This window comes from Providencia sp. TYF-12 (genome assembly GCF_041344805.1).
Taxonomy (GTDB): domain Bacteria; phylum Pseudomonadota; class Gammaproteobacteria; order Enterobacterales; family Enterobacteriaceae; genus Providencia; species Providencia huashanensis.
The window spans coordinates 115,343-230,685 of record NZ_CP166833.1 but is presented as its reverse complement, the minus strand read 5'-3'; the positions used below and the strand labels follow the sequence as shown (position 1 = coordinate 230,685).

119 protein-coding genes, 1 tRNA gene and 4 pseudogenes (2 of these 124 running past the window's edge) are annotated in these 115,343 nt (G+C 36.4%); 48 read left to right on the top strand and 76 right to left on the bottom strand.

The genetic code is table 11. The features are described 5' to 3' along the window. The 13 genes in view from ABE954_RS01100 to ABE954_RS01040 are tightly spaced (at most 55 nt apart) and all read right to left on the bottom strand, a layout consistent with a single transcriptional unit that may run on beyond the window. Nucleotides 1-505 carry the beginning of an EscU/YscU/HrcU family type III secretion system export apparatus switch protein gene (locus ABE954_RS01100; RefSeq protein WP_131680907.1) on the bottom strand. Its footprint begins 578 nt before the window's first position, so only the first 505 of its 1,083 coding nucleotides appear in the window; it begins with the start codon at nucleotides 503-505; the stop codon falls past the left edge of the window. A gap of 33 nt (nucleotides 506-538) precedes the next feature. Next, complete coding sequence (gene sctT / locus ABE954_RS01095; RefSeq protein WP_071547587.1) at nucleotides 539-1,333, bottom strand: type III secretion system export apparatus subunit SctT; 795 nt, start codon at nucleotides 1,331-1,333, stop codon at nucleotides 539-541. After that, nucleotides 1,333-1,602, bottom strand: coding sequence for a type III secretion system export apparatus subunit SctS (gene sctS, locus ABE954_RS01090; RefSeq protein WP_042843351.1), 270 nt, complete (start codon nucleotides 1,600-1,602; stop codon nucleotides 1,333-1,335). Before sctS (ABE954_RS01090) ends, sctT (ABE954_RS01095) begins: the two co-directional genes overlap by 1 nt. 14 nt (nucleotides 1,603-1,616) lie before the next feature. Next, complete coding sequence (locus tag ABE954_RS01085; protein WP_042843350.1) at nucleotides 1,617-2,282, bottom strand: EscR/YscR/HrcR family type III secretion system export apparatus protein; 666 nt, start codon at nucleotides 2,280-2,282, stop codon at nucleotides 1,617-1,619. 1 nt (nucleotide 2,283) lies between these two features. Next, on the bottom strand, nucleotides 2,284-3,210 hold the full coding sequence (locus ABE954_RS01080) for a FliM/FliN family flagellar motor switch protein (RefSeq protein ID WP_042843349.1): 927 nt from the start codon (nucleotides 3,208-3,210) through the stop codon (nucleotides 2,284-2,286). 2 nt (nucleotides 3,211-3,212) lie between these two features. Then, nucleotides 3,213-4,601 (bottom strand): hypothetical protein, encoded by a 1,389-nt coding sequence (locus ABE954_RS01075; RefSeq protein WP_210814112.1) that lies wholly within the window; start codon nucleotides 4,599-4,601, stop codon nucleotides 3,213-3,215. Continuing rightward, nucleotides 4,588-5,031, bottom strand: a complete 444-nt coding sequence (locus ABE954_RS01070) for a hypothetical protein (RefSeq protein WP_042843347.1) — start codon at nucleotides 5,029-5,031, stop codon at nucleotides 4,588-4,590. Before ABE954_RS01070 ends, ABE954_RS01075 begins: the two co-directional genes overlap by 14 nt. Next, complete coding sequence (gene sctN, locus ABE954_RS01065; RefSeq protein ID WP_210831751.1) at nucleotides 5,028-6,320, bottom strand: type III secretion system ATPase SctN; 1,293 nt, start codon at nucleotides 6,318-6,320, stop codon at nucleotides 5,028-5,030. The genes ABE954_RS01070 and sctN (ABE954_RS01065) overlap by 4 nt, the downstream gene beginning before the upstream one ends. A gap of 16 nt (nucleotides 6,321-6,336) precedes the next feature. Next, nucleotides 6,337-6,744 (bottom strand): type III secretion system protein, encoded by a 408-nt coding sequence (locus ABE954_RS01060; protein WP_048605518.1) that lies wholly within the window; start codon nucleotides 6,742-6,744, stop codon nucleotides 6,337-6,339. Nucleotides 6,745-6,799: 55 nt separating this feature from the next. Continuing rightward, nucleotides 6,800-8,866: an EscV/YscV/HrcV family type III secretion system export apparatus protein gene (locus ABE954_RS01055; RefSeq protein WP_042843342.1), complete on the bottom strand. Its 2,067-nt coding sequence runs from the start codon at nucleotides 8,864-8,866 to the stop codon at nucleotides 6,800-6,802. Between the two features lie 21 nt (nucleotides 8,867-8,887). Then, nucleotides 8,888-9,979 (bottom strand): type III secretion system gatekeeper subunit SctW, encoded by a 1,092-nt coding sequence (sctW, locus tag ABE954_RS01050; protein WP_048605520.1) that lies wholly within the window; start codon nucleotides 9,977-9,979, stop codon nucleotides 8,888-8,890. Further along, entirely contained in the window at nucleotides 9,970-11,667 is a 1,698-nt protein-coding gene (sctC, locus tag ABE954_RS01045) for a type III secretion system outer membrane ring subunit SctC (protein ID WP_166687011.1), read from the bottom strand. Before sctC ends, sctW begins: the two co-directional genes overlap by 10 nt. Then, entirely contained in the window at nucleotides 11,657-12,436 is a 780-nt protein-coding gene (locus ABE954_RS01040; protein WP_042843339.1) for an AraC family transcriptional regulator, read from the bottom strand. Before ABE954_RS01040 ends, sctC begins: the two co-directional genes overlap by 11 nt. A gap of 194 nt (nucleotides 12,437-12,630) precedes the next feature. Between ABE954_RS01040 and ABE954_RS01035 the strand changes: the two are divergent. The 11 genes and pseudogenes from ABE954_RS01035 (at nucleotide 12,631) to ABE954_RS00985 (ending at nucleotide 19,646) form a co-directional block, all read left to right on the top strand. Then, nucleotides 12,631-13,809: pseudogene (locus tag ABE954_RS01035) on the top strand (PrgH/EprH family type III secretion apparatus protein). Between the two features lie 25 nt (nucleotides 13,810-13,834). Continuing rightward, nucleotides 13,835-14,170 carry an EscF/YscF/HrpA family type III secretion system needle major subunit gene (locus ABE954_RS01030; RefSeq protein WP_187550807.1) on the top strand — a complete coding sequence of 112 codons (336 nt, stop codon included), beginning with the start codon at nucleotides 13,835-13,837 and terminating at the stop codon, nucleotides 14,168-14,170. 56 nt (nucleotides 14,171-14,226) lie between these two features. Continuing rightward, complete coding sequence (gene sctI, locus ABE954_RS01025; protein ID WP_164975530.1) at nucleotides 14,227-14,523, top strand: type III secretion system inner rod subunit SctI; 297 nt, start codon at nucleotides 14,227-14,229, stop codon at nucleotides 14,521-14,523. Nucleotides 14,524-14,526: 3 nt separating this feature from the next. Next, complete coding sequence (sctJ, locus tag ABE954_RS01020; protein WP_129466904.1) at nucleotides 14,527-15,276, top strand: type III secretion system inner membrane ring lipoprotein SctJ; 750 nt, start codon at nucleotides 14,527-14,529, stop codon at nucleotides 15,274-15,276. Further along, nucleotides 15,260-15,832 carry a hypothetical protein gene (locus tag ABE954_RS01015; protein WP_071548810.1) on the top strand — a complete coding sequence of 191 codons (573 nt, stop codon included), beginning with the start codon at nucleotides 15,260-15,262 and terminating at the stop codon, nucleotides 15,830-15,832. The genes sctJ (ABE954_RS01020) and ABE954_RS01015 overlap by 17 nt, the downstream gene beginning before the upstream one ends. Next, a complete protein-coding gene (locus ABE954_RS01010; RefSeq protein ID WP_129466903.1) occupies nucleotides 15,810-16,460 on the top strand; it encodes a hypothetical protein in 651 nt (216 codons plus the stop codon). The genes ABE954_RS01015 and ABE954_RS01010 overlap by 23 nt, the downstream gene beginning before the upstream one ends. Beyond that, nucleotides 16,441-16,926, top strand: a complete 486-nt coding sequence (locus ABE954_RS01005) for a hypothetical protein (protein WP_129466902.1) — start codon at nucleotides 16,441-16,443, stop codon at nucleotides 16,924-16,926. The genes ABE954_RS01010 and ABE954_RS01005 overlap by 20 nt, the downstream gene beginning before the upstream one ends. A 303-nt stretch (nucleotides 16,927-17,229) precedes the next feature. Next, on the top strand, nucleotides 17,230-17,658 hold the full coding sequence (locus tag ABE954_RS01000; RefSeq protein WP_210855426.1) for a hypothetical protein: 429 nt from the start codon (nucleotides 17,230-17,232) through the stop codon (nucleotides 17,656-17,658). 14 nt (nucleotides 17,659-17,672) lie between these two features. Next, entirely contained in the window at nucleotides 17,673-18,104 is a 432-nt protein-coding gene (locus tag ABE954_RS00995; RefSeq protein WP_131680911.1) for a hypothetical protein, read from the top strand. Nucleotides 18,105-18,309: 205 nt separating this feature from the next. After that, nucleotides 18,310-18,939 (top strand): LysM peptidoglycan-binding domain-containing protein, encoded by a 630-nt coding sequence (locus ABE954_RS00990; RefSeq protein WP_210787176.1) that lies wholly within the window; start codon nucleotides 18,310-18,312, stop codon nucleotides 18,937-18,939. A 122-nt stretch (nucleotides 18,940-19,061) separates the two neighbouring features. Continuing rightward, complete coding sequence (locus ABE954_RS00985) at nucleotides 19,062-19,646, top strand: hypothetical protein (RefSeq protein WP_371025701.1); 585 nt, start codon at nucleotides 19,062-19,064, stop codon at nucleotides 19,644-19,646. Nucleotides 19,647-19,706: 60 nt separating this feature from the next. On the opposite strand, the gene ABE954_RS00980 is transcribed toward ABE954_RS00985, so the two are convergent. Then, nucleotides 19,707-20,168: a MarR family winged helix-turn-helix transcriptional regulator gene (locus tag ABE954_RS00980; RefSeq protein WP_042843327.1), complete on the bottom strand. Its 462-nt coding sequence runs from the start codon at nucleotides 20,166-20,168 to the stop codon at nucleotides 19,707-19,709. A gap of 109 nt (nucleotides 20,169-20,277) precedes the next feature. Between ABE954_RS00980 and ABE954_RS00975 the strand changes: the two genes are divergently transcribed. Further along, nucleotides 20,278-22,119, top strand: a complete 1,842-nt coding sequence (locus ABE954_RS00975) for an FUSC family protein (RefSeq protein ID WP_210814575.1) — start codon at nucleotides 20,278-20,280, stop codon at nucleotides 22,117-22,119. A gap of 3 nt (nucleotides 22,120-22,122) precedes the next feature. Here ABE954_RS00975 and ABE954_RS00970 read toward each other — a convergent pair whose 3' ends face one another. Continuing rightward, nucleotides 22,123-23,637 carry an MFS transporter gene (locus ABE954_RS00970; RefSeq protein WP_042843325.1) on the bottom strand — a complete coding sequence of 505 codons (1,515 nt, stop codon included), beginning with the start codon at nucleotides 23,635-23,637 and terminating at the stop codon, nucleotides 22,123-22,125. 1 nt (nucleotide 23,638) lies between these two features. After that, nucleotides 23,639-24,721, bottom strand: coding sequence for an HlyD family secretion protein (locus tag ABE954_RS00965; protein ID WP_042843324.1), 1,083 nt, complete (start codon nucleotides 24,719-24,721; stop codon nucleotides 23,639-23,641). A gap of 140 nt (nucleotides 24,722-24,861) precedes the next feature. Between ABE954_RS00965 and ABE954_RS00960 the strand changes: the two genes are divergently transcribed. Then, nucleotides 24,862-25,500 (top strand): TetR/AcrR family transcriptional regulator C-terminal domain-containing protein, encoded by a 639-nt coding sequence (locus ABE954_RS00960; RefSeq protein WP_071547578.1) that lies wholly within the window; start codon nucleotides 24,862-24,864, stop codon nucleotides 25,498-25,500. Nucleotides 25,501-25,522: 22 nt separating this feature from the next. Here the strand turns inward: ABE954_RS00960 and norR are convergent, their stop codons facing one another. After that, nucleotides 25,523-27,037, bottom strand: coding sequence for a nitric oxide reductase transcriptional regulator NorR (gene norR, locus ABE954_RS00955; RefSeq protein ID WP_129466894.1), 1,515 nt, complete (start codon nucleotides 27,035-27,037; stop codon nucleotides 25,523-25,525). A 179-nt stretch (nucleotides 27,038-27,216) separates the two neighbouring features. On the opposite strand from norR, the pseudogene norV reads away from it, so the two are divergent. Together norV and ytfE are read left to right on the top strand one after the other, a co-directional pair. Further along, nucleotides 27,217-28,410: pseudogene (gene norV / locus ABE954_RS00950) on the top strand (anaerobic nitric oxide reductase flavorubredoxin); the annotation flags it as partial. 62 nt (nucleotides 28,411-28,472) lie between these two features. Further along, entirely contained in the window at nucleotides 28,473-29,135 is a 663-nt protein-coding gene (ytfE, locus tag ABE954_RS00945) for an iron-sulfur cluster repair protein YtfE (RefSeq protein ID WP_042843317.1), read from the top strand. A 47-nt stretch (nucleotides 29,136-29,182) separates the two neighbouring features. Here ytfE and ABE954_RS00940 read toward each other — a convergent pair whose 3' ends face one another. The 14 genes from ABE954_RS00940 to ABE954_RS00875 form a co-directional block, all read right to left on the bottom strand. Further along, nucleotides 29,183-29,527: a hypothetical protein gene (locus tag ABE954_RS00940; protein WP_042843316.1), complete on the bottom strand. Its 345-nt coding sequence runs from the start codon at nucleotides 29,525-29,527 to the stop codon at nucleotides 29,183-29,185. Nucleotides 29,528-29,720: 193 nt separating this feature from the next. Next, on the bottom strand, nucleotides 29,721-31,091 hold the full coding sequence (locus tag ABE954_RS00935) for an adenylosuccinate lyase family protein (protein WP_042843315.1): 1,371 nt from the start codon (nucleotides 31,089-31,091) through the stop codon (nucleotides 29,721-29,723). Nucleotides 31,092-31,105: 14 nt separating this feature from the next. Next, complete coding sequence (locus ABE954_RS00930) at nucleotides 31,106-32,662, bottom strand: PTS transporter subunit EIIC (RefSeq protein ID WP_042843314.1); 1,557 nt, start codon at nucleotides 32,660-32,662, stop codon at nucleotides 31,106-31,108. Between the two features lie 180 nt (nucleotides 32,663-32,842). Next, on the bottom strand, nucleotides 32,843-33,583 hold the full coding sequence (locus tag ABE954_RS00925; RefSeq protein WP_042843313.1) for a MurR/RpiR family transcriptional regulator: 741 nt from the start codon (nucleotides 33,581-33,583) through the stop codon (nucleotides 32,843-32,845). Between the two features lie 271 nt (nucleotides 33,584-33,854). Then, nucleotides 33,855-34,757 (bottom strand): fimbria/pilus outer membrane usher protein, encoded by a 903-nt coding sequence (locus ABE954_RS00920; protein ID WP_371025890.1) that lies wholly within the window; start codon nucleotides 34,755-34,757, stop codon nucleotides 33,855-33,857. Beyond that, entirely contained in the window at nucleotides 34,742-36,412 is a 1,671-nt protein-coding gene (locus ABE954_RS00915) for a fimbria/pilus outer membrane usher protein (RefSeq protein ID WP_371025700.1), read from the bottom strand. The genes ABE954_RS00920 and ABE954_RS00915 overlap by 16 nt, the downstream gene beginning before the upstream one ends. Nucleotides 36,413-36,470: 58 nt before the next feature. After that, a complete protein-coding gene (locus ABE954_RS00910; protein WP_166687530.1) occupies nucleotides 36,471-37,220 on the bottom strand; it encodes a molecular chaperone in 750 nt (249 codons plus the stop codon). Next, nucleotides 37,213-37,932, bottom strand: a complete 720-nt coding sequence (locus tag ABE954_RS00905; RefSeq protein ID WP_042848886.1) for a molecular chaperone — start codon at nucleotides 37,930-37,932, stop codon at nucleotides 37,213-37,215. Before ABE954_RS00905 ends, ABE954_RS00910 begins: the two co-directional genes overlap by 8 nt. A gap of 19 nt (nucleotides 37,933-37,951) precedes the next feature. Then, nucleotides 37,952-38,497: a fimbrial protein gene (locus ABE954_RS00900; RefSeq protein ID WP_042848885.1), complete on the bottom strand. Its 546-nt coding sequence runs from the start codon at nucleotides 38,495-38,497 to the stop codon at nucleotides 37,952-37,954. 5 nt (nucleotides 38,498-38,502) lie between these two features. Next, nucleotides 38,503-39,066, bottom strand: coding sequence for a hypothetical protein (locus ABE954_RS00895; protein WP_042848884.1), 564 nt, complete (start codon nucleotides 39,064-39,066; stop codon nucleotides 38,503-38,505). Then, nucleotides 39,041-39,409: a molecular chaperone gene (locus tag ABE954_RS00890; protein WP_369099170.1), complete on the bottom strand. Its 369-nt coding sequence runs from the start codon at nucleotides 39,407-39,409 to the stop codon at nucleotides 39,041-39,043. Before ABE954_RS00890 ends, ABE954_RS00895 begins: the two co-directional genes overlap by 26 nt. A gap of 4 nt (nucleotides 39,410-39,413) precedes the next feature. Next, a complete protein-coding gene (locus tag ABE954_RS00885; protein ID WP_371025699.1) occupies nucleotides 39,414-39,719 on the bottom strand; it encodes a molecular chaperone in 306 nt (101 codons plus the stop codon). Nucleotides 39,720-39,796: 77 nt separating this feature from the next. Further along, nucleotides 39,797-40,342 (bottom strand): fimbrial protein, encoded by a 546-nt coding sequence (locus ABE954_RS00880; RefSeq protein ID WP_166696568.1) that lies wholly within the window; start codon nucleotides 40,340-40,342, stop codon nucleotides 39,797-39,799. Between the two features lie 1,036 nt (nucleotides 40,343-41,378). Then, nucleotides 41,379-41,861, bottom strand: coding sequence for a cold-shock protein (locus ABE954_RS00875; RefSeq protein ID WP_042848554.1), 483 nt, complete (start codon nucleotides 41,859-41,861; stop codon nucleotides 41,379-41,381). Between the two features lie 183 nt (nucleotides 41,862-42,044). Between ABE954_RS00875 and ABE954_RS00870 the strand changes: the two genes are divergently transcribed. Continuing rightward, nucleotides 42,045-42,743 (top strand): RluA family pseudouridine synthase, encoded by a 699-nt coding sequence (locus ABE954_RS00870; RefSeq protein WP_042848555.1) that lies wholly within the window; start codon nucleotides 42,045-42,047, stop codon nucleotides 42,741-42,743. Nucleotides 42,744-42,791: 48 nt separating this feature from the next. Here ABE954_RS00870 and ABE954_RS00865 read toward each other — a convergent pair whose 3' ends face one another. The 10 genes from ABE954_RS00865 to ABE954_RS00820 form a co-directional block, all read right to left on the bottom strand. Then, nucleotides 42,792-43,331: a DUF2058 domain-containing protein gene (locus tag ABE954_RS00865; protein ID WP_042848556.1), complete on the bottom strand. Its 540-nt coding sequence runs from the start codon at nucleotides 43,329-43,331 to the stop codon at nucleotides 42,792-42,794. A gap of 281 nt (nucleotides 43,332-43,612) precedes the next feature. Next, nucleotides 43,613-44,614: a fimbrial protein gene (locus ABE954_RS00860; protein WP_225833140.1), complete on the bottom strand. Its 1,002-nt coding sequence runs from the start codon at nucleotides 44,612-44,614 to the stop codon at nucleotides 43,613-43,615. A gap of 13 nt (nucleotides 44,615-44,627) precedes the next feature. Further along, nucleotides 44,628-45,194: a fimbrial protein gene (locus ABE954_RS00855; protein ID WP_129467243.1), complete on the bottom strand. Its 567-nt coding sequence runs from the start codon at nucleotides 45,192-45,194 to the stop codon at nucleotides 44,628-44,630. Nucleotides 45,195-45,233: 39 nt separating this feature from the next. After that, nucleotides 45,234-45,851: a fimbrial protein gene (locus ABE954_RS00850; protein ID WP_048605542.1), complete on the bottom strand. Its 618-nt coding sequence runs from the start codon at nucleotides 45,849-45,851 to the stop codon at nucleotides 45,234-45,236. 8 nt (nucleotides 45,852-45,859) lie between these two features. Then, nucleotides 45,860-46,609 carry a fimbria/pilus periplasmic chaperone gene (locus ABE954_RS00845; protein ID WP_048605543.1) on the bottom strand — a complete coding sequence of 250 codons (750 nt, stop codon included), beginning with the start codon at nucleotides 46,607-46,609 and terminating at the stop codon, nucleotides 45,860-45,862. 13 nt (nucleotides 46,610-46,622) lie between these two features. Further along, complete coding sequence (locus ABE954_RS00840) at nucleotides 46,623-49,154, bottom strand: outer membrane usher protein (RefSeq protein WP_042848560.1); 2,532 nt, start codon at nucleotides 49,152-49,154, stop codon at nucleotides 46,623-46,625. A 29-nt stretch (nucleotides 49,155-49,183) separates the two neighbouring features. Next, nucleotides 49,184-49,729 carry a fimbrial protein gene (locus tag ABE954_RS00835; protein WP_225833133.1) on the bottom strand — a complete coding sequence of 182 codons (546 nt, stop codon included), beginning with the start codon at nucleotides 49,727-49,729 and terminating at the stop codon, nucleotides 49,184-49,186. Nucleotides 49,730-49,795: 66 nt separating this feature from the next. Beyond that, a complete protein-coding gene (locus ABE954_RS00830; RefSeq protein WP_042848561.1) occupies nucleotides 49,796-50,359 on the bottom strand; it encodes a fimbrial protein in 564 nt (187 codons plus the stop codon). Nucleotides 50,360-50,441: 82 nt separating this feature from the next. Then, a complete protein-coding gene (locus ABE954_RS00825; protein ID WP_042848562.1) occupies nucleotides 50,442-50,831 on the bottom strand; it encodes a helix-turn-helix domain-containing protein in 390 nt (129 codons plus the stop codon). Nucleotides 50,832-51,770: 939 nt separating this feature from the next. Next, on the bottom strand, nucleotides 51,771-52,328 hold the full coding sequence (locus ABE954_RS00820) for a tyrosine-type DNA invertase (RefSeq protein WP_042848563.1): 558 nt from the start codon (nucleotides 52,326-52,328) through the stop codon (nucleotides 51,771-51,773). A 340-nt stretch (nucleotides 52,329-52,668) separates the two neighbouring features. On the opposite strand from ABE954_RS00820, the gene ABE954_RS00815 reads away from it, so the two are divergent. The 10 genes from ABE954_RS00815 to ABE954_RS00770 all read left to right on the top strand — a co-directional run bounded on the left by ABE954_RS00815 (nucleotide 52,669) and on the right by ABE954_RS00770 (nucleotide 61,283). Continuing rightward, nucleotides 52,669-53,031, top strand: a complete 363-nt coding sequence (locus ABE954_RS00815; RefSeq protein WP_042848564.1) for a YibL family ribosome-associated protein — start codon at nucleotides 52,669-52,671, stop codon at nucleotides 53,029-53,031. 929 nt (nucleotides 53,032-53,960) lie between these two features. Beyond that, nucleotides 53,961-54,212, top strand: coding sequence for a helix-turn-helix transcriptional regulator (locus tag ABE954_RS00810; protein WP_042848568.1), 252 nt, complete (start codon nucleotides 53,961-53,963; stop codon nucleotides 54,210-54,212). A gap of 203 nt (nucleotides 54,213-54,415) precedes the next feature. Beyond that, nucleotides 54,416-54,958 (top strand): fimbrial protein, encoded by a 543-nt coding sequence (locus ABE954_RS00805; protein WP_042848569.1) that lies wholly within the window; start codon nucleotides 54,416-54,418, stop codon nucleotides 54,956-54,958. 60 nt (nucleotides 54,959-55,018) lie between these two features. Further along, complete coding sequence (locus tag ABE954_RS00800; RefSeq protein WP_371025698.1) at nucleotides 55,019-55,561, top strand: fimbrial protein; 543 nt, start codon at nucleotides 55,019-55,021, stop codon at nucleotides 55,559-55,561. Nucleotides 55,562-55,578: 17 nt separating this feature from the next. After that, a complete protein-coding gene (locus ABE954_RS00795; protein WP_247603824.1) occupies nucleotides 55,579-58,050 on the top strand; it encodes a fimbria/pilus outer membrane usher protein in 2,472 nt (823 codons plus the stop codon). 8 nt (nucleotides 58,051-58,058) lie between these two features. Beyond that, the gene (locus ABE954_RS00790) at nucleotides 58,059-58,769 is read left to right on the top strand and encodes a molecular chaperone (protein WP_042848572.1); all 711 of its coding nucleotides are present in this window, start codon (nucleotides 58,059-58,061) and stop codon (nucleotides 58,767-58,769) included. Nucleotides 58,770-58,791: 22 nt separating this feature from the next. Beyond that, entirely contained in the window at nucleotides 58,792-59,202 is a 411-nt protein-coding gene (locus ABE954_RS00785; RefSeq protein ID WP_166687000.1) for a hypothetical protein, read from the top strand. A gap of 219 nt (nucleotides 59,203-59,421) precedes the next feature. Then, nucleotides 59,422-59,694, top strand: a complete 273-nt coding sequence (locus tag ABE954_RS00780) for a hypothetical protein (RefSeq protein ID WP_371025697.1) — start codon at nucleotides 59,422-59,424, stop codon at nucleotides 59,692-59,694. 17 nt (nucleotides 59,695-59,711) lie between these two features. Next, a complete protein-coding gene (locus ABE954_RS00775) occupies nucleotides 59,712-60,242 on the top strand; it encodes a fimbrial protein (RefSeq protein ID WP_208292499.1) in 531 nt (176 codons plus the stop codon). 15 nt (nucleotides 60,243-60,257) lie between these two features. Beyond that, entirely contained in the window at nucleotides 60,258-61,283 is a 1,026-nt protein-coding gene (locus tag ABE954_RS00770; protein WP_048605551.1) for a hypothetical protein, read from the top strand. Nucleotides 61,284-62,246: 963 nt separating this feature from the next. Here the strand turns inward: ABE954_RS00770 and ABE954_RS00765 are convergent. The 12 genes and pseudogenes from ABE954_RS00765 to ABE954_RS00710 form a co-directional block, all read right to left on the bottom strand. Beyond that, entirely contained in the window at nucleotides 62,247-63,260 is a 1,014-nt protein-coding gene (locus ABE954_RS00765) for a hypothetical protein (RefSeq protein ID WP_166686999.1), read from the bottom strand. 18 nt (nucleotides 63,261-63,278) lie between these two features. After that, nucleotides 63,279-63,821 (bottom strand): fimbrial protein, encoded by a 543-nt coding sequence (locus ABE954_RS00760; RefSeq protein ID WP_042848581.1) that lies wholly within the window; start codon nucleotides 63,819-63,821, stop codon nucleotides 63,279-63,281. Further along, on the bottom strand, nucleotides 63,821-64,354 hold the full coding sequence (locus ABE954_RS00755) for a fimbrial protein (protein WP_042848582.1): 534 nt from the start codon (nucleotides 64,352-64,354) through the stop codon (nucleotides 63,821-63,823). The genes ABE954_RS00760 and ABE954_RS00755 overlap by 1 nt, the downstream gene beginning before the upstream one ends. After that, nucleotides 64,347-64,748, bottom strand: a complete 402-nt coding sequence (locus ABE954_RS00750; RefSeq protein WP_048605554.1) for a hypothetical protein — start codon at nucleotides 64,746-64,748, stop codon at nucleotides 64,347-64,349. Before ABE954_RS00750 ends, ABE954_RS00755 begins: the two co-directional genes overlap by 8 nt. A 39-nt stretch (nucleotides 64,749-64,787) precedes the next feature. Further along, a complete protein-coding gene (locus ABE954_RS00745; protein ID WP_166686998.1) occupies nucleotides 64,788-65,525 on the bottom strand; it encodes a molecular chaperone in 738 nt (245 codons plus the stop codon). Between the two features lie 66 nt (nucleotides 65,526-65,591). Continuing rightward, entirely contained in the window at nucleotides 65,592-68,099 is a 2,508-nt protein-coding gene (locus tag ABE954_RS00740; protein WP_048605557.1) for a fimbria/pilus outer membrane usher protein, read from the bottom strand. A gap of 70 nt (nucleotides 68,100-68,169) precedes the next feature. Then, a complete protein-coding gene (locus ABE954_RS00735; RefSeq protein ID WP_220129034.1) occupies nucleotides 68,170-68,748 on the bottom strand; it encodes a fimbrial protein in 579 nt (192 codons plus the stop codon). Nucleotides 68,749-68,806: 58 nt separating this feature from the next. Then, nucleotides 68,807-69,358 (bottom strand): fimbrial protein, encoded by a 552-nt coding sequence (locus tag ABE954_RS00730; protein ID WP_042848585.1) that lies wholly within the window; start codon nucleotides 69,356-69,358, stop codon nucleotides 68,807-68,809. Between the two features lie 485 nt (nucleotides 69,359-69,843). Further along, nucleotides 69,844-70,107 (bottom strand): helix-turn-helix domain-containing protein, encoded by a 264-nt coding sequence (locus ABE954_RS00725; RefSeq protein ID WP_042848586.1) that lies wholly within the window; start codon nucleotides 70,105-70,107, stop codon nucleotides 69,844-69,846. A 459-nt stretch (nucleotides 70,108-70,566) separates the two neighbouring features. Then, nucleotides 70,567-70,785, bottom strand: a complete 219-nt coding sequence (locus tag ABE954_RS00720) for an IS1 family transposase (RefSeq protein ID WP_371025696.1) — start codon at nucleotides 70,783-70,785, stop codon at nucleotides 70,567-70,569. A 966-nt stretch (nucleotides 70,786-71,751) separates the two neighbouring features. After that, a pseudogene (locus ABE954_RS00715) lies at nucleotides 71,752-72,415 on the bottom strand (tyrosine-type recombinase/integrase); the annotation flags it as partial. Between the two features lie 229 nt (nucleotides 72,416-72,644). After that, a tRNA-Sec gene (locus ABE954_RS00710) sits at nucleotides 72,645-72,739 on the bottom strand. Nucleotides 72,740-73,054: 315 nt separating this feature from the next. On the opposite strand from ABE954_RS00710, the gene prlC reads away from it, so the two are divergent. Next, nucleotides 73,055-75,097, top strand: a complete 2,043-nt coding sequence (gene prlC / locus ABE954_RS00705; protein WP_131680868.1) for an oligopeptidase A — start codon at nucleotides 73,055-73,057, stop codon at nucleotides 75,095-75,097. Next, nucleotides 75,090-75,860, top strand: coding sequence for a 16S rRNA (guanine(1516)-N(2))-methyltransferase RsmJ (gene rsmJ / locus ABE954_RS00700; protein WP_042848588.1), 771 nt, complete (start codon nucleotides 75,090-75,092; stop codon nucleotides 75,858-75,860). The genes prlC and rsmJ overlap by 8 nt, the downstream gene beginning before the upstream one ends. 84 nt (nucleotides 75,861-75,944) lie before the next feature. On the opposite strand, the gene gdhA is transcribed toward rsmJ, so the two are convergent. Both gdhA and uspA read right to left on the bottom strand, forming a co-directional pair. Continuing rightward, complete coding sequence (gene gdhA, locus ABE954_RS00695; protein WP_371025695.1) at nucleotides 75,945-77,279, bottom strand: NADP-specific glutamate dehydrogenase; 1,335 nt, start codon at nucleotides 77,277-77,279, stop codon at nucleotides 75,945-75,947. Between the two features lie 266 nt (nucleotides 77,280-77,545). Then, nucleotides 77,546-77,980: a universal stress protein UspA gene (uspA, locus tag ABE954_RS00690; RefSeq protein WP_042848590.1), complete on the bottom strand. Its 435-nt coding sequence runs from the start codon at nucleotides 77,978-77,980 to the stop codon at nucleotides 77,546-77,548. A gap of 563 nt (nucleotides 77,981-78,543) precedes the next feature. Here uspA and uspB point away from each other — a divergent pair. Next, complete coding sequence (uspB, locus tag ABE954_RS00685) at nucleotides 78,544-78,879, top strand: universal stress protein UspB (protein ID WP_042848591.1); 336 nt, start codon at nucleotides 78,544-78,546, stop codon at nucleotides 78,877-78,879. 133 nt (nucleotides 78,880-79,012) lie between these two features. On the opposite strand, the gene pitA is transcribed toward uspB, so the two are convergent. Continuing rightward, on the bottom strand, nucleotides 79,013-80,503 hold the full coding sequence (pitA, locus tag ABE954_RS00680; protein WP_042848657.1) for an inorganic phosphate transporter PitA: 1,491 nt from the start codon (nucleotides 80,501-80,503) through the stop codon (nucleotides 79,013-79,015). Nucleotides 80,504-80,876: 373 nt separating this feature from the next. Here pitA and ABE954_RS00675 point away from each other — a divergent pair, with 373 nt between their 5' ends. After that, nucleotides 80,877-82,064, top strand: coding sequence for an NAD(P)/FAD-dependent oxidoreductase (locus ABE954_RS00675; protein WP_042848658.1), 1,188 nt, complete (start codon nucleotides 80,877-80,879; stop codon nucleotides 82,062-82,064). Between the two features lie 759 nt (nucleotides 82,065-82,823). On the opposite strand, the gene ABE954_RS00670 is transcribed toward ABE954_RS00675, so the two are convergent. The 3 genes from ABE954_RS00670 to ABE954_RS00660 all read right to left on the bottom strand — a co-directional run bounded on the left by ABE954_RS00670 (nucleotide 82,824) and on the right by ABE954_RS00660 (nucleotide 86,036). After that, a complete protein-coding gene (locus tag ABE954_RS00670) occupies nucleotides 82,824-83,021 on the bottom strand; it encodes a hypothetical protein (RefSeq protein WP_042848593.1) in 198 nt (65 codons plus the stop codon). 462 nt (nucleotides 83,022-83,483) lie between these two features. Further along, nucleotides 83,484-85,871 carry a hypothetical protein gene (locus ABE954_RS00665; protein ID WP_166686997.1) on the bottom strand — a complete coding sequence of 796 codons (2,388 nt, stop codon included), beginning with the start codon at nucleotides 85,869-85,871 and terminating at the stop codon, nucleotides 83,484-83,486. 75 nt (nucleotides 85,872-85,946) lie between these two features. Beyond that, nucleotides 85,947-86,036, bottom strand: a complete 90-nt coding sequence (locus tag ABE954_RS00660) for a hypothetical protein (RefSeq protein WP_220129033.1) — start codon at nucleotides 86,034-86,036, stop codon at nucleotides 85,947-85,949. Between the two features lie 351 nt (nucleotides 86,037-86,387). Between ABE954_RS00660 and ABE954_RS00655 the strand changes: the two genes are divergently transcribed. The 4 genes from ABE954_RS00655 (at nucleotide 86,388) to ABE954_RS00640 (ending at nucleotide 90,124) form a co-directional block, all read left to right on the top strand. Further along, a complete protein-coding gene (locus ABE954_RS00655; protein ID WP_042848594.1) occupies nucleotides 86,388-86,759 on the top strand; it encodes a hypothetical protein in 372 nt (123 codons plus the stop codon). A 10-nt stretch (nucleotides 86,760-86,769) separates the two neighbouring features. Next, nucleotides 86,770-88,263, top strand: a complete 1,494-nt coding sequence (locus tag ABE954_RS00650) for an EscC/YscC/HrcC family type III secretion system outer membrane ring protein (protein WP_129467240.1) — start codon at nucleotides 86,770-86,772, stop codon at nucleotides 88,261-88,263. Next, on the top strand, nucleotides 88,260-89,474 hold the full coding sequence (gene sctD, locus ABE954_RS00645; protein ID WP_371025694.1) for a type III secretion system inner membrane ring subunit SctD: 1,215 nt from the start codon (nucleotides 88,260-88,262) through the stop codon (nucleotides 89,472-89,474). Before ABE954_RS00650 ends, sctD begins: the two co-directional genes overlap by 4 nt. Nucleotides 89,475-89,713: 239 nt before the next feature. Beyond that, entirely contained in the window at nucleotides 89,714-90,124 is a 411-nt protein-coding gene (locus ABE954_RS00640; protein ID WP_048605565.1) for a hypothetical protein, read from the top strand. Between the two features lie 150 nt (nucleotides 90,125-90,274). Here the strand turns inward: ABE954_RS00640 and ABE954_RS00635 are convergent, their stop codons facing one another. Continuing rightward, nucleotides 90,275-91,846: an ATP-binding protein gene (locus ABE954_RS00635; protein WP_371025693.1), complete on the bottom strand. Its 1,572-nt coding sequence runs from the start codon at nucleotides 91,844-91,846 to the stop codon at nucleotides 90,275-90,277. A gap of 680 nt (nucleotides 91,847-92,526) precedes the next feature. Between ABE954_RS00635 and sctR the strand changes: the two genes are divergently transcribed. From sctR to ABE954_RS00610, 5 genes are read left to right on the top strand one after another with little or no spacing between them, the layout of a single operon-like run. Next, nucleotides 92,527-93,177, top strand: a complete 651-nt coding sequence (gene sctR, locus ABE954_RS00630) for a type III secretion system export apparatus subunit SctR (RefSeq protein WP_042848599.1) — start codon at nucleotides 92,527-92,529, stop codon at nucleotides 93,175-93,177. 17 nt (nucleotides 93,178-93,194) lie between these two features. After that, nucleotides 93,195-93,464 (top strand): type III secretion system export apparatus subunit SctS, encoded by a 270-nt coding sequence (gene sctS, locus ABE954_RS00625; protein WP_042848600.1) that lies wholly within the window; start codon nucleotides 93,195-93,197, stop codon nucleotides 93,462-93,464. Between the two features lie 4 nt (nucleotides 93,465-93,468). Further along, the gene (sctT, locus tag ABE954_RS00620; RefSeq protein WP_042848601.1) at nucleotides 93,469-94,245 is read left to right on the top strand and encodes a type III secretion system export apparatus subunit SctT; all 777 of its coding nucleotides are present in this window, start codon (nucleotides 93,469-93,471) and stop codon (nucleotides 94,243-94,245) included. Further along, nucleotides 94,238-95,302, top strand: a complete 1,065-nt coding sequence (locus ABE954_RS00615; protein ID WP_272692820.1) for an EscU/YscU/HrcU family type III secretion system export apparatus switch protein — start codon at nucleotides 94,238-94,240, stop codon at nucleotides 95,300-95,302. Before sctT (ABE954_RS00620) ends, ABE954_RS00615 begins: the two co-directional genes overlap by 8 nt. Next, nucleotides 95,271-95,603, top strand: a complete 333-nt coding sequence (locus ABE954_RS00610; protein ID WP_371025692.1) for a hypothetical protein — start codon at nucleotides 95,271-95,273, stop codon at nucleotides 95,601-95,603. The genes ABE954_RS00615 and ABE954_RS00610 overlap by 32 nt, the downstream gene beginning before the upstream one ends. Nucleotides 95,604-95,833: 230 nt before the next feature. Here the strand turns inward: ABE954_RS00610 and ABE954_RS00605 are convergent, their stop codons facing one another. The 14 genes from ABE954_RS00605 to ABE954_RS00540 form a co-directional block, all read right to left on the bottom strand. After that, entirely contained in the window at nucleotides 95,834-96,799 is a 966-nt protein-coding gene (locus ABE954_RS00605; protein WP_131680860.1) for a FliM/FliN family flagellar motor switch protein, read from the bottom strand. Beyond that, nucleotides 96,786-97,247, bottom strand: coding sequence for a hypothetical protein (locus ABE954_RS00600; RefSeq protein ID WP_048605574.1), 462 nt, complete (start codon nucleotides 97,245-97,247; stop codon nucleotides 96,786-96,788). The genes ABE954_RS00605 and ABE954_RS00600 overlap by 14 nt, the downstream gene beginning before the upstream one ends. A 3-nt stretch (nucleotides 97,248-97,250) precedes the next feature. Continuing rightward, nucleotides 97,251-97,631 (bottom strand): hypothetical protein, encoded by a 381-nt coding sequence (locus ABE954_RS00595; RefSeq protein WP_048605576.1) that lies wholly within the window; start codon nucleotides 97,629-97,631, stop codon nucleotides 97,251-97,253. Then, complete coding sequence (gene sctN, locus ABE954_RS00590) at nucleotides 97,607-98,941, bottom strand: type III secretion system ATPase SctN (protein WP_166686990.1); 1,335 nt, start codon at nucleotides 98,939-98,941, stop codon at nucleotides 97,607-97,609. Before sctN (ABE954_RS00590) ends, ABE954_RS00595 begins: the two co-directional genes overlap by 25 nt. Further along, nucleotides 98,941-100,983, bottom strand: a complete 2,043-nt coding sequence (locus ABE954_RS00585; RefSeq protein ID WP_166686989.1) for an EscV/YscV/HrcV family type III secretion system export apparatus protein — start codon at nucleotides 100,981-100,983, stop codon at nucleotides 98,941-98,943. Before ABE954_RS00585 ends, sctN (ABE954_RS00590) begins: the two co-directional genes overlap by 1 nt. Beyond that, entirely contained in the window at nucleotides 100,983-101,348 is a 366-nt protein-coding gene (locus ABE954_RS00580; RefSeq protein ID WP_042848609.1) for a hypothetical protein, read from the bottom strand. Before ABE954_RS00580 ends, ABE954_RS00585 begins: the two co-directional genes overlap by 1 nt. Before the next feature lie 115 nt (nucleotides 101,349-101,463). Beyond that, complete coding sequence (locus ABE954_RS00575; RefSeq protein WP_071547571.1) at nucleotides 101,464-102,582, bottom strand: TyeA family type III secretion system gatekeeper subunit; 1,119 nt, start codon at nucleotides 102,580-102,582, stop codon at nucleotides 101,464-101,466. Beyond that, nucleotides 102,572-103,237 carry an HrpE/YscL family type III secretion apparatus protein gene (locus tag ABE954_RS00570; protein ID WP_042848610.1) on the bottom strand — a complete coding sequence of 222 codons (666 nt, stop codon included), beginning with the start codon at nucleotides 103,235-103,237 and terminating at the stop codon, nucleotides 102,572-102,574. Before ABE954_RS00570 ends, ABE954_RS00575 begins: the two co-directional genes overlap by 11 nt. Next, a complete protein-coding gene (locus ABE954_RS00565; protein WP_048605583.1) occupies nucleotides 103,234-103,824 on the bottom strand; it encodes a type III secretion system domain-containing protein in 591 nt (196 codons plus the stop codon). Before ABE954_RS00565 ends, ABE954_RS00570 begins: the two co-directional genes overlap by 4 nt. Continuing rightward, nucleotides 103,821-104,534: a type III secretion system inner membrane ring lipoprotein SctJ gene (gene sctJ, locus ABE954_RS00560; protein WP_042848612.1), complete on the bottom strand. Its 714-nt coding sequence runs from the start codon at nucleotides 104,532-104,534 to the stop codon at nucleotides 103,821-103,823. The genes ABE954_RS00565 and sctJ (ABE954_RS00560) overlap by 4 nt, the downstream gene beginning before the upstream one ends. Further along, complete coding sequence (gene sctI, locus ABE954_RS00555; protein WP_129467233.1) at nucleotides 104,534-104,872, bottom strand: type III secretion system inner rod subunit SctI; 339 nt, start codon at nucleotides 104,870-104,872, stop codon at nucleotides 104,534-104,536. The genes sctJ (ABE954_RS00560) and sctI (ABE954_RS00555) overlap by 1 nt, the downstream gene beginning before the upstream one ends. A 41-nt stretch (nucleotides 104,873-104,913) precedes the next feature. Further along, nucleotides 104,914-105,183, bottom strand: a complete 270-nt coding sequence (locus ABE954_RS00550; RefSeq protein ID WP_042848613.1) for an EscG/YscG/SsaH family type III secretion system needle protein co-chaperone — start codon at nucleotides 105,181-105,183, stop codon at nucleotides 104,914-104,916. Continuing rightward, a complete protein-coding gene (gene sctF, locus ABE954_RS00545) occupies nucleotides 105,180-105,395 on the bottom strand; it encodes a type III secretion system needle filament subunit SctF (RefSeq protein ID WP_042848614.1) in 216 nt (71 codons plus the stop codon). Before sctF ends, ABE954_RS00550 begins: the two co-directional genes overlap by 4 nt. Before the next feature lie 2 nt (nucleotides 105,396-105,397). Beyond that, entirely contained in the window at nucleotides 105,398-106,126 is a 729-nt protein-coding gene (locus tag ABE954_RS00540) for a helix-turn-helix transcriptional regulator (protein WP_371025691.1), read from the bottom strand. Between the two features lie 258 nt (nucleotides 106,127-106,384). Between ABE954_RS00540 and ABE954_RS00535 the strand changes: the two genes are divergently transcribed. The 8 genes from ABE954_RS00535 to ABE954_RS00500 all read left to right on the top strand — a co-directional run bounded on the left by ABE954_RS00535 (nucleotide 106,385) and on the right by ABE954_RS00500 (nucleotide 112,196). Further along, nucleotides 106,385-107,029, top strand: coding sequence for a secretion protein EspA (locus tag ABE954_RS00535; RefSeq protein ID WP_129467231.1), 645 nt, complete (start codon nucleotides 106,385-106,387; stop codon nucleotides 107,027-107,029). A gap of 55 nt (nucleotides 107,030-107,084) precedes the next feature. Next, nucleotides 107,085-107,441: a hypothetical protein gene (locus tag ABE954_RS00530; protein WP_048605587.1), complete on the top strand. Its 357-nt coding sequence runs from the start codon at nucleotides 107,085-107,087 to the stop codon at nucleotides 107,439-107,441. A gap of 36 nt (nucleotides 107,442-107,477) precedes the next feature. Next, nucleotides 107,478-107,963, top strand: a complete 486-nt coding sequence (locus ABE954_RS00525; protein ID WP_042848616.1) for a SycD/LcrH family type III secretion system chaperone — start codon at nucleotides 107,478-107,480, stop codon at nucleotides 107,961-107,963. Further along, on the top strand, nucleotides 107,960-109,465 hold the full coding sequence (gene sctE, locus ABE954_RS00520; RefSeq protein ID WP_129467230.1) for a type III secretion system translocon subunit SctE: 1,506 nt from the start codon (nucleotides 107,960-107,962) through the stop codon (nucleotides 109,463-109,465). The genes ABE954_RS00525 and sctE overlap by 4 nt, the downstream gene beginning before the upstream one ends. Before the next feature lie 4 nt (nucleotides 109,466-109,469). Next, complete coding sequence (locus ABE954_RS00515) at nucleotides 109,470-110,366, top strand: hypothetical protein (protein WP_371025690.1); 897 nt, start codon at nucleotides 109,470-109,472, stop codon at nucleotides 110,364-110,366. A gap of 26 nt (nucleotides 110,367-110,392) precedes the next feature. Then, nucleotides 110,393-110,998 (top strand): hypothetical protein, encoded by a 606-nt coding sequence (locus ABE954_RS00510; RefSeq protein WP_042848618.1) that lies wholly within the window; start codon nucleotides 110,393-110,395, stop codon nucleotides 110,996-110,998. A gap of 50 nt (nucleotides 110,999-111,048) precedes the next feature. Further along, on the top strand, nucleotides 111,049-111,459 hold the full coding sequence (locus tag ABE954_RS00505; protein ID WP_071547567.1) for a hypothetical protein: 411 nt from the start codon (nucleotides 111,049-111,051) through the stop codon (nucleotides 111,457-111,459). A 110-nt stretch (nucleotides 111,460-111,569) separates the two neighbouring features. Continuing rightward, nucleotides 111,570-112,196 (top strand): two component system response regulator, encoded by a 627-nt coding sequence (locus ABE954_RS00500; protein ID WP_042848619.1) that lies wholly within the window; start codon nucleotides 111,570-111,572, stop codon nucleotides 112,194-112,196. A 283-nt stretch (nucleotides 112,197-112,479) separates the two neighbouring features. Here ABE954_RS00500 and ABE954_RS00495 read toward each other — a convergent pair. Then, nucleotides 112,480-113,563, bottom strand: a pseudogene (locus tag ABE954_RS00495) (IS3 family transposase). 340 nt (nucleotides 113,564-113,903) lie between these two features. Between ABE954_RS00495 and ABE954_RS00490 the strand changes: the two are divergent. Further along, complete coding sequence (locus ABE954_RS00490) at nucleotides 113,904-114,602, top strand: pirin family protein (RefSeq protein WP_048605591.1); 699 nt, start codon at nucleotides 113,904-113,906, stop codon at nucleotides 114,600-114,602. A 66-nt stretch (nucleotides 114,603-114,668) separates the two neighbouring features. On the opposite strand, the gene pckA is transcribed toward ABE954_RS00490, so the two are convergent. After that, nucleotides 114,669-115,343 carry the final stretch of a phosphoenolpyruvate carboxykinase (ATP) gene (gene pckA / locus ABE954_RS00485; protein WP_129467229.1) on the bottom strand. The gene runs 945 nt beyond the window's last position, so the window shows 675 of its 1,620 coding nt (coding positions 946-1,620); its start codon lies off the right edge, out of view; its stop codon occupies nucleotides 114,669-114,671.

The window sequence follows — 115,343 nt, the reverse complement described above, 5'->3', positions numbered from 1 at the left end:
CATCGATGACAGTACGATAAAGCATAAAAATATCGTGCCGCCAAAGATAAAAAAAGACCACTGCAGATACAATAAATACAATTAAATATAAAAATGCTTTGATCAGTTCTTTTAGTGAGTTCAAAGAAAATATTTTTTTTAAGCCCGCGATAGGATTTAATTTAGTAAAATCAAGCTTTATTGCTTCTGTTGCGAGCCTAAAACGGCTTTGTAATAATGAAATTATTGTTCCCGCTAAAAAACATGCTAGTAAAATAGGTAATAAAACACCAATAAAAATAACAAAAAACTCCCAGAGTAAAGTATCGATATTAATATTCGACGGTGATTGTAGTATTTTCCTCATTAAAAATGCCAAGTCTTCTAAACTTGTCATTCCATCGAATACAAAAGCACTTACGACTAATACAATTGCTGCTACTGAATCTTTACTTTTATAACTTTGCCCTTTTTTAGCGGAGTCTTTAATTTTTTTGTCAGTAGGCTTCTCTGTTTTCTCTGCCATAATTTTTCACCATAGTTCTTAGCCTAATTAAAATTAATCAGCAAGAAAAACACTTTGTAATGGTGACAATGAAATCATATTTACTAATATATCTGGCACTTCATTTTGAAAATAAAGTAAGAATACAATAAATGCAATTATTGATTTTATTGCCAATGATAATGAAAACGCATTTAATTGAGGACAAAAGCGGGAGTATAAACCTAGTGCAACCTCTGTAATAAATAAAGTTACAATAATCGGCGCAGCTAAAATAACACCTTTTAATACCATGTTATTCAACCATTCCCCCAGAGGCAGACTATTAAAAGAGGAAAACCCTTGCCCCAATGGCAGCAAATGATAACTTTGTGCAAAAATTACAGAAAGTTGATACATCCCTCCTTGCGCTAAAAATACCATACAAACAATGTAACTCAAGAAAACAGCAAGTTCAGACGCTTCCGTCCCACTTGCAGGGTCAACAATACTGCTAATGGTTTCACCACGCTGAGTGTCAATTAGCTCACCAATCACACTTGCGATCATAAAAGGTAAACCTAAGATGAAAGCCAATATTAAACCGACTACGATTTCATATAAAAAAATTTCAGCTAAATTTGTTTGATCCCATTGAATATTTGCCCCTGCAAAAAATGGCCATAACCCCAATGCAATATACATAACTACACAGTTTTTGATGACCCCTCCATTTAATAGCTTATTGCTAAAAAAAGGCAAAAAGAACATCACGGGCGCTATTCGTAACCATGCTAATGCTAGTTTTATGAGTTCTTGCTGAAACAAAAAAAACAAATATGATGCCAGCGAAACTAACTCTTGGCTCATTAGAGTAACCCTACCGCAGGAATCGCAATGGTAATTGCCTCTATTGTATAATTTATCACCTTATCGGCTAACCACCCGGAGATCATAAATAACGAACCAAATACAGCTAATAGCTTAACGCCAAAAGGTAGCGTTTGTTCTTGCAGTTGGGTCACGGTTTGTATTAACCCTACTAATAACCCGACAACCGTCGCAACAATGACAGGGATTGCTGATAAAACAACAATTAATAACATTGCTTTATTGCTGATATATACAATTTCATCCATATCAATATCCCACGTCAATGCTGTGCAAGTTCAAAATATTGCATTACCAACCCTTTGGAAATTAACGTCCATCCGTCAATAGCAACAAACAAAATTAATTTCACAGGAACTGAAATAGTTACAGGGCTCATCATCATCATTCCCAATGCTAATAGAATGCTGGAAATAACTAAGTCGATAACAACAAATGGTAAGTACACATAGAAGCCAATTTCAAATGCAGATTTAATTTCACTTAACGCATAAGCAGGTAATAATGAAAATAATGTTGGTTCGGCTTCTTCTTTACTAATTTCGTCTTCAGTACGCCCCTGTTGAAGGGATTCGAAAAAAGTCACTAATTGTGGGTCAGAATACTTTTGCAAATACGTTTTATAGCGTCCTAGCCCGTCATCAACAAAGTTATCAATCGATTCAACATTACTAAAATCGACGCTTTCTTGGCGCATATAGTTATTCACGTCCTGCAATACTGGCATCATCACAAATAGAGATAATAATAGAGCAATTGCATTCAATACCATGGTCGAAGGAACTTGCTGTACACCCATTGCATTACGAACCATAATTAATACAATCGATATTTTTAAATAGCACGTTCCTGCGGCAATAATAAAGGGTAATAATGTTGAAAATGCAACTAATGCTAATAAAGGGATTTCTTGTGGTACCGTTGGCATATTAAACCCTTGAGTCACCTAGGCTAATTATGCGAGTGATTTCCAAACCTAATTCACTATCATCACCTAAGTAAATAAGCTCACCTTCAGCAACGAGTTGCTTATTTGCATAGACTTTAACTTCGCGTTCTTTATTTTCCCCAATAGAAAAAATAGAACCTGGTTGGATATTATTAAGCTCAGTAACCGCAATATCACTATGACCTAATACAAATGTAAGTTTGACATTCATATCCGCTAAATTAAATGGGCGTTCAATTTCATCTTGATATTCTTCTGTCGGTTGAGTATCTGTACCGTCTTCTTGTAATAATATTTCTTCAATCATAAATAAGCCTTCTTCTTGTTTTTGGAACCGAGCAAATACACGCCCAGCGACCAACATGTGCAACTGTAGTTGCTGAATATAAAGTGCGTCTCCCAGTGCTAATGAACGCAGTAATGAGAGGCTAATATAACTGCCCCCTAACACCCAATCAGCGAGGAGTGAGAGGTTTTCCAAACCACCATTTGCTTGCTCACGTACTGCCAAACCGTCAATTGGAGCACAAAGAAAAGCCTTTCCAAGATGCTTTTCTTTCACAGACAAACTAAACTGGTTAATCGCGTTACCATCAATAACTTCAACCGATTGGTAATTAAACTGGCTATCAAAAAAGCATTTGTCCTTATTTTCGAAAGCAAAAATGTCACAGAGCATTTGGCTACTTAATGAACTCCATGCATAATGCGCCAAGTCAGGCCAGCGATACCGGCACCAATCCTCAACATGCGTCAACACATTCACCTGTTGCATTTCCTTCTGTAAGCACACATTGAAATAACGCTGCTGTGAATGTGTACCGTGGGTAACCACCTCGACTTGGTATTGTTGCTGCCAAGTTTTTAACTGCCTTTCTCGCTGACTGACTCGCCGAATTTTCAACATATTTAATCTTCTTCTTGCTGATGCTGTTCCTGCTGACGCTGTTTTTGCTGTTGGTCATGCTGACCGCGTTCTTGTTCTTGGCGGAAATAAATATTTTTTTCACTACTTAATAAATGTTTATTGTCCTGCAACACATGCTGTACCTCGCGGCTATAGGTAGAGGCAATAACATCTGTTTTTGTCGCTAATTCAAACGTTACCGACGGTGCATTCTTCCATTGCTGAAAGGTATAAGTTAAGGTTCGCGGTGAACTCTCATTCACTTGAGCATTCTTAATTGCATTACTATGCTCAATCCATTGTTCCACCTTTTGCGCGGTCGAGGACAGCTCGCTAGCTGGGGTCCCCACGGCAACCTGAGCCTGTGGCACCATCGCAACTTCAACAGGCATCGGGCTATTTCGAGCTATATTAGCGCCATCATTATTTGTGTTCTCTTGCAAAACGGACTGGTTTTTCTCACTTTTCGTCAGAATTTGCATAAAACGCTCTGTGGATATTCCTGCATGCTCATCAACACTCGGTTGGTGACCTTCTAGCATTGTTTCTAAGGCCGCTACCCCATGCTCATTACTGCTTTGCCCCTCACTACTTGTCTGTATTGACTCTGGTGACCCCATCATTTTTTCAGCGGTAATCACCTCTGAGATAAATGGCTTTTCGGGGGACAACAGGGTAGAAAAAACATGCTGTTGACCTTTATTCGCAACTGAAGCTTTCACATCATTTTCATTGTTGAATAAATTTAACACCGGTTGTTCAGTAGCCTCACCTTCCATTGCGCCGGATGAATGCAATAAGCTATTCGGCTTTAACACTGCATCAGAATTGTGTGTATGAAGAATTGGCATACCACTCATATTGATTAACGGAATATCATCATCTGACAGCGTATAATCTTCTAAATCGTCTTGAACATCGCCTAGAATCAATGTACTATCTTCCTCATTCCCCTCTAATAACAACGGGTTAGACTCACCGTTAAGTAACCATGTGCCATCTATCTCTAATTGGGGAGTAAAATGTTCTACAATCAGCGCTTCCACTTGTAATACATTCTGCGGTTCAGTTTCCAACATCATGTGGTCTGTATTTTGGGGTAAATAGCGTAAAGGCATAGAAACGACCGGCTCCGCAATCCCCATAGAAGCAGTATATTGCCCCCCTAAACATAGGGTATTACTCGCAAAATCGGATTGTGTTTTTGGTTTAAGTAATGTCTTTTGTGCAAAAACATTTGCGACTTTCTTAGCGAGTCGCTGAAAAGAAAGAGCATTTGCGTTTTCTTTACCTTGTTGGTTATAGCCATGTGTTGGTTTTACGATTGCTCCAACTAGCTCAGTGGTATTATTGATTACTTTTTCACTCGAAAGTGATTTAATTGCTGACATGAACAAATAGCTCCTCTATTTCATGTTGCTGCTGACGCTCTGATTTTAAACATTGTTTAGTACGTTGCTGTTTGAGATATTTTTGGAATTTTTCACACTTGTTGTGTAACAAAAGTGCCTGTGCTTTTATTTGTTCTGCTAATTGTTGGTATTTTTCTATTTGTACCGACATGCTGTCGATTTGATATTCAAATTGCGCAATATTTGCCAAAACCGCAGCTTTGAGGCGTTGGCGTTCCCAAAATGCAATCGGTTTTAGTTCTTGAGACTTTTCATATAAAATAACTTGTGCCGCTAAAATTCTGACCCGCTCCTGAACTTCGGAAATATTTTGCTGTAATTCATAGATAGCTAAGTTTATTTTTCCTTGTTCTTGCCGTGTTTTATCTAAGCGGCGCTCAGTGAGAAGTAATAAGTTTTTAACACTCATGACACTAATCGATTGAGTTGCGTCAATATATCTTCAGAACTTTCAGGCTGTTCCATCCCTTGTTTTAAAAACATTTCAATATCCGTTTGCTTTGCTAGTGCCCTATCGTTATCCACATTTTCCCCTTCACGGTATTCACCTAAATCTAAATACAACTGAAGTTGCTCAAGTTTCCCAAGCATTTCACGTACTTCGCCCGCGGCTTTTCTATGCTCTAGTGAAGTGACTTTGGGGAAAACACGGCTGATACTTTGCAAAATATCAATGGCGGGATAATGACCCCGGCCAGCAAGTTTATGACTAAGATAAATATGTCCATCGAGGATTGAGCGAATTTCGTCACCAATAGGATCAGCCTCATCTTCACTCTCAAGCAAAACCGTATAAAAAGCCGTGATGGCACCTTGTTTCAAACGCCCGGGACGTTCGAGTAACATGGGTAATTGCTCAAATACAGAGGCAGGGTATCCACGCCTTGCCGGTAATTCCCCCGTTGCCAATGCAACATCTCGTAACGCCCTTGCGTAGCGCGTCATGGAATCAACATATAGCAACACGTTACGCCCTAAATCACGGTAATACTCCGCAATAGTCGTCGCTAATAATGCGGCATTGCAACGCTCTATTGGCGGGCTATCCGATGTGGCATACACTAAAATAGTTTGTGCAGCATGAGGGGAATGCTTCAATTCCTCTATAAACTCAATAACTTCTCGACCTCGTTCCCCAATTAAAGCCACCACATGAATATCCGCACTAGCATGGTTAATGATCATATTCATCAATGACGTTTTTCCACTTCCCGCCGCAGCGAAAATACCAATTCTCTGCCCTAAACCACAGGTCAATAGCCCATCTATTGCACGGACACCTGTCATTAAAGGCTCATCAATTGGACGCCGTTGTGTAACGTTAGCCGGTGGACTATCAATTCGTTGCAAACGGTTATCAAGATAAGAAACTTCATCAGCATTCTCAGTTAATTGTCCAACTTGCTCACCCGCCGCATTAAAAATTTTCCCTGCCAACGATTCATTCACAGAAAAAACAAATGGGTAGCCACTTGGGCGAATAACCACCTCACGCGTTAAACCTTGAATACGCCCAATTAAACTTAATACCGTTAAACCTTCTTTAAAGCCCACAACTTGGGCTTTCGCAATAATCTCTGGATACGAAATAGACCGTTCGATAAAACAAATTTCACCAATAAACACCCCTTGTAGGGGTGCTTCAATTAGGCATCCATGAATGCGCGCAGGATGCGCGCAGATATCAAAGAGTTTCATTTTTTATCTTGATAATTTAGGCTGAAAGTTGATCACGCAATACATTTGCGCGCTCAAAAAACTCTTCAAAACTATTTGAAAATAATGACATTTCATTCAAAGCTGAATTTTTTAAAACTGCAGATAAAATAAGCGTGTCATCAACCAAATTTAAAGCAGGCTGACCAACTTGGAAATTATTAGGCGGATACTCCATCATAGATTTCAATAATAAACCGCTCACCGAATCTAAACGGCTATAATTACACTCTGATAAAGCACACCAAATAATAATATCGTCCGATGTTAGGTCAATATTAATTGCCGGTGAATCATTCATTTCTAATTGAATATTCGAGTGGCAATCTAATTGGGTATTAATTAAATCATCACGTCCCATTTCACCTAAATATTCATTTAGTACTTCTACAAAACGGTATTTCATATTTTTATTCCTTATGTTTATTTGATAATGTTTTACTATCGGTAATTGCTATTGGTTATATTGTATTAATAACGTTAACTTTTACGGTCTCAGAAACTTCATTGAAAGAGAGCACTTCCAATTCAGGGAATCGAGCCTCTAGGATTTTTTTAACAAAACGGCGAATATCAACTGGCACTAACATGCTGATATCTCTAACAGACAAGTAGCTATTTTCTAACGCTAGCTCAGCTGCTTGAATCAACGCATTACTGGTTTCTGGTTCAAGGTGTAAATACACCCCTCCAGATGATTGGCGAATTCCTTGGCGGATCGTGTCTTCAGTCACTGAATTGACCATTAATACATTTAAACGCCCCTCGACGGCAAAACGCGAAGAGATATAACGCGCCATACCACTGCGAATATGCTCAACTAACATCAAACTATCTTTTTCTTTAGGTACCCATTGCACCAAATTTTCAATAATGAGCTTCATGTTCCGTACTGATATTTTTTCCATCAATAAACGCTGGAAAACCTCTGTAACCTTCTGTACTGTTACATGGCGATAACACTCTTTCAGTAGTTCAGGGTATTTTCTCTCAAGGTCGTCAAGTAGGTTTTTAGTTTCTTGGATACCAAAAAATTCATTAATATGACGCAGCATCAAGGTACTAACACAATCAATCATTTCCGTAATATCATCACGGCTATATAACCCTAGTTGTTCAATGCTTTGTTTCTCTTGGTCCGCAACCCAATGGCTCGTAACACCATATTCATCAGTGTACTTGGTTAATTCGATTCCAAGATGCTCCAACTCATCCGTTTGTGTTAATAGGCGATGACCATGAAAATAAATATCGTATTCACCCGCTTTAACTTCATTAATTAAAACCACAATTTTATTTTCGGGTACAATAGGAGAGTAATTAATCGCAATATCAGGAATACGATACCCATAACGAATAAACACATCTTTTTTCATTCGCGTTAGAAAACGATGTTCTTCTAAATGCGTTTTATAATCCTGATTAACAGAAATAATAATGGGTAGTGTTTCAGGAATATATTCTTCCTCAAATTCTTGATTTGCACGCTGAGTTTCCCCTTCGGTCACTTCAGGATTAACACACTGACTTTCTTGTTGGGTCTCATGAGTTTTCTTCTTACGGTTTTTGTAATGACGAACACCAAACAACCCAAAAAGAAGAGCAGAAAGAAGTAAAAATATACTCGTCGGGAAGCCCGGCAAAAAGCCCATGAAAAATACAATTAAACCAGTAATTAAAATAGTAAAATTGTTGGCAAATAGCTCAGAGACAATGTTTTCCCCTAAGTTTTTATCATTGCCCCCTACACGAGTGACAATAAAGCCCGCACTAATAGAGATCAGCAGCGCTGGAATTTGTGCAACTAAACCATCACCTATCGTTAATAATGAAAAAGTATTTAAGGCCGTTGATACATCCATACCTTGCTGGGCTGTACCAACAGAGATACCACCAATTAAGTTTACAAAAATGATAACAATACCGGCGATAGCATCCCCTTTAATAAACTTCATTGCACCATCGAATGAACCAAATAACTGGCTTTCTTTTTCTAAATCGCCTCGTTTCTCTTTAACGGTTGCCTCATCGATAACACCTGCACGTAAATCTGCATCAATACTCATTTGTTTACCAGGCATCGCATCCAAAGAAAAGCGAGCGGCAACTTCAGCAATACGTTCAGAACCTTTGGTAATAACGATAAATTGTACGATAGTCACAATGGCAAAAACCACCATCCCAACGACTAAGTTATCTTGAATAACAAACTCACCAAACGTGGCAATAATATCCCCAGCATCCGCCTCTAATAGAATCAAACGACTAGTACTAATTGATAGCGCCAATCTAAATAATGTACTTATTAATAATATGGATGGAAATGATTGAAAATTCAGTACCCGTGTAATATAGAAAGAGCTCATAAAAATGAGGACTGAAATCATAATATTTAAGCCAATTAATAAATCGACCAATATTGTAGGTAATGGAATAATTAACATCGCAATTACCATCACCATAATAACCAATACCATTAACTCTGGCCGTTGGCGGATTTGTAATAAAAATCCAGTTATGCTTTTCATAGAGTTATTTATTTCCTATTTTTATTTTTTGATAATTTCTTGTGCCACAATGTCATTCATTTGTTTTTTTAAATGTTCCAATATTTCATCCCTTGATTCCAATATAGGAAATACCGAAATCGGAATAGTAGAAAAGGCCAAAAATACTAATTGCAAAAACCTTGCTCGCGTCTCTGTGTGCATGAACCGTAATTCTTTATTCACAAATATGACAATTTGCTCTTCAAAATCAGCTAGCCCACGAATACCGCTAATAAATATTTGGCTGAGGGATTTCTCTAACACCAATTTTTGGTTATCTATTTGATAACGAAAAAAATCCGCTTGAAAAATTTTCTGGCTAAAGATGCAATCAAGAGATTGCAGTTCACGTAAACGACCAACTCGAATAAAAAAATTACCAAATTCACTGATATTCACATCACCAAGCGGCAATGCTTGTAGATCACACGCTAAGGCTCGAGCCAAATAACGCATCATATTTTCCCGCTCTTGGAGTTCCATGACTTCAACCCATTGTTCATATAAATATACGACAGGGCCGTCATAACCAATGAATTCACGGTAAACACTACGCAAGTTCCCTGCGCTTTGTTTCAATTTTTGAGCAAATGCCTTGGCAAGTAATGCCACGTTAGCGCCAGCTTGTGCACTACGCGCATTTTCTTCATTCAATAATTGCTCATAAAGTGTTTCGAGATATGCTATTTGCTCATTTTTAAACTTTTTTCGATGAATTAATGAAGCAAGCGCCATTAATAAATCACTAGGATCTGGAAAAAATTGCAATAATAAAGTGCGTAATTGCCGAGGATTCATTAACTGCTTATTTAGCAGAGCCTCAATTTGGGTAATTTTTCCATCTGCATTGCTATCTAAAATACGCTCAGCAAAGCGCATCCATTCTTCTTCAGGGTCTTTACGAGAACTTCCTCTGCGAATATGGCTTGCCGCTAACATGGCCATTGAGGCATATTCGCTGCTGCTGTCAATGACCCCTAACCCTCGGGTTACCTCGTCACTGTCGTCAGTATTACTCTTCGCTGACGCCCTGCTTTTATCTTGCGTACCAACCGAAAAACGGTTGCTATAGTTCAGTGGCGTTATTGCCATGACTCGCTCATATACTGTTGGAGAAATTGTACCGTGCCATGCAACTGACTATTGTGCTGTGTAATACGCGTTTTTTCTGAAAACTGACGCCCATCCCAAGCTTCGTTTTCATCTAATAAACGCGGTTGGATCAAAAACAACCTTACCATTTTTTGCTGATTAACTGACGAGCTACTAAATAAGCCGCCAACAAAAGGAATATCGCCTAGTCCAGGAATTTTGCTTTCATTTTCAATATATTGTTCACGCGTATAACCACCGATAAGTAAACTGCTGTCTTTCGCGATACGAGCAACAGTATTAATGGTCGTGCGGTTAATCGATGGCAACCCCTCAACACTTGAAGCTTTACCATCACTTCCATGACTTTGTGCACCGTCTTCAATGTTAACTTCCATTTCGACCTGATGACCCGCAGAAATACGAGGCATCACACTGATCATGGTTCCGTAAGTCACTTGCTCTAATGTCGCAATGCGCTCACCTTGTAACTTAGCGTAAAAACTGGTGTTGTTATCGAATAAAGCAGGAATGTTTTCTTGAGTCAATAAAACAGGACGTGACACAATATGCCCATTTCCCTTTTTACTTAATGCATCAATCTGTAATAAAAAATCTTGGCTATTTGATAGTGTGCTACGGTTAAATGCGACAGCCCCTCGACCCGCTTTAAAGGTGCCAACTTCCCAATTCACCCCCAAGTTGTCTAACTCTGATCGTGTTATGTCAATAATCCACAAAGATAATTCGACTTGTCGACGACGAGTATCTAAGGTCCTAACCAGTTGCCTAACATAGTTAATTTGTTCTTGGCTACCTTTGACAATCAAACTATTGCTATCAGAGTGCGCCACCAGCGAGAGTACATTTCTCCCTGACGAGCTTTTCACTATCACTTGTTTCTGTGATGGAACACTTTCACCAATAGGAGCATCTAATAATTCATCAATTGAATCTTCTACTGAGTTCAATTTGGCTGGCTGAACATTAATCGTTTCTTCAACGGTGTTTCCGTTATCTTTAAATAAAGCTGAAATGACCGTTAACATGCCAGGTACCGTTGTACTTTGGCCGCGCGATGTATAGCTTCGGTCAGTAACTGAGGCATGTTTTAAAGAGATAACCACAACCTCACTGCCCACTTGTTCTTCTTGTTGAATCTGCTTATCTAAATACAGTGCCGCAGCCTTAATTAGCTCAACATATAAAGGCGGCCCCGAAACAAACAATAAGCTATCACCTCCTTGAGAACGAACAGGAAAGCGTTCATCATAAATGCCATTACGTTGAATATAATTGAGAACCTGCCCACTACTAACACCATGAGTCGGTATAATCGTACTGCGCATTTCACTATTATCGTAAACATAAATACTGGCACCATCGTCATACCACACTAATGCAATACGGCGAGTTAATGCTTTAAACATCTCATCCGCATTGGCTAGATTAAAATTGCCCGTTACTTTTTTCTGTGCCGCTAATTTACTTAAAATAATAGGCTTGTTTAATTGCTCAGCGACCGCCTCAAAAACTTTGCCAACAGCAATATTATTTGCAACAAATGTGTCATGGTTTTTTTCTTGAGCTACAGGTTGTGCAACAAAAACTTCAGACTGAGCTGAATAACCACTCATCGATAATAAAAGGAGTGCCAGTAATACCACTCCTCTTTTGTTACTGCTCATATAAATTGTCTCCAAGATGTCTTATTTCTGAAGGGGTAAGTCCCAACTCTTTTTTAAGATCATTGGTGAAGTGTGAGGCAGAGCAGTAACCCGCTTCTAATCCCACATCCAAAATTGAGCTTTCACTTTCAATTAATTGCAAAATAGCGTTTGCCATGCGAACACTCATAATCTTTCGCTTCGCTGTTTTATTAAAGTTTTCTCGATAAAGCTGTCTAAAATAAGAGGCTGAAACTCCATAACGAGCACAAAGCTGATTAATATTGGCATTTTTATCACTCTGCGCTGCAGAAAGAATAAATCGCATCATTCCGTAGGCTTCATATTTACGCAATATATTGCACCAAAACTCAAATTCAGGTTGCTCTCTAATGACTAAATCGATGACAACATTTTTAACTGATATGGTTGTAAAAAACTCTTCATCCAATGGAATATATTCTTGTACTATTTCATTACTAGAACCACATTTCGCTTTCTTAGAAAGGAAAGATTGCTTTGTTGCAGTATCAATAACAGCAAGAATTTCAACTAACTCTGATAACTCTATTGAGTAAATATCCCAGTTTGGGTTGTTATTAGTACTCAACACTGCATCATTGGCGATAAATATAGCGTTTTTTTCAAATTGAATATTTAAGTTTGAATATGGAGATTTATAACAAAAAGTCGCTGCTCCCTCAGAGGGAACTGCCAAAATCAGTTTATCCTGCAAAGAAAAACAGAGATCCCCATGTTTCAATAATGCAGCAATGTCTTTCTTTAGCATTATATAAGCCCTTTCTATTGATTAATATTTAGAATCAGGGTGCGGGATGCTCGCACAAAACACAAAGGAATAAAGCAGAATACTTCATACTTTGCCTCCTCACCCCTTAGTGTAAATGAATAAGATCTATTCAGCTGACTGAATAATATTTTCACTGTTTAATACGTTTAAATAATTTTATTGAGATTACATGTATGACAGACATAAATAACCGCACTTACATTATGAGGATCGCCAGTGGTGAAATGTGCGATCAGGAAATAATAATAAATTTAGATGCTAACTTGATTATTATTGGTGAGGATAATGATTACAAAACTAATATTTCTGATGAAGGGTTCACGAGTTACTCGATACCCAGCCATCAGGAAGCTTTTACCTTCTCAATCATTTCCTATGAAGACCAGATCGCGATTGACCTTCATACTAAAAATCAAAGTAAAATCATCCCAATCAATCTGCATGAGACTGTTTTAAAAGAGCTATTTCCTTTTGCGATTAAACGTATCGATACACCTTGGGAGCTCCCTCTTATGGAGGAAACTATTCCAGACAGTACTATTAAAACAGAAAAAATGAGGCATAAATTTAAAAAATCGCCATACGCCAGCAAAATAATAATCGGTATATCAATAATCACACTGGCATTTATCGGTTTCATGTCTATTCCCTATAATTCCGAAACAACAAAAACAATAGTAGAGAAAAAAAGACACGCTATTGAAGAGTTGATTAATGGAAACCATTACCCAGTCGTGGTCACTGAAGGCAAAAAAGATGAAATCCTGGTTTTAGTTAAAACTCAAAGGGATTTAGATTGGAGCATGCAACGTCTATTAAAATCTAAGTATCGCAATCAATTTAAAATAAATAAAATCAGTTATGTTTAATATGAAATAGAGAATAAACTAGCAGAATTCATTCCTAACTTGTTAAAAATAAATATTGATAACCCATGCAACCCTACTATAAAACTATTAAAAGAAAAAATATCAAGTAAAGAAATAGAGTTTATCAACCAAACATTCTCAAGTTATTTTCAATGTTATAGTAAAAGTGAATTTAAAACTTCAAACATTGATGAATTAATAAAAAAATCCGAACTAGGATTAACAGAAAGTAATGTTCAATGGCATAAAATAACCGAAAATAACAAAACAATCTTCGTTATTAAAGATAGTTTAAATGACAAACAAACTACTTCATTAATAACTTTCGTAAGTTCGTTTTATCAACAATGGGGAGAAAGACAAATTCAATTTTCTATTTCATTAGCCAATAATGAATTAACAGGCAAGTCTTTTATCACAAAATCCAATGGTTATATTTTATTAGGTAACAACCATTGGTTATTCAATTCAAATAGATTTTAATATTAACAAAAAAGAGGAAGTTATTATGCCAACTACTGGTTCAACTACAGGTTCAACTACAGGTTCAACTACAGGTTCAACTACAGGAGAATGGGACGCATCAACCTTCGAAACCATCGACTCTATACGAAGTAAATATGGGATGATGTACCGTGCTTCCGCTGGTATCAGTACAAGAACAAAAGCGATTGCAGACGAATTACATGCTATGCTTAATAATTCCACACTTGAAGTAGACAATCCATTAGTACTAGGTCAGATTACCGCATTAAGTGGTAACTATAATATGGCTCGTCAATTACAAAGCAACGTCATGAAATCGATTAAAGACGCCGCTCAAGCAATCATCCGTAACGTTTAATAAGCCTATAAGGGAGCTGTTATATATAGCACCCTTATTTTCTATAGGATAAATTTATGATTACCCCAATATCACTTTCTACATTACCTAATATTACCGATGATATTAAAACAGCAGTACCGATAGGTTCATTTGAAGACAAAGTAAAACAATTATTTGCAGAATATACTGCAGCAGCTAGTAATGAAAAAGCCAATTTAATTAATCAAGCCAATAATACAGATGTCAGTAACCCAGCTAAATTACTTGAAATTCAAAATCAAGTCGGTAATTACAATTTAGCCATGAGTATGGTAAGTACACTAACACATAAAAGTGTTTCCGCGATTGATACGGTATTAAAAGCACAATAAGCCATGAATATTTTAAAGAAACTACTGTTAATTAGCTTTGTAGGTTTATTACTGGGGTGTGATAACCAATTACTACTCAGTAACTTAAGCCAACGGCAAAGCAACGAGGTGCTAGCGATTTTGCAGGAGCATGGCGTTGAAGCTCACCGTAAACACGATAATAAAACGGGAGACTCCATTCGAGTTTCCCCCGACAACTTCGTGATTGCTGTCGACTTATTGCGCCAGTATAACTTGCCATCAAAAGACCCAGTCGAAATTATCCAAGCCTTTCCTGGTGATTCACTGGTCGCTTCTCCGCAAGCAGAGCGAACACGTTTACTTTCTTTGATTGAACAACGCCTTGAACAATCATTACTGTCTATTCCACAAGTCGTCAATGCCAGAGTACATGTCAGCTACCCATTAAATGGCAATGGTTCGGCTAAACAAGTACAAAAAATATCAAGTCTGGTGACATATTCAGGGAATGAAGACCCCAAGATGATGATGAATAAGATCAAACTGTTTTTAAACAGTAGCTTTGCAGAAACCACTTACGATAATGTTTCTGTGGTGATTGTTAACCGACCACCATTGCAATACCAAATTAAATCAGAACCGACAGGTTTAATTAACCCAATCATTCTGGGTGCCATTATTAGCATTATCGTTTTATTGTTTGGCTTATTAGTTTTTATCTGGAAGCGCCAAGCAAATAAAAAAGCCCCCATAAAAATGGTTGAGAATGCGCCCAATGCAGAGACTAAATAAACTCCTTATTCAACAGCAAGATATTTTTCTTGCACCTGGTAGCTATTTCCACTCGGAATTTAATGGTGATTTTTATCATCAATTACCCGTTTTATTACAGGAGCAGCATAACCACAAACTGATAGAACAATACGCATTACCCAGCGCAAACCCTCGTACTCCCTTATTGCCTAACGTACTATCCATACACTGGAAGCAATTACCCATTGTGGCAGTGCACATTGGAGGGGTAATGCAAACTGAGTCTCAGCAACAATCAAGGAAATTACCAAATAGTGAAACATTACGCCGATATTTCCGCAGGCCATTAAATGCCCAAGATATATTAAACAATAATGCACCTACCGCATTAATTGCATTAGGTGCTGCAAAGGTTTTATCGAGTTTAGCCCCTTTTGGCAGCGCTTATATCCTACGTGCTAAGTATATGTTTAATCGTGAAATTCAACAAATGATCCCAGCACATAGAGAAACAATGTTGCCTTGGAATATCATTGAAGAAATATGCCATTATATTAATAGAAACAAAAACAATGAAAATACCGCCATCAGTTAAAGAGACTTCACAAGAAAGAGTGTTAATTAAAAAACGAGCTTTAAGTGCCTCTCAATACCAAAAAAATGTAATTCAATATGCTCAATCTAAGGCAAATGATTACTACCAGCAGGCAGTAAGTGAAAAAGAAAGCATATACCAAACCGCTTATCAGCAAGGTTATAATGATGGTGCTAAACAATTACTTGCCGATTTCATTGAAAGCCTTAATAACAGCGAAATCGCATTACAAAAACGACTTAGCCAAAGTGCAGAACAACTTGAAACGTTACTCGTTAAATTGTTTAGTGACCCACGCATAAAGGATATTGTGGCAGATTATTTTCTTCATCAACAGGAAAACCCTTGTAATATAAACCTACACCTTCCCGCTGATATGCAACCCTTTTTGAAAGAGCAGCATTCTGGAATACAAGTTCAAACAAATACAAGTAGCACAACCATTGCATTAGAGGTAGATAATAAAATTTGTTATTTTTCGCCATCAATTGCTGCCAAAAATACGTTACCGCAAATTTTTTCTGTCGCTAACCGCTGCCAAATTATAGAAAAACGGAAAAAAGCGTATCAAGCGCTAATTACATTATTGAACATTCATCGAGGCGAACATGACTCTATTAGTAAATAATCTAAACTCATCACCACTATTGACGTTAACGCCAGAACTTACTTTGTCATCGAAGCAAGACATTCAACAAAAAATGACAGCGGCGTCCAACCCAACCTCTTCATCTACTTTAAATGATAAAAAAACTACGGCTATCCCCATGTCATCGGAGACAAAAATGAAAATTGATCTTTTCATTAATCAATTAGAACAAAAAGATAGCGAGAAAGAGTTCTTTGCCTACTTTTTTAAGACCATGATCCACTTAAGTAAAAATGAAAAAGAAGAGTTTATTGCTGGAGCTTCTCAAGCCCTTTCATCACGCCCAGATGAAAAAGTCCCGTCACTTAATGACCGATTTAATAAAGCTTTAAAGCGTTATATCTCAATCAGCCTGATGAGTGCACCTATATCAGAACAACTCAACCGTAATATTGGTCAGATAAAATTAGAAACTGATGATGAGGATGATGTTGAGATCATTTAATTTTACCGCCCCCATCAATTTCAATTGTTGGGGGTATTATCAATCATTAATAAATTTCGTCTTAATTTTTAATAAAAAACATACGACCTGAACTCGCCCAACAAAAAAATAAAAAATATCACTATTTTTTTGATATATATCCCCACCATAAATGCCTTAAATTTACCCTGTTGTCATAATATGTCTTAATATAAAAAAACGACCTTATTTTTATGTAATATCATTTTTTTATATTGAAGCATATATTATCGCCAGTTAGGGTAGATATGACTTATTATCAATTTATTAATTATGGAAAAATGTATGAGTAGTGTTGATTACAATGAAATCGAGCCAACGGTCTTATTAGCTGAACAAGTCGTTTATGACCCATTAAAAAGAACCCTTTCACGAGGGAAAATATCCGCTAATCTTACCGAAAACGAGTCTTGTTTATTAAAAATATTATTAACTAAGACAAGCAACAAGAGAGAAGTTATGTATGAAATTTGGGAGAAAAGAGGAACTATTGTGACTGAAAGTAGCTATTACAAGCTAGTTAGGCAGTTACGCCAATCTTTTAAAAAGGTTGAGTTAGACGAAAATTTGATTATGACCTTACCTAGAATTGGCATTTTATATACTGGGGAAAAATCAGAGATGCCTATTTTATCAAAATACAATTTAGGAAACACATTATATTCTTATATTAAATGTTTCTTCCAGAAAATCTTTGTCCGTTCATTCCAATAAGTTGAGTTATTATCATGCTAATTATTAAAGCATTAAGAAAAGCATATAAGTCTTTGTTACCTATATTATTTATTAGCACATTGTTAGGCTGTAGCTATTTTCCTAAAAACTTTCTAAGCAACACAGACCACCAATTACAAGGGGAGATTTATTCACAGTCAATCATTCCTGAAAATTCAGAAATTACTCTATCTATCAGCCCAATAGATACATTAGCATCACCAAAAGAGAGTTTATTAAACTATCAACTACACACCAATGAAGCTAGCAAGGTCATTAGTTTCAAACTCGATTTACTTGAGGAGCTTGTTAATAATGCTCCAAATTTAGGCATTAGCATCCGAGTTGAAAAAAATGGTGAGTTAATCTTGATGAACAATAAAGTAACAGAATTACCTAGGAATTTGTCAGAAAAAATCACACTTTCAGTATCATCAACAAAATAAGTATATAAATAATAATTCAATTAAAATTCCGTGACGAGTTTATACAAAAAACAATATCATTAATGAAATAACCGCTCAAATAAAACCATAAAATAAATTAATTATCACTCTATGACGTTTATTTTAGCCCCAAGGATGGAGCTAGGTATTTCCATTGAAATACACCATAAACATATTCTTAATTTATTCTATTCGGAGCTATTTGATGAAAACCGGAGCATGGGACCCTATTCCTAAACATTACAAAATAATAACTTGGCTAAATATTATTAGCCAAATTAGTTTTCCTTTGCCCTGTACCTTCACCCCGATCATGGCGAGTAGTTCAAATAACAATAACGTTAAATGGTTGCCAAACACCGCCTCTCTAAACTACCGTCAAACCCAACCCTATGTTTTAAAAGAGGGAGAAAGCACGGCGACCATCGCTAAACACTATAATATGTCCGTGAATTCACTAAGGAAATTGAATCAATTCCGTACCTTCGCCCATTCATTTGAACAATTAAAGCCGGGTGATGAATTAGATATCCCCATGGCTCCCCTCCCAACAATCCAGTGGGATGATATAAAACAGCCCCAACCGGCAGCAACGCCAACCCCCGAAGAAATGAAGTTCGCTCAATTCACCACTCAAGCGGGTAAATTTCTCTCAAATAAACCCAGTGTAGATTCAGCCGAAAAGCTAGCTCGCAATATGGCGATGTCAACAGCAAGTGATTCTATTCAACAATGGCTAAATCGAACTGGCAACGCTCAAGTTCGGCTCGAGGCAGACAAGGATTTTTCACTCAGCAAGATTCACGCATTGGCCTCAACATTAACTATTATTTAGGAAAAACGTGAAAACAACATATTGACTCAGAAGCTGTTAGTAAGCTTCGTTCATTAGTTGGCAGTCGCTACGATTTTGTTAACCGAAATAATAATATCATTCTACAATATCAAAAAAGTGATGTGATCCACCTGTCATTCACTGATGTTATCACTGGTTTTGCGGGAGAGAAAAAACCTTTACCTTTCAATGTGAATAGCAAGAATGGCTTCGATCACGTCAAATCGTTAGCCCCTCAAGTCGTTGCAGCCGTCGGTCAAATTATTGATGAAAAAAATGGCAAATACAGCATCATAAAGCCCGACTATAAATTTGAAGTTAATAAAGATGATAGCAATAATAAATGTAAAGCGAATTTGGATATCTTTAGAAACCCGCGACATTTTATGATCCAGCCAATCACTAAACTGGATATAGGCAGTAAAAAATTACTGACGCCACTGCGTATTAACCATACCGTTGAACACATCAAAAATAGTGCAGATAATGTTGATTTTCAGAACTATTTTGAATTTACCACGTCAGGACGATATAAATTCAATAGTATCGAGAGAAAGTACTCTGTACTAAGTAATTGTTTACGCAATGAGTATGGAACGGGGAATCTAAAAACTCATTTGAAATTTGGTGATAAATCAGCAACTGTTAACGAAATAGAGTTTTATTGGGAAGGAGGAAACCGATATCCTCATAAACCTAGTATTTAAATAACAACTTAATTTAACCACTAAGCCAGTTGCTAAACTCAACTGGCTTTTTATTGAGTCTCACTGCGTTTTCCCTTCGCATATCAAAGGAAAATCATCTGCTGAACTTTCAACCGCACGCTTAGCTAGGCTCTCCAAGGAAGCAAATAATTGCTGCGCTTCCAGTTCAGATAGATCAGCGGCTAAGTAGTCATTCCACTTATCTAACTTATCATTCAATTCACCCACGATAGTGTGACCAAGTGGCGTCAACGATATATGGTAAGCCCGTTTATCAGTTTGGCTATTGGTTTTCACTATCCAGCCTTTGTCTAAAAACTTACCGATCCCTCGCGTTGTTACCGATTTATCCACCACCATCGCTTTCGAAATTTGTTCTAGTGTAGAGGCATCATATTGATGAACATGTAAGATCATCAAACATTCAATCGCATTGAGCCCATAAGGCTCCCCCATCCATTTCATATAATGGTGAGCCGCTCGACTGATCACCCCAAATACCCGAGCCTGTTCTGTACGCATAAAACCCTCTTTAGTTGATTTTATCAACTAATTAGTCGATAATCACACCGCAATTGGTTGATTTTATCAACTACTAACCCATTTAACACGCCAAATTTATCGATAATCTATGCCACATAATACAAATTTACTGCTTCGCTTAGGGTTTAACCCTATGCGCTTTCGTTTTGCTATCATTACCGCTTGCGCATCGATTGCCGCCCTTTTTATTGCACAATATTTACAACTTGTTCACCCACAATGGGCCGCTATGACCGTCTGGGCCTCAGCACAACCTTGGCGTGAAAACCTACTGGAAAAAAGTTGGTGGCGTTTCGCGGGAACCGTGATAGGCGTATTAGCTGGGGTGGTATTAATTCAACTACATCTCATCAACCCCTTATTGTTTATCGTAGGATTAGCTATGTGGTTAGGTGCATGTAGTGGCATAGGCCAACTACAAAAAGGCTTCGTGGCCTATGGTACCTTTTTGGCAGGTTACTCTGCGGTGATGGTCAGTATGCTCAGTGTTCACAGCACCGATGACTTGTTTATGGTAGCTTGGGATAGATTGTGGACAATCCTTGTCGGAGTGCTTTCAGCGGTGGTATTCAATTTTTTGTTTACCCCAAAACGTGAACAAGAACCTGTGATTACCCTTAAAAACCAAATTGATACGCAGTTTTATCAAGTTATGCACCAAGTGATCGAGAAAAAAAAGCCTATCAAACAACAGGATATTGAACAACTGTGGCAGGCAATGGTGAGCTATGAAGATATTTTAGAAGCTAACCGTATTGGCTGGCGTTATCACCGTAAACAGGTCGCCAAAGCACGGCAAAAACTTATTTCCCAAAGCCAGATATTGCTACACTTAGAACAATTTCAATCCATGCCATCTTTCTATTTCCCATCACAGGAGCCCACGGATACCCAATGGAAACATATTTTATCTTTGTGCCCGAATGGTGCGCTCAAAACACTGCTAATCCCCCTTTACTACGCAATGTTAGGTAAATCAATCAAACGCACGAATCAAAATGACCCGCTAAAACTTCATCAAAATAAGATTTCTGCTTGGCATGCTTTTACGCGTTCCTTTGTTACAATAGGTGCCGTGGGGGTTTTGTGGCTATGGACACAATGGCAAGCTTTAGCCTATCTCACACTCGGTCTTTCCGTAATGTTAGCACTGTTTGCTTCTATCGATTACCCAGCAAAGTTTATGAAATACATCTTTACCGGGCAATTTTTTGGCGCGATTGTCGCATTAATTTGCACTTGGTGTTTATGGCCTTTCGCCTCATCATCATGGCAGATGACATTGTTAATCATCCCAGTAATCATCAGTGGCGTTGTGATTTATTCACACAATAAATTAATTCTGATCGCATTTGACTACATCATGGTTTCGCTGATTTTACTACAACCTAGCTACCCATTTCCCCTCACATTTGCGCAAAATGTGGGTAATGCTATCGCAGTGGTATCCGGCCCGCTCGTCGCGATGGCGGCTTTTGCTTGGATTTTCCCAACCAACCCTAAAAAACGTTACCAGCAATTAATTCATCTCTCAGAACAGCAATTTAAGCAAGGGATAAATTTGCTATTAAAAGGCAACAAACCCTCAACAACCCAGATAATGCATCGCTTACTTAGCGGGTTATTACTAGCAAGGAAAAATAAACAACCTTTTACCTCTACAATACATTTTTTTGAAATCAACCATGGTATTTGGCTAAATTTATTTATCCTTAACAAAAAATTTGCCCATTCTCCATCCAAGAAACGTGCATTACTTGTCCTTGAAAAACGAATACAGCAAAATCACTTAGAACCTAATAAGCTAAACCAACTTATTAATCGGTTACAAAACCAAAATAAGCCGATTAAAGAACTTGAACAATTGAAAGAATACTTAATCAAGAAAAACTCAATGCATTGTTTTCTCTCTCCCCCTGAAGGAGGTTAGAGATTAGCGACTAAAAGGGACAATATGATTCTCTGGGCTAGGTTTTAAAAAACAAATCAGTACAAGTACGATGATAGCAATGACGAAAATAAGACTAAATCCATCAATAAACGAGCCAACATATGATTCTCGATTAATTAACGATACTATAGACATAGTATTATTTTCAGTACTTAGCATTTGTTCACCTGTTTGAATAAACGCAGTTTTATGGCCAAAATGCTCATCAAAAGAAATACGTAAATACGTATTCATTAATGCCCCAGCAAGCCCGGGCATTAGTACTCTTGCAATTGAAACATAAGCACCTAAATGCAGCGCAAATTGCGGTTGCATATTCACGACAAATAACGAGATTAACCCGATTAATACTAAACATTCACCAACGGATTGTATGATCATTAACGGAATAAATTCATGTATACGCCATTGGTAATCAATTTGCATACCGAGCAGGCAACTATAACCCATTAATACAACACCAAGCGTCATTAGTAATCGGCCATCAACCCGCTTAGCAAACCAAACGGCAATTGGGCTAAAAATTAAATAAGCGATAAACGCAATATTCGTGACTTCACCAATTTGGAATGGTTTTAACCCCCCCACAGACGATAAAAATGAAGGAATAAATAGGGAATTAGTCAACATTAAGAAACCGTACAAACAAGAAATAATAAAACAAATACACAAATTTCGATTAGCTAACCAATTGGGATGAGCAAAGGTCTGCTCAAAATATAATGCTCTCACGATAAAAATAGTAAACAGTGAAGCACTCCCGATAAGACAAGAAATAATAAAGCCGGAATCCCCCCAACCCAACATCTCACCTTGTACAACACCTATATATAATAAAACCAAACTTAGAATTTTAAGGAGCATTCCTCCCCAATCTGTTTTCTCAAAAAGCCCATAATTTATTTCACTTAGCGGTAATCCTTTCCATGCGAATATGCATATCATTGCAGCAAACAATGCGCATCCCCAATACAGCCACTGCCAGCCAATAACCTCAATAAATGACCCAGAAACACCAACCCCCGCATCCATTCCTAAAGAAACCCTTAAGCTGTAAGCAGCCATGACAATCAACCAGACATTAGGTTGTAAATTTCTTAGTGCTAAAGAAATTGTCATTGGCAAATAAACACCTAAGCTCAAACCAATAATAAAATGAATAACTAGTAATTCTGTAAACCCATAATTTCCTCCAATAATAGGAAAAACAACAAAAACACCCAGTAAAATAGCACTTGTTGCCATCAATATCCTTTCAGCACCTAAAATAACCATAAACCAAGGGGTTAATGTCATACTGGTTAATTGAGCTGCATTTAAAGCAATGTTTAACCAACTTCCCTCCTGAACACCAAGCGCAAAAACCCCCCGTAAATCACCTAATGAAAGGGAAAACATACGAGTAAATAATGTCGATAAAATAGCGCCAAGAAAAACAGAAACTACAGCTAATAAAGGTTTTGTTTCCTTTGCACCGTGAAATAAGCTTAAGAACATCTTATTTACCTTTTCTAGCCATACTTTGTGTATCAATATCCACAACTACTGACATACCTGGACGCAACCTATCTAAATGATTTTGTTCAGATAAAAAACTAATATAAACCGGTATACGTTGAACAACCTTAGTAAAATTCCCACTACTGTTATCCGCGGGAATTAATGCGGATTCCCCACTGCTTTGCGCTCCAATATCGCGCACAACACCTTTAAAAGTGGAATCTGGAAAAGCATCAACCATGATAGATACCGCTTGCCCCGCATAGACATTTTTCAGTTGTGTCTCTTTTAAGTTTGCAATGATATAAGGCTGCTTATTAGGTGTGACAGTAACAATCTCTGTACCGGGTGTAACAAGGCTACCAATATTCAATTTAACTTTATTTAATTGCCCATCAAATGGAGCGGTAATAGTGGCATAAGAAGTTTGAGTCTCCGCTTGTTTTAAATTCGCAAAGGTAATATCCCGTTCTGCGACCCGTATTGATTCTTGCTGGCTTAATATATGTAACGATTGTTTGGCTTGTTCCCATTCCGCTTTCGCTGCTTGTTCTAATTTCATTAAGCGTTGTAGATCTGAATTGGCATCCAAATAATTTTGTTGGGTAATTGCGCCACTTTTAATTAATGCTTTACGTAGCAATGGGCTCCGCTTCATTTGCTGAACTTCAATACTCGCGGCTTGGTAACGGCTAAATAACATTTGAACAGTCAGGTCTTGCTCTTTAATTTCATCCGCTAGATTGCTGAGATTTTGTTGAGCCTTTTGGTAATTAGCTTGCGCTATTTGCTGCTTGAAATGCTCTTCTTGATTATTAATTTCTGCGATAACGTCACCACGCTTAACCAATTGATAATCATCAACTAAAATACGAGAAACATACCCTGTCATACGCGACTTTAAGATAGCTGAATCTGCTTTAATATAAGCATTATTTGATTCTTGGTAACGTTTAGTTCCCTGCCATTGGTCCCAATTCAAGGTTGCAAAAAAGATCAAAAAACCAATGCATAACACACTAAGCCACGGTGTTAAGGAAATGATTCTTTTTGATAATGTTTTAGATTCATTTGTCGTCATTTTATTAACCTCAATGCGGCCTAACAGTATGTTAAGCATTGCCGACTGGATGAATAATATTGATAATCTAACATTGTTAGGTTTATAAAATATGTTAAACTAACATTGTTAGATAATAAAGAACAAAATGAGAATTATTTATGAGAACGCCAAAAATCACACGTTTACAGGTACTTGAAACAGCCTTAACACTGCTTGAAACTGAGGGGATTGAAGGGTTAACCATGCGAAAACTTGCCGATGCCATAGGTATTAAGGCAGCTTCGTTATATTGGCATTTCAGTAATAAACAAGCCTTGCTTGAAGGAATGGCTGATCACATTGTCGCGACAGTGGCGATTAATTTTCAATATAAACAAGATTGGAAAGCGAATCTGATTACGCTCACATCTCAACTAAGAGATGCATTATTACAACATCGAGACGGCGCCCGTGTTTTTGCTGGAACCTATGTTATTTCCGATAACGTATTACGCATTAATAACGCGTTGATTAAAACATTTGTGCAATCAGGGGTTTCTGCCAATCAAGCCGCTAGCAGCACCATGACTGTTTTCTATTTTATTTTAGGTTGCTGTATTGAACAGCAAGCCGCTATTTTTTCTGCTGATAGCGATTTAATTAATAAAGAGTCTGAGTTTAATCAGTTGTCGCAAGACAAATTCCCCTACACATGGGAAGCAAAAGAAATGCTATTTTCTAACAACTACGACCAGCGATTTATTGATGGGCTAAATCTTATTATCAATGGGTTAGAGAAAATAAGCACCAAAGGCTAACAAACTCTCAGTATTCTAGAGCTTATTTAAGGCCTAGTCGTTTTGCTAATCGGTGTAAGTTGGCAATATCTAAAGAGAGCTCCCTTGCACAAGCAGACCAGTTTTGATGGTTTTGCTCTAATACCTGTGTGATCAGTTTGCGCTGAAAATCATCTGTCGCATCGCGTAAATTTTTTATCGTTGGAATTGCTAATGGAGCCGTAGTTGTTAATTCATGGTCATGGTAATCAAATGTGAAATGTTGTGGCTGTAAAATAATATCGCCAGTCTCACTTGATGCACGAGTCAAAACTATCGCACGATGTATCGCATGCTCTAGTTCACGGACATTACCCGGCCATGAATAGTTAAGTAAATACTGCTGCAATGGCGCACTCAATACCACACTAGACAACCCAAATCGCAGCCGATACTGTTCACAAAAATAGCCTGCTAATAACATAATATCTTCGCCGCGCTCTTTTAGAGGCGGCACAAATAATGGGAATACACTTAAACGATGAAATAAATCTGCACGGAACCTTCCTGCCAAAACTTCTTCACGTAAATCTCTGTTCGTTGCAGCTAATACACGCACATTTACCCGTAAACTACTGTCATCCCCCACTCTTTGTATATCACCATATTGTAAAACTCGCAGTAATTTAGCTTGCAATGATGGTGACAATTCGCCAATTTCATCTAAGAATAAAGTGCCATTATCGGCCATTTCAAATTTGCCCCTGCGGTGGGTAATTGCCCCCGTAAAAGCCCCCTTTACATGCCCAAATAATTCACTTTCTGCAACACTTTCTGGTAATGCCGCACAATTTAAATAAATTAATGGATGGTCAGCACGAAGGGATTTTTCATGGATGGATTTTACAACGAGTTCTTTGCCTGTTCCGGTTTCTCCCCCCACTAAAACATTTAATTCAGAGGTCGCAACAATCTCAATTTCTTTCTTCAACTGTTGCATACGGATTGATAAACCAATAATTTCAGTCTGACCTGTCGGTTTAAATAAAGCAGGCTGGCTGGGGAGTATATTTTGCTTTTCAAGCTGTTCAATCAGCAATGCATTATTTAATGCTCCTGCGGTTAGTGCGCTAACCAATCTTAACGCTTCATCACTAAATGCATCGAATTGGTCTGGCTCCATACCATCTAACGTCAACGCACCAATTAAATTTTGCCCTGCATACAAAGGTAAGCCGACACAAGCATGAACTTTAAGGTGTTGATGATGCGGTATTAGCCCATCGTAGGGGTCTGGAAGTTGGCTGTCGGCAGGAAAACGTACGACATCTCCGGCCCTTGCAATGGCTTCAAGGCGTGGGTGAGCGTCTAATAAAAACCGCCGCCCTAAAACATCAGGCATTAACCCATCAATAGCCAACGGAATAAATTGACCCGATTCATAACGCAACAAAGCACAGGCGTCACATTTTAGTGATTGCCTTAATGTGGTGATCAGGCGCTGAAAGCGGTCTGAATGCTCGATGCCACTTTGTAACTCTATTGCGATTTTTGCCAAGGCCTCTACGGAAAACCCCATCATGCATCCTTATAGTCAATTTGACTAAGATTATAGTCATAATGACAACTCTAAGTATAGTCATTATGACCTACATTTAATTCTCAAAATACAAAAAACGCATAAAATCAATAAATTATATTATTGGCATGAATATTGATTATGTATCTCTATATACCGAAAATATAGGGAAAATTAAGATGGCTATTCATGTAAAAAATAATATTCAATGGGTTGGGCAACGTGATTGGGAAGTACGAGACTTTCATGGAACTGAATACAAAACACTGAAAGGAAGCAGCTATAATAGCTATTTGATTTGTGAAGGAAAAAATGTACTCATTGATACCGTCGACCATAAATTTAGCCGTGAATTTGTTCGTAATCTCCGTGCACAAATAGATTTAAACACGATTGATTATATTGTGATTAACCATGCAGAGGAAGACCATGCGGGTGCATTGACTGAACTGATGAGCTATATCCCTCGCACTCCTATCTACTGTACCGCCAATGCCATAGACTCAATCAATGGTCACCATCATCACCCAGAGTGGAATTTCCAAATTGTTAAAACCGGTGACACCCTCGATATTGGCAATAATAAGCAATTAATTTTTATTGAAACGCCAATGCTGCATTGGCCAGATAGCATGATGACTTATCTTACTGAAGATGCAGTACTTTTTAGTAACGATGCTTTCGGACAGCATTATTGTGATGAACGCTTGTTTAATGATGAAGTTGACCAAAATGAACTTTTTGAACAATGTCAGCGTTATTACGCCAATATCCTGACGCCATTTAGCCGTCTTGTCACACCAAAAGTGAACGAAATTTTAGGCTTTAACCTACCCGTCGATATGATTGCAACCTCTCATGGTGTTGTATGGCGCGATAACCCAACACAAATTATTGAATTATATTTAAAATGGGCTGCGGACTACCAAGAAGATCGCATTACTATTTTCTACGATACGATGTCTAATAATACGCGTTTAATGGCAGATGCAATTGCCCAAGGCATCAATGAAGCAGATCCGAACGTTGCAGTTAAAATATTCAATGTCGCTCGCAGTGATAAAAATGACATTATTACTCATGTATTTAGGTCTAAAGGTACACTAGTCGGTACCTCAACGATGAATAATGTCATGATGCCTAAAATTGCAGGAATGCTAGAGGAACTTACGGGTTTACGTTTCTTAAATAAAAAGGCCGCGGCTTTTGGTAGTTTTGGGTGGAATGGCGGCGCTGTTGACCGCGTGCAAACTCGTTTAATGGATGCTGGCTTTAATACCGCCTTGTCTTTAAAAGCCAAATGGAAACCAGATACAAAAACGTTAGATGACTGCCGTGCATATGGACGAGATATTGCTCGTCAATGGGCGCTGCCAGCTTAAAACCGACTCACAATAACAACCTCAAGCCTGTATTATTTTTAAAGGACCCCAACATGCAATTAAGAGATAAAACACTCGGACAATTGGCGTTATCTATTCCAAGAGCCTCATCATTTTTTCGCCAATATAATATGGATTTTTGTTGTGGTGGAAAGCAAACGCTAAGCCGTTCCGCAGAAAAGTTAAATTTAGATATTGAGCTGTTAGAAAACCAATTAGCTGAATTATCTACAGAGACATTAGAAAAAGATTGGCGAGAAGCACCACTTAGTGAAATTATTGATTTCATTGTTGTTCGTTATCATAACAGGCATAGAGAACAGTTACCCGAGCTCATATTACAAGCGCAAAAAGTAGAACGAGTTCATGCCAACAAACCCACGGTACCCAATGGGTTATCCAAATACTTAGAAGCTCTACTTGAAGAGCTTGCAAGTCATATGATGAAAGAAGAACGTATTTTATTTCCAATGATCAAAAATGGATTAGGGCAAAATGCAGCGGGCCCCATTAGTGTTATGGAGCAAGAACATGATGACGCTGGCGATTTATTAGAAGCGATCAAAAGCATTACTCATAATGTAACGCCACCACCAGAAGCCTGTACGACTTGGCGCGTTTTATATAATGGTATTAATGAACTAATCGATGATTTAATGAACCATATTAATTTAGAAAATAATTTATTATTCCCTAGAGCATTAGCTGGAAATTAAAATTATCGTCATAGCATATCGCTACTCAGCAGTGAGTAGCGATGGTTTTACGACGGCCAAAGCCCCTCAGATTCAATCGCTAACGAAACGATATCATAGGTATTTTTATTCCATTTATTTTCTGTACAAGTGAAAACGAGTTCAGTTGGAGGAACAAAGCCCGTTTTGGCATCAACCCCTTTTGAACCAAAAACAAAGGCGAGCAAAGCCGTAAATGGTGCTGAGTTTACGGCCAAATCAGTGAGATCTAATTTGATTTTTTTTATTTCCTCGTCATTATCAAAATAGCCCGTAGCATAAATATAAATAGTACTTTGTTTTTCTGAGGCGTGGTTAATACTCGGTAATAAGAAATCAATTTTTTTCGCAGTAAATCGATATTGTTTTAACATAGATAATATCCATCTTGATGAGATAATAATTACCACCAATTTAAAAAGTATATCTATATATAATGAATAAGTTTCTTATATTCAAACATATCAATTAACACAAACTATAAAATTATATAACAGCACTGTTATATAATTAAAAAGAGTTACCTAATAAAATAGGTAACTCTTTATTTAGAAATGACTAATGATTTTATTTATAGTGTTGCTTGATTTGTTGCGAAATAGCCAATCCACGCCTTGCTTCTTTTTCCGCGATTTCCACCGATAAACCAATATAGGATCTTGGGTCCAACATGGCTTTGATTTCGTCATCACTGAACGCTGCGGTGATCACACTATTTTTAGTCAGGTTGGTATAAAAATCTTCACCATCAGCTGCCGTCTTAATCGCTTCTTCGTATAACAGTGCGTGAGCTTTATCTTTACCTAATTTTTCTGCCATCTTCATCATGACGTACTCAGTATTATCTAATCCTTTATTTCTAAGTACGTTATGTAGCATTCTGTCCTCATGAGGAACGATGGTTCTAGACAGCTCTTCCGTCCTTAAGAGAATTTCTGTCGTCAATTCTAAAGCTTCTTCTATTAGCCCATCGAATAACATATAGGAACTACTGTCCCCTTCATATGGTCTTACTGCAGAATACATTCCTACACTTGGTAAGGAATAAAGTTTCTGCGAATTAGCAATAATTCCCTTGGCTAATTTTGGGTTAATTTTATGGGGCATCGTACTACTGCCAACGGTACCCTTAGTAAACCCTTCAGAAACTTCCGCTATTTCTTCTAAGGTTGTGCTATAAACTTCTTCGCCGATTTTATGACAAATGTTAGCCATCAGTGCCAAATTCGCCATATATTCTAATTTATGGGTACTGAGGTTTCTTGATGGCACTTCCATCGCTTCCATTCCAGTTAATTCAGCGACTCTTTTTTGCACTGCCATGCCAACTTCTGGCATCGAGTTAAATGCACCAACCGCCCCTCCCATCATAATGGTGAATACGCGTTTTTCACATTCTTGCATGCGCTGATAACAATCAATGAAATCACTGATCCAAACTGAAACCTTATAGCCATAGGTAATCGGAATAGCATGACGCCCATGAGTTCTTCCTGGCATGACCATATGTTTGGTTCTTTCGGCTAAATTCGATAAGTTCTCAATAATTTCGCTCAGCAACAACATAAATTTGTTGTGTACTGTTTTCATCATATACAGCTGTGAACTTTGCTGAATATTCTGCGTAGTAATACCGTAGTGAATGTATTTACCACTTTCTTCTGAGCAGGCGTTCACGAGTACCTTCAAAAAAGGTACAAAGCCATGGCCAATTTTTTGGTAAATACGGTTCATTTCTTCAAAATCAATATTCTCTATAACCGCTTTTTCTTTTATTTCATCTGCCGCAGACTGGGGAATAAACCCCAACTCTGCTTGCGCTTGAGCTAACATTGATTCAAACATTAACCAAGTTTTATATTTCGCTTCATTAGATAGCAGATCTTTTATACCACGGTCATCAATTGTTTTACTTTTAGAATCGTATAATGCTCTCATTTTGTGTCCCTTCTCTATTTCTTCATTGCTTCATCAACAGCATTGCGAACAAACTCAACCTTCGGTCCATAAACAACGTGGACATGGTTTGCCGATGGAAAGAAGAATGCGGTACATCCTGATTCCAACATTAAATCTTTATTGATTTTATTGACTTCTGCGACATCGATACGCATACGGGTAATACAGTTATCTACGTTACGAATATTTTGTTTACCGCCTAAAGCTTCAACCAGAATTTCCGCAATTTCCCCATAACGCTTTTCTTTAATTAATGTATTTTTCAAGTTACTCGATTCTTCACGTCCTGGCGTTTTAATATCAAATTTGATAATCGCCCAGTAGAAGATGAAATAAGTGACAACCGCTAAACAGCTCCCGATGATGACTAAGAATATCCAGTTAGTGTGCTCGTACAGCAATCCAAAGATAGTAAAATCGAATACTGTTCCTCGAATATAACCAATAGCGACTCCAGCCAAAGACAGTAATACCGCGCCGATACCTACAATGATGGCGTAAATTAAATACAGTAAAGGTGCAATAAATACGAAAGTAAATTCGAGTGGTTCAGTCACGTTTCCGAGCATCGCAGTTAATACCATCGTAACTAACATGGATTTCACTTCTGCACGGTTTTCTTTTTTCGATGTTTTATAAATCGCTAATGCGATCGCTGGGAACAAGAACAAGGTCACTAACATTTGCTGCTGTGCCATAAAGCGAGTCAAGCTTGGCATCATAGCCCAATATTCACTGTCAGGGCCTTGTTTAAATAAGACTTCTGTTAATGCAGGAACAACACCGACAAAGGTTTGTCCATCAATAACATACGTACCACCCGCTTCTGTAAATCTAAATAATACGTTCCAAACGTGGTGTAAACCAAAAGGAATAAATAAACGCTCACCACCCGCAGTAAAGAACGGACCTACCGGGCTTAAAAAGACGGCTGATAGTTTCATTAATCCCATAACTAACACTTCCCAGATGAAAGGAAGTGTCGCACCAACTATGATCATCAAGCCAATCATAATGATGGAAACAGATTTCTTACCTGAGAAAAATGCAAATGCGGTTGGTAGTTCAAGGTTATAGTATTTTTCGGTTGCCCATGATGCAATTAACCCTGTAATGATCCCCCCCGCAGCACTGATATTTAAGGTTTGTATGCCAAGTACTTTTATCTGCCCCACTTGACTCATGATTGCTGCATCAGCAAGTTTACCTGTTAGAACTAACCAGATATTCATGGTAATCAACAAGGTCAAGTAACCGACTACGGAGGCAAAAACCGCAATCCCCTTATCTCTTTGGTTCATACCATAAGCAACCCCCATGGCGAACAAAAGAGGAATATTATCGAAAATTACCCCTGCAATAGAACGAATACTGATGAGTAATGCGTTAACAGTTTCATTTCCAAGGAATGGAAAACGCGCGATCATATAGGTTTGAACTAACGCGCCACTGATGCCCAATATCATACCAATAGGTGCTAAAACACCGATCGGAAGGAGTAATGTTCTCCCAAAGCGTTGAACAGATTCACCAAACTTTCTTCTGGCCATACTTTTTCCTTATGACTTCTATTATTAGAATTAAAGGCATACTAGCTCGGGGGTTTTATAAAAGAAATGATGTCTCGGTTTTAAAGATTATCTTAGGTCATGATTTATGACCTAGGTCATTTTGAAACGACACTTTTTAAAAGCGTGTTAAGTGAAAATTAAAACTAAGTGGAGCAGTAACTAAAGTAAGCTTTCTAGTTCATTAATCAGTAAATCGACGAGAATAAAAAAACCAATTCTCGATTTTGTGTCATCGCGCTTAGTGTCATAACTATCAGCAAAGCAGAAAAGCGAGTTATCAGTATAGGTGGTTAACTCATTCGTATTAAATGCAGTCATACTAATGATATTCGCCCCTTTTAACTGAACAATTTTAGCCGTTTCAATAATTTTTTTAGTCCCACCAGATAAAGAAATAAATATCACGGTATCATCTTTGCTGACTAACCGAGTGAAGGAATCAGAAAGATTGTAGTCATTGATAAAAAAGCAGTGTAAACCGAGTGCAAAAAGTAAATGCTCAAGGTAGTAGCCAACCGCTTTGCTTGTCCCTCTTGCAACAATAAAAATATTTCTAGAGCCATGCAGAATCTTAGCGCAATCCTTAATTTGTTCTTCATTTATTAAGGTAAAGCTCTTATTAATATTCTTTTCTAACTGTTTTTTATACGATGATATATTTACTTTTTCTATTTTATTTTGCTCTAAAATAGAGTTGTTAATTTGAAACTTAAGCTCTTTGAACCCACTAAACCCTAATTTTTGGGATAAATTAATAATTACCGTTTTTGATACAAAGGTTTTAGCAACTAATTCATTGATATTTAAATAAGGGATATCCGCTATATTATCTGTAAGATATTTTAATACTTTCTTTTCGCTAATGGTTAAATTATCGTAATTTTTCAAAAAATCTAGCATACCCCCTCCTATCAATGTGATGAGTTAACCCATCATATTATTGACCCAAAAATAACTTAGTCAGTCACATTAAATCAATGTAGGTGCTCAATCCGCCGATTATACGATAGATCATAGTGCGATGGGGGAGTTAAAGAGAGTTTTTTGTGAGTTAGCCCGACAATTTAATGAAAGCAAAAAAATTACCTATCTTTTGCTTAGTATCGATGAATGAACATAAGCAAAAAATAGGTAAAAAATAAATAATAATGTGTCTTTTTAGCCCGTCTGACTACTGGCATTCCGCCGTTAAAGTTCTTACTGGCGAATCTGCAGTAACTGCAATCGTGTCTAATGCAGAATAGTTAATGGTACACTGACCCGATTGACCACCCCATTTAACGTTAATACGACCAGTATTTGGTAACCCACTCATGTAAAGTTGGCCATTTGAACCCACAATTCCGGTATTGATATCGTTTTCATCGTCTTCTGATACTAACGTCGCGATCGCCCCAAAAGGTGGGATTTTCCCCGTGGCTTTCAGATTAATAATCGCTTGATAACCAATTTTGGTTTTAAACTTACGCTTAATAACCGCCCCTTCCGTTGGATATACCATCATCGAGGTGTCTTTAAAGGTCGTATCATCCGGTAATGTGTTCACATTAACCGCAATTTGGTTAGCCGTGTTACTGGATAACTGAGGAATAATGGCATTCCCAAAGCGGTCAAATTGCGCGCCAGAGGATAATGACGCCCCTTTTGCCCCCTCTGCGGTGATAATCGCAATCGTATCCCCCACGTTTGGCGACAATGTGACCCCATCTGAATGCGCAACTACACCGCCACTTAGGGTACCGTTCATTGAGCGGCTCATATCTGAATAGCTGTAACCGGCTGATAATGTTGCGTTGTTCGCGGAGTAAGTCCCATTCAGGCTTCCCCCGTAGTTGTTATTGTAACTGTCATAGTTCTGGTAGATACCATAACTAAAGCGACTCTTCATCGCGCTACCAGTTAACCCTGCTTGATGACGAGTTTCACCGTGCTGATCTACACTGACCCCATAACGCGCGCTCATGGTTTGTGCCATTTCACTGTTCGTCAATAAGCTGAGCGGCACAGACACATCAAAGGAAACCACGCGGTTCTCAGGCCAAGTATTGTTATAGCTCTTCACGCGGTCAACCATATAACTGAGACTATAAGAAACCCCTTTATAGTTATTGTTATAAGACACCCCCCAACCGAGGTATTTGAGTTTTGGCCGCCCCAATAAGTATTTTTTGACGCTCTTAAAGAAAGGGAACCATAAGAGTCAAAAGATTGGTTAATTGAGGTTTGGAAACTATAACGTTGACGCGCTCCCGTCCAAGGCGCTAAGTCATCTTTAATTGCATAACCGGCATTATTGTAATCTGAGAACGAATAGAAGTTCTCAGAGGTATAACGTAATGCCGTTAAGTCAAATGAGGTCCCCGTTGACAACAAACTTTTTGAGTAACGGATACGATAGGATTGCCCTTTGAGGCTTTTCCCTGAAAACCGAGCATCCGAGTGGGTAATATCGGTAGATAACGCCCCTAATACACCCAACGATAAGCCGACCCCACCCACAAAGGAGTTATACCCATTAGAAACTAACACCCCACCATAGGTGGTGATGTTATGTGGTAGCCCGATGCTGAAGGAACCAAGCGTAAAGTTTTTTCGCTCAGAGTCCACGGCAATTCCGCCATTGTAACGACCCGCGGAAATTTCATAATTATAAGCGCCTTGGCGCTCCATCATTGGCAGCGAGGAATAAGCCTGAGTGAAAACAGTTTGTTTGCCATTTTCTTCTTCAACCGTGACTTCCATATCCCCGGCTAAGCCGCTGGCAGGGATGTCACGAATAATAAAACGCCCTGGCGCCACAAAAGTTTGGTAGACCACACTGCCGTTCTGGCGCACAGTGACAGTCGCATTGGTGTTCGCCACCCCTTCCACTATAGGTGCAAACCCTTGCATGCTGCTAGGGTCAAGCTGAGGGTTTGATTTTAGCGTGGCGCCTTTCATAGGAATGGCGTCAAAAATATTCCCGCCTGTCGAGATTTCCCCGGCTTTTAGCGTTGATTTAATCGCATTAATGGTGCGATAGATATAAGTATTGGAAAAGTTGGAGTCACTTGTGCTGGAAGACCCACTGCTTTTACTGTAGTTATATAAATAGCTCGTTCTTAGGCGCCATGGCCCCATGTTGATCCCTGCATTGATATTACTAAACAGAGAATCACTGGTACCTGCTTTTTGGTGATATTTGCCCAGTTGGCGGTTATTACTGTAGTTAAAGACATAGTCCATCACTAACGCGGTAACACCATCATCGCGTAATTCAGGCGGTACATAGCCAGCAAAGTTTGGCACCATGGCAATTTGAGGAACGGATAAATTCACCGTCAACGTTTGTACATCAAAGGTGATGGCAGCATCGGCAATGTAACTGGATAAGTTTTCAATCTTCGTGTCTTCACTCAAATCTCTTAACTTGGGCAGAGATGCCGTATTAACACCCAGTTTTTTCAGTTCGCCGACTGTAAAGACGGGGGCAACATGACCATCTTGCTGTTTTTCAAATGCGAGATTAAATTCCCCTGACGGGATCATGTTAACATTAACGACCACGTCATAGACGCCGGGCGTTAATGTATTGTTATCCGCAAAGTCATTTAAATCGAGTTGAGAAACGTCTATCCCACTGCCGTGCATTAATAGGCCGGGGTCAAAATACGATTCGGCATGCATAAAAGAGGGGGCCATTGCATAGCAACAAATAAAGACCTCTAATGCAATTAATTTTATTTTCATCCCTTTCACTGCATCACCTTTCGTTATTTATTCTTGTTATTTATGTTTCAATCGATGTTTATTCTATGGATTGAGGAGATAACTCCATTAAATTTTCATCGGTAAATCGCCATTCGATTTTTCCAGCCTTCGAATTAGGTAATGTAATGTCTTTGGTTGAAAAAGGCGTTAATGTTATTTCCCTACCTTCATTTTTAATACTATTTCCAGCCACTTTTAAATAATCAAATGATAGATAGAACGGGGTTGGATTTTCAATCTGTAATAAATTACCTTTGCGAGTTATCTTAACTTTTTTCGCTAATTCAGCGGTCTTAAGTTCTTCAATCGCTTTAGGGCGATAGATTAATTTAAAATAGAAATTCGGGATAATATTCAATTGGACGCTATTTTCTTTTTTATTTTTCCCTTCATCAGGAATAGCTCTAATCCCAATCCAATACAAACTTTCTCTATCTTTTGGTATATCAGTATTATTAATTTGATTACTAATTCGACGGATATTCCATGAGGTTTGAGTATTAGGGTCCATTTTCTTTAGCGGAGGTAAGATAATAAATGGAACTTGCTCATTTTTATTTTCACTTTTAGGAAGTAAGGTCGCTTCATCAATATTAGCAACCCAAGCTTCCATTAAATAGCTATTGGGGTTTGCATTAGTCATATCAACACTAATACCGCCTGAGTTGCTTTCATTATAAACATAACGCTTTAGTACAAAGTCAAATCCTGTTGAGTTATCCGCCGATGCAATTAGTGGATAAAGTAGAATAATAAACCAAAAGGACCATACGCTATTTTTAATCATGTTGAGTACCCTTTAAGATGAGTGGTTTTGCTTTTGTTTCTCCACCATAATCATTGATTATGCTCCACTCTAACTTTGATATTTTTCTATTTGTATTTAATTCAACTGTTGAGAATGGGGCTACCATTGGTGCTCTATCACTATCATAATCGATGTTATCCATCTTTATATTTACTAAGGTATAGTAATAAGGAGATGGGTTTTTAATTACAATTTTCTTTCCTACCTGAGTTGCTGTTAGTTTATTAATGTAATCATTAACATGACCATTAATTCCATTTGGACGGTAGAACATCTTTATTACAATTTTTGTTGATAAGTTGAATCTTGTGTTCACCTTATCACTATCATCATTATTCCTTTGTTGTGTCTCAGGAATAAAATTAGACATGAGATAAAATAAGGACTCTCTATCATTAGGTAAATCGCCTAATGATTTTGGTATGATTTTCAATGCGTTATTTGAATTTTCTTTTAGTGTTACAATTGGAGGTATGACTGTGAAATTTTCACTAGCCTCACCCTCCTTTTCTAAGGTTGAAAAAATTAAGCTTTGTACCAGATATTTTTTTCCACCACTATTATGTGCTGTAATACTTTGACTTTTATCATTCTGAGTAAAGATAACCCTTGAATGGTCGAGTGAAACCGCAGCAAATGAAGCTTGTGATACAAAAACTATGCCTAATAAGGCTTGTATTATCTTTTTCATTTAAACTTCCGCTATATTATTAATCGGCATAATAGCCAATAGTTAATGTTGCAGAGAAATCACCATCGCTAGGGTTACAATTGCTTTCAGCGCAACGTAATTTGGCTGTCACCATTTTTGTTTCACTGACACTTTGAATATTATCCCAAATTATTGAGGCTGCATCTGGCTTTAATAATGAGCTCTGATTAACATCAATAACCCGATTTCCTTCTAATAACTGAACACCGATGACACCATTTGGGTCATCATTGAAGAAGTTTTTGCTGCCATTTAATGTATTACCTGATGCTAAATAAACCGCCGCCGTTTTTTGATCCGTCGTAGTACAATTTCTTAAACCAATCGAGAAATTCTTTGCCACTGTATCCTTTTTAATTTCACTGACGGTTGTGACACCAGATGCATTACCAAATATAATTTCATTTGGGACATCGATTTCACAGGTCTTAGCTAAAAATAAAACAGAAAATTGGTATTCTACTTTGTAATCATCTGCCGCCATCACGGGGTAATGCATGAGGAGCATTAAAAAAGTCAGTAACCCCTGTTTTATTTTTTTCATGGCTCTTAATCCTGATAATATTCAAAAGTAACCGCAGCATTAGCATCGCCTGGCTTAACGTTATTCTCTCGTTTGACAAGGCTAACTTGGTAATTCACAACAATTGAATCGCTGGTTGTGGAAGGAAATGTGGAAATCCCTTCATCTTTCACCGCCTGACAATTTTGGTTGTTATTGTCGCAGGATTCAAGTAAAAAACCCGTTTTAGTTGTATCTGCTAATCCAAAAAAAATACCATTATTAAATGTTGTTGATGCGGCCGATTTAGATTTTATTTTAATTTTCTTTTCAGTACCTGCCGGGAAATTCTGACAAGTAATGGTATAAGAAAAACTTTCAGTTTTTATCGGTTGATTAATTGGGCTTTCGTCAACATCAGATGCTGTTAGCATTCCACTTTTATTAAAATCAATATATTTATCTAACTCACTGTTATCATCAAACTCACAAGTTCCTTTTATGATTTTGGTTTTGAACTGTATTTGCCCATTCTGAGCAATAATTGAGCCTGAGAATACAATGACACTTAGCGCTAATATCCCTTTACTCAACAGTCCCATGATATTCATTGTATCCTCCAAGGTCGTTGATAACAGCCCACTTAACAGCGCCCACTTTTGATTGAGAAACAAAGTTCATTTCAGCAAATGGGGCAATAACATTATTTTGTTTATTAAGCTTAATCGCTTTGTTATTAACAGATAAACCAGCCAAATTGATATAGTAAGGCGAGTTATTGACTACCTTAACGCCATTGGAGGTACTTTTAGTTTTGATGCCTTTAAATGCTTCTTCTTGCTGCATCGGCAGATTAGCCGGTCGATAGAAAATTTTAATAACACTTTCTAACCCGACTTTTACCCCATCCGCTTTATCGGATTCAGGGACATTTCTTGAGTGAAAGTAATACATACTTTCACGATCGATCTTTTGGAAACTTGTGTGTGAGCGCTTTTATTTTAATAATATTACGTTGTTTTGGCGCTAATTTAAAAATAGAAGGTGTAATGACAAAGTAACCTTCAGAAGGTGTTTTGCTGTCTAATTTTTGTGTAATAAAACTGGCGACTAAATACGATTTACTGTCTTCATTTCGTGCAGTAATTGCAGCAGAGTTTGTTGCTTCATCAATAACAATACGCGTTTGACTTAAACCGACACCCGCTTGAGAAGAAAACGAAAAAGCAAATAAGATAAAAAGTAAGGATTTTAATTTTAGCATTCTTTTTTTCTCTTATAATTTGCAGGCAGCAATAAATTACTGCCTGCTTTACTAGCTAAATTAACGCACGACGGTGATTAGTCGTATGCTACGCTGAATGTTACTGGCACATTTAAGTTTTGTGCGACAGCATCAGAAGCCGTTGCGTACAGACCAGCAACAACTGGGATGACGTAGTCATTTTTACCGGTTACTTTCAGGTCAGTAATTTCAGTTGCGATGTTAGGTTTAACTTCAGTTTTTGCTTTACCAGCAGCTAATTTAACACCGATTTGTGATGCTTGAGCGTCAGCAAACATATCTGAGTGACCAGTTAATGCTTCACCAGTTGCTAAGATAGAAACAGTCGTTGCATCAGCAGTTTGGTTTGCAGAATCGTCATAAACTTTAGTACAGTTATTTAAAACTAAGTTAAAGTTTGCTTCAGATAATGCTTTAGTAGTGTCTAGGTTTTCAGTTGAGTGTGTACCTAAGCTAACTAAATCTTTAGAAGCGCTGATATCACAAGTTGCAGCAACTAAACGTGCATTAAAGTTAACAGTTGCATCTTGTGCAGCAAAAGCTTGAGAAGAAAGAGTAGCAACCGCGAATGCACCAACTAAAGCAAGTTTATTCAATTTCATAATAATCATTCCTAAGTATGTGAAAACGTCTTAATTTAAAGATTAAATTAATGGGTATATAAATTTTAGAATTACAGATTAAGTTTTTATTTTATTAATGTAGATTTAATATGATTTATCTCATTATTAAACCCAAACAAATAAATATATTTATTCGGCCATTTAATAAAAATTAAACTAGCTTATAAGTAAAAACTTAACTTTAAAATATCTTTATGTCTATTTAATTAACTCTTGTCTACCAGAGTTCGTGGATAATATTAATTCTACTCATATAGGTTGTCAAACCGGTGGGAAATCCATTTTTATGGTTTTTAAATAGTTTTCAAATTGTTATTTTCAATTAATATCAATAGGTTATGTTTTTTATATGTAGCTTAACTAATATTTCGAGTGGCATTTCAGTGTTATATGCCAAGAGTGCGTTCATTGTTGAGTTTATTTAGACACAAATACTAAAATTAATATTTATACATAATTTGTCGCTAAAAATAACACATGAGATGCGTATGCAGGCTAAATGTTACGAATAACTACGAGGTGTGATAAAAATACCTTTTATTGATTTTCTATTAACACTTAAATTAATCTTGATCATTTTTAATACTCATCCATCCGCTTGTTATTAAATCAAGCATCATTTAATAACTTAAGAATACTCTGATGCATTTAAGATTCAACGTATAAATTCTTTATTCTGTCATTCAATCTAAAGATATTCATACTAGATAAGCACTCTGATAGCTTTGCCACCTATTTTATCGGTGATCCAAACAAGCCTACTCCTTAAGAACCCACCTGCTTAACTGGCTTCTCAGGTTGATAAATTTTTTAGCGCTCTTCGAACTTTCGGCCAATACCCTCCGACGTACTAAATAAAGACAATTTTAGCTATTTAACTAAAAGAAGGGAGAGGTGAGATATGACATACTATATAGAAGGTGGAAGGTCAGTTGATAATGCTTAAACAAAAGAGCCGTAATTCACGGCTCTTTGATGATAAAATCAATTTTTAAATATAGAGTTAACCGAACAATTAAAACTTGAGGAGTTTTACTGCGTCATCTATGTCAATTTCATCTTCAGAGAAAGTTAACGTCGTACCATGTAACGTATGAATATCCAATTTTTTTAGTGAACGCATTTCACCCGGCTGAGTAGCAGATTTTGGCTTGATACTATTCATCAATGCACCGACAGATAACACAGTATTTTCTTTATCAATACGGGTATCCGCAGGGACTTCCTCGCTATAAACTCGATAAGACTTGATGGAGGTTATTTTAATGCGCTCACCCGCAATATATACATATTTGCTCTCAGGTATAACTTTTACCGAATAAGCAGATAACCCTTTTGTATTCGTGGTAGGTTCAAAAGTCACTAAAGCATCTTTCTTAATTAAGTCAGGATTGGCAACTTTAACCACATGAAAATAACGGTTATCGCCATTTTCATCTTTGATAAATCCAAAACCTTTATCTTCAAACCATGTTGTGATTGTTCCATTCATTGCCATTACCACCTAGTTAATCATTTATTGACTCAGTTTTTACAATGCGCAGTATAGAGCACAATACATGTGTAAACTACGGCTTTGCTTTTAGTCTGAGTGATAAATTTACGTGATGCAAGTGGCAAGCATTCGCCTGCCGACTAAAAATTGGTTATTATCAACCGCTATTTTTTGTTGGAAAGGCTAATGACTGAAATCATCGACACCTTTATTGCGCCGCCCTGTCACGATAAGATAGAAATTGTCTATCAGGATGAGTACCTTGTTCTTATTAATAAACCAAGTGGTTTGCTAAGCCTTTCAGGAAAAAACCCACAAAACTTAGATTCTGTGCACTACCGCTTAGCGCAAATATTTCCAAATTGCACCTTAGTGCACCGCCTCGATTTTGGCACCTCGGGGTTAATGGTTGTAGCACGAAATAAACAGATAAACGCGGCACTTAATCAGCAATTTAGCCAAAGATCCGTGACGAAAAAATACCATGCACTCCTTTGTGGGCACTTAAATAATAACCATGGAGTAATAGACGCCGCAATCGCCAAAAAGCCTGAGCTTTTCCCTCGAATGTCCATTTGTGAACACCAAGGCAAGCCCGCGCGGTCGGCTTATCAAGTTATCGAACGCTTGACTCACACACTCGACAATGGAGCAACATTGCCATTAACTCGAGTACTATTAACCCCCGAAACGGGCCGAACCCATCAACTCCGTATTCACTGCCAACTATTAGGCCACCCTATTTTAGGGTGTGACTTATATGGTGGCTGCCTACTTGCCAATACAGAACATGCTCTGCGCTTAATGTTGCATGCGAGTGAACTGCATTTTATCCACCCAATTAGCAAGGAACGGGTCAAAGCATACAGCACGAGCCCCTTTTAAAAAGCAGTTAAATCATACTAATGTGGCAACTTAAAACATGGAAAAGTATTACCACATCAAATCATCGGGCACCTTAAAGTCAGCATATGGGTCGTCTTCATCTTGCTGCTCTTGGCTTAATGCATTGTTTAATACAATGCAATCTGCCTCTCTTTGTATGATTTTATCGGCTACACTCGCAGGAATAATGGCATATTCACATACATCCGTGTTATCAATTAGTAAGCGTGCAATTGCGAGACGACCATTAATCAGCTGAGTCTGAGTGGTTTTATCTACAACGATTTGTTTTATTACATTATTATCTGTGAAATTAAAGTTAATATCGCCCTTTGCAATATTAATCCTATTCATTTCAATCAATTGTTTCACTTGCGCCTTATATTCTTTTGCTAACAACGCTTGTTTCTGTTGCTCATTTAGCTGTTTATCACGCTCTAGTTGTGCCTTTTTATTTTCCTCAACAGCCTCTCTGGCTTCGCGAGCTTGGACCCGTGACTTTTTTGTTGTTCTTTGGACTTTGGCCATTTTCTTGCTTGTCACCAATCCCGCTTTTAACATTTGCTCTTGTAAGGTAAGTTTTGCCATCTTTGCCTCTAAATCTATCAGATAATTATGTGATTATACCTGTAGCTGCTGAGACCTGATAGGTTTTGAGCTTCATTGATAGAGAAATTATGTGATGATATTTAAGAAAATATAATAACGATGACAATTCAAAATTTGGTGTATTTAACTTATTTTGTCTAATCCAAAATGTGTCTATAAAAAATTATTTTCTTATACACACAATTTACTCAGTAACCATAGGGAGTTGACGAGAAAAGTTAGAGGCTTTCATCAACATAAAAACCTCTCTACTTTAATTGCTACGGAGTGGACATAATAATGGTCGCTGCTGAACTAAACTGGCCTTCTATCAATTCATTTGGAGATAAATTAGGTTTTTTAACTAGCGTAAACATTAATGTATCTCTACCATGCCCATTTTCTATTTTTGAATCGAAGTGCCCATTCATAGGGGAAACTCTTTGCCCTTGATGATAAATCTCAACACCCAATCCAGGCATAATAGGACCTTGGCTACCAATATCTCCAGTTCTAACAAGTAAAGCATCAGATGAAAAAGTCGACGTTTCTCCGCTAATAATCATCTTTATTGGCGCTGTCAGATTATTATCTTCGCAACTATAAGTGATTTCTGCGTTACGTTGAAAACGGCTTGCACTCCCCACCGTTGAAATACCCGATGCATTTACTGTTTCAAAATCAACAATGATGATTTGGTTATCATTAATATCACATGTACCTGTTCCAACAACCACGTCGTTACCTGCATAAAAATTCCATTTAAAATAAGCGTGGTCAATATGCTGATTACTATTTACAAATGTCGCATATTTATGGAGATCTAATGTCATCAGCAAATCGCCTTTTCTAACCAATACTGATGGCGTTGGTTTAACATTTACCTGTAAATATAATTTAATTTGTAAAGGTTCACTTGCTGTAGTTAAACGAAATACTTGAATTTCTTTACCGCTAAATGGTGCTAAATAATAAGCACCGCGCACGACGACACCCGCTTTTAATTCAGGGTTATTCTTAAATACAGGGCCAAGGTCAGCACCAGTCACATTTAAATAATCGACATAAGCATTGGGGGCTTCATTACGGCAGGTCATAAAATCACTCACATCCGCGAATTCATTTATACGATTAGGTACAGCAAAAATATCATTATCGAGAGGAACATCATAAATGCTTTGCGTTCCCCCACCAACTTCTTGTCCCCCATTAGTTTTACACTGGAATGCAAAAATGGCCGGAGAAAATAATAAGGTTGCGAGAAGTAATATTAATATCTTCATTGTTACTGATACCTTAATCATAAATTAAACTAAAAACAGCGGTTGCAGTAAAATGGCCAAACGCAATACTTTTATTTTTTATTGCGTCAGGTTCCCCTTGTACATTTGCATTAAAACTTAAAATATTCGTACCATTCTCTAGATTGTATGCAGATGTCGTACTATTAATGGGAATTTTTTTACCACTATATTCTAAGATTTCAATTCCGATCCCCGAAGCCATGCTGCCAGAGTCTAATGCAAGAAGGCCAGGTAAATGAGTATTTTCGCTTCCTGTAAATTTAACGGTCACCGTTTTAAAAATACTATTATCACAATCATCTAAATGAATATTAAAATTTTCAAGTGGCGTTTTTTGGTTAATATAAAGGTACTTATTAACGATAGTACCAAAGTCCACAATGATATTTTCATCACCAGGCCTTACTGTACAAGCTTCAGCGACAAGCTGCCCTCGTATTTTAATTTCACCTATTTGGCCATTTTTGGCATGGCTCGGTAACGAAAAAAATAACAAACTAAATAGCATGGAGAGTATTATTTTTTTAAATTTATAAAAATTGAAATTTAAGTTATTCATATAAATACCTTCAATGCTATATCAGACAATCTATTAAGATTATTCATACGTTATTTGAAAAGAAATAACACTTCGATAAGCCCCTGCTTGTAATTTCTCTGCAATTCTTACGGGTGCTACATAATAAGTTAAAATATTTTGCCCCGTAGAAATAAGCTCAGGTTCACTATACTCACCAAAAGCAATTTCTTTCCCTTTAGGATTAGTTATCTGTAATCCAAGTCCATTCACACCTTCAACTTTCGCTATGTTCGGCCTAAAAGGAACAACTGGCGTGATAAACCTAATTTTCATGCCAGGCTGAGAAATACTCCATGTAACATTACCTGATTTATTGTTTCGCAAAACAGTTGGGGTTTCGATACAATCCAATAATTCGATGTTTATCGGTGTCTTGTGGCCTTGAGCCCCAATTGTTTTTAATGATGCCGTTTCAATGTTACCTAAATCAACAGATTGAAATGCAGAATCCATCGATAAATGGCAGGCGCTTTCCGTTAACGAGCCATAAACGAAAATTTTGCCATTTGCACCTTCAACATCCCAATTTCCTGTCGTGTTATAAAAGGCATTATTTGATGCCGCATATATAACAGATGAATGAAATATGAGAGATAATCCAAAGAGTAGGGAAAAGCTTTTTTGATTAATCATCATTTTCCTCTCTATTTATTTTCAGGAACAACCTGACATGTGTTTGCTTGGCATTTAAATTGAAGTTTTGGTCGGCCACCATAATCATTTATATAGGTCAATACTGGGTTTGATCCCACAGTAGAACTTGGAACCCCTAATTTTTCTTCACTAAATGGTGCAACCATAACTGCCTTAAAATTCTGATTTACTGGTGAATCTTTACGTTCAGCTGCACCAATAATCGTGATATAAAAGGGAGTTGGATTTTTAATGATATATTGGTCACCTTGCTTAATAAGCTGTGTTTTTTCTTGCCAAGGGTTATTCAGCATTTCTGTTTCACTTAGCATGATACTTTTAGGGCGATAAAATAATTTAATTTTGCTTTGTAACGCCAATTGCAAAACATTCGGCTTATCACTTTTTGGTGGGATCTCCCTTAAATTAAAGTAATAAACACTTTCTCTGTCCTGAGGTAACTGACTAATTTCAGGGAGCGCTTCAATACGGACTTGGCTTGATTTTTCGGGTTCAACTCTTTGCACCGGAGGTAATACTGCAAACGGTGAAGTAATTTTTACCCCTTGAATATTTTCAACCCACCCTTGAGCCAAATAAGGCAGTTGATTATTTTTATTAGTAATAGTAATTGAAACGCTTTTTTGATCGCCATTAAAAATAACTCGGGTTCTATCTAAAGCAATTGCCGAGAATGCGCTTCCGCTAACTAAACAACTTAGTAAAATAGTACTGATATATAAATTAGTTAATTTTTTCATAGCAATCACTCATCTACAGATTATTATCTGCTTCATTACGTTTATTTGATAATGGTTTACAAGGAATAAATAATCCTTGATGAATTGTTTCTAAATTTTCTGGAAAATTAATTTCACATTGTGCTTCGCCACCCCAATGAATAATCATGACTTCATTTGGGTTGATACCACTAACATAGGCATATCCATTATCGGTGACTATTCCCGTTTCTTTTCCTTTCAAATTCGTAATCTGAGCACCAAATGGTGGTGCAGAACCGTCAGACATACGCATTGAAAGCATCATCTTTTCACCAGACAGTACATTAAATTTGCGATAGCCAATCGCACCTTCTGTTAATGTCGCTTGAACAATAGAATCCGTTACTTCGGCATTATTCGGTAATGCGTTTAAATCAACTTTAACTTTACTGCGGTAGTAACTATTTAAGTCAGGAACAACCACTTTACCAAATGCATTTGATGCAATAGGGATACCTCGGTCTGATACAGGGATCTTAGCCACACCATCGGTGTCAATCAGTAAACGAGTTCCGCCAATATTTGAGACTCGGTGAGCATCCGCACCATTTAAAGTCATGGTAAACCCGCCTTGTGCCCCTACCCCAAATGACGTGTAATTATTGTGAATATAGCTGGCATTTGCAGTTAACTTAGTATTATCACCATAATGGGTAATATAGGTGCTTGCGGTTCCACCTTTGTTGGTCGAACCTGCACTAACTTGATAATTGGTTCTATCGGACAATTTGTCATAATAGGTTGCTCGATTAACGGTATCATCACGTGTTGCTTGCAATGAATAACCAATATTTGCACCATTTCCCCAAGGCATTGACGCTGAGATATACAGGCCATCATCATTTGTTTCATTATATTTATTGCGATAAGCCGATAACGAAATATTAATGTTCTTCAGGCTTCCCCAATCTAAGGTTTTTGTCACCATTAAATTGTAGCGATTACTTTCTGGCTTATCCCAATAAGTCTGGTGCGAGTAGTTTAAATAAGCTGTAATTCTCGATTCCCTAAAGTTTTTATTTAAAGAAATTACATACATTTCTTTATTACTACCTTGACGCTCACCTGAATCTTTAGCCGTTAAAAAATCGGTTACAGTCATAAAGCTGCGTTCTGAGAATCGGTAACCCGCGAATTGAACTTGGCTATCATAGTCATCAAAACGTTTTGAATAGTTTATTCGATAAGAATTACCCGTGAGTTTTTTATCATTAGGAATATTTGCAATTGAATGCGTAATATCGAAAGATAAGGCACCAAATGCCAGTAAGTCTCGGCCTACACCCACGTTGAATGCATTATAGTCTTGGCTATTTAATGAGCCTGCAAGCAATGACCAACCATTAGTGACACCCCACGACATTTCACCACTCGCAAATGTATCTCCATTGACATGATGATCCATATCCGTTGGACGACCCATCGCTAATTTATATCGAATACTACCTGGTCGAGTTAAATAAGGGATATTGGCTGTTTCAACCTGATATTCTTGAACCGAACCATCCTGCTCTTCGATTCGAACATCCAGTTTTCCCGTCGTCGCATCACTTAAATTTTGGATACGGAAAGGACCCGCAGCGACTTGTTCTTGATAAATAATCCGCCCTTGTTGGCTAACAATCACCGTCGCATTTGTCGTCGCAACACCCGTTATTTCAGGTGCATAGCCACGTAAATTAGGCGGCAACATTAAGATATCAGAGCGTAAGCCAATACCTGTAAATCGAAAACTGTCGAATAAATCCGTGTTAAAATAGTCCTCACCTAAGGTCAATTTCGCTTTAATACTGGTTAACGCTTTATAGGCGTATAGTCGGCTCCATTGAAAATCATGCTCATTTTTACTGTTCGAGCCATTTTCTCGTTGAGCACGTCCCTGCCAATCTCCCCTGAAACGCCATGCACCAAGGTTCACACCTGCGACACCATTTGCTGTCACATTATAGTTGCTATTGTTATCATGAGGCTTATTCGCTCTTGCGTTTATATTGTAGTCTAAAATAGCCCCTGAAACCCCTTCATCCCACAGAGAGGGCGGGTCCCAATTAGCTGTTCTATATTCAAGGTAGGCTTGAGGTATACTCAGATACAATGTTGAGTCAGATAAATCCCCTCGAGCTTGAAAGCCGGGTAAGCTGGATAAATCAAGACACTCATTATTATGCCACCACGTAATTTGCTTCAACGAACTGGCTGTTAACCCTAGCTGTTGGACTTGTTCTGGTGTGATACAAACGAGGCTATCTTCAGGGTCATTCTCTGGCGCATAGAATGAAAACCGTTGCTCAGGTAAAGTTTCTTTATTGACTTGTACTTTGAGGGGATAGGTGCCAGGCATAATATAGCCTGCACGTGAAAATTGCTTAATATCAATGTTTTTTTTGTCTTCTAAATCAAATAACGCCGTATTAAATTGTATAGTATCAGCAGCATATAACTGAGCGGATAATGTTCCAAATGTAATCATTATCGTTGTCGTTATTATATTTATTTTGTGTTGTTTAAAAAACATAAAAAACATCCCTAAAACACCAATATAATTTCTTAGAATTAATAATAATCGACCTTGAACCTTAATAAGGTTTGGTAATTACCCGCTTTAACAGGATGATAATTGGTGACTAATTGCATTTGATATTTCAGGATCATTGTCCCTGGCGTAATTCCTAATACAGGTAATGGCTTTCCTGGTGTAATGGAATATCCAGATATATCATGCAATGCCAATTGCACTCCTTTTGCTTCACCCGAGAGTGTGAAAAAATCACCTTCAGATGGGCCATCAAAAGTGACTTCGAGTGAATTCCATTCGTTATTATCTTTCGAATATTTTTCCCAACGACAATCAATGAGCTTAATATTGAATTCTTTTATGGGGCCTTTCCCAACTTCACGAATATAGCTTGTTGGAAGCACCCCCATATTAATGGTCTGATCCCTAGACCCAATATCTATTGCGCAGGCAGTATCGACTATTTCGCCATTCATCGTGACTTTTCCCCATCCATGAGATGATGCTGCCATTTGTGGCGAAAGAAATAATGTTAGAAGAAATAGAGAAGATGCTTTTCTTCGCAAATAGATAAATCCTTTCACTTTAACCTCTGACTTAGTTTGGTGATTAATAGAGGAACACAAAGGTATTCCTCTTAAACTAATCAATTAGTTATAAGTTAAGGTAAAGTTAGTTACGCCTTCAAATTTACCTAATGGAATTTTATCAACCGCAACATTCGCACCTTGTACATAAGCGCTATAACGCAATGTATTATCACCCGCTTGTAATTGGTGTTCTTGAGCTGTTGCAACTCCCATATCTAATGCTGCACCATTAGTATCCGTTAATTGAATACCTACGTTGCCAGCAATAGTTGGGTCTGTTGCATCTAAACCTGTTACACCCAATAATTTAGAGTTGAAAGCAGCGCTAGAACCAGAGAATGTGATACTCACTTTATCGTTGTACACTTTGTCATCTGCATCTTTCGGGAATACACAGTCTTCCAATTCAATATTGAATTGTTTAGCGCTAGAAGTACCACCATTCGCTAAAATAGAGTTAGCGATTTGGCCTAACCATACTGTTTGGTCAATAGAATCTGAACTAATTGAGCAAGGGGCATCGATAATTTCACCTTTAAAGGTGACTTTACCATGTCCTTGGTCAGCCAGTGCTGGAGATGCAATAGCGGCAGAAACTAGTGCGGCTAAAAATACTTTTTTCATTTGAACCTCATTTATATATAACAACGTGATGATTACCCGACATGATGTAGGGCATAGTTAGAATTTATTATTTTTAAAATAACTATTTGCTGTATAAAGAATTTAAAATAACTTCTGTTTGTCGATTAAAAATATAATGGTAGTTATCCTTTCCATCGGACAAACACTCACTATTATGAATAAATGAATTAGCACTAGGATGTTTTTCATTTATTTTCAATGATACACTTTCAAAAAATGCACTCGGGCTGATTTCTAGATAGAATAAAATTGAAAATAGCATTCCACAGTTAATGCTACATATTCCTCTTTCATAACGAGATATTTGTTGTTGTGATATCTTTAATTTTTTAGCTAACTCACTACCACTAAGCCCTTTCTCCTTTCTAAGATAGGATAATTCCATGCCAATTTGTTCGGTTAGTATTTTCTGAAAGCTATCTATACTGGTCTTTAATTTATTACTTTTCATATCTCACCAATAAAGCCTTGTGTAATGTGGCAAAACAATCAGAGCTGCTCATAAAACAAACAATTCATTTTTTACATGAAAAAAAACGCAACAAAATAAATCAAAATGTTTAAATTACCTAATAAGTATAATTATCAGGCTAACCAAAATCAAATAGCATAAAATTCTGTTACTGTAATGCATTTTAGAGGTAATTATTAATTAATGTAAAAAATTGTCATTAACAACAAAAAGTTATCATTCATGATTTTTATATGCAATAAAACCAACCAGTCAAATAATCTAACTCTACCAGTTTAGTAGATATATTAAAGATTTTAATTCTGACGATTCTTATATAAAAAACAATTTGTCTAAAACTTATTTAACGCAACATTTTGATTTATTATGTTGCGTTGTAGCTTGATTTTTATAGGCATTTTATTCATTCAGTTGATTATCATCGATAATTGATTGATTTTTTTATTACATACTGCGTCAACGCATCAAAAACCATAAACTATAGATTTTTAATCTTACAAAAACAAAGAATATAAATTTATCATCTAAAAAACCTCGCTTATAACACGCCATTTAACAGAAAAACTTTATTAGACAATCCAAAATAGACTATCACTGTAAAAGAAATGATTAAAATATGATAACAATTAGTTAACAACGCAAGCGGGTTACTGATACCCTTAATTGGAGTAATTAAATTATGATAATTCAAAAAAAAAGAATAGATGAAATTATTAACTAATTTTATTTTTAGAGGTTGGAAAATAAGTCATTTGAACATGTTATTTATGGCTTTAAAAATAATTTTTGCCCTTAATATGCATAAGAATACCTCAGCTTTATCATATCAATTGCCTAAATAACTGAGGTATTCTTGGTGTTTAGTTCATATTATTATGTTTAATGTTAGCTTTATGTTGACACAAGTCATTAAATTGCTTATTTATTCGACCAAATACCGCTAAATCTTTTTTCATTACTAGCAGTATAAATGACAGTATGAGCGATATTTCGATGCCCTAAATAGTCTTGGATTAATCGTGTATCCCTACCTAAATCAGCTAATGCATAACCACATGCGTGCCTTAGCATATGAGGATGAAGCTTTACAGGAAGCCCTGCTATTTTTCCATACTGTTCAAATAAACGATAAATTTGATAACGAGAAATTTGGCTTCCTTTCTGTGAAATGAATAAACAATCTGATCCTGCTGTTTTCCAAGAGTTTCGTTCAACTAGCCATTTTTCAATCACAGTAAACTCTTCGGGAATTATAGGCTGTACGGTAGACAACCCTCCTTTTAGTCTCCTAATAAATATCACTTTCTGCACCAAATCAATATCAGACATTGTGATATGAGTGAGCTCACTCACTCTTAGCCCATGCAAAAAGCTCATTAATAACAAACAATAGTCGCGATTAGGATAGCGACCTTGCTTTGTAGCCTCCAATAAAGAATTAACTTCTGTACGTGTAATAAATTTACGTTTAGTCATTATGATCTCATCTATACCTCGTTATATTTCGCTATATACCAACGATAAATTAACTAAAAATAATAATTTTTTAGAAAATTAAATATAATATGTCAGAAAGGGCAGTGATGATACCGCAATGCAAGCACTTAATCATGATGTCACTAAGACATAAAAGAATAAAATACGATGGATAGTTGAGTGATAAGTTGATTTATAAGGTAGTTATGTTGTTTTCATCACATGGATGATGAACGATAAAAGTAACTTCAAAGGGGCATTAGCCAGCATCTCTTTTCCCTCTCTTTCGCGCAATAGTGTATACTTGCCCACAATAAAATTTATCCACGGTTAATAAATAATGAAAGAAATCGAAAAAACACAAATTAAGCTTCTTAGCGACCGTTTAGACCTTATTCGTCACCAAATGACCAGTATGCAATTGACGAATGAAGCAGAAAAATACGCCGAGCTAGAGAAAGAAAAAGCGACGCTGGAAATTGAAATCGCTCGTCTAAAAGAGGTACGTAACAAAAAATTAAGTAAAGAAGCGCAAAAATTGGTTGATATGCCATTCAAACGCCCTATTACGAAGAAAGAACAAGCTGATCTTGGTAAGCTGAAAAAAACCGTGCGAGGGCTGGTCATTGTCCATCCCATGACGGCATTAGGTCGTGAAATGGGGCTGGATGGTATGACTGGTTTTTCTAAGACTGACTTCTAGTGAGAGAAGCCCCTCTTTAACATACTTTGCCAATTTATGATTTACTGCCTAAGCGCTCTAACTCTGAACGTAATACAGCAGTAGATAAACTCCATTTTCATGCTAAAGATATCAATTGAAGTCAATGACTCAGTCGTTAAAATCACCCTAAATAAGCTTAAGTATTATCATTGGGCGAATATACATGTCATGTAACTTCATTGATAATCGAGTAAACAATGTAAACTCTAATAGTTAACCGCTATAGCAAAATTCATCATAGCTAGTAGTAACGGCAATTATCATACTCTACGAAAAATGAAAAGAAGAGGATTTAAATAGAGAAACTATTAAACCCGAATAAAACTCATATGAAATCTAAGCTTTATGTTATAGAGGACTACATTAATTCTAAAAACATCTATAACTCTTTCATTCTATTTAATACTCTAAAATGTAGAATGTATATACTATTATGTTAGTTAAAAAGACAAACGATACTAAGAATAATCTCACCCTAATATAAAATCAAAATAACCCTAACGTTATAGTTTTTACTGTAATTAATTTAAAATGTAACAATATTATTATGAAACAAAATATAATAAATACGTACTTATATGTAACAAAATGTTTTTTATTTAATACGTAAGTTGTAATGTAAATAAATAAATTATAGTTCTGCTCGAAATTAACAACATAATATCGAATCAAAAAAAAACCATAAAATCATATTGTTATGTTCTTTAAATAGTAGTTAAAGTCACATTTTGATCCGAATAACCGATCAATAACAGCATTTTGATAGGGTTAGCCTATCAAAATTAACTAATCGATCGATATAAACATCTTTAAATAAATAAAAATAAAAGCTAGATTAAATGAAAATTAAATCAGTAAGAAATTATAACTTCACTAGTTTAATTAAATAAATTATTGAGGAATTTATTATGATTAGCACCCAAAAAAATTTCATTGTAAAAAATATAAACCTAGAAATTGGTGATTTTATAAGAAAAACCAGACTTAAAAATGGATTAACTGGTGCACAATTAGGTAAATTAGTAGGAGTAAGTCAACAGCAAATATCACGATATGAACGAGGTTCAAATGGCCTATCATTACCAGATTTGATATTTATTTTATCAATTATGAATGCATCATTTTCAGATTTTGTTTCATACTCATCCTATTTGAAATGAGAGAAATAAAATTTTAGTAATGAGTAAACACTACATTATCAAATAATAATACATTATTCATATTCCTGTATAATAAAGAAATTTATATAGCAAAAACTCTTTCTTATACAGATATACTTATCTGTGTTAGTCAATGAAATTAATATAATTCCATTCTCAAAAACATAAATATTAACATCTTAACAATGATATTAGGAAATAGTATGAAACATAACAAATATATGTCTGTATTAGTAGCAGCAATGTTAACAACGTCATTTGCTTCAATTGCAGATACTAATACTGGTACTGTTACTTTCAAAGGTGAAGTTCGCGATACGCCTTGTAACTTAGATGCAGGACAAGGTGGTACTGCTACAATTGTTGATTTTGGCCAACTATCATTAAGTCAATTAAATGATGGAGATTCAAAGTATAAAAACTTCGATTTAAATCTGAAAGGCTGTAAATTAACATCAATTGATAACAGCGATCCACAAAATCCAACTACAGTAACTAAAACAGCAACTATTACTTTTGATGGTGTAAGTAAAATTGCAGGTCAAAATCTTTTAGCAACTACAGGCAGTGCTGCAAACGTTGCTGTAGGTATTAAAGATATTACTTTTGGTACTCCTGCTAACTTAAATTTGCGCGATGGTGACAATACATTAACTTACTCTGCTTTTGTTAAAAAAGCAGGTGCTGCTGCTGTAACAGCGGGCGATTTCACAACTATTTCTACTTTCGAAATCGCATACCAGTAAGTTATATACACTCCTTCACTATTATGTGGAGGAGTATATTACCTGAAAAAGAATATTATTATGAAAAACTTGTTAATTATTGCCACTTTTTTTGCTCATTTTTTTAGCATTCCAGCATTTGCAGCAATGAATTGGGGACAAGCAACAGTTAAAGGTGAAATATTAGCCTCGGGTTGTTCAATGCAACTAACAAGTAAAGATCAAATTATTCAATTTGGTGATTACCCTTTAAGTAGAATTAAAGATAAAAAGACAATCAAACCATTTAAAATAATATTAAAAAACTGTCAGCTATCAAATTCTTATTTTGAGGATGAGAAATCACCTATAAGAATAAAATTTTCAGGTTCAGTAACAAGCAACTTTAATGGATTTAAATTTAATGATGCCGATGGTTTGGCTATTTATATATTAAACGGAAATAACATTGTCAAGCCTAATGAATATTATCCCATTTATGATTTAAAAAGAGTTGCAGGCAAAACGAAATCAGTCAATGAACAACAATTAAACTTTTTATCTGAAATTGTTGTTGATGATGGGCTTAGGCCACAAGTAGGAGAATTTTCAAGTATCATTACATTTGATATTGATTACTATTAATTTAATGAGTATTTACGATGTTATCAATAAAAGAAAAAATGACCATTTTAATGGTGTCGATGCTTTTTTTTAACAAAGTATCCTATTCTGTAGAGTTCAATACAGATATACTTGATAGCACAGATAAAGCGAATATTGACGTATCAAGGTTTCAAAATCCAAATTTTATTCTTCCTGGAACTTATTTTTTTAATATAATTATTAATAGTACTCAATTAACTCAATCGGCCTCTCCTATTAAAATTATAGCTAATGATAATGATGATTCTGTGAGTGATATATGTATTGATAAAGACTATATTAATAGTTTAGGCCTTAAAGAAAAATATGTGAAAGAACTGACCTATTGGAATAACGGGGAATGTATTAATTTCTTGGCTTTGAAGGGTGTTAGTGTTACTCCTAATTTACCTGAGGGAACGGTAATCATAAATATACCTCAATTATATTTAGAGTATATGGATGTAAACTGGTTACCCAAAACCCTTTGGGATGAAGGGATCAGCGGGTTATTATTAGATTACAATGCCAACTATCAATATAGCGATAATGACAGTTTAAAAAATCAAATTGCATCGATCAGTGGATATCTTGGTGCTAATATGGGTGCTTGGCGTTTACGAAGTGAATATTATGGTAATTATCAAAGACAAGAGTCAAATAGCCAAACATCAACAATTCGTAATTTTTTATTTAATGCAATTTATTTATATAGAAATATTAAAGCATTAGATGCTAAATTAGTCGTAGGTGAAAGTACAACACCATCACAGATACTAGAACCTTTTAGATTTACAGGATTATCTTTATTTACAAACGATTCAATGTTACCTCCTAGACTAAGAGGATATGCTCCTGAAATTACAGGAATAGCTAAAACTAATTCTCGCGTTGTTATTACTCAATTAGGAAGGGTAATATATGATGGCAATGTACCTGCTGGTCCATTTAAAATTCAATCATTGAATAGTGGTACTCGTGGTGAATTACACGTAAAAATTATTGAGCAAGATGGATCTGAACAACAGTTTATTGTTAATAGTTCCAATGTGCCTTATTTAACTCGTCCTGGAACTACTCGATATAATGTAACTACAGGGCAACCAATTAAACGAGACCATTCAGTATATAGAGGCGTTTTTTTCTTCAGAGGAGAAGTCTCACATGGTTTAAATAATAATTGGTCATTAAATGCAGCCTCAGATATAAGCAAAGGTTATCAACAAGTTTCATTAGGCTTTGGCCGATTTATGAATCAGTTTGGTGCTTTATCTGTAAATATAGCTCGCTCTTTTTCGCAGTTAGATCATGATAGTCCATCAGGTAACTCATATAGTATTAATTACTCTAAAACTTTTGATGATTACGATATGGATCTAACTTTTGCGGGGTATCGTTTTACTGATAGAAAATTTTATACTATGTCTCAATATTTAGATTTAAGAAATAATAAATTTATTGATAATGAAAAAGAACGCTATCAAATAAGTCTTTCAAAGCGTCTAGGTGAATTTAATATAAATTTAAATTATCAATTACAACAGTATTGGGATCGAGGTCAAACTCATCAATACGGCCTAAATATAGGTAAAAGCGTTAATATTCCTTATTTAAATTTACAAGGAGGAAGTATAACGCTATCAGCAAATAGAAGTTATTACCAAAATAAATATGATGACCAAATTAGCTTGATGCTTTCAGTTCCATTTGGCAAGCAGTTCTACACTTTTGACACAATGAAATATAATGACACCTATAATTCGCGTGTTTCTGTATCTACCTTAACTGAGGATAATGATTACTATAACTTAAGCGCATCAACAAGTTATGGTAAGGATGCTAAAAAACAAAGTACGCTAGCTGGTATGTATGATTTATCAACTCGTTATGCGTCTTTAAATAGTAATATTTCAATCTCAGATAAAGGTGATTCTAGCTTAGGTATGGGGTTAAATGGTGGTGTAACATTAACACAGCATGGTATTGCTTTACATAGCTCATCATATTCATCTGCAGCTAGGTTAATGATAGATACAAATAATATCGCTGATGTTCCTTTAAATAATGGTTCAACAGTAACAAATGGAATAGGGATCGGAGTTATTCCGAATATGACCAGCTATTACAAAAATAGCTATAATGTTGATATGAGTAAATTACCAGATAATATTGAGTCATCAAATACGATATATGATATTGCATTAACAGAAGGTGCAATTGGATACAGAAAAATAAGTGCAGATAAGGGATTCAAATTATTTGCAACTATTAAAATGGCAGATAATTCAGGTTCTCCTCCATTTGGTGCTCAAGTACTAAATGAAAAAGGTAGAGAAGTCGGGATAATTAGCGATAACGGATTAGTATGGTTAACAGCTGTTCAATCTGAAGAAAGGCTAAATATCAATTGGTCTAATAAAAATCAGTGTAATACAACATTACCCAATTTAGATAATGCAAACCAAATTATTTTAATTTGCAAAAAGTAGAGAATTTTATGAAAAATAAATTTTTATTACTTCCGCTATTATTGGTAGCACAAAATAGCATAGCGGCAGTATCTCTTGATAGAACCAGAGCAATAGTAGAAGGTGATTCTACCCCTGTAATTATTAATATCGAAAACCAGAGTGACACCTTGCCGTATTTAGCTCAAGCTTGGATTGACGATAAAGATGGAAATAAAATTACAACAGGACCATTAATTGCGACACCGTTAGTTCAGCGCTTAGAACCGAATATAAAAAGTATGATTAGAATTTCAACTACGGATGTATCTAAATTACCTAAAGATAGAGAGTCTATTTATTATTTTAATTTAAGAGAGATACCACCGAAAAGCGATAAGCCAAACGTAATGCAAGTTGCATTACAATCAAGAATTAAATTATTTTATCGCCCAGAGCCTATTTTAGATAAAGCAAAAACTGATTGGGCCTTAGATCTAGAGCTGAATACAGTAAATGATGGGTATATTATTAAAAATACCTCTCCATTTTATTTAACGGTCATTGGGTTAGCGGGTGACAAAAACAAATCTGAAAATGGCGCATTTGATTCATTTATGATTGACCCTTTTGGAAGTCATCAAGTTAAAAGTACACATTTCCAGAAACCGTACTTAACCTACATAAATGATTACGGTGGTAGACCAACTGTTTCCTTTAACTGCAAATCATCAGTATGCAAAGCTGATAGTCAACAATAGCCAGTTATAAAATGAGGGTACAATGAAATATTTTTCTGTAGTATTTTTCTCACTTTTTATTTCATTAAGCAGTGTAGCTAGTCAATATGATGAAAATCGTTCTTTTCCATCACATGATGTAACATCGGCTATTAAAATGGATAGTTTAAGTGGAAAACTGCATTTTAAAGTAGGATTAATGTACTCTCCGTGTGTTATTTTGGATGATGAATATAATAACGATATTTTTTTTATTGAACTAGAACAATGTTTAGTAAATAATAAAAATATTAAAATACCTTTACAAGCCAAGGCTAAATTGATCGAAAAAAACAACATAACAACTACAGTATATGATATTTATCATCCACTTTATTCTGGTAAAAACATACTTTATATACAAAATAAAAATACTAAAGGCAGCTCAGCTATCATGGAGTTAAATTATGATTAAATTCATATTTTCCATATTAATTATTACTATGACTCCTATTGCTTTTTCGAGTGATTTGCTTATTAATTTCAATGGAAATCTAATTGATAAAAAATGTGAAATTAAACAGTCAGAGATAACCATTCAATTCATTCCTTATTCACTAGGTTATATTGAGGTTAATGGCAATATTCAGATAAAAAACCATTAAAAATTGAATTTGAAAACTGTACGCCTACTATGATGGATAAAATAATAAAAATTTCATTATCTTCTACAAATATATATAAACAAAATGGAATTGATTATTTAACAACACAAGGAGGAACAGGTCTAATCGTTGGTCTTGAGAGCCTTGATGGCGAACTAATTTCGTTTAATCAACCACTTGAGGTTAGAGTGAGTTCAGAAAATAAAGCAGAGTTAGTACTGAATACATATCTAAAAAAAGGTGACTTTGCTAGACCAGGAACCGTACATGGAACTGCAAGCATTATGGTTAATTATAACTAATAATAGGAAGTTATATAATGAAAATAAGAAAGTCGCTCTTATTATTATTACTTTTTTCTAGAGTAGTAACTGCTGCTGATTTTAATAATGGCCGTGCTGATGTAAAAATTAATATTACAGCAACTATAGTTGCTCCTGTTTGTACTATTTTAGGTGAAAATAATGAATCACCATTATTTATAAATTTTGATAATGTTGACTTCTCTGAAGTTGAAAATGGAACAGCCTATAAGGATATTCAGTTAAAATATAACTGTACAGGAAGTTCAGTTCCAGCTAATAAAGTTATGAACTTGTATCTATATCCAACTAAATATGGTGTCTATACACAAGTTGGTAACAACGTATTACGAACATCAAAGAATGGACTGGGAATCTCTTTAACCAAGAGTAATGCTAATCTTGATTTAAATAAATGGATTCCTTTTGGTAGTAATGAGCTACAAGGCTCATTTATCCTTCGAGCTTCGTTAATTACCCCCAATAAATTACTATTAACGGAAGGTAGCTTCGATAGTACTGTTGCTATCCTAATGAGTTATTTATAATTTGGATTATATTTTATGATGAAAACCGTTTTTTATTTGTTACCTGCTTCACTACTGGCTATTTCTAGTATTAGCAATGCTGGTGATCCAGATGACTGGACAGTCATGGGGTATAGTGGTACTCAATTTACAGCTGATACAACTTGGACGGGCGCTAACTTTAATGGTGTCAATTTAACGTTAAGAGCTAAGCTAAGTAGTATGGGAGGAAAAATGACTGAGTATGCATGGGGATCTCGTGCATGTCCTCCATACGGGAATTCACCTAATTCAACTAATATGCAATATGTGATTGCACCAAATACAGTGGATTATGTAGATCCTATTACCAATGAAAAATTTACTTTTAGAATTTTATTACCCCAATCATTAGGTACAATCAATGGATATCCAAATACACAATATGCACAGATAGGGCAAAGCTCAGGTAATGTTGGCCGTGCAACCTGTTCGCGAACCCCTTATACGCCACAATCATTTAGTGGAGAAACTCCTATTACATTAATCAGTAATACTAATCTCCCAATTAGAAATACACCGCATATTATTAAAGTAAACACGACTTTATTTGGTGTCAGAAACCCAAATATACCAGCTAAATGGTTAAGTTCTGTTGCGCTTATCCAACCTAAAAACTCAGCTGTACTTACTTTTAATGTAACCGTTATTAATACTTGTCGTGTAGATAAGACTCAACTAGATTTTAATTTTGGTTCTTTACCACAATCAATAGCTGATGGAGTAAATCTAACTAAAAGTGTAACCGTTAGCTGTACTTATCCTGGAAATATTAAAGTAACTTACCAGCCCTCAAAACCTATTGATAGTGCAAATCCAACTCGTACAAGTTTAGATTTAGGAAATGTGTCATCTGGTTGGTACGGTGAGTTGGCAGTTGATGGTAAAAAGCAATTAATCACGACACTTCAAAGTATTACTAATAAAACACTAGATATAGGAATTACATTAGGAAAAAGTAGATCCAATGTATCTTTTGGCAACATCAGTGGTGGTGGGGTCTTAATTTTTGAGTATATTTAATATTAACTTATTTAACATACTTTAATTTTTAAATAATTAAAAATATGCAGAAGTATATAATACAAGTGTTTTTAGATAAAAATCGAACCTGTAGATAATTTTATATCAGCATAGTTCACTTTTATGGTAAATTCATGCCTGTTAAATACCAAAAAAAAATTACCCGATGATTTTTTAATCGGGTAACGAACAACACTATTTAATAATTCTATCGTTTTCGTAGTATAAATTTCTTTACGTATATCGATAAGTTAATAAAACAGGGTTCTTAAATTAGGGCGGTGTTAGTTATAAGCCCCTCTATTTTGTGTGTTTATATTTAATATTATTTATCAAATATATCTAAATCTGCATTGAATTTAAAGGATTTAATTGCCTTCAATGGAGGTATATTGAACTTGAATGGCTATTACAGGAGTCGTATTTAATAGGTAATGACGTTGATATTAAATGGGTTTACTTAGTTGGATAAATAGCATTGCCCTCATTAATGCCCCCAAGACAAAAATCATACCTAAATTCATAATCTGATTAAGAGGTTAATGAGTGGGTTGTGGGTATTGTTATTATACAAAAACAATATTTTTAACTAACTCACATCTAGTAATCATAACCCATCATAATACACAGTAGATTATACGTTTCAAAAAATCATATAATCTACCTGCATACTCACTATTTTTCTCTTAATAGTATTTCGGTTATTTCATTCGCTCTTTAAACGAAGCCTATTAAGGTTATCGCCTCGCTCAGACGAGGCGCTTGCTTATGAAAACATACATGGCCAGTTGGTTATAATAACTCTCTATACTTTTCTCAAGATTTTCATGGCGCGATAGGAATATTATCCTAAAAAAATTGCCAATACCAATCCATGATAGTACCTAACAACTACTTATAAATAGGAAAGTAAGCACTAGGAAGTTCAACAAAATAGAACTTTTTGGTATTTAATCTTATTTTTTATTGTATTGTGACTCTTAAAATCCCTGCTCCTTGAAATGAGCCTGTTTTGGTTTTATCGTCAGGGTGAAATGTTGAATTAATAAGGTAGTCTTTTTTCCCTGTGACTTTCTCCTCACTGATTGTTTTTCCATCGCTAAATTGTAACTCACAATCTCCTTCACCACATTTAGTGAAGTTAGCACTTTTCCCTGTGGGTTTATTTGTCCCAATTAATTCCATTTTTACTGGCGTTGATGCACTGCAAGAGATACTGTAATTTGTTACGTTACTTTTATAGCTAGACTCATCCCCTAATGTAATATCATGAGTTAATTGCAGTTGGTTACTGTTGAAATCACACTTAGATTTTACATCAATAATTAATGTAAATGAATCACGTCGGCCAAGGCCTCCTACGATTAAATTGGGCACATCTGCTGAGGGGCCTTTCTCTTCAGGAGTTGTAAATTTATTTTCTTCAAACGCATAGTAATAGGCCACGGGAACCCTATAGATCCCTGGAGCGAGGTTACCTTGCGATAAGGTTGCTGTTATTCTTGCACTACGCCAATGAAAGTCTACAGGTATCATTGAGCCAAGAGTCCAACAGCCCCCGACATCGGTCTTAACTGTAATTTGGTTTATCTTGGAAATATATCCTGAAATTTGTGACTGTGCTGGATAGGTCCAACTGTTATAAGGGTCGATATTCAATGAAATAGGGACATTATTTACGTACACTCTATTTTGCATAATAAGCCAAGCGGTTTTTTCTTGGGTTGCACTTAATTTATCATTAGTTCCTTTACATCTTGTATAGACACTTCTTGCATTATAAAGGCCATTCAGCCCACCAGACATTATTGATGATGCAGAGGTAGTCATATCATTATAATTAATCAACATATCGTTTGTTTTTACTGGACTTGTCATTGTCCAAATAAAATGGCGATAATCCCCAGCAATACTGGTGACAGGGAAAAATAATATGTTTAATAAAATTAAGATAAAAAAATGAGGTTTAAGTATCATGTCAATTCCAAGTCATTATTAATTGTAGGTGATGACTATTTTTGCAGTAGATTCAAATTTACCCGGTGCTAAATTACTAGTATTTAATGCATAGGGAACTGCAGTTATAGAAAAGATCCCATTTTTTTGACCTTTTCCACTTAATCCATTAATAATTTCATTTCCTAGGCTGTTTATATTGTTTCCAATAATAAGCGGGTAAGTATTATTAACTGAATTTCCTTGATATAAAGCAATCCCTAACCCTGTATTTCCTTTAGTATTTAATACATTATTAGGCGCATTCGCTAATTTATCACCGACAACATTGATATAAGGCTTTCCTTGGTAATATTGGCAATCAATAGATATTTCTTTAGTGATTGAGTTATCATGGTTATTAACTTTATCTATTTGTACGGTTTTAAAGTTAAAAATAATTTTTTCATTCTTATTAATAATACAAGGTGGTACTTTGACAGTACCTGATATTTTTATTGGAACATCAACAGCAAGGGAAGAGAAGGTGCAGAAATAAAGTATACCAACCCAGAATTTAAAATATTTTTTAATGATATCCATTATTCATACTCCACAGTAAAGGTTACTGAGGCTAAAAAATCACCTGTCTTTGCATCTCCGGATTTAGGCTTACGAACAAAAACACCAAAATTAAGTTCTTGTGTATTTCCTACTTCAGGCACGATACCAAAGTTAATTTGTTGATTCCAAACAATTAAAGAATCATCTTTATCTGTTATCCCCAATAAAACACCGCTATCACCCTGCGTATTTAAAAAAGAATCACCATCAATATTGGTTAATTTATTACTTTTCCATGTTAACTTGATTATTTTTTTTAAATCTGTTTCGCTGCATTTTTCAATAAAAATTGAAAAAGGTTCTGTTGCGCTCGGTATTCCTTCATTAATTGTCTTTAAGCGTAGGTTATAAATTTTTATTTTTTGATTTAAAGATTCGGTTGTAACTTGACAAGCTGTATTGACAAGCTCACCGCGAAACTCCATATCAAGTCCTTCCTCGCTATAAGCTAATGCAGGGAAAGTGAATAACAAGAGATAAAATACCCAATTCAATCGGCTTTTTCTATTCATAGCTCACCTCAAATCTTAAGGTATTGTGGTAATCAATTTGCTGTGGTAAGGCTATTTTATTATCACCGTTTGTTAAATAAGTGAGATAGCTTGGGTAAAATAACGATTTTTCGGTATCGTAAAATTGTAAGGTGACAGGGGTATGTACAGCTGAATTGATTAAATTAAGATCATCAAATGCACTACCAGCACCACAATTTGTCAGCGTGACCTCTTTTGCACCGCGTATACTTAGGTTACAAGCTGTATTCATCAATTGCGCGTATACTTGAATCTGGCCGTAACTGATTGAGTTAGTTGGCAAGCTAGCAGCGACATGTTTTATGCTAGAAAGAAAACACAGTACTATCATGATAATAAACAGTCCTAGAGGTGTTTTTCGCGGGCTGCTCATGTTTGTTTTCCTTATTAATATGCTAGCTTTCACTCAATGTTACTCCTCTCCAGAAACAGTACAGATTGAACCTTGGCATTGAAATACGAGCGTAGGTTTACCACCATAATCATTAATATAAGTTAGATAAGGCGTTGATAATGATGGTGATATAATGTCGTGGTCAGATTTTGGTGGCACCATGACAACATTAAACGCATTTTTTTCTGCTTGATTTTTGCTATTGCCAAAGCCAATCACAGTTAAGTTGAATGGGGTGGTATTATTGAGACGATAGCCATTAGCGATTTTTGTTAAAGTGACTTTATGTGCCCACTTAGTTTCTGATTCCGATAAAATGCTTTTTGGGCGATAAAATAATTTCACTCGGGATTGCAATGCGATTTGCAATATATTTCCGTCATTCGATTTAGGTGGCACTTCGCGTAAGTTAAAATAAAAAACAGATTCTCTATCTTGCGGTAATTTGCTCAGCTCAGGCGTGGTGCTTAAACGGACCAAACTGTTACTCGTCGGCTCAATGCGCTGTAATGGCGGTGTCGCTAAAATTGCGCCTTTAGTCAATTTATTCCCTTCAATATCTTCAATCCAGCTTTGTGCAAGATAAGCTTCTTCTGGATTATCATTTGTAATGGTGACATTAATTGATTTATCGGATGCAGGAAAAATAATTCGTGTCCTATCCAATGTCACAGCGCTGTGTGCGCTAACGGATAAAAATACTGTCGTAAGCAGAAAAAAGGAAAATACCCACGAACGTAAAAACAAACTCAACATAATAAACCTCATAAATAAATTAAATGTGTGCAGCTAATCCGAATGGTTTTAAATAGATTCGAATAGTTATTTCTTTATTGATACACAGGGCAGTAACAACATATTGGTTGATGTATCTAAACTTTCAGGAAGTGACAATTGGCACTGTGCTTGCCCTCCCCAATAAACAAGTAAATTTTCCTTAGGCGATATTCCCACTAACCAAGTCACACCATCTTCCCCGACAATGCCTAATTCAAGGTTATTGTGGTTGCGAACACTGGCACCAAATGGCGGCGTTTTATCATTGCCCAATGATAAAATAGCGAAGAGTTTTTCTCCTTTCATTACGGATAAACTCCGGTAGCCAATCGCACCTTTTGTGAGAGTGATGTCCGTTGATGCCCCCAACGTTTCTAAATTATCGGGCAATTTACTGGTATTAATTGATGCGTTAGCTTTACGGTAACTGCTAACATTAGGGATAACAGCTAAACCGAATCGATTCGTTTTTATCGTGCCATTATCGAGTGGCACATCACCAACACCGGGAGTTTCAATCATTAATCGAGTATCTCCACTTGAACCTCGGTGCAGTGCAGCACCATGTGAAGTCGCGGTTATCCCACTATTAATAGACAGACCAACACTGCGATATTGTTGAGGGACATAGCTTGCATTTGCTGAAATATTAGCTTGGGAGAGATCTCGGGAGTAATAACCACTGATGCTCGATTCGCTATCATATAATTGCCCATGGTTATAACCCACAGTGACATTGTAGCTATCACGATCGTTATAGCCGCTATAACTAGCGCTATGGTTATGTTGGTTATACTCTCCCGTCTTAGTATAAGATTCAGACAATGACACACTGTGACCGTTATAAAGTGGAATACTTAAATAAAGGTTCACTGCATCATCTTTATAGCCACTGTCTCGCTCAGTGCGAATTGCAGATAACGATATCGTCGCATCTTGCTGGGAAAGTGCAGGAAGACTGATATTGGTACTTGCATATAAGCCATATTGCATTTGTGATTTGTCATGCCAATACGTGCTATATTGATAATTCAGTGAAAAATTAAAATTATCGAAATATTTATTCAAATAGATTTGATAATTTTCTTTTGGTGCACGAGAGACATAACCTGAACTGACTTCATCCATAAATTGGCTGAGTGTTCGGTAGTTTTTATCTGCGAAGCGATAACCCGCAAAGGTAATATCTGTGCGTAATGCATCAAAAGATTTTGAGTAATTTAACCTATATGAGCGGCCTTGCAGGGTTTCTTGAGTAAAGCGTGCAACTGACTGTGTCACATCGAATGACAGTGCCCCAAACGCGAATAGGTCTCGCCCAATACCAATAGCAGCGGTTTGGTAATCAGTATTAAGTTGGGAGCCACCATAAAGTGACCATTCATTTGATAAACCATATGATAATTCCCCACCTGCAACAGGGTTTCCTGTTAGCTGATGACCGCTAAGTCGCGTTTTACCTGCAACAAATTTATAAATGAGTCGCCCTGGACGGGTTAAATAAGGTAGTGAGGCCGTATTTAAACTGAATTTCTTTTCTTCACCGTTTTCTTCACGGACGGTGATATCCAAAACCCCACGAACTCCACTATCCAGTGTTTGGATACGGAATGGCCCAGGTGGTACGGTTGTTTCTAACAGAACACGTTCTTTGCTGCGAACAATAACTGTTGCATTGGTATTTGCAACCCCAATAATTTCTGGGGCGTATCCCACCAGTTTCGGGGGTAGCATACGGTCATCACTTTCTAATGAAAGTCCGGTGTATTGCCAAGACTCAAAGACGTTAGAATAAAAATAGTTTTCACCTAACGTCAAAATAGCCGATAAAGACTTAATAGAAGTAAATGCATACAAGCGACTAAAATCAAATTGCTTTGTTTCTTGTGATGATTGGCGATTTCCTTGCTGCTTCTGGTAAGTGCCATTATAATCACCGCGAAAACGCCAAGCGCCTAAATTTATGCCAGCGGTTCCACTCGTCGAAGCATAAGTGCGTTTGCTTCCTGTATTTTCTTTTGTGACAGAAATGTTTGCACTGTAGTCGATTAAGGCACCATTAACACCCTCTTCCCATAATGCAGGTGGCACCCAGTCAGGATCACGATATTCCATCCAAAACTGAGGGATTGTCATTTTTAAGGATAATGTTGCGAGTTCAATTTTTAGTTGGACTCCTGTTAGGGCTGATAAATTCAAGCACTGGTCATTATTCGAAAGATGGACTTTTTCTTTTGCTGTCTCTTTTAGCCCAATGAGATCAAGCAAATCAGCAGGTAGACACGTTGTTTGTAGCAAGGTTTGCTCGGGGGTGCTTTGTTCAAAAACCGTAATATCCCGAGGTGCGCCTAAACGCTGCCCATTAACAAAAATAGTTAGGACATAATTATCTGGGGGGACATACCCCGCGACAGCAAATTGGCTCATATCGACGTTTTGGAGATCTTCAGCATCTAATACATCCGTATTAAACTCTGAGGCATAAGCAGTCAACGTGCTAAAGTTTAATGCCACTAAGATGGCCAGCCCAACTTTACAATATGTGAACTTCATGCTTATACCACTCCGAGAACAACAAGAAATACTAGCCAATGCAATAGGATTGACTGTTTTTATCTTTGTTTTATTGATAATCGATGAAAAAACGAATTAACCCTTGATAACGGCCTGCTTGGAGAGGCTTTCCCGTTAGCTCAAGTTGTAAAAAATAGCGAAGCACAAGTGATTGTCCTGCCTTACCTTGTCTTAATACGCTGCCGAATAGTGAATAGCTTTCCCCAGGGATTAAGGCTTGCATTGTGCTGTCAAGAACAGAAACGCCTAGTCCTTCAGAGGGGCCTTGTAAGACAAAAGCATTCATCTGGTTTGCACGATGACCATCAAAACGTATTACCCATGTTTTGCTATCAAGAGAGGAAAACAGGCTACCGCAATTACTTAATTCAATCTCAAAAAGCTGGTTGCGTTCTTCTCGGGATACCTTTGTTGATAATAAATTCAATGCTAATGATGAAAAATTTACCGTTTGAAAACGATCTTTCATCATAATCGAACAAGGTGTCGCTATAACGCTGCCAATCATCTGAGTCGTTCCTTCATGTCGTACCCCTATGTCCTTTTCTGCAAATACGGTGAAGCATCCACAAAAATAGATGAGTAGAACAGGCACAAATTTTCGAATATCAAATAGATAAGTAAGCACTTTGTTTTCCTTTATATGCATTAAGTAGCCGCCAAAAATTGGCGGCTATTCAAAGTGCTTACTGATAAGTAATACGGAAGTTTGAAACAGCGGTAAATTTACCTTCTGCAACATCTTTAGTTTTATCAATTGCTTTAGCTAATGCTTTGAAAGATAAAGTCACATCGCCATCAGTGTTACCGGTAGGTAATACATCTTTTGCAACACCAAATTTGAAGCCATCAATCACGATACCTAAGTTATTTGCGTTACCTGTTGATGTAGAAAGCATTTCACCGCCATTCACATAGTTTTGGCCAGTAAATACTAAGTCCATGGTTTTAACACCAGCAGCATTACCGCTTTCGCTATCAACTTCGCCGAAATTAGCGAAATCACAACCAGTTAATTTAATATCAAAGTTTGCTTCTGCCGCTTTACCGCTTTGTAAGGCTTTGCGAGATAATTGACCGAAATCAACAGTTTGTTTTAATGATGATTGTTGGATGTTACATGGTGTATTCACAACTGAACCAACAAAATCAATTGTTCCTGTGTTATCAGCCATTGAGCTAAATGGAATAACAGATGCAGCAAATACAGTAGCAACAGCTAATTGAGATAATTTCATTATTATTTCCTTAATATGTAAATAGATTTAATATATTGAACGCTTACTAATATCAAATGACAAAGTCACTCATAAAATGGGAAAGGTTTCCCTTGCCTAGACTTAAAGAAAAGGCGACTAATAAATAGAAGGCTAACCTTCTAATTTAAATTTTTTAATTAAAATTGTTTCTAATGGTAACTTATTTTTAATTTTTCTTATTTAATCAGAACGATCAGCCATTACCTTGAAAAGTAATTCCGACCAATTTTATCTAATGCAATTAAAAAATTTCAACATCTCTACACTAATTATTGTAATACCAAGTTCATAGAGAGAAACCTGCTGCTAACTTAAATGAACTAGATAACCAACTTGATTGAAGAATAATGATTTTTTACGGGTATACCTTAAAAACGAACCAATATCTTTTCGTAAATAGCCTTTAATTTTCATTGTAATAGGCTCCAATTCATTAAGCTTTAACACATGGTGTTGTATGATTTTTATTCATCAAAAAAATAGCTAACATCAACATTAAAATAAATTGAAATAATCATTATTTTTGATGTTGATATATCACTTTGACCATTCTCATACCGAGATAATTGTTGTTGCGATATGCCAATAACCTTAGCTAAATTAGAGCCACTTAAGTTATATTTCAATCTAAGTTTTTTTATTTTTTTTCCAATGTTTTTTGATACGACATTAACTATGTTATCTCTATCACTTAGAATAGAAAGTGAATTGAAAATTTCATTTCTCATTAAAGCACCATTGACGTTGACGTATTAAATGAAATAAGACACCAATCGTTTAACTCAATATAGGATACAAAAAATCTGAGTTAAACCAAAACAAAAAAACAAATTAATTATTTAAAAAAATTAGCTACAAAGTTAATAGGTATTTTTTTACTAATTAAGGTTGTTAAAAATAAAAAGGTATAAAAAAACAATTATCAAACAACAATATACAAATAACCGTGTTAAATTTTTGTTAATAAAACCCTCAAGCTTTACTTACGCTAAATATTGTAAGGAATTGTAACTCCAATAAAAATAAGTCGCTATATGGCTAGTTATTTAGTGATTATTTAAATGTAGCCACCACTTTTTCTAGTTTTGGGTCGAGTATTCAATGTATTAATTTGGTTAAATGTAATGTTCTCTTTCAATGAAAGTACCAATGATTTTGTCAATCATTTCAACAGTTCTTGAATACCTCTATGTTTTTCTGTTCAGCCTTTTTATCTTGTTTCTTAAGTTCAAATTTTGATGTTTTATTCCCTGTGTAAATCGTTTACCAATCGAGTGAGTTTCCCTTGGTAATAACTGGTATGCTAGGTAATTATCGGTACACCAAAACTGAATATCAAACTTAGAAAGCCACCTTAATAATTTTTGCTGGCTCTTACGGCTCCTTGAGCCCAAGACATGCGCCACTATATGTTTTAACTGAAGTGACCAGACATACCATAACCATCGTTGTCGCTACTACAATAGCCATAAGAGTTTTATTTAATTTCACTGGGTAAATCCTCAACTAAGTCGTAATTTAAAGAAAAAATTAAAAAGAAGCCCTGTGATTAAATATTAATCACAATAGAATTAAATTTTAGATACGAAATATAGCTAAATTTACCTAGATAAAACCACTATATATTTATGAATACGGTAATTAAATCTTTTTGTCTTTTGAACTCTAGCTCACATAAATACTATAATTACTCACATAGGCTGTAAAGCAGGAGAAATCTATCGAATATACCAAGTTTAATAGTCAGTTATTTCTTGTCATATTTATTCATACTACAATTATTTTTACCCGATAAAAATCAATAGGTTACAAATAATGTGTTATTAATTCATACTTAACAACATTTCTTTCACATACATCAACCATTACTTTTTTGCAATTACTTACACTTGTTACGCGTGTTAATAATTTCATCTAACTAAACCGCCCCCTTAAATCTCCAGACAGTTGGTGTCATTTGACTTATTGATAATCTTAATACTCGTTTTTAGGCTAGTTCTTGAAAAATGAGATGAACGCATCCCAACTATTTGAGAGCGGTGAAGGGTTCGGCTGATGAGGTGAAGATCCTCACACACTTCTGACATCATTGTGCCCAGTACGAAATGAATAAAGCTCCCTAATGACTAGAGGGCCCACAACATGAAATCCCCCCGTTGTCGCCGATATCGCAAAACATCTTATACAGGTTCACTTCATTGAAGAACATATAGGTGAAGTTATCGATAAATAAAGCACGGTACCCTGTTGGAACACTTTAGCAATCATAAGCCTAGCCTTATCGGTACTGATGGGCTAACCAGCTTTCCTGATGCTATTAACTGTATCTATCCTCAAACGAAAGTTCAGTTGTGCGTCATTAACAAAATCCGCAACTCAATAACCTGATTTACGCTTTCCTTACTGATTGGTTTTCTATGGTCATTACGGCCTATAAACACAAGCTCATAACACTCTGATAGTAGTTTGAGTGAATTAAATAGCTCGATAACCTGCTTTGATAACGGTACAACATGCGGTCGCTTTATTTTCATTACTTCAGCTGGTATCTCCCAAACCCCTTTTTCTAAATCAATATCCTGCCAACGAGCAAAGCGGAGTTCTTGCGTTCTAACAGCCGTTAGCAAAATAATTTCAGTCGCTGTTTTGGTGATGATACTGCCAGTGTAACCAGCTAAATCTTTTAGGAAATATGGCAGTTCTTGATTTGTTAAGAATGGGAAGTGTTGCTTTTTAGGTGGAGTTAGAGCAGAAGCCAGATCAGGGGCTGGGTTATATTGCGCTCGACCCATAATAATGGCATAGCGAAAGACCGCAGCGCTGGCGGACTTTGCGCATCTTCTCTAAGGCTCCGCGTTTTTCCATCTTATGTAAGGTTTCAAGTAGCTCTAGGGGTTTAATCTCTGCTATCGGATGCTCACCAATATAAGGAAAGATATCCTTTTCAATAGTATCAATAATTTCATCACGATAACGTAGTGACCAGCGATCTGCTTTAGAAGTGTGTTATTCACGAGCTACTGCTTCAAAGGTACTTTCAGAGGCTAAATGTTTTTATTTACTTGAACTTTATTTTGAACCAGCAATTTTTTCGTGCATCAGCTAATGAAACTAGTGGGGGCATCCAAAAAATAGGGGAAAATTATGCCCCCAAACAGGGGTAGAAACCAGTAAACAAGGGGAGAATCAGACAGACTTCGAGATGATTAATCTTATTGATTTAAAAGGGAAATATAGACTTTGGGAGAAATTTAGAAACTGCGTTTGGCGGAAGATCACAGGAGTCGAACCTGCCCGGGACTGCTGGCAGCCCCAACTGGATTTGAAATCCAGCCGCCTCACCGGAGACGACGATCTTCCTCTATAACCTATAGATTGGAGCATGATTATAGACTGAATCCATTATTTTCTAAAGCATTGAAACTGCAACTATCACCTTTATTGATAAAAGCTAATAAAAACCCCACTTATTGATAAGCGCTGATAAGAAAAAACGTTATCTTGATATTGAGGTTTACATTTCTGCCCCCATATACTTTCTTATATTCATAATGGTGCGCTAATTTTATGCCCCATACACCAATCGTATTTGGGTATAAATTCACCATTTAACTTTTATTGTCAACACAGTAAGCCTTGGCCTACGAGCACAAGCCTGCAATCACAGGATGTTTTATGACAAATGCATTATTAACCGATTCTGCCCTACCTCGCTTTTCTACTATAGAGCCTGCACATGTTTTTCCTGCTGTCGAGCACGTACTCACCGAGTACCGTCAAACAGTTGAAAACCTCCTTGATGCCACAGACCAATATACTTGGGATAACCTGTGCCAACCGTTAGAAGAAGCCAGCGATAAACTCTCCAGAGTTTGGTCGCCAGTGAGCCACCTGCATTCGGTAAAAAATAGCCCTGAGTTGCGTGAAGCCTATGAACAATGTTTACCGCTGCTGTCTGAATTCAGTACGTGGATGGGTCAGCACGAACCTTTATATCAAGCCTATAAATCATTAAAAGAAGGCGCTGAATTTAACTCACTCAGCCAATCACAGCGGAAATCTATCGAGAATACTTTACGTGATTTCGAGCTATCTGGAATTGGCTTACCCCCTGAAAAACAGCAACGTTATGGTGAAATTGTTGCGCGTTTGTCAGAGATTGCCTCTAAATTTAGCAATAATGTGCTTGATGCCACCATGGGGTGGACGAAACTCATTAAAGATGAAAAAGAATTAGCGGGTATGCCAGAAAGCGCCATCGCGGCAGCTAAAGCCATGGCAGAAGCCAAAGGTGAAGAAGGTTATCTATTAACCCTCGATATGCCAAGCTACCTACCTGTCATGACTTACGCCGACAACGCAGAATTGCGCCGTGAAATGAGCTATGCATATAGCACTCGTGCTTCAGACCAAGGGCCAAATGCCGGTAAATGGGATAACAGCGAACTCATTGATGAGTTAATGGCATTACGCCATGAACTTGCACAATTATTAGGTTTTAAAAACTACGCTGATAAATCTCTGGCAACAAAAATGGCAGAATCACCAGAGCAAGTATTAGGCTTCTTAAATGACTTAGCACAACGCGCCCACCAGCAAGGTAAAGATGAACTTGCTGAATTAACCGCCTTTGCAAAACAGCATTATGGTGTCGATACCCTAGAGTCTTGGGACTTAGCGTATTATAGCGAAAAGCAGAAACAGCATAAATTCTCATTAAGTGATGAGCAACTACGACCTTATTTCCCGGAGCAACGTGTCCTTAATGGCTTATTTGAAGTCGTTCACCGTATTTATGGGTTAACGGCAAAAGAACGCAATGATGTAGAAACATGGCATAAAGATGTGCGTTTCTTTGAGTTATACGATGATACCAATACTTTACGCGGTAGCTTCTACCTAGACCTCTATGCACGTGAACACAAACGTGGTGGAGCTTGGATGGACGACTGCATGGGCCGTATGGTGCATAAAGATGGTTCATTACAAAACCCAGTTGCTTATCTAACCTGTAACTTCAACAAACCATTAGGTGATAAGCCAGCACTCTTTACCCATGATGAGGTGATCACACTATTCCACGAGTTTGGTCATGGCTTACATCATATGTTAACGAAGATTGATGTTGCTGATGTAGCAGGGATCAATGGGGTACCATGGGATGCGGTAGAACTACCAAGTCAGTTTATGGAAAACTGGTGCTGGGAACCTGAAGCACTCGAGTTTATTTCAGGGCATTATGAAACAGGCGAACCATTACCTGCAGAAATGCTAAGTAGCATGCTGGCTGCGAAAAACTACCAATCTGCAATGTTTGTGCTACGCCAATTAGAGTTTGGTTTATTTGATTTCACCTTGCATGCTGAATATGACCCAGCTAAAGGGGCTCAAGTTATGCCAACCTTATACGCCATTAAAGATAAAGTCGCGGTAGTGCCTTCACCTAAATGGGCACGCTTCCCGCATGCCTTCAGCCATATCTTCGCAGGGGGTTATGCTGCGGGTTATTACAGCTATTTATGGGCAGATGTTTTAGCCGCAGATGCATATTCGCGTTTCAGTGAAGAAGGTATTTTTAATCGCCAAACTGGTCAGTCATTCCTTGACAATATTTTAAGCCGCGGCGGCTCTGAAGAACCAATGGCGCTATTTGAGCGCTTCCGTGGCCGTAAACCAGAACTAGACGCGATGTTAAAGAGCTATGGTATTCATGGCTAATAGCACTGCGATCCAATTGATCTGTGAAGAGGGTGCCGATCGCGGCGCCCTTTCCCAACTTTCTGAAAAATGGCAGCTTTCTCATACCCCTAACGCGGTGATGGCTCTGGTACTAACCCCTGAAAACTTACAACTACGTAAACTGGATGAACCCAAACTCGGGGGGATTTTTGTGGATTTTGTGTCAGGAGCCATGGCTCATCGACGAAAGTTTGGTGGTGGTCGTGGTGAAGCTGTCGCCAAAGCTGTTGGAATTAAAAAAGATTATCTTCCTGACGTGATAGATGCGACGGCTGGCCTTGGCCGTGATGCCTTTGTTTTAGCCTCTCTAGGCTGCCGTGTCCGTATGTTAGAACGCCACCCTGTTGTGGCTGCATTATTAGATGATGGCCTACAGCGGGGCTATCAAGACGCTGAAATTGGAGAGTGGTTAAAAGAGCGTATGTCTTTGATCCATGCTTCTAGCATTACTGCTTTAAAAAAAGTGACTCACGCACCCGATGTTATTTACCTTGATCCAATGTATCCACATCGGCAAAAAAGCGCTTTAGTTAAGAAAGAAATGCGAGTGTTTCAGTCATTGGTAGGGGCTGATGATGATGCGGATTCCTTACTCGCACCAGCTATCGCCTTAGCAAAACGAAGAGTGGTTGTTAAACGCCCTGATTACGCAGAGCCCCTAGCGGGACAAAAAGCGCCTTCAGCAATTACGACAAAAAGCCATCGATTTGATATATATCCGTGCATTAAAAATAGTGATTAAAACGTAACGGCGAAGGGCGTATGTACAGGTGAAATTATCAATATAATACAGCCGCCCTTTCGCGTACGTTTACAGGTCAGAGAATTACAACACACCCTGCCCAAGCATTGCATCTGCGACTTTCACGAAGCCTGCGATGTTAGCGCCTTGAACATAGTTTGTTTGTTTCTCCTCACCCCCAAATTCAACGCAGTGTTGGTGAATATCCAGCATGATGTGATGTAAGCGAGCATCTACTTTTTCAGCTTTCCAACTGAGACGAGCCGCATTTTGCGCCATTTCTAAACCTGACGTTGCCACCCCACCCGCATTCGCGGCTTTACCTGGCGCAAACAAAACACCCGCTTCTAGGAACAACTCCGTTGCCGGAATGGTTGTTGGCATATTCGCCCCTTCTGCGACTGCTTTGACCCCATTTTTAATCAACACTTTTGCAGCATCAATATCTAGCTCATTTTGTGTTGCACAAGGTAACGCAATATCCACTGGCACATTCCACGGTTGCTGACCCGCTAAGTAAGTTAAACCAAACTCTTTGGCATACTCTTCAATGCGACCATAGTTATTTTTGATTTCTTCTAAACGAGCCAGTTTTTCTGTTGTAAAACCATCTTCATCCACCACAGTACCGCCTGAATCAGAAGCTGTGACAACTTTAGCACCCAGTTCCATGCATTTATCAATCGTATACTGTGCTACGTTACCTGAACCAGAAACAGCAACTCGCATACCATCAAAACCTAAGCCATGGCGTTTTAACATCGCATTAGTAAAGTAAACTAAACCATAGCCAGTCGCTTCTGGGCGGATCAAACTCCCACCGAAAGACAGACCTTTACCCGTAAATACACAAGAGGTGTCGTTAGACAGTTTTTTCATCATACCGGTCATGAAACCGACTTCACGTCCACCCACACCAATGTCCCCAGCAGGTACGTCAGTGTTTGAGCCAATATGGCGATATAATTCAGTCATCAAGGCTTGGCAAAAACGCATCACTTCACCATGGCTTTTCCCTTTAGGATCGAAGTCAGACCCCCCTTTGCCTCCGCCCATCGGTAATGTTGTTAACGCATTCTTCATTGTTTGCTCAAAGCCTAAGAACTTCAGAATTGATAAGTTAACGGATGGGTGAAAGCGCATTCCACCTTTGAATGGCCCAATGGCTGAACTGAATTGAACACGCCAAGCACGGTTCACTTGCACTTTGCCGTGGTCATCAACCCAACATACGCGGAACTGAATAACGCGCTCAGGTTCAACGAAGCGTTCAAGTAATGCTTGGTCACGATACTTTGCATTTTGTTCTAAAAAAGGCCAAAGAGAAGTGAATACTTCCCGCACAGCTTGTAAAAACTCAGGCTGTGAAGGATCTCTTTTTTGGACAGACTCCAAGAACGAAGATAGTGATTGTGTCATCTATGTCTTCCTTTTTAACATGTAGTTGTTGTGATGTGCCTCACTCTTTCTTGTCATTATTTTTAGGAAATGTGAGGTTGATTTGTGTTTGCCTATTGAATATATCATTAGTTTGTATTCTAAATTCAAGGTTTTTTTTCACTGTAATGCAAAATAAATCGCTTGACCTGCCAATAACCACCTCGAAGTACATATTTTGTAACAAAAAAAACGCCTGCATAAGCAAGCGTTTTTAGTGAATAATTTTTCTAATTTAGCGATGTGACTTATTCTTCATCGTCATTTAATGGCACAATCAACATATCCACATGAACTGTATTGATTAGCTGACGAGCAGATGACATTAACTTGCTCCAGAAATCTTGGTGATGACCACAGACGACTAAATCCATATTATATTTTTTAATCGCATCAACCAGTACTTGGCCTAAATCACCACTACCGCTAAGAGTTTCTTGGATTTCATAATCTGCACCTGCAGACAAGTCCTTCAGAGCGTTACGAGTTTCATCCGTAATACGCTGTTGCATGTCACCAAGGTTGACATCAATAAGACCTGTGTAGAGGTCCGAATAGTTCACATCAACATGGATCATGGATACTTTGGCCCCGTAAGGTTTTGCCATAGAGACAGCCTTATCCAGTAATACTTTACTTTCAGGTGATAAATCTACCGCCACAAGAATATGTTTGTAAGCCATAAGTAAACTCCTTCCAAATGCTGATTATCCAGTGGTTATGCCTTCACCACATCTTTATGAATACTATACCTGCAAATTGTGATTATTAAGTGTTGCTTTGATCACATCTAAGCAGATTAACCTTTAAATCATCAGTTCATATAACATTTTATAAAACAATAACATCATTCATTCAATATTAATATATTTGCCTAAACAATTTGAGCTAAGGATACACTAAAATTGCGTAAAACATTCTCCCATGCTCTTTTATATTTTAGACGAACATACATAGAAACTACTGACAATTTTCTCAATATAAACAAATAGTCATCATAATTTTGTGCCCGCTGCACTTTTTTTAAGCAAGAATATATCCTACAATAAAAAAACTTAGTTTAAGTGCAACGTTTTGCTGTATTTCCTTTGTGACAATTGCAGTGAGCTAGGCGCAGTTGAACTTTGCTGGTCACTTCTCATTAATACAAGGCATGAAAATCAATAGCATTACGGTAAAGCGATAGCTTTGCTGCTGAGAGAACCAATCAAAAGGTCAATAGCCCCTAGGTTCTAAGGAGGGGATTATGTTCAGTATGATTGCATTGTTTTGGGCATTATGTATTTTATGTATCTTGAATATGATGCGGTATTTTTCTTCAATTCGTGTTTTATTGTCCATTTTAAGGGATTCAGACCCTCTGCTCTACCAATCCGTTGATGGTAATGGGTTTTTTACCACCCATGGTCAACTGAACAAACAGCTGCGATTGGTTAGGTACATCAATAATAAACAATATATTGACCACTACGACCCAGAAGTCATTTTACGCTGTGAGCGAATTCGTAAGCAATTTATGATGATAAGTAGACTTAGCATTCTTGTTGCTGTAAGCCTAATCTACTTATTAGTGACAGGTTAATAATATTCACCCACCTAACGATAAAAAAAGAGTGATGGCCGTAAGGCCATCACTCTTTCGTATATTTATATTACTATGTTCATGTAACGTTTAAAGGCCCCATACAAACGATATGAAGCCAAGTTAAGCGCTGTTAGATAAACAGCAATGATAGCCAGTACAAACCGCCAGATAACACAATTGAGACAGGCAGAGTCAGTAGCCACGCTAAAGCAATGCTCTTGATGGTTTTAGTTTGCACACCACCACCGTCGACAACCATGGTACCAGCGACTGCTGAAGATAAAACTTGCGTCGTTGAAACAGGCATCCCAGTGTAACTTGCAACACCGATGGAAACCGCCGCCGTGACTTGCGCAGAAACACCTTGCGCATAAGTCATGCCTTTCTTACCAATTTTCTCACCAATGGTAACAGCAACGCGCTGCCAGCCAAACATGGTACCTAACGATAACGCTAAGGCAACAGCAATGATGATCCAAAGTGGCGCATACTCAACGGTATACAGCAAGTCATTACTCAATTTTTTCAGTAAACTCGCATCTTTCGAACTCGTTTCTGGTAACTTAGCAACAGCATTTGCGGTATCAGAGATACACATCAATAAACGACGTGCATGATTACGTTGATCAGGCGTTAGCTCTTCATAGCTTTGAATGCCATCCAGCATGGTTTGCGCTTGATTTAAAATCGCACCAGTACGGGAACTATCACAGTGGAATTCACCACCGGGCTCATCGCTGCTTTCAGCCACCACAGGGGCATTTTCTATCGCATGGTTTAACGCTGGTTTATGTGTTTCATAGTATTGTTGCAGGTGGACAACCGCATCATGCGTTTTAGCGATATCATAGCCGTTTGAATTCATATTCATCACGAAGCCCGCTGGCGCAACACCAATTAGCACCAGCATGATAAGACCGATGCCTTTTTGGCCATCGTTCGCACCATGGGAGAAACTGACACCAACCGCAGATAAAATCAATGCAGTACGCGTCCAAAATGGTGGCTTACGCTTCCCATCTTTTTTCTCACGTTCTGCTGGGGTTAAGTGAATTCGACGACGTTTCTTTGTGCCACTCCAATAACGGCGCAAAAAGAAAATCATCAAACCAGCTATCACAAAACCAATTGCGGGAGATAAAATCAATGACATGAAAATACTGATCATTTTCGGTACGTTCAAGGCATCAACTACAGATGAATCAGTTACAATCGCGTTGGTTAAACCCACCCCGATAATCGCCCCGATCAGCGTATGTGAACTTGAAGCAGGGATACCTAAGTACCACGTTCCAAGGTTCCAAATGATTGCAGCCAGAAGCAATGAAAAAACCATTGCAAGGCCGTGAGCTGAGCTCACATTAAGCAAGAGGTCTGTTGGTAAGAGGTGGACAATTGCATACGCAACGCTCAACCCTCCCAGCAAGACACCGAAAAAGTTAAAAACCCCTGCCATGACAACTGCGAACTGAGCCCGCATTGCTCTGGTATAAATAACCGTTGCTACCGCGTTAGCGGTGTCATGGAAGCCATTTATAGCCTCATAGAACAGCACAAATAACAGTGCTAGAACTAATAATAGACCTGTATGAAATTCTAAACCTGTAAAAAGATGTAGCATAGACGTTAAGCCATTATATGTTGGACATGAACGCGGCGCATTATCAGTGACAAACGCTGGCGGTGGAAGCAAAATCTAACCTTTTTTTGATTTAACTACCCATCAAAAAAGTACCTCATAGTAATTACCCCATATATTTCAATAGATTGGCTTAAACAAATTTATTCTGAATTTTTGCAACTTTTTAACGATGTTTCCAGAAAATAATCATCATTTGCTATTTTTTGCCGAATTTCTCTAATTATAATACGTCCTACATACTTTTCATCAGTTCTACCTCAAAGCTTTACATTACAATCATGACAAGATGACGTAAAATATCTATGTTCATAATGTAATTATGCTTAAAATCAAATATATAGAGAACCTTATTGTGAAAAATATTGACGTTATTATTTTAGGTGCAGGTGCAGCAGGTTTATTTTGTGCCTCACTCGCTGGCAAACGAGGCTTAAATACGCTGGTGCTTGATAACGGAAAAAAACTCGGCAGAAAAATATTGATGTCCGGGGGTGGCAGGTGCAATTTTACAAACATGTACACAGAACATAGCAATTACCTTTCAAGTAACCCTCACTTTTGTAAGTCAGCACTTGCTCGCTACACACAATGGGATTTTATTGCCTTGGTCGCAAAATATAATATTGCTTACCATGAAAAAACATTAGGGCAGCTTTTTTGTGATAATAGCGCACAAGATATCGTCGATATGCTAAAAACTGAATGTGATTTACCAAATGTGGCTATCAAGCTACGCAGTGAAGTCACCGCCGTCGAAAAAACAGATAATGGTTTCTTAGTTACTATCAACGGGGAAAATGTGAGTGCCCACTCACTCGTTGTTGCAACCGGAGGGTTATCTATGCCAGGTCTCGGTGCAACACCCTTTGGTTATCGTCTCGCAGAACAGTTTGGGCATACCATTATTCCTACACGCGCAGCATTAGTGCCTTTTACTTTACACAAGCCACTGTTAGAAGCATTACAAGTACTTTCAGGTATATCCGTTCCTGCTGAGGTTACAGCAATGGATGGGACCGTATTTAAAGAAAATATCTTGTTTACCCACCGTGGTCTCTCTGGGCCTGCAATTTTGCAAATTTCTAGTTACTGGCTTCCTGGCGAGTATGTAAGTATTAACTTACTTCCTAACCTTTCATTAACTGACTTTATTATGGTGGAAAAACAAAAACACCCTAACCAATCACTTAAAAATACACTGGCTAAATTATTACCAAAACGGTTAATCGAGGTATTACAGGCGCTAGGGCAAATCCCTGAGTGTCCACTAAAGCAACTTAATCACCCTCAGGTTGAAGCACTACATAACACCTTACATCAATGGCAGGTACAACCTAATGGGACTGAAGGCTATCGTACCGCTGAAGTTACACTTGGTGGAGTGGACACACATGAAATTTCATCTAAAACGATGGAATCGCTTAAAGTATCTGGCTTGTATTTTATTGGTGAAGTCATGGATGTGACGGGTTGGTTAGGCGGCTATAATTTCCAGTGGGCATGGAGTTCAGCAGCAGCATGTGCTGAAAATTTACCTTAAACTGAACGCATAAAAATACGGTCATCCGAATTGGTGAGCGTGATATTGCTCACCATCAACCAAAACAATCTGCTCATTGCTTGATTAAAGCCATCACCGAAAAGTCCCAAGCGCGGCCGAGGTCATGATCGAATTAAAATAAGCAATCATCTCGGAAGACAGAACCGCCGTACACTTAACCCCCAATTTAAATTTTTCGAAATTGAAATTTATAATTAGATAGCTCTAATAATTCTAAACGCTTTAAGGTGGTTAGGTTACGCCATAGAACTCGGGTTTTTAATTCTCACTATACTCAATCAGCACTGTCTAAGACAGCCAATAAAGCCCTTACTTAACAAAGAACCATATTCATAACTATCCTTGAGATTTTCCCATGAAACTCTTTTTTAACCTTTCATGTTAGGAAGTCATGTAAAAAACCATTATCTATATTATTCCTTTATTATATATAACCTATAGACAGTTCTATAAGTTTAGATATTTTTTTATATTCAAACTTTCGTTCATTACTTGGGTGCTTAACCAGCTTTAAACTCACAGCGGTTGAACTATTAAAAATGTGTAATCTAACATACAGTAAAAAACCATTTACACCCCATTTAAATTATAAATAAGAATGAGATTTCTAGACATTAACTTATTATCAATAATATTTAGTTAGTTTAAAATATGTTTTTTAGATATTAAATTTATATTTTTTATATTAAATGGCCCCTTTCGGGGCTATCGGTGTCATTATAAAATACTGAGATAGTATTATCGAGTTAGAGTAATTCGAGTGCGCGATTTTAACATTTCATTTTGATCCTCTACTTTGTTTTCATCAAGTGCTTTTCTAGTTGCCTCAATAATAAAGGAACTAAGAGATAAGGAAGTATATCCGTTTTTTTTAAAGTATTGATATTTTTCTATATATTCAATTGGAATATTGATTAACTTTGCTTTTTTTAACATAAAATCACCATTGCGTTGATTTATAACCTTGTATGTATCTGTGTAGAAATGTGACTAACATCATCTAAATTTAAGGTGAAACAATATAAAACGATTAACAGTTCTAAACAAAAAATAAAAAGTAACAAATATTAAATATCAATATTATTCATACATTTAGGAGAAACTATCCATCTTCCCTAAAATCAACCGAATAGCTAGATTAGATACACACATTACCATAACTGGCTTTACATCTAACTCACTTTTAAAAATAGACCTCAGCCATTAGCAGCAATCATTAAATTATCTTTCATATCATAAACGAATAGTTAGTATGCTTGATTTAATATTATAAATATATTTATAACCACTATAGAAATATTGATTTATATCCGAACCCCTTATCGGATATCAATACCGGTTCATTACCCGCACGGATAGCCCATTTATCAGGCACAGGCCCTCACAAGGTTCCTGCCTTTAGTGCTCCTTTCTGCGGTTTCCTATCTCTCTTAAGATTTCATTAAAGATACGGTCGAAACTATTTCTCATAGTATTAGTTTTTGACTTACTAACTATCTCACCTTTTGGTAAAAAATCGGCTGAGTCAAAATCTATCACAAAGAACTCGCCATTATTATATATGATGTTCCCCTTATTTATGTCGTTATGTGAGATCCCATGACTTTGCAATAAAGAAGATAGTTTCTCAGATGGTTTACTCGTTTTAATTGCCGTCTCTATTTTTTCTAATAACACAGGGTTAGATAAGTCTTTAATACTACTTAATACATACCCATCTATTTTCTTCAATTTCACTGACACCGTTGCAGAACCATCTTTGTATGGAGTAACTCTTACTGTACCTGAACCTTTTCCATAATACCGATTAAATCCTTCTGCATTTTTTTTTGCTGAAGAGAGCCTACTTTTGTGAGTCTTATTAATTCTGCTCTTATAGATTTTGCTAACAAACCCATCCCCTATATCATAAACCTCACTTAAACTTCCTGTACCAATGACAACTGGTTGTATCTTAGATTGGTTTTTTATATGAGACATCGCCACTTTTTCTGGCATGCCAACACTTTCCATCATATTTTCTAGAGGCGTATTTATATAATTAAATCCTCGTTCCCTACTAAAACAAACAGGGGTTATTTTCTTACTACCAAATATTTTTTTACCCGTAACCATAAACTGTGGCTCATCTATCCAACCCTGTGAGCTAATTAACTTGAAATAAACATTATCGTATTTTAGATAAAGTGTCCCTTTTTCCGACTCATATAATCCAGGATTGGTTTCAGATGGTTTAATCCCTCGGATTCGTCTTTCGGGGACCCCATTATTCCTGTTCTCATTAAGCTTGCTTATCAGCCCGTCAGAAAAATGTAAGCACGAAGAACCCGGTGATCGCCCCAGTCGACATGGTGAGTAGTTTACGGATAATTTCTTCTTTTCATTGACAATGAAATATCTTTTACCGAACCGAGACACCTTTATGTCAGCACTGTCAGTTTTTATAACACCACTTAAACTCGCACTCCTTCCATTTTCTGGGATGTAACGATAGAACTCATAACCAATTTTTATTGCATGAAAGGATCCTGCAGATGTTTGACTTGTTACGGTATAGATACCATGCTGATTTGGGCTTATTGAAACCAGTGTTTTTTTGTCTATGCTCCCATTTAATAGTTTACCTATCCTAAATGGGAAGTAAACTTTTTCACCTGATGTTTTAATGTACTTGGGAGTTCTTACCCATTGCTTATTTTTCAAAGAGTAAGATATTCTTCGGTGCTTACCATCGATATTAGTAAAATATCTACCATTTTTAATAATAAACTCTCTGTCAGTCCCTTTAATATTAACTGACAATTTGTTATTTTTAAAAGATAAGCCCTCAGGCACCCTTAACTGACCTTCAATTGTTTGTCCTTTTGAATCTTTTGGGGAGGTAGCTACGATGCTTTTACCCAAAGTAATAAGTTGGTCATTTACTTCAAATAAATCATCCGTATTCAGTTGTTTATTATCGATGCTATCCGCTATCATTCTGAATAGAGCCCCACCCAATCTTTGTGTAACCACAAGTGGCTGACTACCAGGTAGCAATGCTGTAATTGCCGATATCGTTTTGTCTACCTTTGAGGTTATCGATAAAAGATTTACCCTTTCTTCTGGGGTTGGGCATCCGTAATTATTATTATAATAATGAATAACCTGAGATTCCTTTGCAAGTTCACTTACTGGGTTCCTTAAAGTTTCACCAATCTGTCTGAATACATCTGGGCGGGATAAGTTTTGTCTTTTTTCAAAACACGAAGAATCCAACTTTACGGTTTTAACATCATCAGGTTCAGGTGGAGGGGTCGTTGTTTTCTGTTTAAAAACCGCATATCTAGATGACCGATTTTTTATAGGCAGCTTTTTTTCTTTATCTTGATATCCTGCTGCAGGTAATACACTGGCCTTTTGGATGGTCTCCCAGAAGTGATTACTGTTAGCCGATTGCTCAACATTTTCAGACATTGAAGGTTTCATTTCGCTCTCGGATACCGTTGTTGGGCTAGTTGCAACAACAGGGGTATAGGTTAACTGAACTTCGGTTAGCAACATTAGCAGAGGGGCTGCTATACCCTGTCGCGGATTTGTAGTCTGGTACGATGATCTGCTCAACTGTTCATGAGAATTGACAACTCTGCTAATACTTCGTCCTAAAAGGTGTATTTCATCCGGAATGGCTGAATGGTCAGAGTTTATGCCCCGAGTCTGTTCTATAGGGTTCATCCTAAAACTATTGTGCAGCTTATTCTGATAAGCTCCTGCTGTAACTCTGTACTGCAACGCTGATATTGGCATAATTAGTCCTTTTAATTAAAACGGCGTGCTTATCGGTATTTACGATTTTTGATTGCAGCCCCAAGGCATACGTTTTTAATATCCTTTGAGAAATTTATAGGCAGCATGACGATTACAGATTGGTGAATAATAGACATCTACTGTCTCCCTATTTTTATCAATCACACGGTAAAGATAAAAGCATTTACCCGTTATCCTTCATATAGGTTTTATTAAGTTGCCATAAAAAGACAGTACAAATAAATTGATATGTTTTGATGATATCGTTCCAATCACATATTTAATCTAAAACTTATCATGAAAAGCCAGTGGAATATCTATAGACCCTATATATTTAAGATAATAATTTATAGTGAAATATTTTTTGCTAATCAGAAAGTTAATTAATATTATATTTTTATACTAAAAAATAAAACTGGCTGAAATATAAATAAATATAATTCAGGGTATTACCTTATATCTTAAATTCTAAAACGCTTCAAAATACGCTTCTATTTTTATCATTGTAGAGGTTATATGAAACTCCCAGCTCCATTCATAGCCCAAGAAAACATAAAACAGATAACTTCACTAACCGATAGAGTGCTCCTTGATATTAATGGTACCCCAGCGTGGGTGGGGAACTATGCTTATGGTATGTGCTTAGCGATAGATACTGGCTTACAAAATATAAATACAAAATGGCTAATGCATGTTTGTTTATGGCTGGCATCTAAGTGCAGTTTTACTGATGATAGCCTTATTTTAGAATCTAACCGTTTATATTTACTACGTCATTACAGCAAAGAACTAAATCATCAGCAGTATAAAAAGCTAATATATCAACAGACTAAACTAGTTAAATGGCTATTTAAACACTATACAAACACGATATTAACCGATAATTAGAACTAATATAATGATAAGAATATTATTTGTTTTTATAACAATAGCTGCCTTACATTGCTATGGGGCTTTAGCATCGACAATACCATGGAAAAATGACTCACTTTTTTTTATTTCGAGTAGAGGAAATAAGCTTTCAGAAGTCCTACGTGATTTCGGAGCAAATTATAATATTCCTGTAATTGTGAGTAATCAAATAGATGATATTTTTGTCGGGACCATCCCTAAAATGCTCCCTGAATTAGCATTAAATAAGATTTCTCGTATGCATAAGCTCGCTTGGTACTATGATGGACAAGCACTTTATTTCTACAAAGCTCAAGAAGTAAGCTCCGAACTTATAGCTCCAACTTATTTAAATATAAATACTTTTATTCAGCAATTAAAAAACAGTAATATATTAGGTCAACCTTACTGCCAAGCTAGTATTATTTCTGCATCTAATACCCTACAAATACAAGGTGTTCCCATATGTATTCAACGCATTGAAGCAATGGCAACCCGTATTGATGCACAAAAATTAAATCAAGACCAAAACCAAGAAGAGATCCGTGTATTTCCTCTCAAGTACGCTAATGCAGCGGATGGAAATTATGAATATCGAGGCCAAAAAATTATTGTCCCCGGCATTATTAGTGTCCTAAAAGATATGGCTCAGGGCCGAACATTACCATTATTACAAAACCAAGGGCAACCATCTCCAACAGATAGCAATCTTCCTATGTTTTCTGTAGATCAAAGACAAAATGCAATTATTATTCGTGATAGAAAACTAACAATGCCACGCTATGCCTCACTCATAACTCAATTAGATAAAAAACCAGTTATTATCGAAATATCAGTGCTCATTGTTGATGTTAATGCCGAAGACTTAAGTACATTGGGCATTGATTGGTCAGCATCCGCCCAAATTGGCGGTGGAAATATAAGCTTAAATAATAACGGAATACCTGATACCAGCAGCTTCTCTTCTATCGTTTCTAATACTAGTAATTTTATGATTAAACTCAATGCACTTCAGCAAAATGCTAAAGCACAAATATTATCTCGCCCTTCAATTGTAACATTAGATAATAACCAAGCTGTTCTAGATAGGAGTATCACATTCCATACAAAACTCATAGCTGACAATACAGCAAAATTGGACTCGATATCAACAGGCTCATTATTACGGGTAACACCTCGGCTAATTGAAGAGCAGGGAAAAAAAGAAATCATGCTAACCCTATCAATTCAAGATGGTAGGCAAATCCATTCAACTAGTGAATTAGAACCACTACCTCAAACACTAAGTTCTGAAGTTTCTACCCAAACTCTTTTGCAAGCTGGGCAAAGCTTATTATTAGGTGGTTTTGTACAAGATGAGCATAGTGAGGGTGAACGCAGAATCCCATTGCTTAGTGATATTCCTATTATTGGAGGTTTATTTAACTCTTCTCAAAAAAATAATCGTAGCACAATACGCTTGTTTCTTATTAAAGCACAGCCAGCCAACCTATACCAATGATGAAACCTCTTTATAAATTAAAATGGCTAAGTGGAATATTAGCGGGTCGAGAATTAGCACTCCCACTCGGTGAAATTCGCTTAGGGGGAGAAACACCTGATATCGCCTTACCACTAGAGTTAAATGCGGAAACACTATTGATCGTGAATGAACAAGGCATTCGCTTGTCTCAGCCTGTTCCCCTTTGGGTAGATGGGTTGCCTTGGGAAACTAATGAGCTATTGCCTCAAAAAAGAGTGATAGACCTCGCTGGATTAGTCTTTATATTTGGAGATATAGAACAACCATTACCAACATTAGCAATTCCGCTAAGAAGAAATAAAAATAAAACTCACGTTGTTACACTAACAATAGCCATCATTTTTTTATTCTTAGCACTCCTTGCTATAGGGATCTCAACTGACATATCTCCAGAAAATGAGGAGCCATTTGATAAAGTTATTTGGTTAGAGCAACAAATGAAACAACCAGATCACCTAGGTTTGCAAGCAAGCTTTGATAATAATGGCATAATTCATCTCAGCGGCGTATCAGTTTCAAAAAATACGATTTATCAACTACAAGAGCAATTCGCCCAATTTGGTTTCTCCTTTTATAATAAAAGCATCGATGTTAGCACACTACATAACCTAGTTCGTCAAACACTAGAAATGAATGGTTATCATGATATTGATATTACTCAAGGTAATAGCTTAGATAGCGTGAAAATTTATGGTGATATTCAATTTGATAATCATTGGCAGCAAACACAAGCTCAAATAAATCAAATTAGTTTATTAAAAAGTTGGGTTGTCATTAATGACCGCTCAGAAGAATTTAAAAAAACACTCCATTTTCTTGATTCAGAATCACTTTTAGAGGGACTGAATATTTCAATTGAAAATAATAAATTATTAGTTAGCGGAAAAGTTCCAGATAAAGATTTAGAAAAATTAAATATTATCATTAGTGATTTCAATAAGTCACAAAAAACAAGAATGAAAATAAACTATCAAAACATTCCTAACAAAAATATTATTGATGAATTTTTACCTGGGAAAATTATAAGTATTGGAGGTAATGATGAATATATTTACCTACAACTATCTAACAATATGAGACTATATAAAGGAAGTATTTTACCAAATGGCTATAAGGTGTATTCTCTCAGTATGAATACTCTAATGTTAATATATAAACAAAATTTTTTATCAATTCCAATTAACCTTTAAATATAAAAAAATGTCACAGTTAACGAGTTTAGAACGTAAATTAAAACAAGATAAATCAGGTGGTTATCGTGATGGCCTATTATTCAGAATCAATGCTTCTAAAGAAGACCTGACTAATAGACTGAATGAAACAAACAATTCAATATTGAGAGAGAAAATATACCATATCTTAAACTCTCATTACCAAGTAGAAGAAATCATTGTCATAATATGGAAACGCTATCATCCGGAGGTACTGAATGTATATTGATTTAGCTGAATTAGTTACTAGTGCAATTAGCCATATAGGGCGTGAAGATATACTTCAAAATAATAAAATTGATAACCACTCTGCAATCACTATTAGTTTACATGAGATGCCTGACATTAATATATTCACGGTAGATGAGATGCCCATGATATGGTCAGTATTAAGCCCCAAAGATGAGCTGAATACTGCTTTACATAGTGAAATAATATTGTCAAAATTAATGGATAATACTAACCAATATTTTTACTTTGGGCAGCCTGCCTTATTAAATATTAATGACTATATAGAATTGAGAGCTGTTTTTTCACCTTTTGCTTTAAAAAATGGAGAATCCGCAGCAGATGCAATAAATACTTTCGTCTCTTTCATGAGTAAAATTATTAATTTATGTAAACAGTAAAACAAAATAGAAATTTCATTATAACTTCGCCCGTTTTTTTATATTTAAAATATAAAAATACATTTAAAATGATAAATGATAAATGATAAATGATAAATGATTAGTCGATAAATCATTTATCATTTACATATTAATTTAAATAAATAATAATTAGCAATAAAGAGATATTTGCTCTAATAAAATATGCTTATCTTTCTCAGACCATTCACCAATTTTAACTTTGCTCTCTAAGTACTGGCAAGCATCATAAATACCATTTATACCTGTCAACGCTGCGCAGCCTTTTATTGAATGCAATACTGCTAAAAATTTATTTCCCTGTTTTTCATGCCATGCAATTTCAATTTGCGTTGAAAACTGTTCAAATGTTGATTTAAACCTAGACCTCAAATCATCACATTCATTGATATTAATTATGGCATCATTTTTTCTTTTATTTTTAGCTAATTCAATCCCCCTTCCCAACTGAATCATAATAACTTTTTCAATAAGATCAGACAATCTATCAATATTAAATGGCTTCAATAAACAATCATTAAACTTCACATTTGTATTATCATTATACTGTATACCTCTATCCCCCGCTGTTGTGGCAATAATAGGAGTGTCATTGTCTAATATTTCATTTTCTAATGTTCTCCAACGTAAAAGCGTTTCAAACCCATTTTGCATTGGCATATTCAAATCCATTAGAACCATGTCATAAATGTTTTTTTTGCCTAAATCAATAGCTATAGAACCAGAACTTGCTAAATCTACTTGATGCCCCATATTTTCCAATATTATTTTTATTATATTTTGATTCAGGGAAACATCATCAACAACCAAAATTTTTAATGACCATAAAGTAGAAGACGCTAAGTTATGTTGCTTCCCTTTATGTTTCCTATTAAATCCAGATGAATTATTACAAAAAAAGCCAGATGGGACATTAAAATCTGAATAGTCTAATAACTTGCTCTTTCCTAAGTTCAGATTAATTTCCCATAAACGTAATTGTTGACCAAAGCCAATATATTTTATAGCTGATGAATTAAACACTTTCCTTAAACACTCATCGCTTTTCATTGGAATATATAATTTAAAATGAGTTCCTTTCCCTAACTGACTTTGTATTTTTATTTTACCATTCATTAGCTTAATAAGATTTGCTGATATGCTTAACCCTAACCCACTGCCATTTTCATTTAAATTCACCTTAAAGAATGGTTTAAATATTTTATTTTGTTGGCTGATATCAATACCTATTCCAGTATCAATAATATCGAAAACTAAATTAGATTTATCTATACCTACTTTAATCTTTATAGAACCTTCAGTTGTAAATTTAATCGCATTTCCAATTAGATTAATAAGTATTTGCATTAAACTTATTTGGCTTACCCTTACCTTTTTAGGAGTATCTGGATAAATATACGTTGATAACGCTAATCCTTTTCTTTTTGCCTCAAAACTAACAATGACCATGACCTTATCAATAAGCTCAAATAAATCAACCAATTCATAACCTAAGTTATAGTTTATCTCTTTAAAATTGAATGAATTATTAATAACATCTAGCATATAATCAGCAGATGTACGCATGATTGCTAATAAATTTTGTTGCTGATGTGTTGGTGATGTCTGTTGCAATAACTCTAAAGCACCAATAATACCATTCATCGGGGTTCTTATTTCATGAATAATACTTTCGCTTATTTCAGCCATATGATCTTTTTTCATTGGTTTACCTATAATTTTACAGACAGAGATTATAAAAATATCATCTAATAATCTATAGCCCTGAGATATTCAGTCAGAATTAATTTTTCTCCCATACATTTTTGGTATAATACAAAACAATAAATCATTCACAAATACAAATAGTAACAAAACAAAATTAAATAATATGTCACCCGCCAGATAATTTTCTTGATAAATATCATTCCTTGTAAAAAAATGAAATTATCAATAAGTATACAACATGAATTTTAATTATGATTAAATTTAAAAAAGCAACAAAAAAAGTAATATTTGAATATACTTGAAATATCACTAATATAACTTATCAATATAGAAATGATAAAATTAATTTTGTAATTACTTTATTGAAACACACAAAACAATTACTATATTTAACTGTTAACTATAATTACATTCACCTCATAAACATTTTAATCAGGATAATATCACAAATAAAACATGGAATTATTTCTAGCATAAATAAAAATACGATATTTATATTAATATACAGTTACACTTTAGCGTAACCAACCATATAAATTAACAACTTATCCATAAAAAATAAACATTGAACAATGGTGAGGGAACTAAAAGCCTTATAAACTCAGGCTTTTACCTTATACTCAAAAACAGCATCCAACTTCATAATATCATTCACATGATATTTCTGGAATTTTTAGATGCCTTTATTAGACCAGCCATTACAATTGATTCTTATATTATTTATGCTATCTATTTTTCCTTTAGCTCTCGTATTAGGTTCGTCATTCCTAAAAATAGCGATTGTATTTTCTTTACTGCGTAATGCATTAGGTATCCAGCAAACACCACCAAATATCGCAATCTATGGCTTAGCACTCGTCTTAACCTTATTTACAATGGCCCCTATTATTCTTGCTATCCAAAGTAATTTAATTAATGAGCCTATAGAAATAGAATCACCGCTATTTATTCAGAAAGTTGAAAGAAATATATTATTACCTTATAGAGAGTTTCTTAAAAAAAATACAGACCCTGAACAACAATTTTTTTTTGCCAATATCGGTCATCAAATTTGGCCTGAAAAGTATCATGATAAAATTCCAGATGAATCTTTACTTATCCTACTCCCCGCTTTTACCGTTAGCCAACTTATTGAAGCCTTTAAAATAGGTTTATTGTTATTCCTACCGTTCATTGCAATCGACTTAATTGTTTCCAATGTATTACTCGCAATGGGAATGATGATGGTTTCGCCGATGACAATATCTATGCCCTTAAAACTATTAATTTTTGTATTGATGGGGGGCTGGGAAAAATTACTTAGGCAACTGATTCTTTCATTTTCGTAACACTAAGGCCATAAATAATGAGTGAAACTATGGTAATCCAATTAGCAAAACAAATGATGTGGCTTGTTTTACTTTTATCTTTACCTGTCGTCGTCGTCGCATCATGTGTGGGAATTTTAATTAGTTTGTTACAAGCATTAACCCAAATACAAGAACAGACAATTCAATTTCTTGTCAAGTTAATTGCTGTTTCTATTACACTTGCAATCAGCTATCGCTGGATGGGTGACGTAATTCTTACTTATGCAGATCAAGTTTTTGACATGATACTTCATATGAGGGAGTAAGCTCTTGACCATCTGGATTGAATACCTACCCATCCTTGGACTAAGCATGTTACGCTGCTTAGGTGTTTTTCTTCTTGTTCCTTTGCTGAATAGCTCTAACCTAGGCGGTACTTTAGTTAGGAACTCACTACTTTTAGTGATTATATTACCTATTGCTTATATGTACCCCAATTGGACCCAATCTAACCTTAATATTAGTGGATACTTATGGTTAATTATTAGTGAGGTGAGCATTGGGTTAATACTCGGTTTTTGTGCTGCAATTCCCTTTTGGGCAATGGATGCAGCAGGAACAATAATAGATACCATGCGCGGTTCTTCAATGGCAAGTATCATTAACCCATTATTAGGGCAACAATCCTCGCTATTTGGAGTGTTATTTAGCCAAGTATTTAATGTTATTTTTCTTATTAGTGGAGGTTTTAACCAACTAATAGCGGCTATCTATAATTCCTATATTTCTATCCCACCAGCCAGTACATTAAATTATCATATTGATGCTTTTTCTTTTATCTCCAGTTTATGGCAACTCATGTATGAACTAGGTATTCGCTTTGCAATGCCAGCCATAGTCGTCATCGTCTTAGTTGATATGGCTTTAGGGTTAATTAACCGCTCAGCGCAACAACTTAATGTTTTCTTCTTAGCGATGCCAATCAAAAGTGCATTCTCCTTATTAATGCTGATTATCTGCTTCAGTTTTGCGTTCCAACATTTATTGGCCTATAGCCTAGACTATTTGAATATCAGCCTAAATTTATGGGACTTTTTCAATGAGTGAGAAAACAGAAAAGCCCACATCGAAGAAAATCAAAGATGCGCGAAAAAAAGGCCAAGTAGCGAAAAGTAATGAAATAACCAGCGGTATGCAGCTAGTCATTTTACTGACTTATTTTAGTTTTGAAGGCCCTGAACTTTGGAATGCCTTAAAATTGATGATTAATACTAATATTAATTTTATTAACAATGATAGTCATTTAGCGATTGGCCAGTGGCTAAATACTTTCTCTTCTATCGTGATCCGTTTTACTGGTGGTTTAGCCGGCGTTATCATATTGACGTCTGTTTTTACCATAATGGCTCAAGTTGGGCCATTATTGGCAACAGAAGCGTTAACACCATCATTTAAAAAACTCAATATATTATCTAATTCAAAACAGATGTTCTCAATGCAGAATCTATTTGAATTTGTTAAATCTATATTTAAAACAGTAACACTAGCAATTATTTTTTACTTGTTACTAGCTCAAAACACTAATTCAATACAGTTTTTACCTTTGAACCCTGTTATTAATGGCGTTATTTTATGTATTCATTTACTTTACTGGATGATTTTAACTCTAATTGGATTCTATATTATATTTGGTATTGCTGACTTCGCATTTCAGAGATATAACAACACCAAGAAATTGATGATGTCTATTGATGAAATTAAAAAAGAATATAAAAATAGTGAAGGTAACCCTGAATTAAAAAGCAAACGGAAAGCAATACACCGAGAAATTCAAAGTGGGAGCTTATCTAAAAATGTCGCTAAATCAACGGTCGTGATTAAGAACCCAACACATGTTGCAGTATGTCTGTATTATAAAATTAATGAAACACCATTACCGAAAGTCATTGAAGTCGGCTTTAATAGCCGAGCCTTAAATATTATTAGGTTTGCAGAGAAATCAGGAGTACCTATTGTAGAGAGTATCGATTTAGCCCGTGCATTAGCAAAGAAAACCTCAGTAGGTCATTATATTCACCCAAGCTTATTTGAACCTGTCGCTAATATTTTGCGTATGGTTATGAATTTAAGCTATGAAAAAGAAAACCCCAAAAATGAAGATTAAACTCATTCTTTTAATAATACCGTGTATGGCGCTAATCGCTTGTACTACCGTAAAAAAAGAGCCTAATAATGAGCGTCCATTAATCAATAATAACACATTGAATTTAAACAATAAAAATACGGAAAACACTTTAACCTGGAGTGAGTTTTTTGACGAAATCTCTTCCAACTCCGAATTGAAAATTATGGAGTCAAATTTAGATGAATATAATAATAGCCTTGAAAATAAAATAAACAACACATTGTTCAATAAAGAAAAAAATATCGAAAATATAAATCTAAATAAGGTTTCAGAGGAGTGAAATGATATATATAAATTTAATGAAGATGACGAAGCAGATGAATTACTTGATATTGAACCAATATCAGAAAATAACACTAATATAGCAAATAAATTAATTTCATTATTTTTATCATCACCGCCCACAGACAATCATCATTTATCACCTGATGATGAAATTTAATTTATTGACTGCTTGTTAGCCTATTGCCTCAACAAGCAGTCAAGCTTAACCTGCCACTATAAAATCAATTAGCATAATGTATCTATTCTAACCGCTAATCGTTCCCCTATGCGTAATAGTGTACCAAAAGCAAAAATACGATGACCAACTTTTAATGAAACAGGTGTATTATAATGTTTTTCACTTTCAAATAAGTACCCCGGCCGGATCTGGCTTAGCTCATTAATTGAAATATTCAAATTAGCAACTTCCACTGAAACAGGAATCAATGTATTTGAAATTTGATTATCTGTATTGGCTAAGCTATCTGTAGGTATATCAATCCAGTCATCAAAAGTATCCATTAATGTCTCCACGCTAAATATGCCTGACTCGCCATCTTGACAAACAATGGCAAGTGGACGATGAGTAAAAAGAAAAAACTCTCCACGGGTAATCTCTGCTTGCTGTTGAAGCACCAGCGCATTACCTTCTTGTATAGAATATATTTGCTGACTATTTAATAAACACCAACCCGCCACTAACTTTGCCCCAATCATAATTGGCGAGCTTATTTCTTGTTCATCAGTTATCGAACCGTTCTCTATGAGTACCTCTAACCAGCTATCAGGGGCTTCAATAACGTGAAAATTAAGTATTCTATTATGATGTTTCGCACACAACTGCCACCCCACGCCTTGCGGTAAAGAGCCCGTGCTTATCTGTTTAACTGTTGGCCACTGAAAATCATCAATATCAATGCATGCCTTGAGAGTATCTATTGTCCATATCGCGAGTACGTCCTTAAACTCATCAGAAACCATAGAAAATGATGGAATAGCAAGTACTGGACTAACCCATTGACACCATTCATTTTCATCTACCCAAAAATCAATAGAATTACCATTTATACAAGTTGTCAGTAACAAACCGATTGCCAAATTCCGATGCTCAAATGTTAAAGATAGAGTTCCTTCATCGCCGATTAATTGACAACCTGTACCTACTGCACGAATAAGTTTTGCTGTTCTATTATTAATTTCAGGTATCGGCATGATTAACCTTTAAAAAAATCGAGCAATTAAATTTTATCGAAAGCCCCCTTTTTATTTGCTCAATAATTTTATTCAACTCTTGATTATATAAAGAAGTATTCAAATAAAGACAAATAGATATACCTACCTCATTATAATCAGCCTCAATAATCATCCCTGCTAATGGGCCATTTGTTAAACACCACTTTAATTGATTATTTTGATTGTTAGAACAATTCAACGATAATTTTTTCAGTAACTGCTCACATAATTCAGCGCTATTTGACACATCAATATAACTTAAACACTTTCGTTCTTGTGTTATATCATTATTATTGACCCCTCCTTTTATTGGAATAGTCAATAATTCTTCAAACTGATGTTGAGCATCTTGGTGAGATGCCGTATCGTCCATACCATTATTTAATATAATAACATTGCGGCGTGATGACATTACTTTAGTACACATAGTTTATTCCATTAGGAGTTTTAGTTTTTCTTGCTCGATTATATTTTCTTGTAATAAACTTAATTGTTGTTCTTTTTCTATCTGTAATTCACTGTATATTCTTTTAGCCATACTACTTTTTTGTAGAATTGCCTGATCTTGCAGGTAATAATTTGTCAACGTAGTGCGATACTCTCTAATAGCACTGGGTGTCAGTAATTGTTCATGTGAACCATAATGTTTCCATTGCTCACAGAGTTCCTCCCTGAGTTTCATCAAACTTTCATTAACCTGAATTTGCTCACTTATCTGTTGATTTAATTGCGTTAAAATAGAACGAAGTCGCGTTTCACGGCGCTTTTTTAAAGCAAATAAAGCCGTTAAGGTTGTTTGATAATTTTGCATAACATATCCAGTGTATCTTGGAACTTAACCCGCTCATCGGTTGGTTGGCAAAGAAACTCCCTGATTATTGGCCTTTTCATTAATGCTTCATCGGATTCAGGGTCTTGCCCTGTTTGATACTCACCAACACGGACTAACAGTTCAATGTCTTTCCAAGCAGCTTGTAATTTTCTCAATTTCCCTGCATTTTTACGGTGCTGCTCACTGGTAACCTGCCCCATAACTCGGCTAATACTCGCATTGATGTCAATCGCAGGGTAATGATTTTCCTGCGCTAGTTTTCGTGAAAGAACTATATGTCCATCTAGAATTGAACGAACCTCATCTGAAACGGGCTCATTCATGTTATCGCCCTCAACAAGGATAGTATAAATAGCGGTAATACTTCCTGATTCAGCTCGCCCAGCTCGCTCTAATAGACGGGGTAATTGAGCATAAAAACTGGGGGGATATCCACCCGATGTAGCACACTCCCCCGCAGCAAGCCCTATTTCCCTTGATGCGCGGGCAAAACGTGTTAATGAATCCATCATTAACAACACATTTTTCCCTTGGTCGCGAAAATATTCAGCGATTGTTGTTGCCGTATATGCAGCTTTCAAACGCTCTAGCGCAGATCTATCAGAGGTCGCAATAACTATCACACAACGCTTCAATGCTTGCGGGGCTAAAGTGTGCTCTAAAAACTCACGAACTTCTCGTCCCCTTTCACCAATCAAAGCCAATACAATAATGTCAGACTCACACCCTTCACTAATCATGCCTAACAAGGTACTTTTGCCACACCCTGCCGCCGCAAAAATACCTATTCGCTGCCCTATCCCACAAGTCAATAACCCGTCAATCGCACGCACACCTAATGGCAAGTGCGTGTCAATAATTTGCCGAAGGAGAGGATTGGGTACATCAGCGTTCAGAGTTCGATACTCTCCATATTGAGGTAGATTGGAGTGATCAAGCGGTCGACCTAAACCATCAAGTACACGGCCAAGCAAAAAGTCACCAACACAAATTTGGTAACAATGCCCTGTAGGAATAACATCCGACCCAACGGTAACTCCCAGAGGCTCAGAAAAAGGGGATAACAATGCATAATCACCATCAATAGAAACGACCTCAGCATCAATACCGCTAGGTTTTAAGTGGCAAAACTCAGCAAGGCTGACACCTGGTAATGATGCACGTAACAATGTTGGGCCAATTTTAACGATTTTCCCCGTTAGTCGAACACTTAAGCTTTCGCTATTTACAGGGAACTTTAAACGTTCAAACAATGTATTATAAATAATATTATAATCGGGCTGACGCATTACTCATGTTCCCCAATAAGATCAATATTACCAATAATACGTAGTTCAGCATCTTCACCAATCTCTTGGAATGAGAGTACCTTTAACCCATAAAACTCCCGTTCAATAACTTTACGGAGGAAACGCCTCACATCAATTGTCGTTATTAGCACATTTTGAGTTTGATAATTATTCTGAGTCACCTCTTTAATCTTTTCTATTAGCCTTTCACTAAAGTTAGGCTCTAATGAAGAATAAGAACCTGAAGCAGTTTGCCGAATAGCTTCACGAATATGATTCTCAATATTATCACCAATAACCCAACCACTGATCCACGGCTGCCCTATACTATGTCTAGCGATAATATGCCTACGTAAGCCAATTCGCACATACTCAGTTATCATGACAGGGTCTTTTTCTCGAGGGCTCCACTCAATCAATGACTCAAAGATTGTGCGTAGATCACGAATAGATATATTTTCTAAAACTAAACGCTGAAGTATATCTGCAATACGCCCAATAGGTAATTGCCTCTGTATTTCCTTAACTAAATCAGCATATTTCCCTTCCATTGCATCCATCAGAAAACGTGTTTCCTGCACGCCTATAAATTCTTTTGCATTGCGGTCGACTACAATTGATAAACAATGAATAATTGTCGCTTCATCTTGATAAAGCGTAATATTCATGGCTGATAATACGTCTTTATTATCAGGTGAAACCCACTGTAATGATTGATTACCACCGAACGATAGTTTATCTCTCTGTTTAGCTTGGGTAATATCTGGTGAACTAATATCGGCTAACATCAGGCCTTTAGGTAAAATGATATCGAGGACAACCTCCTGATATAATAAAATCTTTAAAGAACCAGAGGGTAAATTATTATCTACTTGTAAATTAATCTCCGGCAAAGGGATACCAATTTGCTCAAACTTTTGGAAACGGAAGATATCAATTTGAGAAGCCAATATATTCTTATTGCAGCAATCTTTAGCCATCTGGATAATTAATGGGGTTGAACCGGGGCTGATAGTTTGGTTAGCTGAACTACCACTTAAATCTGAATTGATATATTCATCCTGTTCTGTCGCCGTTCTTTTTTTAGTAAAAAATGAAATTGCAAAGACAATAGCTGATAGAATAAAGAAATAAACCGTTGGGAAACCAGGTAAAAAACCAAATACCAGTAAAATAGCACAAGTTAATACGACTGCTTGCGATTGCTTACTTATTTGCATAACCAAATCACCCGCAAGGTTATTTTTTTCTTCTCCAGATATACGGGTCACAATAATCCCAGCAGTAATCGATATTAATAAAGCAGGTATTTGGCTGATCAAACCGTCACCAATAGAAAGAATCGCATAAGTAGAAAATGCAGTACTAGCACTCATATCATGCACCATCACACCAACAGCTGTTCCTCCTAATATATTCACCAATATAATGATAATACCCGCGATAGCATCGCCTTTAACAAATTTCATAGCACCATCCATAGCACCAAAAAGCTGACTTTCTTTTTGGACTAAACCGCGTAACCTCCGTGCCTCATCGGCATCAATAGTACCTGCACGTAAATCACCATCAATACTCATTTGTTTACCTGGCATTGCATCCAATGAAAAACGAGCACTAACTTCGGCAACACGCTCAGAGCCTTTAGTTATCACGATAAACTGCACGATAGTAATGATCATAAAAACAATAAGCCCTACGCCTAAATTACCACCAACAGCAAATTTACCAAATGTATCAATAATATCGCCGGCGTCTGCTTGTAAGAGGATCAGCCTAGTCGTGCTAATTGTTAAAGATAAGCGATACAAAGTGGTAATTAATAACACCGCAGGAAAAGTCGAGAATTCTAATGGGCTTTTAATATAAATGGCCATCATCATTAAGAGAATGGATATCATTAGGTTCAGTGCAATAAGGAAATCAATTAGCCCTGTTGGTAACGGGATAATCATCATAAATATAGCGACTAACAACAAAATAACGAGAAAAATATCTTGTCGGCGAGAAATAACGATTAAAAATTGCCTAATAAATTCCATTATTTTAATCCGATAGCCTCATCAAGTAAGCGTTGCATTGTTTTAAAACAATAAACCCAATGAGAAATAGAGCTCGTTGTATTTAATTTACAACTTAGCATTTGATAACCTCCCCCTACCCAAGGACGTAATAATGTCCCCTTAGTCCTCGCAGGGATGCATTGTGTTAATAATTTCTCTAATATATTTTCTTGATAAACAAGCTCTACCTTTTTACCTACGGTAAGAATGATATTATTGTTGATATATTCAATATAAAAACGATAACATGGATGTAAAAACTCCATTTTTGCAGAAATACCATCACTAGGTAATTCAACCAGCTGCAAAAACCTTTCTAACCACCGTTTTGTTTGTAATTCCATCTACATTCTTAAAAAGAAATTTAAAATAAAGGTATTTTTCATTATGATTAACATATTCTAATAAAACTTAGATAGATATAATCAGGTATTTACCTGATAAAAACGAAAAAAGTCACTATTCTAATTCATTTAATTGTTGTAAGTATTCAATAAATACACTAATAACCATTTCTCGTTGGTCGTAATCCGAAAAGCAGTCATCCGGTAATAATTTGATTAACTCCATTAATCCTCTAGCATATTTATACTGTTTTTCTGATGTCTGTAAACTAATTTTACTTTCTAGCCAATCAGAATATAACCAAGATTGTTGTACTATTTCCAATAATAAGCAGGTCACATGCTTATCTGTTATATTTGGTAAATCTAGGGAGTTTGCTAAATGTTTGCTTTGTACTTCGATAGTTAAAAACTGCAATAACCATTTTAAATCAGTAATCACTGCCGCTAGGCGAATATCCGTTGCCTTATAACCTGCTGAGAGCTCAAAAGATAAAGTACGAATAAGTGTTCTTAGCTGTTGTTGACTACCTTCAAATTGACTAAATTGTTTAAACCAATAAAGCAATTCAGGTTGGTTACTTGTTGCTTGCTGATATAAAAAACGTAATTCACCTAATGCTTGTGGGGTAACAGCACCGCACTCTAAATGCGTAAATAGTTTTAAAACCCACTCATTATCTCCTGCCATCACTTTTTCTAGTGTTTGTTTCAGTACATGGCTAGAGGATTGATCATTTTCTTTTTCATTTAACATACTAGCAAGTAGCAAAATACATTCGGCAGTATCTAAATGATGCCGTTGAAAACTATTCAGAAGGTCGTCAATCTCTTCAACCTTAGTTACTCCGCCAATTCGATGGCGCAACTCTCCCACACTTGTAGGGTCTGAATCCTCTAAGTTTTTGGCTAGACGCTGCAACATGCTGCGGGTTGGACGTTCAGATACTCTAGGGTTATGACCACCTCTCATTCGCACAAAGTTGCCAATGGCTAACCCAATGTTTCCTTGGGTTTCTTGTATCAAATAACCATCAGAGAGATAACTATCAAGTTCAGGAACTTCTGTATTCAATTGATTTTGCGCTATTTCAAGAGCTGATTGTGCAGGGATGACTTGCGTCACTAATTTTCTTTGTTCATTTTGGCGCGTCAACTCAATATTTTGTTGGGCCAATTGCTGGTTTTTCACTAAAGAGAGTCGCGGGTCTATAGATTCTACTTTAACAGACATTACATGTTTCCTCTTCAGCTAATAACAAATGTGCACAAATTGATTCTAATTGTTCTTTCAGATTAATATGGAGATTAAATAAAGATGATGAAAGCAATGCCTCATCTTTGTCTTTCGTCTCATCAACTTGAATATGTAGCCACGGGTAACCAGAAAAAAGCTTTATTAATTTATTGTACTGACTAGGATGAATATAAAGCGTTGCTGACTTTTCATTCTTTATTTCCTCTAGTTTAGCGCGAAGCTGATTGAACAATAACCCAGTACTATCATTTTCAATAAAAAACATATCAAGCACGCTAACTAGCACTTCCCTTAAACGTGGCTCCAAGCACATTAAAATGTTTTGTTCTAGTTGATGTTCTGACACTAACCACTCAATAGACTCAGTAGCAATCTTCTGCCTAATCAATGGAGCTTCCTCTTCCAATAAAGCCATGCCTTCTTGATAAGCTAGTTCTCGTAAGCTCTGACATTCCTGTTTTGTTTCATCTAGATATTTTTGAGACTCTTGATAGATAATTTGAGCTTTTTGTTGGGCTATTTCTATAATATTGTTTGCAGAAAAACAGTTTATTAACTCCTCTGTCGGAATAATAGGCCCAAATACAGGTAAGTCAGGCAATGAAATTACAGGAACTGAAATCACCTTCATAAAAAACGCCCAATACGTAATAGCCAAGGAAAAATACTACCAAGACGGGGGGCTTCTTGGGGCGGGTAATTTGGAAAGGTTGTTTTCAACGCGTGATAGACCACACAATCGGTTTTCTCTGCATACCACCAACTTAGTCCTATCCCTTGGGCTTTCTCGATGAAATCCTCTTCAGAATAAATAACCTGAGAAGGAGAATGATAGAAGGTCCCTATTGCCAATAGCTGCTCACAACCCTGCTCACCGAAAATATCCGTCAAACGGCAACGATATCGACGAAGTACCAGATAATCAGGGCAAGCTAATACCAGAATCCCCATCGCAAGAAACAACTTCATTAAACGTGTTTCTAATGCCAAAATTTGATACTGACGTGGTTCAAGCTGCTTTAATATAGGAGAAAAAGATAAGTCTTTGCGGCGAAGAATCATGTTATCTATTGCCCCTTGGCAAGATGGAGATTGCTGATACACCTGTTGCCATTGAGATAACTCGAATGCTCTCCACCAAGATGCATGCATCCATTTACCTGGACGCCATACCAACTCATGTAATCGTTGTTGTTCAACCTCAATAATATTATTCATATATTAGGTCTATTTCTTAATACAATTAATAATACAATAGCACTGGTCATTATGGCTGCCACAACTATCCAGGGAAGGTACTTTCGCCATTCCCAGCCATTTTTGGTCTTATCCAGAAACTTCGCCTGTTTATGTCGATAATCAGCCATTTGCATAACGATACTGATATTTTCTACTGTTAAATTTGAGATAGATTTTTGGACCATTCTACGAATTTCTGGCTCTCTACTTTGCATATTGATACCCGGCGCATGCTTAATAAATATTGAAGCGGTAGGCGGCGGTATTTCACGACGATTTACATTGGTACTTTCCGATATAGCAACTTGAGCAATAATAACCCCATCCATACTCAGTAGCATTTTTTCTATATTTTGTTCTTTTAAATAAGTTATTTTTGCCTGTTCTTGTGCTGGAGAAGTGACTAACTGCCCCGGAGGAAATAAATCAGCAATATTTTCTGTTCGTTTATTAGGTAGACCTTGCTGGCGTAATACTTCAACTGCATTGGCAAAATCATCTTTTTCTACATTAATAGTAACGCCGCTTCCCTTAATAATGCTTTTTTCTGCATCAATATTTCTCAGCATCAATAAAGCAATCATCTGATTTGCTTCTTCTTCAGATAAGTCACTATAAAGCTCAACTTTACAACCCGTTAAAAAAAATAAAATTAACACGATAGAACTAAAACGAATAAAAAACTTCATTATTGCATACTTACCAGTTTATTAATTCCTTGAGATAGCTGCCCAGTCACTTTTGCAATTAAATCCACTTCCACCATAGCATTTTTAAGAAAAGATTGTGCCGTTAACATAGTTGCCGGGTTATTCAGAACATCGACAGTTGCTCGTGCATTATTAATTGTATTTGAAATTGACAATGATTTATCTTGTAATGAAGCGATTATCATCTCTTCTGGGTTAAGTGTGGGTTGTTCAAAAAGCATATTTGTAAATAAATCGACATCCTCAGCTCGTTCAATGGAGGGGAGTTTTTCTGTTAATGTTTGCACACCGGCAGTAGATACAGATGTAATATCCATCGTATTAATATCCTATTTTTAATATATTATGAGTATAACAATCAATTATTGCTTATTGTTATATATTCAATAAATTGCTTTAGTAGCTCTGCTTCTGGAGACTTATCACTCTGTAATTTTTCTTCGGCAAGATATAAATTATTCATTCCAATAAGTATGGTTGCATCAATAATATTACAGGCACTTTCATTTTCCGTCAGATATGGCAATACATGACGAATAGCTTCAGCTTGAATATAAAGCCCATTATTTACAGCCGCTAATCCACTTTCAATAATAAGTTGCCTCATACTGAAATCTAATAAATTCATATCTTCTGAATTATCCCTGACAACATATCTTTCACTGCCCGCATAATAGCACTTTCATAACTCACAAAAACAGAATATTGTTGTATCGCAAATTGTGCCTGTAACATCCTTGCTGGGTCATTAAGGTCAGCTGCGGTCACCTTTGATTGCACTTCATTACCCGCTTTATCAACGAGTTGCGAAAGTTGGTTAGTAATCGCTTCTATGTCCATAGTTACTCCCTCGTGTTATAGCTGTTTATTTGAAGCGAACGATTGCGAAATTGCTTTGGACTACAATTTATGTAACGACGGAATCTATCCGTAAAATGGGCATGACTTGAAAACCCGCATTCTATGGCAATATCAATGACTCTCATGGATGTTGTACTTAACAGTTTCTTTGCATGTTTTATCCGTCGCTCCAACAACCAGCGTTTAGCTGTTTGACCATATGTACATAAAAATAACTCATTAAACTTACGCACAGGTAAATCAAATTCCTGAGCTAAGCGAACAACGGACCACTGACGCATAAAATGGTTTTCAATAAAACTACAAAAGTCTTTATTACCTGAAATATATTTATAAAGTAGAGAGGAAAAATATACGTTATCTAACCCTAAACAATAAGTATAAGCAAAGTGTAAAAAATTATCCTCTGAAAGCTGCAATAGATAGGTAAAAACATCCAATACATTCCTTTCTGCTCGAATAATTCTAATGGGTTCAATTGAATAAGTTATTTTTTCTTGAGGAATCAATAGGTTAATTATTTCAGGGTAAACCTTATGTAAACTGCTCGAATCAAAGTCTACAGATAATAGCTGATTCTTTAATATCGACTCTACTATAATTGCCTCATCATTGGTAATGACTAAACAATTTCCTGGGAATGTATAGGTTTTTCCATTCAAAGATAACTGACCTGAGTTTTTGCTGATAATAAACTTTATCGCAGACATACATTACCCTTATTAATAAAAAGACATTCGTTTATTTTCTAGTAAAAACGCATGAGAAAATATAAGGTATTAACCTGACATCATTGTTCCTCATTAAAACAATAACTAAGCATATAAATTACATATAACATCATAATTGTAAAATCAAAAATGATAGTTTCCATGTAAATTTGAAAAAATTCAAAATCAAAATATTTATTATCTAACTTCTAAATTAAGAAATTTTTATATTTTAACTTTAACAAAAAGGGTAATAACATGGTTTATATAGATTTCGATCAAAACGGGTATTATGAAGGTCAAAATAGCTATTATACACCAACCACTCCCTCAACAGGTGATGTGATAGTAAATAATGGTAATAATGGCATTCAAAATAATAACAATAACAGTATTCAAAATAATAATTATCGAAGTGCCATGACAAATCATTCTCTTATGGGAACAGCCATGGTCACAATGGAAAACATTATGTTGTTATTTACTGAATTAGCAAATTCTAAATTTGAAGCCATGTCAAAGAAAACAGAAGTTTCTCGTGATGCACAAGATATGGCGAATCGAGTTGACCGTATTATTGCTGATTTAGATAAACCAGACTCTACTGGAGAGCTTCCACCTGATGTCATTCATTATATGCGCGTTAACAATATCATGATTGATGGCAACCAAAATATTGATGACTTTATGCAAGGAAAAAATGGCAAATTAGATAAAGGTGACCTCACTGCCGTTAAATCAGCTTTAGAATCAGCTTCCGGTCGTGCTTCTGATTTTGTTCAACAAAGCCAACTTAAACTACAGCAACTCATGCAAAACTTTAATACCGCAGTCACAATGGCAAACAGTATCCAAAGCATGAATGCTGAATCAACTAAATCAATCGCTCAATCTATTCGTTAACAGCCTAAAAATAAATTGATAGCTATCTATAAAACCAAATATCGTAGGATTAAAGATGCAACAATTAGATCAATTTCAAAGCATGCTTAACGAACTGCAACGTTGCAGAATAAATGTTAAAAAGCAAATTAATGAATTCAAAGTACTACAGAATGAAATTAGCGAGTTACATAAAAAAGCAGATAAGGACCCAATTGCTTTACGTAAGTTAGCGAAATTTAATGATGTAATGCAAAGTGATATTGGAGCAGAAAAAATCATTAAAAAATCAGAAGAAGTAAAACTGATTTTTAATCAATTAAGCAAACAATTTAAACAACTTTCTGTTGAAAATACGGGTCAAAACAGAGACCTTTTTTCACCAGAAAAAAACAAAAGTGTAGTTAAAAAACAGTATCGTACTTTCGTCTAATTAACGTTTTGATACTTTTATCATCATGAGATTTATATGCCAAAAACAGTTAGCACTCTGTCACAAAATGAAAATAGCGACAATTTGCAGCATTTTTTAGCGCGTGGTGGTTCTTTAAAACTAATTGCTGGCTTAGATAGCCAGCAATTAGAACGACTCTATGCATATGCCAACCAATTGTTTAATGCCAATGATTTTTCCGCTGCACGCAATATTTATTATCTATTAACTTGTTTAGAACAATGGAACCCCGAAAATTTACTTGCTCTAGGGTTATGCCATCAACGTTTAGGTGAACATGAAAATGCCATAAATAACTTCGTACGTGCAGGGACGATTAAAATAGATGACCCTCGCCCCGCCTTTTTTACAGGCCTCAGTTATCACTTGCTGGGTAATACTGAATACGCAAATAAAGCATTTCATGCTGCCATTCGCTGGTGTAATGACTTAAAAGAGTATCAAGAAATCAAACAAAGTGCTCAAAAAATGCTAAATCCAATATCGGAGATATCACAATGACAATGCTTCTTGAGCGTTCTCTTTATCGAACAGATATATCTACAGAAAATAGGTTACATGATATATCGACCACTTTACCTAAAAGTACTCATCAGACAACCCCTTTGCAATTTGGTGAGTTAAATAATGTTGCTACAGCGCAAAATACACCAATGATAAAACTGGCAACTCCACGAGCCAGTAAAGAAGAGGTTTCTCAAACACAAGCTGCTTCTGATCTAGAAGAGGTATTCCAAACATTACAGCAGCTCTCTCCTGATAATGAAAGAAATAATACATCTAACCCTATGCTAAATATGTCTTTAGCCAAAATTGAAGGGTTACCAATGAACTCAATGTTTGCCGCATCATTACTACTCGTTGGTCAGGTTTTAGGGGACATTGCCTCAACTAAAGGGGAAATGCTTGAAATTCTGACTAAAAAACAAGACATGCTACGAATGGAAGAAGTCAAAAATATTCGCGAGCAAATGGAAAAAGCCGTTGAACAACAAGATAAAGCCAGAAAAGCCGGTGTTTTTGGTGTTATTTTTGACTGGGTTATTGCCGCAGTAGAAGTTGTCGTCGGTGTGACCAAAATGGTTGGTGGCTTCTTATCAGGTAATGCCATGATGGCTGCAAGTGGAAGCATGGACTTCATGGCTGGGCTTGCAGGTATTGGCAAAGCGGTAGCCAATACCATGGCGCTGATAGACCCCAATAACGCTGAAAAATATCATGCTGCGGCCAACAAGTTTGCTATCACACAGATGTCATTTGAACTTATGGGGGCGGCTATTGATATTACCAGTGCAGTGCGTAATGCAATCGCGACTAAAATTGTTCCAAAAGTGGCAACTCAAGTCTTAAAAGAAGGAGCAGGAGAAGCACTAAATGTGGCAATAAAAGAAGGCAGTCAAACAGCCATTAAAGGGATAGCTAAATCAGTTGGCCAAGAAGTCAGTACGCAAATTGGTAATCAAATTATCAATCAACTAGGGAAGCAAGCTGCTGAAAAAGCAGGAAAAACAATATTTAATAAAATGATTGATTCATTTTCACAAAAAGCAATAGAAGAACTTGTCACTAAATCCGTTGAAAAAGCGGCAAAGAAAGCAGCTAAAAAAGTGGCTAAAGATGGAATAGAACTAACCACAGAGCAATTGATTAGCAATACTACCAGACAAATACAAAAAGATGTTTTAAAAGCCGTCAGTAAAGCATCAGTATCTCGCGTTGATATGTTTTTGCAAACATCCCGAGGTGTGATATCAGGCGCACAGCAAGTAACGATAGGGTCTTTAGAAATCCAAAAGGCAAAATTACAAAAACAAATTGACCAATTAATGCTAGATCAAACTTGGCTGCAAAATATGTTTGAATTCTTTGAAAGAGAAAAAGAAGAAACCGTAAAAAAAGTACGCTCATTGCAAGAAGACAAAGCCGCTGTAGTTCAAGATGGTACTAAATTACTAAGTACGATAGCATCAACCCAAGCACATATCGCTTCTTCAATGGTTTAATGCTATGCATACCACTTCAATAACTCATGAGCACCCGAATAGTGAATTTATTGATTATTTTTCAACGAAAAGAGAGGAAAATCAATCAAACGCAATATTCGTTTCTAACGGGAGCTTATTAGCACCTTTACTTAGAAACTTAAGCGAAAAACCATTAAGTTCAGAACTTATCGAGGTGGCACTGAGTGAAGTCGCTATTGCATTAAATACTGTCAGAAACAACCTTCCCCAACAGCAAATATTATTATCTCAATTAGAAGAGGCGGCTCCCGGTAGTTTTTCCAACTGTATACCCGAAAATGCAGATTGGAACGATGCCATTAAACCAATAAATTCACATTGTAATAAAACAAGGTTTACAGATATCACTTCATTATTAATTGAATTAATAGGAAAAGTTGGTGAAAGTATGCGCAAAAGAGGAGAGCAAGTGCTACCTCTTTTATGTACTGTATATATGGTAAATTATGCATTAGGCCATATGAGTGCCGAGTTAATTAACCAGAGTACAATAAATTCCAGTAAACAAGTATTTACTGATGCACTAAAACAAATATCAACCTCAGGAGTGAATTATCATTACTCCCCAGAAAATAAAAACCATCCAACAGTGACTATTCCAGAAATAAATAAAACGACTTCATGCAAAAGTGAAGTTTTAAATGAGGGGGTGAGTTCCATACAACAAGTATTCGCCCAACAATTAAATGACTATACTGAATTAGGTAATCAAATTACCAACATCAGTCATTCCATACTAGACTCGTTAGAGTCTATTGACTCTAATACAATTAAGTCATTAATTAATGACACAAGCTGTTTTATTAACATAGATGACGAGTTAATTGCATCGGCAATTAGCAATAATGATAACGCTTATTTAAATTTCTCTAGAAAATAACTAATTACCTTAAATAAGGATTAAAAATGAATAACATCAACTCAAATACAATAGATATAGAACAAATATGTCCAAATCAATCTGATATAAAAAACGCTTCGATATCCTCATCAACGAATGTTTATGCCATGATGGATGCCATCATTTCAATGCTACAAAAAATGAATAGTGACATTCGCGATATGCAACGTGACTTCTTTGCATCTCAACAAAGCACCGCATTCAAAAAAGAGCTCACGGCAATATCGACCAAACAGGATTCAATACAACTTAATTATAAAGCAGCTTTATCCAACGCTATTGCAAAAACAACTTCAGGCGTCGTCAGTATCGGTGGTGCAGGCTTCGGCATGGCTAAGGGGGCAAGTCTAGGTGGTGAGTTTATTTCCGCAGGGACTAACGGGATTGGAAAAATGGTAGAAGGGTCGGTATCAGTAAGTATGGCGAGTACAACTCGTGATGCACAAAAAAAACAATTATTAGGCGATTTTCAGTCTAACTCAGCGATTGAGTACCATAAATTGCTCTCAAATACAGCCGATAAAGCCTCTGAAGCGTCAAAACGTATGTTAGATATAACACGCGAAATTATATCATTACAAGAAAGAATTACATCCTCTGTAAGAATGTAAATATTGCAAATAGAATAATGACTATACTAAATTAAGAAAGAATACAAAATATGGCTCAATTAGATGCAGTCACCGAGTATTTATATAGAAAAGGGAAGCAGCCTCAAAAAGCTTTCTTTAATAATAGCAGTGTTTTTATTGGTTGGAAGGTTGAGTTCACTCATTTTGAATTAACTTATAGGTTAAATGATAAAGAACTAATAATTTGTGACTTTTCCTCCACAGCACATTCAAAAAATAAAAGAATGGCAACCATTTCATTTATTAAATTTATTCACGAATTAGAATCTTGCTGTTTTGATTTTAATTCCATTCGTGGGTTACTGTTAGCTAGCCCGAACCCTGAAGTTACGGAACTCAGAGAGCGGTTAGCTCAATCACTTTTATCACAAGGTGCAACGTGGGAGATGATTAATGGTGATAATTGGCTAGTATATTTATTAAATAAAAATAGAATATAAATTAAATATTTTATTTATATATATTAATTTAAATAAAAAATATTATTTGACATCCATAGCTATTTATCGATAAAAATGTAATCAATAATAATTGAATCTATAATTTTAATATGAAGAAAAAAGTTTTATTAGTCGAAGACCATGAACTATTAAGTGCTGGTATTAAGCATTTTCTTTCATATCTTCCTGAGTATGAAGTTATCGGTGTTGTCTGTAATGGTTTACAGGTCTATGAAACCTGTCAGAAATTAAATCCCGATCTTGTTATATTAGACTTAGGCTTACCTGGCATGGATGGTATTGACGTCATTTGTCGGCTAAAACAACGTTGGCATGACCTCAATATTATTGTACTGACAGCAGATCGGGTGGAGCATCGGGCCTGTTCTGCACTGAATGCGGGCGCTATGGGGTATGTTTTAAAGAATAGCTCTCAGCAAACCTTATTATCAGCCTTGCAATCTGTGGTCTTTATGAATCGAGTTTTTATTGACCCTTCTTTAAGTGAAGCTCAAATATTTGAGTTAACCCAAACTAAAGAACCAGTACGACTAACAACTCGGGAAAGGCAAATATTAAAGCTAATCTCAGAAGAACGCCGTAACCGCGATATTGCAGAAGATTTAAAAATCACCATAAAAACAGTTGAAACACACCGTCTTAACTTAATGAGAAAACTAGGTACACACAGCTCCGTGGGGCTCGTCAAATGGGCATATCGATTAGGTATTTGCTAATTCAAGATATTTTAAATAGAAAATTATTTTTTACGACTAATACTAATATACTTAATCCATTGAAAAATAATGGTTAATATTTAATTTCATACAAATCATATAATTACAGATTTAATTATAATATATATTATTTTGGTTAAAAATAATGCTTTACAAACGATAGTGATAACTATTATCATTATCATCACCTCCTCAATACGGTTACTTAGTCACCTTTTGTTGGGGGTACGACATTTGACCTATCCCCGGAATTAGTACCAATCCCGTGATGAGATTTTCCAGCTTATGCTGCCTGCTTTGCATACTCAACAGGCGACATGTAATTCAACGAACTGTGCGGACGAACATGATTGTAATGCTCGCGCCATAAATCTATTTCGTATCTGGCCTCGTCCATCGTTCTAAACCAGTGTTGGTTCAGGCATTCGTTTCTGAACTTGCCATTCAAACTTTCAACAAATGCGTTTTGTGTTGGTTTACCTGGCTGAATAAAACCCAGAGTAACGCCGCTTTCTTTGCTCCAGAAGAACATCGCCTTACTTGTAAATTCAGTGCCATTGTCACAGATCACCTTATTTGGTTTGCCGCGTTGCTCAATCAGCAAACTCAAGAATCTGGCGACTTGCCGCCACTGATGGAAACCAAAACCAATTGGCCTACCATTTCACGCGAATAATCATCCACCACATTTAAAACCCTAAAGCGCCTGCCATTGCTGAGTTGATCCGATACAAAGTCCATAGACCAACGTTGATTCACAGCTGTTGGCACTTCCATAGGCTGTCGTGGCCGAGTCAGCTTTTTGCGTTTTTTTTTTACGCACCTGCAAACCTTCTTCGGTATAAAGGCGATAGGTATGCTTACGGTTTTTAACCCAACCTTCGCCCCGAAGCAGACTATGCAACATCAGATAGCCATAACGCGGATATTGGGTTGCCAATGCTTTCAACCGCTGTCGTATGCTGTTATCTGCATTCGTTTTGGGCTGATACCGCAATGCCGTTCGGCTTAATCCCGCCAACTTGCAAGCCACCCGTTCACTCAGGCGAAAAGCTTCTATCAAATGCTGAGCAACAGGTTTCCTTGCCGCTGGCGTCACCACTTTTTTTTGACAGTACATCCATCCTTCATTGCTCGACTTCTTCCAGCATCTTGTCGGCCAGCATTTTCTTAAGCTTGTTGTTCTCTGCCTCAAGCTCCTTCAATCGCTTGGCTTCGTTCACTTCTAGGCCTGCGTACTTACTGCGCCAGTTGTAGAAGGTCCCGACGGATATCGCCATCTCACGGCATAAGTCCTCGACCTTCGAGCCTGCTTCATGCTGCTTGATGGCTTTGATGATTTGTTCTTCGGTGTAACGTTTTTTCATTTTGAGATCTCCATTGGTTCCATTTTATTGGAAATCTCATCAATGTCATGGTCTTAAATTGGGGGGATAGGTCACATTGCTCACATTGCTTCCAGTGTTTACTTTAGCCAGCCTTGCGCTGGCTATTTTTTTACCTGATACAGCAGTTCTGTAATATGTTCACTATCGAATCTTCCTCATCTAACGATTTATCTCATCCAACAATGGCATACTTATTCAAATTATTTGAACTCTATGGTTAATGGTAGCTACTTTTCTCTAAGTGAAAACAGGTTAAACTGTCATCAATACATTAAGAGTGAGTTCAACCAAAGTTGAAGTCCGTAAAGGAGATAACACTATGATCTATCTACGTAAAGCAAATGAACGAGGTCATGCTAATCATGGTTGGCTCGATAGTTGGCACACTTTCTCATTCTCTAGTTACTATGATGAAAATTTTATGGGGTTCTCAGCACTAAGGGTGATTAACGAAGACTTTATTGCTGCAGGCCAAGGTTTTGGGACACACCCGCACAAAGATATGGAAATTTTAACCTATGTGCTTAATGGCACGGTGGAACATAAAGACAGCATGGGCAATATGGAGCAAATTCCCGCAGGTGAATTTCAAATTATGAGTGCAGGCACCGGTATTCGTCACTCAGAATATAACCCGGACAATGAAAAAGAACTGCATTTGTACCAAATTTGGATTATCCCTGAAAAAACAGGCATTGAACCACGTTATGAACAAAAGCGTTTTGATTCAAAAGATGGCAAACAACTTGTGCTTTCACCAAATGCGCAAGATGGTTCATTAAAAGTCTATCAAGATATGCAATTATGGCGTTGGGCATTGCCCGCGGATCAAATACAAACTCACAACATTGCAGATAAACGAGTTGTATGGATTCAAGTGGTAAAAGGGACTGTAGAAGTCAATGGGCAACAAGCCACAACTAGCGACGGCTTAGCAATTTGGCAAGAAAACAGCCTAACGATTAAAGCAGATGAAGACAGCGAAATCTTATTATTTGATTTGCCTGCCGCTGAATAACACGCCTAAAACAACAAAGGCTCTACCTTAGGTAGAGCCTTTTTCATGAAAATATACATTCAACGATTACAGTTTCGGACCTGCTTTAACTAATGCTTCACCCGCTGGGGTATCCGTATATTTATCGAAATTCTTCACGAAACGCTCAGCTAAATCTTTGGCTTTTTCATCCCACTGTGCTCTGTCTGCATAAGTATTACGAGGGTCAAGGATATTAGTATCCACACCAGGTAATGCTGTTGGGACTTCTAAATCGAAGACTGGCAATTTAATCATGTCAGATTTTTCAATATCACCGCTTAAAATAGCATCAATGATTGCACGGGTATCTTTAATTGAAATACGTTTACCCGTACCGTTCCAACCTGTATTCACTAAATATGCTTTCGCACCTGCTGCTTCCATACGTTTAACTAATACTTCTGCATATTGTGTTGGATGCAACGATAAGAATGCAGCGCCAAAACATGCTGAGAAAGTAGGCGTTGGCTCAGTCACACCACGCTCTGTACCCGCGAGTTTGGCGGTAAAACCAGAAAGGAAATGGTATTGAGTTTGTTCTGGCGTCAAACGAGAAACTGGTGGTAAAACCCCAAATGCATCCGCCGTCAGGAAGATAACTTTTGTCGCATGGCCTGCTTTAGAAACAGGTTTTACAATGTTATCAATGTGGTAAATCGGGTAAGAAACACGGGTGTTTTCTGTTTTTGAACCATCATTGAAATCAACCGTACCATCTGC

Bases quoted from the DNA above. Each gene is read 5' to 3' on its own strand.
- ABE954_RS00565 (WP_048605583.1), bottom strand. From the start codon at position 103,824: ATGAATAATATTATTGAGGTTGAACAACAACGATTACATGAGTTGGTA.
- ABE954_RS00935 (WP_042843315.1), bottom strand. From the start codon at position 31,091: ATGAGAGCATTATACGATTCTAAAAGTAAAACAATTGATGACCGTGGT.
- ABE954_RS00570 (WP_042848610.1), bottom strand. From the start codon at position 103,237: ATGAAGGTGATTTCAGTTCCTGTAATTTCATTGCCTGACTTACCTGTA.
- ABE954_RS00775 (WP_208292499.1), top strand. From the start codon at position 59,712: ATGAAAATAAGAAAGTCGCTCTTATTATTATTACTTTTTTCTAGAGTA.
- ABE954_RS00915 (WP_371025700.1), bottom strand. From the start codon at position 36,412: ATGAAAATAAAATTAATTGCATTAGAGGTCTTTATTTGTTGCTATGCA.
- sctJ (WP_042848612.1), bottom strand. From the start codon at position 104,534: ATGAAGTTTTTTATTCGTTTTAGTTCTATCGTGTTAATTTTATTTTTT.
- ABE954_RS00860 (WP_225833140.1), bottom strand. From the start codon at position 44,614: ATGAAGATATTAATATTACTTCTCGCAACCTTATTATTTTCTCCGGCC.
- ABE954_RS00505 (WP_071547567.1), top strand. From the start codon at position 111,049: ATGGCTCAATTAGATGCAGTCACCGAGTATTTATATAGAAAAGGGAAG.
- ABE954_RS00790 (WP_042848572.1), top strand. From the start codon at position 58,059: ATGAAAAATAAATTTTTATTACTTCCGCTATTATTGGTAGCACAAAAT.
- ABE954_RS00760 (WP_042848581.1), bottom strand. From the start codon at position 63,821: ATGGATATCATTAAAAAATATTTTAAATTCTGGGTTGGTATACTTTAT.
- ABE954_RS00830 (WP_042848561.1), bottom strand. From the start codon at position 50,359: ATGAAAAAAGTATTTTTAGCCGCACTAGTTTCTGCCGCTATTGCATCT.
- ABE954_RS00730 (WP_042848585.1), bottom strand. From the start codon at position 69,358: ATGAAATTATCTCAATTAGCTGTTGCTACTGTATTTGCTGCATCTGTT.
- ABE954_RS00895 (WP_042848884.1), bottom strand. From the start codon at position 39,066: ATGAATATCATGGGACTGTTGAGTAAAGGGATATTAGCGCTAAGTGTC.
- ABE954_RS00540 (WP_371025691.1), bottom strand. From the start codon at position 106,126: ATGTCTGCGATAAAGTTTATTATCAGCAAAAACTCAGGTCAGTTATCT.
- ABE954_RS00905 (WP_042848886.1), bottom strand. From the start codon at position 37,932: ATGAAAAAGATAATACAAGCCTTATTAGGCATAGTTTTTGTATCACAA.
- sctF (WP_042848614.1), bottom strand. From the start codon at position 105,395: ATGGACATAGAAGCGATTACTAACCAACTTTCGCAACTCGTTGATAAA.
- ABE954_RS01015 (WP_071548810.1), top strand. From the start codon at position 15,260: ATGCAGAGACTAAATAAACTCCTTATTCAACAGCAAGATATTTTTCTT.
- sctE (WP_129467230.1), top strand. From the start codon at position 107,960: ATGACAATGCTTCTTGAGCGTTCTCTTTATCGAACAGATATATCTACA.
- ABE954_RS00755 (WP_042848582.1), bottom strand. From the start codon at position 64,354: ATGAATAGAAAAAGCCGATTGAATTGGGTATTTTATCTCTTGTTATTC.
- sctC (WP_166687011.1), bottom strand. From the start codon at position 11,667: ATGAGCAGTAACAAAAGAGGAGTGGTATTACTGGCACTCCTTTTATTA.
- ABE954_RS00595 (WP_048605576.1), bottom strand. From the start codon at position 97,631: ATGCAAAATTATCAAACAACCTTAACGGCTTTATTTGCTTTAAAAAAG.
- ABE954_RS01005 (WP_129466902.1), top strand. From the start codon at position 16,441: ATGACTCTATTAGTAAATAATCTAAACTCATCACCACTATTGACGTTA.
- ytfE (WP_042843317.1), top strand. From the start codon at position 28,473: ATGCAATTAAGAGATAAAACACTCGGACAATTGGCGTTATCTATTCCA.
- ABE954_RS00610 (WP_371025692.1), top strand. From the start codon at position 95,271: ATGAAAAAGAAAACCCCAAAAATGAAGATTAAACTCATTCTTTTAATA.
- ABE954_RS00850 (WP_048605542.1), bottom strand. From the start codon at position 45,851: ATGATGATTAATCAAAAAAGCTTTTCCCTACTCTTTGGATTATCTCTC.
- ABE954_RS00995 (WP_131680911.1), top strand. From the start codon at position 17,673: ATGCTAATTATTAAAGCATTAAGAAAAGCATATAAGTCTTTGTTACCT.
- ABE954_RS00820 (WP_042848563.1), bottom strand. From the start codon at position 52,328: ATGACTAAACGTAAATTTATTACACGTACAGAAGTTAATTCTTTATTG.
- rsmJ (WP_042848588.1), top strand. From the start codon at position 75,090: ATGGCTAATAGCACTGCGATCCAATTGATCTGTGAAGAGGGTGCCGAT.
- sctN (WP_166686990.1), bottom strand. From the start codon at position 98,941: ATGCGTCAGCCCGATTATAATATTATTTATAATACATTGTTTGAACGT.
- ABE954_RS00855 (WP_129467243.1), bottom strand. From the start codon at position 45,194: ATGAATAACTTAAATTTCAATTTTTATAAATTTAAAAAAATAATACTC.
- ABE954_RS00940 (WP_042843316.1), bottom strand. From the start codon at position 29,527: ATGTTAAAACAATATCGATTTACTGCGAAAAAAATTGATTTCTTATTA.
- ABE954_RS00885 (WP_371025699.1), bottom strand. From the start codon at position 39,719: ATGCTAAAATTAAAATCCTTACTTTTTATCTTATTTGCTTTTTCGTTT.
- ABE954_RS00825 (WP_042848562.1), bottom strand. From the start codon at position 50,831: ATGAAAAGTAATAAATTAAAGACCAGTATAGATAGCTTTCAGAAAATA.
- ABE954_RS00910 (WP_166687530.1), bottom strand. From the start codon at position 37,220: ATGATTAAAAATAGCGTATGGTCCTTTTGGTTTATTATTCTACTTTAT.
- ABE954_RS00875 (WP_042848554.1), bottom strand. From the start codon at position 41,861: ATGGCAATGAATGGAACAATCACAACATGGTTTGAAGATAAAGGTTTT.
- ABE954_RS01075 (WP_210814112.1), bottom strand. From the start codon at position 4,601: ATGTCAGCAATTAAATCACTTTCGAGTGAAAAAGTAATCAATAATACC.
- gdhA (WP_371025695.1), bottom strand. From the start codon at position 77,279: ATGACACAATCACTATCTTCGTTCTTGGAGTCTGTCCAAAAAAGAGAT.
- sctW (WP_048605520.1), bottom strand. From the start codon at position 9,979: ATGGCAATAACGCCACTGAACTATAGCAACCGTTTTTCGGTTGGTACG.
- sctS (WP_042848600.1), top strand. From the start codon at position 93,195: ATGAGTGAAACTATGGTAATCCAATTAGCAAAACAAATGATGTGGCTT.
- ABE954_RS00865 (WP_042848556.1), bottom strand. From the start codon at position 43,331: ATGGCAAAACTTACCTTACAAGAGCAAATGTTAAAAGCGGGATTGGTG.
- ABE954_RS00880 (WP_166696568.1), bottom strand. From the start codon at position 40,342: ATGAAATTGAATAAACTTGCTTTAGTTGGTGCATTCGCGGTTGCTACT.
- sctN (WP_210831751.1), bottom strand. From the start codon at position 6,320: ATGAAACTCTTTGATATCTGCGCGCATCCTGCGCGCATTCATGGATGC.
- ABE954_RS01055 (WP_042843342.1), bottom strand. From the start codon at position 8,866: ATGAAAAGCATAACTGGATTTTTATTACAAATCCGCCAACGGCCAGAG.
- ABE954_RS00810 (WP_042848568.1), top strand. From the start codon at position 53,961: ATGATTAGCACCCAAAAAAATTTCATTGTAAAAAATATAAACCTAGAA.
- ABE954_RS00530 (WP_048605587.1), top strand. From the start codon at position 107,085: ATGCAACAATTAGATCAATTTCAAAGCATGCTTAACGAACTGCAACGT.
- ABE954_RS00930 (WP_042843314.1), bottom strand. From the start codon at position 32,662: ATGGCCAGAAGAAAGTTTGGTGAATCTGTTCAACGCTTTGGGAGAACA.
- ABE954_RS00845 (WP_048605543.1), bottom strand. From the start codon at position 46,609: ATGAAAAAATTAACTAATTTATATATCAGTACTATTTTACTAAGTTGT.
- ABE954_RS01000 (WP_210855426.1), top strand. From the start codon at position 17,230: ATGAGTAGTGTTGATTACAATGAAATCGAGCCAACGGTCTTATTAGCT.
- ABE954_RS00725 (WP_042848586.1), bottom strand. From the start codon at position 70,107: ATGAGAAATGAAATTTTCAATTCACTTTCTATTCTAAGTGATAGAGAT.
- ABE954_RS01080 (WP_042843349.1), bottom strand. From the start codon at position 3,210: ATGTTGAAAATTCGGCGAGTCAGTCAGCGAGAAAGGCAGTTAAAAACT.
- ABE954_RS00920 (WP_371025890.1), bottom strand. From the start codon at position 34,757: ATGGTTGACCGCGTGAAGAGCTATAACAATACTTGGCCTGAGAACCGC.
- ABE954_RS00585 (WP_166686989.1), bottom strand. From the start codon at position 100,983: ATGGAATTTATTAGGCAATTTTTAATCGTTATTTCTCGCCGACAAGAT.
- ABE954_RS00600 (WP_048605574.1), bottom strand. From the start codon at position 97,247: ATGTGTACTAAAGTAATGTCATCACGCCGCAATGTTATTATATTAAAT.
- ABE954_RS00490 (WP_048605591.1), top strand. From the start codon at position 113,904: ATGATCTATCTACGTAAAGCAAATGAACGAGGTCATGCTAATCATGGT.
- uspA (WP_042848590.1), bottom strand. From the start codon at position 77,980: ATGGCTTACAAACATATTCTTGTGGCGGTAGATTTATCACCTGAAAGT.
- ABE954_RS00575 (WP_071547571.1), bottom strand. From the start codon at position 102,582: ATGTCTGTTAAAGTAGAATCTATAGACCCGCGACTCTCTTTAGTGAAA.
- ABE954_RS00800 (WP_371025698.1), top strand. From the start codon at position 55,019: ATGAAAAACTTGTTAATTATTGCCACTTTTTTTGCTCATTTTTTTAGC.
- ABE954_RS00550 (WP_042848613.1), bottom strand. From the start codon at position 105,183: ATGAATTTATTAGATTTCAGTATGAGGCAACTTATTATTGAAAGTGGA.
- ABE954_RS00900 (WP_042848885.1), bottom strand. From the start codon at position 38,497: ATGAAAAAAATAAAACAGGGGTTACTGACTTTTTTAATGCTCCTCATG.
- sctR (WP_042848599.1), top strand. From the start codon at position 92,527: ATGCCTTTATTAGACCAGCCATTACAATTGATTCTTATATTATTTATG.
- ABE954_RS00975 (WP_210814575.1), top strand. From the start codon at position 20,278: ATGCCACATAATACAAATTTACTGCTTCGCTTAGGGTTTAACCCTATG.
- ABE954_RS00615 (WP_272692820.1), top strand. From the start codon at position 94,238: ATGAGTGAGAAAACAGAAAAGCCCACATCGAAGAAAATCAAAGATGCG.
- sctI (WP_129467233.1), bottom strand. From the start codon at position 104,872: ATGGATATTACATCTGTATCTACTGCCGGTGTGCAAACATTAACAGAA.
- pitA (WP_042848657.1), bottom strand. From the start codon at position 80,503: ATGCTACATCTTTTTACAGGTTTAGAATTTCATACAGGTCTATTATTA.
- ABE954_RS00990 (WP_210787176.1), top strand. From the start codon at position 18,310: ATGAAAACCGGAGCATGGGACCCTATTCCTAAACATTACAAAATAATA.
- ABE954_RS01010 (WP_129466903.1), top strand. From the start codon at position 15,810: ATGAAAATACCGCCATCAGTTAAAGAGACTTCACAAGAAAGAGTGTTA.
- ABE954_RS00740 (WP_048605557.1), bottom strand. From the start codon at position 68,099: ATGAAGTTCACATATTGTAAAGTTGGGCTGGCCATCTTAGTGGCATTA.
- ABE954_RS00500 (WP_042848619.1), top strand. From the start codon at position 111,570: ATGAAGAAAAAAGTTTTATTAGTCGAAGACCATGAACTATTAAGTGCT.
- sctD (WP_371025694.1), top strand. From the start codon at position 88,260: ATGATGAAACCTCTTTATAAATTAAAATGGCTAAGTGGAATATTAGCG.
- norR (WP_129466894.1), bottom strand. From the start codon at position 27,037: ATGGGGTTTTCCGTAGAGGCCTTGGCAAAAATCGCAATAGAGTTACAA.
- ABE954_RS00815 (WP_042848564.1), top strand. From the start codon at position 52,669: ATGAAAGAAATCGAAAAAACACAAATTAAGCTTCTTAGCGACCGTTTA.
- ABE954_RS00980 (WP_042843327.1), bottom strand. From the start codon at position 20,168: ATGCGTACAGAACAGGCTCGGGTATTTGGGGTGATCAGTCGAGCGGCT.
- ABE954_RS00655 (WP_042848594.1), top strand. From the start codon at position 86,388: ATGAAACTCCCAGCTCCATTCATAGCCCAAGAAAACATAAAACAGATA.
- ABE954_RS00635 (WP_371025693.1), bottom strand. From the start codon at position 91,846: ATGAAAAAAGATCATATGGCTGAAATAAGCGAAAGTATTATTCATGAA.
- ABE954_RS01070 (WP_042843347.1), bottom strand. From the start codon at position 5,031: ATGAGTGTTAAAAACTTATTACTTCTCACTGAGCGCCGCTTAGATAAA.
- ABE954_RS00970 (WP_042843325.1), bottom strand. From the start codon at position 23,637: ATGTTCTTAAGCTTATTTCACGGTGCAAAGGAAACAAAACCTTTATTA.
- ABE954_RS00515 (WP_371025690.1), top strand. From the start codon at position 109,470: ATGCATACCACTTCAATAACTCATGAGCACCCGAATAGTGAATTTATT.
- sctI (WP_164975530.1), top strand. From the start codon at position 14,227: ATGATTACCCCAATATCACTTTCTACATTACCTAATATTACCGATGAT.
- ABE954_RS01040 (WP_042843339.1), bottom strand. From the start codon at position 12,436: ATGCTAAAGAAAGACATTGCTGCATTATTGAAACATGGGGATCTCTGT.
- ABE954_RS00525 (WP_042848616.1), top strand. From the start codon at position 107,478: ATGCCAAAAACAGTTAGCACTCTGTCACAAAATGAAAATAGCGACAAT.
- ABE954_RS00890 (WP_369099170.1), bottom strand. From the start codon at position 39,409: ATGTATTACTTTCACTCAAGAAATGTCCCTGAATCCGATAAAGCGGAT.
- uspB (WP_042848591.1), top strand. From the start codon at position 78,544: ATGTTCAGTATGATTGCATTGTTTTGGGCATTATGTATTTTATGTATC.
- sctS (WP_042843351.1), bottom strand. From the start codon at position 1,602: ATGGATGAAATTGTATATATCAGCAATAAAGCAATGTTATTAATTGTT.
- sctJ (WP_129466904.1), top strand. From the start codon at position 14,527: ATGAATATTTTAAAGAAACTACTGTTAATTAGCTTTGTAGGTTTATTA.
- ABE954_RS00510 (WP_042848618.1), top strand. From the start codon at position 110,393: ATGAATAACATCAACTCAAATACAATAGATATAGAACAAATATGTCCA.
- sctT (WP_071547587.1), bottom strand. From the start codon at position 1,333: ATGAGCCAAGAGTTAGTTTCGCTGGCATCATATTTGTTTTTTTTGTTT.
- ABE954_RS00750 (WP_048605554.1), bottom strand. From the start codon at position 64,748: ATGAGCAGCCCGCGAAAAACACCTCTAGGACTGTTTATTATCATGATA.
- ABE954_RS00795 (WP_247603824.1), top strand. From the start codon at position 55,579: ATGTTATCAATAAAAGAAAAAATGACCATTTTAATGGTGTCGATGCTT.
- ABE954_RS00640 (WP_048605565.1), top strand. From the start codon at position 89,714: ATGTATATTGATTTAGCTGAATTAGTTACTAGTGCAATTAGCCATATA.
- ABE954_RS00780 (WP_371025697.1), top strand. From the start codon at position 59,422: ATGATGGATAAAATAATAAAAATTTCATTATCTTCTACAAATATATAT.
- ABE954_RS00765 (WP_166686999.1), bottom strand. From the start codon at position 63,260: ATGATACTTAAACCTCATTTTTTTATCTTAATTTTATTAAACATATTA.
- ABE954_RS00580 (WP_042848609.1), bottom strand. From the start codon at position 101,348: ATGGAATTACAAACAAAACGGTGGTTAGAAAGGTTTTTGCAGCTGGTT.
- ABE954_RS01030 (WP_187550807.1), top strand. From the start codon at position 13,835: ATGCCAACTACTGGTTCAACTACAGGTTCAACTACAGGTTCAACTACA.
- ABE954_RS00785 (WP_166687000.1), top strand. From the start codon at position 58,792: ATGAAATATTTTTCTGTAGTATTTTTCTCACTTTTTATTTCATTAAGC.
- ABE954_RS00805 (WP_042848569.1), top strand. From the start codon at position 54,416: ATGAAACATAACAAATATATGTCTGTATTAGTAGCAGCAATGTTAACA.
- ABE954_RS00665 (WP_166686997.1), bottom strand. From the start codon at position 85,871: ATGCCAATATCAGCGTTGCAGTACAGAGTTACAGCAGGAGCTTATCAG.
- ABE954_RS01060 (WP_048605518.1), bottom strand. From the start codon at position 6,744: ATGAAATACCGTTTTGTAGAAGTACTAAATGAATATTTAGGTGAAATG.
- ABE954_RS00960 (WP_071547578.1), top strand. From the start codon at position 24,862: ATGAGAACGCCAAAAATCACACGTTTACAGGTACTTGAAACAGCCTTA.
- ABE954_RS00870 (WP_042848555.1), top strand. From the start codon at position 42,045: ATGACTGAAATCATCGACACCTTTATTGCGCCGCCCTGTCACGATAAG.
- ABE954_RS01085 (WP_042843350.1), bottom strand. From the start codon at position 2,282: ATGCCAACGGTACCACAAGAAATCCCTTTATTAGCATTAGTTGCATTT.
- ABE954_RS00535 (WP_129467231.1), top strand. From the start codon at position 106,385: ATGGTTTATATAGATTTCGATCAAAACGGGTATTATGAAGGTCAAAAT.
- ABE954_RS00965 (WP_042843324.1), bottom strand. From the start codon at position 24,721: ATGACGACAAATGAATCTAAAACATTATCAAAAAGAATCATTTCCTTA.
- ABE954_RS00650 (WP_129467240.1), top strand. From the start codon at position 86,770: ATGATAAGAATATTATTTGTTTTTATAACAATAGCTGCCTTACATTGC.
- ABE954_RS00770 (WP_048605551.1), top strand. From the start codon at position 60,258: ATGATGAAAACCGTTTTTTATTTGTTACCTGCTTCACTACTGGCTATT.
- ABE954_RS00670 (WP_042848593.1), bottom strand. From the start codon at position 83,021: ATGTTAAAAAAAGCAAAGTTAATCAATATTCCAATTGAATATATAGAA.
- ABE954_RS00925 (WP_042843313.1), bottom strand. From the start codon at position 33,583: ATGCTAGATTTTTTGAAAAATTACGATAATTTAACCATTAGCGAAAAG.
- ABE954_RS00745 (WP_166686998.1), bottom strand. From the start codon at position 65,525: ATGTTGAGTTTGTTTTTACGTTCGTGGGTATTTTCCTTTTTTCTGCTT.
- ABE954_RS00605 (WP_131680860.1), bottom strand. From the start codon at position 96,799: ATGCCGATACCTGAAATTAATAATAGAACAGCAAAACTTATTCGTGCA.
- prlC (WP_131680868.1), top strand. From the start codon at position 73,055: ATGACAAATGCATTATTAACCGATTCTGCCCTACCTCGCTTTTCTACT.
- ABE954_RS00840 (WP_042848560.1), bottom strand. From the start codon at position 49,154: ATGTTTTTTATGTTTTTTAAACAACACAAAATAAATATAATAACGACA.